This window comes from Mesorhizobium sp. B2-1-8 (assembly GCF_006442545.2).
Lineage (GTDB): Bacteria > Pseudomonadota > Alphaproteobacteria > Rhizobiales > Rhizobiaceae > Mesorhizobium.
The window spans coordinates 1-112,789 of sequence record NZ_CP083953.1; the positions used below are offsets into that span (position 1 = coordinate 1).

At 61.1% G+C, this 112,789-nt stretch carries 113 protein-coding genes and 1 pseudogene (1 of these 114 cut by a window edge); 52 read left to right on the plus strand and 62 right to left on the minus strand.

The features are described from left to right. The first annotated feature begins 21 nt into the window (after nt 1-21). The 9 genes from FJ970_RS31140 to FJ970_RS31180 all read left to right on the plus strand — a co-directional run bounded on the left by FJ970_RS31140 (nt 22) and on the right by FJ970_RS31180 (nt 12,198). Complete coding sequence (locus FJ970_RS31140) at nt 22-1,554, plus strand: ABC transporter substrate-binding protein (RefSeq protein ID WP_415752069.1); 1,533 nt, start codon at nt 22-24, stop codon at nt 1,552-1,554. A 57-nt stretch (nt 1,555-1,611) separates the two neighbouring features. Then, nucleotides 1,612-2,601, plus strand: coding sequence for an ABC transporter permease (locus FJ970_RS31145; RefSeq protein ID WP_140758365.1), 990 nt, complete (start codon nt 1,612-1,614; stop codon nt 2,599-2,601). Further along, on the plus strand, nt 2,601-3,515 hold the full coding sequence (locus tag FJ970_RS31150; protein WP_140758364.1) for an ABC transporter permease: 915 nt from the start codon (nt 2,601-2,603) through the stop codon (nt 3,513-3,515). Before FJ970_RS31145 ends, FJ970_RS31150 begins: the two co-directional genes overlap by 1 nt. Beyond that, nucleotides 3,512-5,383 carry an ABC transporter ATP-binding protein gene (locus FJ970_RS31155; protein WP_140758363.1) on the plus strand — a complete coding sequence of 624 codons (1,872 nt, stop codon included), beginning with the start codon at nt 3,512-3,514 and terminating at the stop codon, nt 5,381-5,383. The genes FJ970_RS31150 and FJ970_RS31155 overlap by 4 nt, the downstream gene beginning before the upstream one ends. Nucleotides 5,384-5,460: 77 nt before the next feature. Further along, nucleotides 5,461-7,044: a GMC family oxidoreductase gene (locus FJ970_RS31160; protein ID WP_140758362.1), complete on the plus strand. Its 1,584-nt coding sequence runs from the start codon at nt 5,461-5,463 to the stop codon at nt 7,042-7,044. Between the two features lie 28 nt (nt 7,045-7,072). Continuing rightward, nucleotides 7,073-8,509, plus strand: a complete 1,437-nt coding sequence (locus tag FJ970_RS31165) for an aldehyde dehydrogenase (protein WP_140758361.1) — start codon at nt 7,073-7,075, stop codon at nt 8,507-8,509. Nucleotides 8,510-8,522: 13 nt separating this feature from the next. Continuing rightward, nucleotides 8,523-9,932 (plus strand): M20 family metallopeptidase, encoded by a 1,410-nt coding sequence (locus FJ970_RS31170; RefSeq protein ID WP_140758454.1) that lies wholly within the window; start codon nt 8,523-8,525, stop codon nt 9,930-9,932. A gap of 108 nt (nt 9,933-10,040) precedes the next feature. Beyond that, nucleotides 10,041-10,847, plus strand: a complete 807-nt coding sequence (locus FJ970_RS31175; protein ID WP_140758360.1) for an SDR family oxidoreductase — start codon at nt 10,041-10,043, stop codon at nt 10,845-10,847. Between the two features lie 388 nt (nt 10,848-11,235). Beyond that, the gene (locus FJ970_RS31180) at nt 11,236-12,198 is read left to right on the plus strand and encodes a 3-keto-5-aminohexanoate cleavage protein (protein WP_140758359.1); all 963 of its coding nucleotides are present in this window, start codon (nt 11,236-11,238) and stop codon (nt 12,196-12,198) included. A gap of 446 nt (nt 12,199-12,644) precedes the next feature. Here FJ970_RS31180 and FJ970_RS31185 read toward each other — a convergent pair whose 3' ends face one another. Together FJ970_RS31185 and FJ970_RS31190 are read right to left on the minus strand one after the other, a co-directional pair. After that, nucleotides 12,645-13,013: a hypothetical protein gene (locus tag FJ970_RS31185; protein WP_227792300.1), complete on the minus strand. Its 369-nt coding sequence runs from the start codon at nt 13,011-13,013 to the stop codon at nt 12,645-12,647. Between the two features lie 93 nt (nt 13,014-13,106). Further along, nucleotides 13,107-13,280 (minus strand): hypothetical protein, encoded by a 174-nt coding sequence (locus FJ970_RS31190; protein WP_227792302.1) that lies wholly within the window; start codon nt 13,278-13,280, stop codon nt 13,107-13,109. Nucleotides 13,281-13,602: 322 nt separating this feature from the next. Between FJ970_RS31190 and FJ970_RS31195 the strand changes: the two genes are divergently transcribed. Then, entirely contained in the window at nt 13,603-13,896 is a 294-nt protein-coding gene (locus FJ970_RS31195) for a hypothetical protein (protein ID WP_140758355.1), read from the plus strand. Then, the gene (locus FJ970_RS31200; protein ID WP_140758354.1) at nt 13,893-14,138 is read left to right on the plus strand and encodes a hypothetical protein; all 246 of its coding nucleotides are present in this window, start codon (nt 13,893-13,895) and stop codon (nt 14,136-14,138) included. The genes FJ970_RS31195 and FJ970_RS31200 overlap by 4 nt, the downstream gene beginning before the upstream one ends. 15 nt (nt 14,139-14,153) lie before the next feature. Here the strand turns inward: FJ970_RS31200 and FJ970_RS31205 are convergent, their stop codons facing one another. Further along, entirely contained in the window at nt 14,154-15,014 is an 861-nt protein-coding gene (locus tag FJ970_RS31205) for an ATP-dependent DNA ligase (protein ID WP_140758353.1), read from the minus strand. On the opposite strand from FJ970_RS31205, the gene FJ970_RS31210 reads away from it, so the two are divergent. From FJ970_RS31210 to FJ970_RS31230, 5 genes are all read left to right on the plus strand, one after another. Continuing rightward, complete coding sequence (locus FJ970_RS31210) at nt 14,998-15,342, plus strand: hypothetical protein (protein WP_227792304.1); 345 nt, start codon at nt 14,998-15,000, stop codon at nt 15,340-15,342. The genes FJ970_RS31205 and FJ970_RS31210 overlap by 17 nt on opposite strands. A gap of 98 nt (nt 15,343-15,440) precedes the next feature. Further along, complete coding sequence (locus FJ970_RS31215) at nt 15,441-15,659, plus strand: hypothetical protein (RefSeq protein WP_140758352.1); 219 nt, start codon at nt 15,441-15,443, stop codon at nt 15,657-15,659. Between the two features lie 110 nt (nt 15,660-15,769). After that, entirely contained in the window at nt 15,770-16,600 is an 831-nt protein-coding gene (locus FJ970_RS31220; protein ID WP_140758351.1) for a thermonuclease family protein, read from the plus strand. Nucleotides 16,601-16,634: 34 nt separating this feature from the next. Next, a complete protein-coding gene (locus FJ970_RS31225) occupies nt 16,635-17,306 on the plus strand; it encodes a hypothetical protein (RefSeq protein WP_140758350.1) in 672 nt (223 codons plus the stop codon). A 9-nt stretch (nt 17,307-17,315) separates the two neighbouring features. Continuing rightward, the gene (locus tag FJ970_RS31230; protein ID WP_210243039.1) at nt 17,316-17,906 is read left to right on the plus strand and encodes a 4-fold beta flower protein; all 591 of its coding nucleotides are present in this window, start codon (nt 17,316-17,318) and stop codon (nt 17,904-17,906) included. A 476-nt stretch (nt 17,907-18,382) separates the two neighbouring features. On the opposite strand, the gene FJ970_RS31235 is transcribed toward FJ970_RS31230, so the two are convergent. The 13 genes from FJ970_RS31235 to FJ970_RS31295 are packed head-to-tail and all read right to left on the minus strand — an operon-like array spanning nt 18,383 to nt 31,047. Further along, nucleotides 18,383-20,365 carry a type IV secretory system conjugative DNA transfer family protein gene (locus FJ970_RS31235; RefSeq protein WP_140758349.1) on the minus strand — a complete coding sequence of 661 codons (1,983 nt, stop codon included), beginning with the start codon at nt 20,363-20,365 and terminating at the stop codon, nt 18,383-18,385. A gap of 2 nt (nt 20,366-20,367) precedes the next feature. Further along, nucleotides 20,368-21,387: a P-type DNA transfer ATPase VirB11 gene (virB11, locus tag FJ970_RS31240; RefSeq protein WP_140758348.1), complete on the minus strand. Its 1,020-nt coding sequence runs from the start codon at nt 21,385-21,387 to the stop codon at nt 20,368-20,370. After that, complete coding sequence (gene virB10, locus FJ970_RS31245; protein ID WP_140758451.1) at nt 21,368-22,588, minus strand: type IV secretion system protein VirB10; 1,221 nt, start codon at nt 22,586-22,588, stop codon at nt 21,368-21,370. The genes virB11 and virB10 overlap by 20 nt, the downstream gene beginning before the upstream one ends. Next, the gene (locus FJ970_RS31250) at nt 22,588-23,400 is read right to left on the minus strand and encodes a TrbG/VirB9 family P-type conjugative transfer protein (RefSeq protein ID WP_140758347.1); all 813 of its coding nucleotides are present in this window, start codon (nt 23,398-23,400) and stop codon (nt 22,588-22,590) included. The genes virB10 and FJ970_RS31250 overlap by 1 nt, the downstream gene beginning before the upstream one ends. After that, complete coding sequence (locus tag FJ970_RS31255; protein WP_140758346.1) at nt 23,400-24,092, minus strand: virB8 family protein; 693 nt, start codon at nt 24,090-24,092, stop codon at nt 23,400-23,402. Before FJ970_RS31255 ends, FJ970_RS31250 begins: the two co-directional genes overlap by 1 nt. Before the next feature lie 48 nt (nt 24,093-24,140). Beyond that, entirely contained in the window at nt 24,141-25,142 is a 1,002-nt protein-coding gene (locus tag FJ970_RS31260; protein ID WP_140758345.1) for a type IV secretion system protein, read from the minus strand. 9 nt (nt 25,143-25,151) lie between these two features. Then, nucleotides 25,152-25,349 carry a hypothetical protein gene (locus tag FJ970_RS31265; protein WP_227792306.1) on the minus strand — a complete coding sequence of 66 codons (198 nt, stop codon included), beginning with the start codon at nt 25,347-25,349 and terminating at the stop codon, nt 25,152-25,154. A gap of 23 nt (nt 25,350-25,372) precedes the next feature. Further along, complete coding sequence (locus FJ970_RS31270) at nt 25,373-26,071, minus strand: type IV secretion system protein (RefSeq protein ID WP_140758343.1); 699 nt, start codon at nt 26,069-26,071, stop codon at nt 25,373-25,375. Between the two features lie 13 nt (nt 26,072-26,084). Beyond that, entirely contained in the window at nt 26,085-27,152 is a 1,068-nt protein-coding gene (locus FJ970_RS31275) for a lytic transglycosylase domain-containing protein (protein ID WP_140758342.1), read from the minus strand. Next, entirely contained in the window at nt 27,149-29,563 is a 2,415-nt protein-coding gene (locus FJ970_RS31280; protein ID WP_140758341.1) for a VirB4 family type IV secretion system protein, read from the minus strand. Before FJ970_RS31280 ends, FJ970_RS31275 begins: the two co-directional genes overlap by 4 nt. Nucleotides 29,564-29,565: 2 nt before the next feature. Continuing rightward, complete coding sequence (locus FJ970_RS31285) at nt 29,566-29,865, minus strand: type IV secretion system protein VirB3 (RefSeq protein WP_140758340.1); 300 nt, start codon at nt 29,863-29,865, stop codon at nt 29,566-29,568. Nucleotides 29,866-29,868: 3 nt separating this feature from the next. Then, nucleotides 29,869-30,210 (minus strand): TrbC/VirB2 family protein, encoded by a 342-nt coding sequence (locus FJ970_RS31290; protein WP_140758339.1) that lies wholly within the window; start codon nt 30,208-30,210, stop codon nt 29,869-29,871. A 12-nt stretch (nt 30,211-30,222) separates the two neighbouring features. After that, nucleotides 30,223-31,047 (minus strand): lytic transglycosylase domain-containing protein, encoded by an 825-nt coding sequence (locus tag FJ970_RS31295; RefSeq protein ID WP_227792308.1) that lies wholly within the window; start codon nt 31,045-31,047, stop codon nt 30,223-30,225. Between the two features lie 220 nt (nt 31,048-31,267). On the opposite strand from FJ970_RS31295, the gene FJ970_RS31300 reads away from it, so the two are divergent. The 4 genes from FJ970_RS31300 to FJ970_RS31315 all read left to right on the plus strand — a co-directional run bounded on the left by FJ970_RS31300 (nt 31,268) and on the right by FJ970_RS31315 (nt 33,577). After that, nucleotides 31,268-31,873: a hypothetical protein gene (locus tag FJ970_RS31300; RefSeq protein WP_140758450.1), complete on the plus strand. Its 606-nt coding sequence runs from the start codon at nt 31,268-31,270 to the stop codon at nt 31,871-31,873. Next, nucleotides 31,870-32,400 (plus strand): thermonuclease family protein, encoded by a 531-nt coding sequence (locus tag FJ970_RS31305; protein WP_140758337.1) that lies wholly within the window; start codon nt 31,870-31,872, stop codon nt 32,398-32,400. The genes FJ970_RS31300 and FJ970_RS31305 overlap by 4 nt, the downstream gene beginning before the upstream one ends. A gap of 89 nt (nt 32,401-32,489) precedes the next feature. Then, nucleotides 32,490-33,074: a thermonuclease family protein gene (locus FJ970_RS31310; RefSeq protein ID WP_227792310.1), complete on the plus strand. Its 585-nt coding sequence runs from the start codon at nt 32,490-32,492 to the stop codon at nt 33,072-33,074. Between the two features lie 26 nt (nt 33,075-33,100). After that, entirely contained in the window at nt 33,101-33,577 is a 477-nt protein-coding gene (locus FJ970_RS31315) for a hypothetical protein (protein ID WP_140758335.1), read from the plus strand. A gap of 66 nt (nt 33,578-33,643) precedes the next feature. On the opposite strand, the gene FJ970_RS31320 is transcribed toward FJ970_RS31315, so the two are convergent. The 4 genes from FJ970_RS31320 to FJ970_RS31335 form a co-directional block, all read right to left on the minus strand. Continuing rightward, a complete protein-coding gene (locus tag FJ970_RS31320) occupies nt 33,644-34,033 on the minus strand; it encodes a hypothetical protein (RefSeq protein WP_140758334.1) in 390 nt (129 codons plus the stop codon). 91 nt (nt 34,034-34,124) lie between these two features. Next, nucleotides 34,125-34,691, minus strand: a complete 567-nt coding sequence (locus FJ970_RS31325) for an acyl-homoserine-lactone synthase (protein WP_181178509.1) — start codon at nt 34,689-34,691, stop codon at nt 34,125-34,127. An 89-nt stretch (nt 34,692-34,780) separates the two neighbouring features. Then, nucleotides 34,781-35,503, minus strand: coding sequence for an autoinducer binding domain-containing protein (locus FJ970_RS31330; RefSeq protein ID WP_181178508.1), 723 nt, complete (start codon nt 35,501-35,503; stop codon nt 34,781-34,783). Between the two features lie 172 nt (nt 35,504-35,675). After that, nucleotides 35,676-35,957 (minus strand): hypothetical protein, encoded by a 282-nt coding sequence (locus FJ970_RS31335; protein WP_140758331.1) that lies wholly within the window; start codon nt 35,955-35,957, stop codon nt 35,676-35,678. Nucleotides 35,958-36,372: 415 nt separating this feature from the next. Between FJ970_RS31335 and FJ970_RS31340 the strand changes: the two genes are divergently transcribed. The 8 genes from FJ970_RS31340 (at nt 36,373) to FJ970_RS31375 (ending at nt 44,132) form a co-directional block, all read left to right on the plus strand. Then, complete coding sequence (locus FJ970_RS31340; RefSeq protein ID WP_227792312.1) at nt 36,373-37,077, plus strand: response regulator transcription factor; 705 nt, start codon at nt 36,373-36,375, stop codon at nt 37,075-37,077. Between the two features lie 152 nt (nt 37,078-37,229). After that, a complete protein-coding gene (locus FJ970_RS31345; RefSeq protein WP_227792314.1) occupies nt 37,230-37,598 on the plus strand; it encodes a hypothetical protein in 369 nt (122 codons plus the stop codon). Between the two features lie 11 nt (nt 37,599-37,609). Beyond that, a complete protein-coding gene (locus FJ970_RS31350) occupies nt 37,610-38,170 on the plus strand; it encodes a type II toxin-antitoxin system VapC family toxin (RefSeq protein ID WP_140758329.1) in 561 nt (186 codons plus the stop codon). A gap of 310 nt (nt 38,171-38,480) precedes the next feature. Continuing rightward, nucleotides 38,481-39,737, plus strand: coding sequence for an aminotransferase class I/II-fold pyridoxal phosphate-dependent enzyme (locus FJ970_RS31355; RefSeq protein WP_140758328.1), 1,257 nt, complete (start codon nt 38,481-38,483; stop codon nt 39,735-39,737). A 101-nt stretch (nt 39,738-39,838) separates the two neighbouring features. Continuing rightward, on the plus strand, nt 39,839-41,176 hold the full coding sequence (locus tag FJ970_RS31360) for an aspartate aminotransferase family protein (protein ID WP_140758327.1): 1,338 nt from the start codon (nt 39,839-39,841) through the stop codon (nt 41,174-41,176). Nucleotides 41,177-41,194: 18 nt separating this feature from the next. Beyond that, on the plus strand, nt 41,195-42,112 hold the full coding sequence (locus FJ970_RS31365) for a DMT family transporter (RefSeq protein WP_227792316.1): 918 nt from the start codon (nt 41,195-41,197) through the stop codon (nt 42,110-42,112). A 23-nt stretch (nt 42,113-42,135) separates the two neighbouring features. Continuing rightward, nucleotides 42,136-42,699, plus strand: a complete 564-nt coding sequence (locus FJ970_RS31370; protein WP_140758325.1) for a GNAT family N-acetyltransferase — start codon at nt 42,136-42,138, stop codon at nt 42,697-42,699. 38 nt (nt 42,700-42,737) lie between these two features. Next, the gene (locus FJ970_RS31375) at nt 42,738-44,132 is read left to right on the plus strand and encodes an amidohydrolase family protein (RefSeq protein ID WP_140758324.1); all 1,395 of its coding nucleotides are present in this window, start codon (nt 42,738-42,740) and stop codon (nt 44,130-44,132) included. A gap of 8 nt (nt 44,133-44,140) precedes the next feature. Here FJ970_RS31375 and FJ970_RS31380 read toward each other — a convergent pair whose 3' ends face one another. The 5 genes from FJ970_RS31380 to FJ970_RS31400 all read right to left on the minus strand — a co-directional run bounded on the left by FJ970_RS31380 (nt 44,141) and on the right by FJ970_RS31400 (nt 50,316). Beyond that, the gene (locus FJ970_RS31380) at nt 44,141-45,556 is read right to left on the minus strand and encodes an amidohydrolase family protein (protein ID WP_181178506.1); all 1,416 of its coding nucleotides are present in this window, start codon (nt 45,554-45,556) and stop codon (nt 44,141-44,143) included. 43 nt (nt 45,557-45,599) lie between these two features. Next, on the minus strand, nt 45,600-46,379 hold the full coding sequence (fabG, locus tag FJ970_RS31385) for a 3-oxoacyl-ACP reductase FabG (RefSeq protein WP_140758322.1): 780 nt from the start codon (nt 46,377-46,379) through the stop codon (nt 45,600-45,602). Further along, entirely contained in the window at nt 46,379-48,121 is a 1,743-nt protein-coding gene (locus tag FJ970_RS31390) for an acetolactate synthase catalytic subunit (protein ID WP_140758321.1), read from the minus strand. The genes fabG and FJ970_RS31390 overlap by 1 nt, the downstream gene beginning before the upstream one ends. Next, nucleotides 48,121-49,488, minus strand: a complete 1,368-nt coding sequence (locus tag FJ970_RS31395) for an aspartate aminotransferase family protein (protein ID WP_140758448.1) — start codon at nt 49,486-49,488, stop codon at nt 48,121-48,123. The genes FJ970_RS31390 and FJ970_RS31395 overlap by 1 nt, the downstream gene beginning before the upstream one ends. A 99-nt stretch (nt 49,489-49,587) precedes the next feature. Further along, entirely contained in the window at nt 49,588-50,316 is a 729-nt protein-coding gene (locus tag FJ970_RS31400) for a GntR family transcriptional regulator (protein WP_140758320.1), read from the minus strand. A gap of 226 nt (nt 50,317-50,542) precedes the next feature. Here FJ970_RS31400 and FJ970_RS31405 point away from each other — a divergent pair, with 226 nt between their 5' ends. From FJ970_RS31405 to FJ970_RS31425, 5 genes are read left to right on the plus strand one after another with little or no spacing between them, the layout of a single operon-like run. Beyond that, nucleotides 50,543-51,688 carry an extracellular solute-binding protein gene (locus FJ970_RS31405; RefSeq protein ID WP_140758319.1) on the plus strand — a complete coding sequence of 382 codons (1,146 nt, stop codon included), beginning with the start codon at nt 50,543-50,545 and terminating at the stop codon, nt 51,686-51,688. A 53-nt stretch (nt 51,689-51,741) separates the two neighbouring features. Further along, nucleotides 51,742-52,887, plus strand: a complete 1,146-nt coding sequence (locus FJ970_RS31410) for an ABC transporter ATP-binding protein (RefSeq protein ID WP_227792318.1) — start codon at nt 51,742-51,744, stop codon at nt 52,885-52,887. Between the two features lie 2 nt (nt 52,888-52,889). Then, a complete protein-coding gene (locus FJ970_RS31415) occupies nt 52,890-53,777 on the plus strand; it encodes an ABC transporter permease (protein ID WP_140763075.1) in 888 nt (295 codons plus the stop codon). A 46-nt stretch (nt 53,778-53,823) separates the two neighbouring features. After that, the gene (locus FJ970_RS31420) at nt 53,824-54,621 is read left to right on the plus strand and encodes an ABC transporter permease (protein WP_227792347.1); all 798 of its coding nucleotides are present in this window, start codon (nt 53,824-53,826) and stop codon (nt 54,619-54,621) included. 60 nt (nt 54,622-54,681) lie between these two features. After that, the gene (locus FJ970_RS31425) at nt 54,682-56,241 is read left to right on the plus strand and encodes a M81 family metallopeptidase (protein WP_140763078.1); all 1,560 of its coding nucleotides are present in this window, start codon (nt 54,682-54,684) and stop codon (nt 56,239-56,241) included. A gap of 15 nt (nt 56,242-56,256) precedes the next feature. On the opposite strand, the gene FJ970_RS31430 is transcribed toward FJ970_RS31425, so the two are convergent. The 4 genes from FJ970_RS31430 to FJ970_RS34000 all read right to left on the minus strand — a co-directional run bounded on the left by FJ970_RS31430 (nt 56,257) and on the right by FJ970_RS34000 (nt 60,837). Next, entirely contained in the window at nt 56,257-57,165 is a 909-nt protein-coding gene (locus FJ970_RS31430) for a nucleotidyltransferase and HEPN domain-containing protein (RefSeq protein ID WP_140763195.1), read from the minus strand. Nucleotides 57,166-57,384: 219 nt separating this feature from the next. After that, nucleotides 57,385-57,600 carry a hypothetical protein gene (locus tag FJ970_RS31435; protein WP_140763081.1) on the minus strand — a complete coding sequence of 72 codons (216 nt, stop codon included), beginning with the start codon at nt 57,598-57,600 and terminating at the stop codon, nt 57,385-57,387. A gap of 4 nt (nt 57,601-57,604) precedes the next feature. Beyond that, on the minus strand, nt 57,605-60,211 hold the full coding sequence (locus tag FJ970_RS31440) for a relaxase/mobilization nuclease domain-containing protein (protein WP_140763083.1): 2,607 nt from the start codon (nt 60,209-60,211) through the stop codon (nt 57,605-57,607). Nucleotides 60,212-60,432: 221 nt separating this feature from the next. Next, a complete protein-coding gene (locus FJ970_RS34000; RefSeq protein WP_140763086.1) occupies nt 60,433-60,837 on the minus strand; it encodes a plasmid mobilization protein in 405 nt (134 codons plus the stop codon). Nucleotides 60,838-61,161: 324 nt separating this feature from the next. Here FJ970_RS34000 and FJ970_RS31450 point away from each other — a divergent pair, with 324 nt between their 5' ends. The 4 genes from FJ970_RS31450 to FJ970_RS31465 all read left to right on the plus strand — a co-directional run bounded on the left by FJ970_RS31450 (nt 61,162) and on the right by FJ970_RS31465 (nt 63,271). Then, nucleotides 61,162-61,803 (plus strand): ParA family protein, encoded by a 642-nt coding sequence (locus tag FJ970_RS31450; protein ID WP_415752062.1) that lies wholly within the window; start codon nt 61,162-61,164, stop codon nt 61,801-61,803. Nucleotides 61,804-61,856: 53 nt separating this feature from the next. Next, nucleotides 61,857-62,141, plus strand: a complete 285-nt coding sequence (locus FJ970_RS31455; RefSeq protein ID WP_227792322.1) for a hypothetical protein — start codon at nt 61,857-61,859, stop codon at nt 62,139-62,141. A gap of 181 nt (nt 62,142-62,322) precedes the next feature. Further along, nucleotides 62,323-62,781 (plus strand): helix-turn-helix domain-containing protein, encoded by a 459-nt coding sequence (locus tag FJ970_RS31460; RefSeq protein WP_140763095.1) that lies wholly within the window; start codon nt 62,323-62,325, stop codon nt 62,779-62,781. A gap of 301 nt (nt 62,782-63,082) precedes the next feature. Beyond that, entirely contained in the window at nt 63,083-63,271 is a 189-nt protein-coding gene (locus FJ970_RS31465) for a WGR domain-containing protein (protein WP_415752063.1), read from the plus strand. 83 nt (nt 63,272-63,354) lie between these two features. Here FJ970_RS31465 and FJ970_RS31470 read toward each other — a convergent pair whose 3' ends face one another. The 8 genes from FJ970_RS31470 to FJ970_RS31505 all read right to left on the minus strand — a co-directional run bounded on the left by FJ970_RS31470 (nt 63,355) and on the right by FJ970_RS31505 (nt 73,256). Beyond that, on the minus strand, nt 63,355-63,675 hold the full coding sequence (locus FJ970_RS31470; protein WP_140763101.1) for a hypothetical protein: 321 nt from the start codon (nt 63,673-63,675) through the stop codon (nt 63,355-63,357). A gap of 69 nt (nt 63,676-63,744) precedes the next feature. After that, nucleotides 63,745-64,068, minus strand: coding sequence for a DUF736 domain-containing protein (locus FJ970_RS31475; RefSeq protein ID WP_006205585.1), 324 nt, complete (start codon nt 64,066-64,068; stop codon nt 63,745-63,747). 710 nt (nt 64,069-64,778) lie between these two features. Then, the gene (locus FJ970_RS31480) at nt 64,779-65,312 is read right to left on the minus strand and encodes a hypothetical protein (protein ID WP_140763104.1); all 534 of its coding nucleotides are present in this window, start codon (nt 65,310-65,312) and stop codon (nt 64,779-64,781) included. 200 nt (nt 65,313-65,512) lie between these two features. Next, nucleotides 65,513-66,022: a GNAT family N-acetyltransferase gene (locus FJ970_RS31485; protein WP_140763107.1), complete on the minus strand. Its 510-nt coding sequence runs from the start codon at nt 66,020-66,022 to the stop codon at nt 65,513-65,515. Beyond that, entirely contained in the window at nt 66,023-66,307 is a 285-nt protein-coding gene (locus tag FJ970_RS31490) for a DUF1778 domain-containing protein (protein WP_140763110.1), read from the minus strand. Nucleotides 66,308-66,515: 208 nt separating this feature from the next. After that, nucleotides 66,516-67,457, minus strand: coding sequence for a DUF2493 domain-containing protein (locus tag FJ970_RS31495; RefSeq protein ID WP_140763113.1), 942 nt, complete (start codon nt 67,455-67,457; stop codon nt 66,516-66,518). Between the two features lie 222 nt (nt 67,458-67,679). Further along, nucleotides 67,680-68,747, minus strand: a complete 1,068-nt coding sequence (locus FJ970_RS31500) for a toprim domain-containing protein (RefSeq protein ID WP_140763116.1) — start codon at nt 68,745-68,747, stop codon at nt 67,680-67,682. A gap of 12 nt (nt 68,748-68,759) precedes the next feature. Beyond that, nucleotides 68,760-73,256 carry a strawberry notch family protein gene (locus FJ970_RS31505; protein WP_140763119.1) on the minus strand — a complete coding sequence of 1,499 codons (4,497 nt, stop codon included), beginning with the start codon at nt 73,254-73,256 and terminating at the stop codon, nt 68,760-68,762. A 184-nt stretch (nt 73,257-73,440) separates the two neighbouring features. On the opposite strand from FJ970_RS31505, the gene FJ970_RS31510 reads away from it, so the two are divergent. Beyond that, complete coding sequence (locus FJ970_RS31510; protein ID WP_140763123.1) at nt 73,441-74,634, plus strand: DUF1173 domain-containing protein; 1,194 nt, start codon at nt 73,441-73,443, stop codon at nt 74,632-74,634. 40 nt (nt 74,635-74,674) lie between these two features. On the opposite strand, the gene FJ970_RS31515 is transcribed toward FJ970_RS31510, so the two are convergent. Next, nucleotides 74,675-75,181: a transposase gene (locus FJ970_RS31515; RefSeq protein WP_227792324.1), complete on the minus strand. Its 507-nt coding sequence runs from the start codon at nt 75,179-75,181 to the stop codon at nt 74,675-74,677. Between the two features lie 609 nt (nt 75,182-75,790). Here FJ970_RS31515 and ric point away from each other — a divergent pair. Continuing rightward, nucleotides 75,791-76,486, plus strand: coding sequence for an iron-sulfur cluster repair di-iron protein (gene ric / locus FJ970_RS31520; RefSeq protein ID WP_140763126.1), 696 nt, complete (start codon nt 75,791-75,793; stop codon nt 76,484-76,486). A gap of 451 nt (nt 76,487-76,937) precedes the next feature. Here ric and FJ970_RS31525 read toward each other — a convergent pair whose 3' ends face one another. From FJ970_RS31525 to FJ970_RS31565, 9 genes are read right to left on the minus strand one after another with little or no spacing between them, the layout of a single operon-like run. Beyond that, nucleotides 76,938-77,501, minus strand: a complete 564-nt coding sequence (locus FJ970_RS31525; protein ID WP_140763129.1) for a DUF2478 domain-containing protein — start codon at nt 77,499-77,501, stop codon at nt 76,938-76,940. 14 nt (nt 77,502-77,515) lie between these two features. Then, nucleotides 77,516-78,781, minus strand: a complete 1,266-nt coding sequence (gene glp / locus FJ970_RS31530; protein WP_140763132.1) for a gephyrin-like molybdotransferase Glp — start codon at nt 78,779-78,781, stop codon at nt 77,516-77,518. Further along, nucleotides 78,781-79,020, minus strand: a complete 240-nt coding sequence (locus FJ970_RS31535; RefSeq protein WP_227792326.1) for a hypothetical protein — start codon at nt 79,018-79,020, stop codon at nt 78,781-78,783. Before FJ970_RS31535 ends, glp begins: the two co-directional genes overlap by 1 nt. 55 nt (nt 79,021-79,075) lie before the next feature. Continuing rightward, nucleotides 79,076-79,975 (minus strand): peptidylprolyl isomerase, encoded by a 900-nt coding sequence (locus tag FJ970_RS31540; protein WP_140763138.1) that lies wholly within the window; start codon nt 79,973-79,975, stop codon nt 79,076-79,078. Between the two features lie 3 nt (nt 79,976-79,978). After that, nucleotides 79,979-80,755, minus strand: a complete 777-nt coding sequence (narI, locus tag FJ970_RS31545; RefSeq protein WP_140763198.1) for a respiratory nitrate reductase subunit gamma — start codon at nt 80,753-80,755, stop codon at nt 79,979-79,981. Further along, on the minus strand, nt 80,748-81,476 hold the full coding sequence (gene narJ / locus FJ970_RS31550) for a nitrate reductase molybdenum cofactor assembly chaperone (protein ID WP_140763141.1): 729 nt from the start codon (nt 81,474-81,476) through the stop codon (nt 80,748-80,750). Before narJ ends, narI begins: the two co-directional genes overlap by 8 nt. Further along, nucleotides 81,476-83,002, minus strand: coding sequence for a nitrate reductase subunit beta (gene narH, locus FJ970_RS31555; RefSeq protein ID WP_140763144.1), 1,527 nt, complete (start codon nt 83,000-83,002; stop codon nt 81,476-81,478). Before narH ends, narJ begins: the two co-directional genes overlap by 1 nt. Next, nucleotides 82,999-86,742: a nitrate reductase subunit alpha gene (locus tag FJ970_RS31560; protein ID WP_140763147.1), complete on the minus strand. Its 3,744-nt coding sequence runs from the start codon at nt 86,740-86,742 to the stop codon at nt 82,999-83,001. The genes narH and FJ970_RS31560 overlap by 4 nt, the downstream gene beginning before the upstream one ends. Before the next feature lie 15 nt (nt 86,743-86,757). Then, nucleotides 86,758-89,496 carry a nitrate/nitrite transporter gene (locus FJ970_RS31565; protein WP_140763150.1) on the minus strand — a complete coding sequence of 913 codons (2,739 nt, stop codon included), beginning with the start codon at nt 89,494-89,496 and terminating at the stop codon, nt 86,758-86,760. Nucleotides 89,497-89,677: 181 nt separating this feature from the next. On the opposite strand from FJ970_RS31565, the gene FJ970_RS31570 reads away from it, so the two are divergent. Together FJ970_RS31570 and FJ970_RS31575 are read left to right on the plus strand one after the other, a co-directional pair. Then, a complete protein-coding gene (locus FJ970_RS31570) occupies nt 89,678-90,391 on the plus strand; it encodes a helix-turn-helix domain-containing protein (RefSeq protein WP_140763201.1) in 714 nt (237 codons plus the stop codon). Further along, on the plus strand, nt 90,392-90,682 hold the full coding sequence (locus FJ970_RS31575; protein WP_140763153.1) for a hypothetical protein: 291 nt from the start codon (nt 90,392-90,394) through the stop codon (nt 90,680-90,682). It abuts the gene before it with no gap. Nucleotides 90,683-91,528: 846 nt separating this feature from the next. Here FJ970_RS31575 and FJ970_RS31580 read toward each other — a convergent pair. Beyond that, nucleotides 91,529-92,692, minus strand: coding sequence for an NnrS family protein (locus FJ970_RS31580; RefSeq protein WP_140763156.1), 1,164 nt, complete (start codon nt 92,690-92,692; stop codon nt 91,529-91,531). A 309-nt stretch (nt 92,693-93,001) separates the two neighbouring features. Between FJ970_RS31580 and FJ970_RS31585 the strand changes: the two genes are divergently transcribed. After that, nucleotides 93,002-93,391, plus strand: coding sequence for a hypothetical protein (locus FJ970_RS31585; RefSeq protein ID WP_140763159.1), 390 nt, complete (start codon nt 93,002-93,004; stop codon nt 93,389-93,391). Between the two features lie 74 nt (nt 93,392-93,465). Beyond that, on the plus strand, nt 93,466-93,606 hold the full coding sequence (locus tag FJ970_RS31590; RefSeq protein ID WP_227792349.1) for a plastocyanin/azurin family copper-binding protein: 141 nt from the start codon (nt 93,466-93,468) through the stop codon (nt 93,604-93,606). An 8-nt stretch (nt 93,607-93,614) separates the two neighbouring features. On the opposite strand, the gene FJ970_RS31595 is transcribed toward FJ970_RS31590, so the two are convergent. From FJ970_RS31595 to FJ970_RS31605, 3 genes are read right to left on the minus strand one after another with little or no spacing between them, the layout of a single operon-like run. After that, on the minus strand, nt 93,615-93,869 hold the full coding sequence (locus FJ970_RS31595; protein WP_140763162.1) for a DUF2249 domain-containing protein: 255 nt from the start codon (nt 93,867-93,869) through the stop codon (nt 93,615-93,617). A gap of 37 nt (nt 93,870-93,906) precedes the next feature. After that, nucleotides 93,907-94,491, minus strand: coding sequence for a UbiX family flavin prenyltransferase (locus tag FJ970_RS31600; protein WP_140763165.1), 585 nt, complete (start codon nt 94,489-94,491; stop codon nt 93,907-93,909). Beyond that, a complete protein-coding gene (locus FJ970_RS31605) occupies nt 94,488-95,996 on the minus strand; it encodes a UbiD family decarboxylase (protein WP_140763207.1) in 1,509 nt (502 codons plus the stop codon). The genes FJ970_RS31600 and FJ970_RS31605 overlap by 4 nt, the downstream gene beginning before the upstream one ends. An 82-nt stretch (nt 95,997-96,078) precedes the next feature. Here FJ970_RS31605 and FJ970_RS31610 point away from each other — a divergent pair, with 82 nt between their 5' ends. The 6 genes from FJ970_RS31610 to FJ970_RS31635 all read left to right on the plus strand — a co-directional run bounded on the left by FJ970_RS31610 (nt 96,079) and on the right by FJ970_RS31635 (nt 100,360). Continuing rightward, nucleotides 96,079-96,636 (plus strand): hypothetical protein, encoded by a 558-nt coding sequence (locus FJ970_RS31610; RefSeq protein ID WP_227792328.1) that lies wholly within the window; start codon nt 96,079-96,081, stop codon nt 96,634-96,636. A gap of 17 nt (nt 96,637-96,653) precedes the next feature. Next, nucleotides 96,654-97,202 (plus strand): ubiquinone anaerobic biosynthesis accessory factor UbiT, encoded by a 549-nt coding sequence (ubiT, locus tag FJ970_RS31615; protein ID WP_140763171.1) that lies wholly within the window; start codon nt 96,654-96,656, stop codon nt 97,200-97,202. Then, nucleotides 97,199-98,197 carry a ubiquinone anaerobic biosynthesis protein UbiU gene (gene ubiU, locus FJ970_RS31620; protein WP_140763174.1) on the plus strand — a complete coding sequence of 333 codons (999 nt, stop codon included), beginning with the start codon at nt 97,199-97,201 and terminating at the stop codon, nt 98,195-98,197. The genes ubiT and ubiU overlap by 4 nt, the downstream gene beginning before the upstream one ends. 4 nt (nt 98,198-98,201) lie before the next feature. Continuing rightward, on the plus strand, nt 98,202-99,101 hold the full coding sequence (ubiV, locus tag FJ970_RS31625) for a ubiquinone anaerobic biosynthesis protein UbiV (RefSeq protein WP_140763177.1): 900 nt from the start codon (nt 98,202-98,204) through the stop codon (nt 99,099-99,101). Nucleotides 99,102-99,126: 25 nt separating this feature from the next. Next, nucleotides 99,127-99,633 carry a molybdopterin adenylyltransferase gene (mog, locus tag FJ970_RS31630; protein WP_140763209.1) on the plus strand — a complete coding sequence of 169 codons (507 nt, stop codon included), beginning with the start codon at nt 99,127-99,129 and terminating at the stop codon, nt 99,631-99,633. A gap of 184 nt (nt 99,634-99,817) precedes the next feature. Then, nucleotides 99,818-100,360: a transposase gene (locus FJ970_RS31635; RefSeq protein ID WP_140763180.1), complete on the plus strand. Its 543-nt coding sequence runs from the start codon at nt 99,818-99,820 to the stop codon at nt 100,358-100,360. Between the two features lie 548 nt (nt 100,361-100,908). Here the strand turns inward: FJ970_RS31635 and FJ970_RS31640 are convergent. From FJ970_RS31640 to FJ970_RS31675, 8 genes and pseudogenes are all read right to left on the minus strand, one after another. Then, nucleotides 100,909-103,155: a xanthine dehydrogenase family protein molybdopterin-binding subunit gene (locus tag FJ970_RS31640; RefSeq protein ID WP_140763183.1), complete on the minus strand. Its 2,247-nt coding sequence runs from the start codon at nt 103,153-103,155 to the stop codon at nt 100,909-100,911. After that, nucleotides 103,152-104,018 (minus strand): FAD binding domain-containing protein, encoded by an 867-nt coding sequence (locus FJ970_RS31645; RefSeq protein WP_140763186.1) that lies wholly within the window; start codon nt 104,016-104,018, stop codon nt 103,152-103,154. The genes FJ970_RS31640 and FJ970_RS31645 overlap by 4 nt, the downstream gene beginning before the upstream one ends. Beyond that, a complete protein-coding gene (locus tag FJ970_RS31650; RefSeq protein ID WP_140763189.1) occupies nt 104,015-104,485 on the minus strand; it encodes a (2Fe-2S)-binding protein in 471 nt (156 codons plus the stop codon). Before FJ970_RS31650 ends, FJ970_RS31645 begins: the two co-directional genes overlap by 4 nt. Before the next feature lie 123 nt (nt 104,486-104,608). Further along, nucleotides 104,609-106,013 (minus strand): annotated as a pseudogene (locus FJ970_RS31655) (IS701 family transposase). Nucleotides 106,014-106,157: 144 nt separating this feature from the next. Then, entirely contained in the window at nt 106,158-107,342 is a 1,185-nt protein-coding gene (locus FJ970_RS31660) for an NnrS family protein (RefSeq protein WP_140764361.1), read from the minus strand. A 349-nt stretch (nt 107,343-107,691) separates the two neighbouring features. After that, entirely contained in the window at nt 107,692-108,192 is a 501-nt protein-coding gene (locus tag FJ970_RS31665; protein WP_140764358.1) for an SRPBCC family protein, read from the minus strand. Nucleotides 108,193-108,491: 299 nt separating this feature from the next. Beyond that, nucleotides 108,492-108,830 carry a metal-sulfur cluster assembly factor gene (locus FJ970_RS31670; RefSeq protein ID WP_140764355.1) on the minus strand — a complete coding sequence of 113 codons (339 nt, stop codon included), beginning with the start codon at nt 108,828-108,830 and terminating at the stop codon, nt 108,492-108,494. Between the two features lie 60 nt (nt 108,831-108,890). Next, on the minus strand, nt 108,891-109,148 hold the full coding sequence (locus FJ970_RS31675; RefSeq protein ID WP_140764352.1) for a DUF2249 domain-containing protein: 258 nt from the start codon (nt 109,146-109,148) through the stop codon (nt 108,891-108,893). A 245-nt stretch (nt 109,149-109,393) separates the two neighbouring features. On the opposite strand from FJ970_RS31675, the gene FJ970_RS31680 reads away from it, so the two are divergent. From FJ970_RS31680 to FJ970_RS31690, 3 genes are all read left to right on the plus strand, one after another. Continuing rightward, entirely contained in the window at nt 109,394-109,822 is a 429-nt protein-coding gene (locus tag FJ970_RS31680) for an Rrf2 family transcriptional regulator (RefSeq protein WP_140764349.1), read from the plus strand. Nucleotides 109,823-110,141: 319 nt separating this feature from the next. Beyond that, nucleotides 110,142-110,378, plus strand: a complete 237-nt coding sequence (locus FJ970_RS31685; RefSeq protein ID WP_140764346.1) for a hypothetical protein — start codon at nt 110,142-110,144, stop codon at nt 110,376-110,378. 578 nt (nt 110,379-110,956) lie between these two features. After that, entirely contained in the window at nt 110,957-111,652 is a 696-nt protein-coding gene (locus tag FJ970_RS31690) for a Crp/Fnr family transcriptional regulator (protein WP_140764343.1), read from the plus strand. A gap of 5 nt (nt 111,653-111,657) precedes the next feature. Here the strand turns inward: FJ970_RS31690 and FJ970_RS31695 are convergent, their stop codons facing one another. The 3 genes from FJ970_RS31695 to FJ970_RS31705 form a co-directional block, all read right to left on the minus strand. Continuing rightward, nucleotides 111,658-111,882 (minus strand): DUF1858 domain-containing protein, encoded by a 225-nt coding sequence (locus tag FJ970_RS31695; protein WP_140764340.1) that lies wholly within the window; start codon nt 111,880-111,882, stop codon nt 111,658-111,660. A 90-nt stretch (nt 111,883-111,972) separates the two neighbouring features. Continuing rightward, nucleotides 111,973-112,497, minus strand: coding sequence for a DUF2249 domain-containing protein (locus FJ970_RS31700; protein WP_140764337.1), 525 nt, complete (start codon nt 112,495-112,497; stop codon nt 111,973-111,975). Then, on the minus strand, nt 112,494-112,789 hold the 3' end of the coding sequence (locus tag FJ970_RS31705) for a hypothetical protein (protein ID WP_140764335.1). It continues 1,093 nt past the right edge of the window; the window shows 296 of its 1,389 coding nt (coding positions 1,094-1,389); the start codon falls outside the window, past its right edge — the gene reads right to left on this strand; it ends in the stop codon at nt 112,494-112,496. Before FJ970_RS31705 ends, FJ970_RS31700 begins: the two co-directional genes overlap by 4 nt.

Genomic DNA, 112,789 nt, shown 5'->3' on the forward strand with positions numbered 1-112,789 from the left:
ATGATTACGCGTAGAGACATTATGATTGGCGCGGGAGCGCTTGGCGTGGCCGGCGTGCTCGGCAAGGTCGCGGTGCCAGCCAATGCGCAGGGCAAGAAGTCACTCGTGCTCGCGTCGATGGGACCCGTCACCGGCAATTGGGATCCGACTTCCCACACGACCCTTGGTCAGGGCAATTTCGAAAAGTTCGTTTTCAACGCCCTGACGCGCGCCCCGATGCGGGACGGCGAGGCTGACTTGCTCGAACCCGCGCTGGCGGAAAGCTGGAAGCTAATCGACACCAACACCTTCGAATTCAAGCTGCGCGACGGCGTGAAGTTTCACGACGGCAAGGAATTCAGCGCCGAGGACGTCAAGGCGACGCTCGAATACTCCTGCGACCCGGCCCGCCCGGCGGCTTCCTTTTGCCCCGGAAAGGTCGATGTCGAAATTGTCGATCGCCTTACGGTGCGACTGCACACCGAGAAGCACGGCTATCCGGCATCGGCATGGTGGTTCATTTCCAGCGTGATCCCGATCCTCTCGGCGAAGGATGTCGCTGATCCGAAGATTCTCCAAAAGCGTCCGAACGGCACTAACGCCTTCAAATATGTCGAGACTAACGGCGACAAGAACGTTCTGCATGCCTATGACGACTTCTTCGGCGGACGTCCGAAGATCGACGAGGTCGTCTACGCCTATGTTCCGGATGCTAATACCCGGGTTCTCGGCCTCTTGAACGGCCAGTACCACATCGCCGAGCGGCTCGAGCCGGAACAGTACGCATCGCTCGCCGGAAATCCTAAGGTTACCACCCGCAAGGGTCTTACGACCGAGAACAAATATCTACACTTTCGCTGTAACAAAGCCCCGTTCGACGATCCGCGCATCCGACTGGCGGCATGCCACTCGATCGATCGCAAGCAGATCCTCGAACTGATGGGCGAAGCAGCGCTCGAATCGAGCTGTTACGTCTCGCCGATGAAGTTCGGTTTCACAGACGTCAAGGGGTATCCGGACTACAATCCAGAGGAAGCGCAGCGTTTGCTGGCCGAGGCCGGCTTCCCGAACGGGGCAGGGTTGCCGCAACTCGAATACATAACTTCGATCGGCTTCTATCCCAAGACCAAGGAGTATGGCGAGTTGATCGCAGCGATGCTCCAGGAGCAAGGCTTCAACGTCCAGATGACGGTGCTCGAACCGGCGGCCTGGGAAGTGGCAATCTATCGCCGCGCTGACGGCCAGGGCCAAGGCCATATGTGCGACGTCGGCTGGATGACGCCGTCCCCGGAGCCTGATCTCGTCCTGCGGCCGAACTGGCATTCCAGCGCGGCCCTAATCTCGGGCATCAACGATCCCGAGATCGACGCTGTCCTGGACAAGGAGCGCAACGCGCCCAATCCGGAACAGCGGCTGAAGATCCTCACCGAAGAAACCTTCCCGACGATGGCCAAAAAAGTCCCGAGCTTCTCACTGTTCTCTGCGCTCACCTTCCACGGCGCCGCCAAGAACCTCGAAGGCGCCGTCTATCTGCCTTACGGGCCGATCGACCTGTCGAAGGCGGATCTTGTCTAACCTTTGGTCTAGCAGCGTCGTCATCCGGCGGCGCTGCTCCTTCGTGAGCCTGCCGCAATGCTTTTCGCCATAGACTTTTTCGTTCGCCGTCTCGCACAAGGCGTGATTATCGTGGCGGGCATCGCCCTGTTGATCTTCACCCTGCTGCGCGTGGTGCCCGGCGACCCTGTGCGGCTGATGCTCGGCCCGATGGTTTCGCAATCCGTGGCGGAGCAGACGGCCAAGGAGCTCGGCCTGCGGGATCCGATAATCGTCCAATTCGGACGGTATATGACCCAGATCGTCCGCGGCGATTTCGGCCGATCCTTCGTGCGCAGCGCCCAGGGCGGCAGCACTGGAGGTTCACGCGGCGAATCGACCTTCGATGCCAGCAACCGGGCACCGGTCATCGAGCTGATCGGCGCAACCCTACCCTACAGTTTGCTGCTGGCGGGTCTTGCTTTCTTGATCTCCCTGGCGATAGCGGTTCCGCTCGGCATATGGGCCGGCCTCAACGCTGGGAAGGCGCCGGACCGGTTCGCGCTCTACCTGAGTTCGGTGCTCGTCTCTCTGCCGAATGTCTGGCTCGGACTGGTATTCATCTATTTGTTGTCGGCCAAGACGGGCTGGCTGCCTGCAATCGGCTACGAGAACTGGACATATGCGATCCTGCCGGCCTTGGTTCTGGCGGTGGAACTAATACCGATCATCGTCCGGTCTCTCTCGGTTTCGGTCTCCTCCAACCTCCTCGAGCCCTATGTTTATGTTGGCCAGATCCGGGGGCTGACACGACGGCGCATGATCTCGGCGCATGTTCTGCGTAACTCCGGCATACCCCTTCTGAACGTGTTGGGCATCCAGGCGGTCGGCCTGATCCTCGGCTCGCTCTTCGTCGTCGAATACCTTTTCAACTATCCCGGGATCGGCCTGCTCATGATCAATGCGGTGTTCCAGCGCGATTTCCCGATCATCCAGGCGATCGCGATCTTCGCCTGCGCCGGGCTCGTCGGTGTGAACATCCTCGTCGATTTCGCTTCGACCACGATCGACAGAAGGCTCCAGTACTGATGTCCGAACAAACCATCGTCGACGCGGACGTCAGCGTTCCCCCAAAAGCCCGAAGCCTCGGCGCTAATATCTTCCTTCAGGCTTTCAAGACGCCGGAATTCCGGGTCGGGGCAGTCATTTTCATCGCCGTGATCCTGCTCTCGGTAGCCGCGCCGAGCCTGCTCGGACTTTCTGCGACGAAGTTCAATGTCGGCCTGAAGTTCTCGCCCCCCTGGCCTGCCGAAGGCTCGGTTTGGCCTCACGTGATCGGCACCGATCAGCTCGGCCGCGACCTGTTCGCGCGTTCGCTGATCGGCCTGCGGAACGCGCTGATGATCGGTATTACGAGCGTGGTGGGCATGTTCGTGCTCGGCTCGGCCGTCGGGATGTTGGCCGGCTATGTCGGTGGCTGGACCAATCTGATCCTGATGCGCATCACCGATGCCCAGATGTCGATTCCGGTGATCATCCTGGCCATCACCATCCTCGGCGTGACGCGGCCGACGCCGCTGACTGTCATCCTCGTCTTCATCCTCGCGGGATGGCCCGGCTACGCTCGCGTGGCGCGCAGCGTCACCATGTCGGAACGGCGCAAGGAATATGTGCGCGCGGCCAAGATCCTGGGCGCATCGGACCTCCGCATATTGCTGGTGCATATCGCGCCTAACATCTTGCCGCCGATCGCGTTCGTCGCCGTGCTCGACGTCGCGCGCATGATGATCTTCGAAGCCATCCTTGGCTTCATCGGCATCGGCATCCAACCGCCCACGCCTACATTCGGGACGATCATCGCAGACGGCACCAAGTATCTCCTAAATGCGTGGTGGATCACCACCATTCCAGGCCTGCTGTTGGCGATATCCCTGTGCAGCATCAACCTCATGGGCGGTGCCCTTGAGCGCTCCCGCAACAAGCTACTCCAGGGTGTCCTATGAGGAGGGAGAGTGTCAGCATTATCGAGGTTTCGGGCCTGTCGGTCGATCTAGCGCTGCCAGGCGGCGCAAGGCGCGCTGTTCTTCGGGACGTCAACCTCTCGGTTTCCCAAGACGAGGTCCTCGGCATCATCGGTGAAAGCGGCTCGGGTAAGACGGTCTTGTCGCGCGCACTCGTCAACTGGATAAGCCCGCCGCTGGTCGTGACGGGCGGGACGATTGCCTACCATGGCCGCAACCTGTTCGATCTCGCGCCCGCCGAAATGCAGAGACTGCGAGGACGCAAGGTCGCCTATATAGGCTCCGACCCCGGCAGCGCGCTCGATCCGACGATCCCGGTCGGACAGCAGATCATCGAGAAGCTGCGCGCGGTCGAGCCAGGCATTTCGACGGCGGAAGCAAAGGCGCGCGTGCTTCGTGTCCTCGACGCGGTCCGCATTCCTTCGCCAGCGCAGCGCTTCCAAGAATTTCCTTTCCAGTTCAGCGGCGGGATGATGCAACGCGTGCTGATCGTCGATGCCCTGGTCACCAACCCCGACCTGCTCGTCGCCGACAACATCACCCAGCCGCTCGACGTGACCGTCGCTGCCCAGATTCTTCGCCTGCTGAGGGATCTCCAGCGCGATTTCCGCACGGCGGTCATCTTCGTCTCCTCGGCGCTCGGTGTCGTTAACGAAATCGCAGACAACGTCCTCGTGCTCGCCGATGGCCGCGTGGTCGAGTGCCAGCAGACCCGTAAACTGATTGACGAACCCCAGCACAACTATACGCGCAACCTCATCAAGAGCGTGCCGCGCATCTGGGGCGCCGAGCAGGTCACCGCCGCGCCGGCCTTAGCCAAGGACGACACACGCGAAATCATCCTTTCGGTCCGCGACGTCTACCGTTCCTACGCAACCAAGGACCGTGAGCGGCTGTTTGCGTATCGGGTCGTCCAGGCCGTCCGGGGCGTCTCCTTCGACGTCTATAAAGGCGATAATCTCGGCATCGTCGGCGAATCCGGTTGCGGGAAGTCGACGCTTTCGCGTCTACTCAGCCGCCTCGAAGCACCCAATCGCGGCGAGATACTGTTCAAGGGCCAGGACATCGCGCATCTCGGCCGAAAGAAACTGCTTGATCTGCGCCGCCGATTCCAGCTGCTGCTGCAGGATCCCTACAACGCCATCCCACCACATCTGGCCATTGGCCGGACGATCGCCGAACCGCTGCGCATCCATGGCGGAATGAGCGCCAAGGAGATCGGCGAGAAGGTCGCTTACACGATGAACGAAGTGGGGTTGCGCCCCGAGCTGACGGACAAACTGCCGGTAGGGCTCAGTGCGGGCCAGCGGCAACGCGTCAACATCGCCCGCGCCATGGTGCTGGACCCGGAACTCCTGATCCTCGATGAGACGCTGTCGGCACTCGACCAAGTGGAACAGGGCAAGCTGCTCGATCTTTTCGAGCGCCTGCAGGCCCGCCACGGCATGACCTACATCTATATCTCGCACGATCTGAGCATGGTGCGCCGCGTCTGCAACCGCGTGGCCGTGATGTATCTCGGTCGCATCGCCGAACTCGCCGGCAACGAGGCGACATTCTTCGATTCCGGCCATCCCTACACGCGGGCACTGCTCAGTGCCGTTCCGGCCATCGAGCACAAGCCCTACGACACAGCGACCTATCTCCTGGAAGGCGAGCCGCCGGACCCCATCGACATACCTTCCGGCTGCACCTTCCGAACACGCTGCCCGTTCGCTTTTGACCGCTGCATAACGGAGGATCCGGCGCTGCTGAAACGAAGCGACGAGGATTATGCGGCATGCCATCTCGTCGAGGCCGGCCTGTCGGCGCCAAAGCTGATGCCGGCGGTCGATCTGAGCGGCCCGTAACGGCGGCGCAGTCCCTGACCGCGCCGGCCCCCTGGCCCCGGCGCGGTGCCCCGCAATCCCGATGAGGCAGGCGTATCATGGAATTCGACTATATTGTCGTAGGTTCGGGCAGTGCGGGTTCACCGCTCACCGCCAGGCTTGTCGAAAAGGGTGCGAGCGTCCTTCTCCTCGAAGCGGGCAAGCGCGAGAAGCTCCACCTGACGCGCGTACCGGCCGCGCTCATGTATACGATCGGTAACAACCGGTACGACTGGAACTACGTCACCGAGCCCGATCCGAGCCGTAACGGACTGCAGGAGGCCTGGCCGCGCGGGCGGGTTCCGGGTGGTTCGTCGGCCATCAACGGGATGATCTTCATTCGTGGCGCGGCCGCCGACTACGACGCTTGGGAGGCGTTGGGAAATAAGGGCTGGGGCTGGAACTCCGTGCTTCCCTATTTCCGCAGGATGGAGACGGCGGACGATGACAAGGACAACTCGCATCGCGGCGGAATGGGGCCGCTCCGGGTCTCGTCGCTGCGCTGGAAACACCCAATATCCGAGAAATTTATCGACAGCTTCGTCAATGCCGGCGTGCCCCGCAACCCGGACCTGAACGGGAGTTCGCATGAAGGGGTCGCTTGGAACCAAGGCTCCACGATCGGGGGCGTGCGCCACTCGGCGTTCGACGCCTTCGTTCTCCCCCGCCTCAGGGACAAGAAGCTGACCTTCATGGACGACGCGCTGGTCGAGCGCATCGTCATGGACGGCAAGCGGGCGACCGGAGTTGACATTATTCGCGGCGGCCGGTCGATCCGCGCCAAGGCGCGCCGGGGCGTGGTGCTGTCTGCCGGCTCGATCAATTCGCCCCAGCTCCTCATGCTTTCGGGAATCGGCGATCCGGCCGAACTGGGTCGCCACGGCATCGATGTTCGCGTCGCGAGCTCCGACGTCGGCCGCAACCTGATGGAGCATCCGGGGCTCTACGTCAGGGCGGAGATGAACACGAAAACCGGCAACGCTTACGCGACGCCTCTGGGCCGGGTTCGCGCAGTCGCCGAATGGGTGCTGTCGCGCAGTGGCGTGTTGAGCGTGCCGACCGCGCAGGTGCTCGCCTTCCTCAAATCCACACCCGAGCAGGAGGTGCCCGACCTCCAATTCCACCTCTTCCCGTTCGGCTATTTCAGCGAAAGCGGACGCCTGCGCGTCCCCACGCGCAATCTCGTCACCATTCTGGCGAACGTGAATTACCCCAAGAGTACTGGCCGTCTGGAACTACGCAGCAGCGATCCGCGCACGCCGCTCGCAATCTATCCGCGGCTCCTCGACCACCCCGACGACCTCGACTGCGTTCTGCGGGGACTGGCCTGGATTCGCCGCCTTGCTTCGACGCCGCCATTCGGAAACCATGTGCGCGAGCTGATCGACGTGCCGCCCGAGCGGGCGGGCCGCGAAGCCGAGGAGCAGTATGTGCGCAAGGCGACGGTTCCCTTCCTGCATCCGGTCGGAACCTGCCGGATGGGCGTCGACAAAAAAGCGGTGGTGACGCCGGAATTGCGGGTGCGCGGCACCGAGGGGCTTTGGGTGGCGGATGCCTCGATCTTTCCGCGCCACATCGCGGGCAACACCAACGCGACCGCCATCATGATCGGCGAGCGGGCGGCGGATCTTATCCATCCCTGATCGGCAAGCAACAGGAGCCAGACGGGCAATGACCAGGAATTTCAACCACAATTTCATCGGCGGCAGGCGCGTCGACCCGCTCGGACCGGCGTCCATCGAAGTTCGTTCGCCCTATGACGGCAGTCTGGTCGGCACGGTTCCGGCGGCCGCACAGGTGGACATCGACCTTGCCGTCGACGTGGCGCGCAAGGCGTTCGACGAAGGGCCATGGCCGCGCATGCCGGTAGCCGAGCGCATCGCGATCATCCGCAAATTCACCGACCTCTACGAGTTGCGGTCCACGGAATTTGCCGGACTGGTCACGGCAGAAATGGGCGCTCCCGCTTGGTTCGCCGCGGCGATCCAGTCCCTGATCCGCGATCAGGGCCAGGCTTATCTGACCGCGGCCGAACACTATCCCTGGGAAGTGAAGCGCGAGGGCTTCCCGAAAGGGACGTCGATCTGGATCCGCGAGCCAGTCGGCGTGGTTGCGGCCATCATCCCGTGGAATGCACCGCATCAGGTCGCGCTAGCGAAACTCTTTCCGGCTCTGCTTGCCGGCTGCACGGTGATTCTGAAATTGGCGCCGGAGACGGCGATCGACGGCCAATATCTGGGCGAACTTTTCAGCGAGGCCGGGCTTCCTGAAGGCGTGTTGAGCATCCTGGTCGCGCACCGCGAGGAAAGCGAACATCTGGTCACGCATCCCGGAGTGGACAAGATCGGCTTTACCGGGTCGACCGTGGCCGGGCGCAGGATCGCTAGCCTCGCCGGGGAGCAGTTGAAGCGGGTGAGTTTGGAATTGGGCGGCAAGTCCGCTGCAATCATACTCGACGACGCGGACATCGGACAGACGGTCGAGGCCTTGCGTTACCGGTCGTTTCCGAACAATGGGCAGGTGTGCGTCGCGCAGACGCGTATACTGGTTTCGCGTCAGCGCCACGATGCCTTTGTCGATGCGCTCGTGGACAACGTCGAACGCATGCCGATCGGCGATCCTGCCGCCCCCGGCACGTTCCTCGGCCCGGTCGTTACGGAGCGGCAGCGGCAGCGCATCAGCGACTACATCAACTCCGGGCTAGAAAGCGGCGCGGACCTGGCCGTTGGCGGTCTGGGGCTGCCCGAAGGCATCAATCACGGCCTTTTCGTCAAGCCTACCGTCTTCGCCAATGTGCACAACAAGTCGCGCATTGCCCAAGAAGAGATCTTCGGGCCGGTCGTCTGCGTCATACCCTATGACGGCCTGGACGATGCTGTGCGGCTCGCCAATGACACGGCCTACGGTCTTTCAGGTTCGGTCTGGACCACCGATGCCGATACCGGTCTGGCAATCGCGCGTCGTATCCGCACCGGGGGGCTGACAATCAACAACGCGGCCCCTGATCTGCTGTCGCCCTTCGGTGGCTTCAAGCAAAGCGGCATTGGACGGGAATTCGGCCCGGAAGCCATCAACCACTATGTTGAGCACAAGACCGTTGCCGTCTGAACAGGGGGATTCCATGAGCAACAGTCCCCGAGTATGGGAACATGTCGACGGCCTGGCCGGGCGCTTCATCGAACTGAGCGATAAGGTCTGGGAAACGCCCGAGCTGAACTATCAGGAATACCGTTCGTCAGGCGAGCATCTTCGCATGCTTCGCGAACATGGATTCCGCGTTGAAACCGGCCTCGCCGGCATGCCGACTGCCATCATGGGCGAGGCGGGGGAAGGTGGCCCGGTGATCGCCTTCCTCGGCGAGTTCGATGCCCTGCCGGGGCTGAGCCAAGAGGCCGGCGCGACCGAGTATCGGCCTTTTGCCCGAGATGAACCCGGGCACGGCTGCGGCCACAACCTGCTCGGTGCCGGAGCAATGCTCGCCGCAACGGCGGTCAAGGACTGGCTGGCCGCGAACAATCTGCCGGGGCGCGTGCGCTATTATGGCTGCCCCGCGGAGGAAGGCGGGGCAGGCAAGGCGTTTATGGTGCGCGACGGCATCTTCGCGGATGTGGACGCGGCAATATCCTGGCATCCGTTCGCATTCGCGGGAGTGATGGAGCCTGTCGCGCTCGCCTACGCCATACTCGACTTCTCCTTCACCGGGCGATCAGCCCATGCAGCTGGCTCACCGCACCTTGGGCGCAGCGCGCTCGATGCCGTCGAGTTGATGAGTGTTGGCGTCAACTATCTGCGCGAGCACATTCCGACCGATTGCCGGGTCCACTATGCCTATCTCGATTCCGGAGGCCCGGCGCCAAACGTCGTGCAGGCGTCAGCGGTGGTGCGCTACATCGTGCGGTCGCCGCGTGCGGCCGAGGTGCTGATGCTGATCGAGCGCGTCAGGCGCATTGCCGAAGGCGCGGCGCTGATGAGCGAAACGCCGGTGGAGCCGCGCCTCGTCTGCGCCATGAACAGCCTGCTCGGCAACCGCGTGCTTGAGGACCTGATGGCGCGGAATTTCGAAATACTCGGGCCCCCCGTATTCGACGAAAAGGACGAGGCGTTTGCCCAGCAGATACAGGGCACGCTGACGAAGGAGCACGTACAGTCCGCCTACGCGATGTTCGGGCTCGAGCCGGGCAACACGGCCCTGTGCAATCGAATCGTCCGCACGGGTTCGGGCGGCAAGCAGATGCTCGGCTCCACGGACGTCGGCGATGTCAGTTGGGCCATTCCCACCGTCCAGGCCTACGGGGCGACGCTCGCAATCGGCACGCCGCTCCACACATGGCAGGTGACGGCTCAAGGCAAATCCCCCCATGCGCAAAAAGGCATGATTCATGTGTCGAGGGTCATGGCGGCGACGGGAGTGGATTTGTTCGGCAACCCCGACCTGCTGGCCCAAGCGAAGAAGGAACATGCATCCAGGCTGGCGCACGATCCGGTCGTGCGCATCTTGCCGCCCGATCTTATGCCTCCGCTCGACGGGTAGCGCTCAAATGTACGTACATCTACGCCACGCGCCTTCTTCTACGGCCTCGCCGCCGCTCTCGGCGCAGTGATGGCGTTGCGGAAAGACATTCGACCTAGGGAGCAAGGTATGAGTTCGCGAGCGCCGGTTTCGGCTGATGATCTTCTTTCCGGACTGAAGGGGCAGCGAGTACTGGTTACCGCCGGTGCGGGGGGGATCGGTTTCGCCATAGCCGAGACCTTGTCCCGGCTGGGTGCTCGGATCGCCATCTGTGATGTCTCTGACGAAGCGCTCGTGACGGCCTCCAGGAAGCTCGACCCTGAAGTAGCTGAGCTGGCTGACGTCTCGAGCGAGCAGGACGTTGATCGGCTCTTCACTGCGGTCTCAGGCAAATTCGGGGGCCTGGATGCGCTAATCAACAATGCCGGCGTCGCAGGACCTACGGGAGCGGTGGAGGATATTAATCTGGACGACTGGCGGCGTTGCCTGGAGATTGGCCTTACCGGACAGTTCCTCTGCGCGCGGCGGGCCGTACCAATGCTGAAGGCAGCTGGCGGAGGCTCGATCGTCTCCATGTCTTCCGCGGCAGGTCGTCACGGCTATGCGTACCGCACGCCCTATTCCGCTGCCAAGTTCGGCGTCATCGGCTTCACTCAGAGCCTGGCTAAGGAACTCGGCCAGAGCGGCATCCGGGTCAACGCAATCCTGCCGGGAATAATCGAGGGGCCGCGCATCGAGAGCGTCATCTCGGCGCGAGCACAGCAGCTAGGCATCAGCCATGAGGAGATGACTGGCCACTACCTGAAGAACATCTCGCTGCGCCGCATGACCAGCCCTTACGATGTGGCGACAGTGGTCGCTTTCCTCCTTTCGGACGCCGGGCACAACATTTCCGGTCAGTCGCTCGGCGTCGACGGTAATGTTGAGACGCTCTAGAAGGTCGTCATCATGGTAAGAATAGCGATCATCGGAAATGGGCCGTGGTGCGAGCATGGGCGATCAGTTTCGCCCGTGCCGGGCACCACATCCGGATGTGGGACAGACGGCGGCCACGGAAGGCGCGCGGGATTATATTGGAGTTCAACGACCTCGCTGGAAACGACCCGTTACGCGGCCCCTGGTCGAGCCAGGTGCTCGCCCGTATCGTCGCCGGCTTCCAATCTAGTTCAGGACACGCCGGAGAAGCGGGATGACAAGTGGAAGGTGTTTTTAAAGATCTATGAACTGGCTCGCCCGGGCGCCGTGATCGCCAGTTCCACCTCGGCGCTTCTGCCCGCTGATGGCGCTTGCCGCCCACAAGACAAAATCCCCGGAGGAGTTTGAAATGAGTGAAACCAACCGCAAGTCGAGCGGATTTGTCGCCAAGGGTAAAGTCATTATCGCCTGCGCGGTAACGGGGGCGATCCACACGCCGACCATGTCGCCCTACCTGCCGATCACGCCCGACCAGATCGCCGCGGAGGCAATAGCGGCTGCAAGCGCGGGTGCCGCGATCCTCCACTTGCACGCGCGCGATCCCGAAACTGGCAAGCCCGACCAGACGCCGGAGGCGTTCGCAAAATTCCTACCGCTCATCAAGCAGGACACCAGTTCCGCGATCAACATCACCACCGGCGGCAGCCCCTACATGAAGGTCGAGGAGCGCGTGCGGCCCGCCGCCCAGTTCAAGCCCGAAGTCGCCTCGCTGAACATGGGTTCGATCAACTTTGGGCTCTACCACCTCGCCGACAAATACGAGACCTTCAAGTTCGACTGGGAAAAGCCACATCTGGAAGCAACGCGCGACCTCGTCTTCCGCAACTCGTTCAGGGACATCGAGTACATTCTAGCGACTTGCTACGACAATGGCACACGCTTCGAGTTTGAGTGCTACGACATCGCCCATCTCTACAACCTTTCCCACTTCGCCGACCGCGGGTTGGTGAAGCCGCCGTTCTTCGTGCAGTCGGTGTTCGGGCTGCTCGGCGGCATCGGCACGCATCCGGAAGACGTGGCGCATATGAAGCGTACCGCCGACCGGCTGTTCGGCGACCAGTTCCGCTGGTCGGTGCTCGGCGCCGGCGCCAGCCAGTTGCGCATCGCCGCGCAGTCGGCAGCGCTTGGCGGCAACATCCGAGTCGGGCTGGAGGACAGTCTGTGGGCCGGCAAGGGCCGGCTGGCAACGTCGAACGCCGAACAGGTGATGCTGGCCCGCAAAATCATCGAGGGGCTCGGCATGGAGGTGGCGACGCCCGACGAGACGCGCCAGATTCTTCAGCTGAAAGGCGGCGATCAGGTGGCTTTCTGATGAGCATTGGGGCCGGAACAAGATTTGCTTTCCCAGACACGCTAAGGTCGAACGAAGCACGAACATCTGTTTGTCCCCTGGAAACGCCCAGCCTGGCGCCAGTGTCGATACGTTTGCCGAGAAGCTTGGTCGCCATCGCTCGACGATTTTCGGCAGGATGGCGCGCAACAAGTTCGAAGATCGGGGCTTTCAACCTAGCGACGTTGAGCTTGCACTCTTAAGCCGTTGATTTATCTACAGAACAGACAGTTCCATAAGATAGATTCTGCGACTTTCTGTTGTAGGCGCAAAGTAAGTCAGACTATCCAAGCTCGGATGTAAGCCCATACGTGACCGCCGAGGCGCTCGTAGAAGAGCACGCGGATGACGCAAGTCGTAATAACCAATCTGACGATGGAAACGACGACGAGAACAGCGACGAATAGGACGGTCGTGTCTCGTCGGGCCTAGTTCCGGGGCAGTTTGTGGATTTCCAGCCGGACCGGCCCGCCACGATCGCAACTCGTGCAGAGAAGCGCTCGCTCAACCGTGCTGAATAGCGCGTCCTTGCCGTATCGGCGGATCAGCGCCGCCGCCTTCACCTCGGCGTGATGGGAGCAATTCTTGCACCACGCCCGCAGCTTGTGCCATTCGCGCAGATCCCCGAGCGCGACGTCGAGACCGGCGTGAATGCTGCCATCGATAATCGTCTGTGGCGGGATTTTCACATCGCCAGGCGTGATGATCTTTTCCATGACGTGGCGGCTGTTGAAGTGGATTAGCAGCATGCCCGGCCGGCGCCGGATCGCTGCCTGCCAAGCCGCCTGGCTGACCATCGCGTCCGGCGATCGAGATATTGTTTCGAGGTGGGTCTTTTCCTCTCGGTCCCATACCTCGATGCGGAAATTGTCTTCGGCCGTGTCTGCCATTCAGGATCGCGCCCTATGCCCTCCGCGAGAGAAGCCGTTGGAAATTGCCACGCGCGACAGCGCGAGCTCACGTTCGAGTTCCACGTTCCTGGCCAGAACATTCTGCAGCGCAATCACGGGATCACCGCCGGCCGCAGCGATGGCCTGCTGCGCCGCCATTTCAAATTCCGACATAGCTTCGCCACTCGGCGCGTTCTGGCGCTTTCGCATAGCCTTTCCTGCTCAGATCGCCTTGAGGAATAAGGAACATATTCCTGGTCGGTCAAGAGGCTCTTGACAATTTTGTTCCTATTTTGTTCACTGTCGCTCATGGCCGACGAAGTCAGATTGCCCGAGCCCGATTACGCCACTCCGGCGGGAGTACAGCACCAGGCTTGCGAGCACGGCGGATGCACCAAGGATGCGGGATGGGGCTTTGCCAAGCCGAAGCATGCCCCGGACTGGTTCTGCTTTGAGCATGGGGACGAAGGAGAGAAATTCCTTTAAGGAACAAGCGATGTCTCGTGATCAATTCGTGCATGAACTGGAAAGCGCCGCCGATCAGATCGCAGACGCTTCGCGAGCCGATTTGCAAGTAATGCTACGGAGAGCCGCGCTACTGCTCAGAAACGTCGGCGGGCTCAGTCTCGACCCCCGGACCGACGAGGTACTGAGCGGCCTAGCTGCTGAGATGGGTAAGGCGAAGCTGGATCTGGTGGATACGATCATCGCCGAGTGGCTGGTGGCTAATGCCTATCTGCCGGTGCCGCACCAGTTGGACGAAGAGAGCACGGTGGACGGCAACGCATGATTAATGCACCAAGGCACGATTGCGAGTACGCCGATCGCGAGGTCGATTGTCAGGAGGCGATGGAGCCCGGCTTTCAAGCCATCGTCGACTGCATGCTTGAGGTAGGCTGGACGCGTGGCGAGGTGATGCGCGCGCTGCGCCGGCTGATCGCGGCCGACAACATGACCCAGAAAGAGAATGCGAAGGTCGAGGCAGAGTTGGCGATTGCCAGAGCAATGATCCGGGCGGGCAAGTCGCTCTAGATGCTGACCGTGGCTTCAACTTTCTTCGCGGAAATCCTGCAGCGAAGCGTGACGCAAGTCCTCTTCGCCGCGCAAATGCTTTACGCGGCCGATGATACCCGGCTTTACCCATTGCGTTGCCGGCCGCTTCATGCCCTTCGGCGCCGGCCCAGCATGCTCCTGAACGCGCTTCCATAAGCGCTCGCGGATTGCCCGGCTCGAATTGATGAAGGCTGAGCCGACATACTGTCCCGTCTTGCGATCGGCCATCAGCGCGAACGCCGGCTTGCCTGGCTCTCGTTCGACGCCTAGCAGCTCGTATTCCTCGACCGTATAGCATTTCGCCTTCAGCCAGTTCGTTGATTGGCCGCTGCGATATTTGCTGTCCCTGCGCTTCGAGACCGTGCCTTCCATGCCGGCCTCGTCGATCAGGTGGAAGATAGCGCTGGCCTCCCCTGGTAGCGCCTGGCTGAATTGGATGCGCTGCCCCTCGGGGATCATCTCGGAAAGGATTTCGCGACGGTCTTCCAGCGGCATGTCGCGCAGATCGTGGCCGTTGACGTGCAGGAGATCGAAGGCGACGAAATAGAGGTCATGTTGCCGGCGGGTGATTGCCTTGCGCAGAGCGCCGAAGTCAGACAGCCCGGCATCGTCCAGCACGATGATCTCGCCGTCGATGATGGCGCTTTCCACCTCAAGCTCGTCGGCCGCCTTGGCGAGGTCGCGGTATTTCGCCGTCCAGTCGAGACCGCGCCGCGTGAAGATGCGCACGCCGCCCACGTCCTTGATCATCTGCGATCGGTAGCCGTCGAACTTGACCTCGTGAATCCAGCCGTCGCCCTCGGGAGGCTTCTCAACCAAGGTCGGCATCAGCGGCTCAATGAACTTCAAACGCATGCACTGGACTCGTGGAACGGCGATTCAATCAGCTTTAGCTAAAATAGTTCCGGAACATTTAGCATGGCCGGATGTTGCAGCCCGCATGACGAAGCTATCTGACCTTGGCCCCCCGATTCCTGGCAAACTGCATGAAGGGCGGCAGATCGACGAGCACCTTCACTTCTACAACTGCCCTGCATGTGGCCAGCCGGTCGACCAACGCGATCTGCGCCAAGTCTTCTGGCATGAGCGGCCTGGTCATGAGCCGCTTGAACCGGAACCCGAGGCCAAGATCCTCAAATTCCCAAAGCGACGGCCGAGCAATAGAAAAGCCGGCTCGAGCTAGCGGCCCCTTCCTTCGTTCGCATGTTTCGCTGATGTTGCTGAGGCGCATACATTCAGCCACCCCGTTGAATGGAGGGCGCTGAACAGAAGGAAGGCGTCATGCTCCGGACTGACAATCGCGCGGCACTGAGGCTTTCAGATTTTGCCAGTCCTAGCGATGCGGCAGATGCTGCAATCGAGCTCTATGGGCCGGAAGCGCAGACAGCAGCGGCCTATTGTGCAATGGAAGCACACTTCGCCGGGCGACTGGCCGATTTCAATTTGTGGTGTGCGGTCTTCCAAGACCTCTCCATCGCCAAAATCCCCAAAATCCATTGACGCGCTTCGCGACAACGGCGGATGGTTTGGTTGCGCTGACTTGGCCATGTACGCACTCTTCTGGACTCTAGGCAGAAACAATCGCATCCTCCCTCGGGGAGCGAGGGGGCGTGGACAAATACCGATACGGCAATCGTTCTGACCAATGGCGCAAGCGCGCCGGTGCCAGGCGCTCGCGCGCACGCAGATGGGCGAGCGTCCCGCAGCGCCTGATCGTTGTCACGGTCACTGCGGCCGGCGCATTGGCCGCTCAAGCCTTCCTGCAGCACAGCGACCGTTTGCCGGAGCTCAACCTGTCGAACTTGCTCGAGCCGAAGCCGGAACCGATCGCTGGCGTGGCATCCGTCATCGACGGCGACACAGTCGAAATCCATGGCCAGCGTATCCGCTTCAATGGAATCGACGCGCCCGAGAGCCGGCAGTATTGCGATGATGCCAAGGGCTTCGAATATCCGTGTGGCCGGCGATCGGCCGAAGCGCTCGACACCTTCCTGGCTGCCTCGAGGCCGGTGCAATGCAGCTTCGTCGATTGGGACCGCTATCACCGCTTTGTCGGCAACTGCCGGCGCGCTGATGGCGCCAGCGTCGCCGCCTGGATGGTCGAGCACGGCCAGGCCCTGGATTGGCCGCGCTACAGCCATGGCGCCTACGCCACTGAACAGGCGAAGGCGGAAGCGGCAAAGGTCGGTCTGTGGGTCGGCAAATTCGAAGCGCCATGGGACTGGCGTGCGTCGCATGCCGGCGCCGCGGCGCCGGCGAGCCAGCCGCTCGGCATCGTCAGCCGCAAGCTGGTCGCGCAGAGCGGCTATTCGTGCGAACCGCGGCGGACGTGCAAGCAAATTGGCTCGTGTGATGAGGCCCAATGGTATCTGCACAACTGCTCGTGGGGCGGGAAGCTGGATCGGGACAGCGACGGCGTGGCGTGTGAGACGCTGTGCTGAGTGGAATCGAACAGGCCGGAGCGCGAGGCGCGAAATGTGGCTGCTTCTGAAAGCTGACACAGCGGATCGACGTGATTGGCTGGATCTGTTTCCGGCCCCATTCGACCCATCGGTTGAAGTGCTCAGCCAAGATGGGCAGGAGTACTTTGTTTTGAAGGCGGCCCAATTGAGCGCTGTTTCAACCCCGCGTGAAGCCTATGACGCCGGTAAGTTGGCCGTCAGGGAAATGAATGCGATCGTCGCCGGAATTATCGGCCAATCGCATGTTGATGTGATTGGTACGGTCCGTTCGTTCGAGGGCCGGCTATTGGTAGATTTCATTATGGAGTTGGAGACAGCGCACTTTAGGTTTGGTAGGGGCGTGGCCAAATTTCAAATCCTCGACCAGAATGGTCAAATTGTCATCGACAATCCGGCACCTTCGGTTGCGCAAAGAAGATTCAACTCCGCTGCTGGCAAGCCGATTCTTGCTGAAGCTTTGAGCTATTCAGTGGGAGAGCCAGATTGGTTCGACCTTTACAAAGCGTGCGAATGTCTCCTGGCCGCCGGCGTCAAACTCGATAGAGAGATGAAGGAGGTCAAACAAACCGCCAACGTATATCGGCATCGCCCTAGCGGCAGCATCCGGCCGCCCGCCAGCCCACCCACACTCCTTGAGGCGGCGAGACGAACGAGAGCCTGTATAAGTCGAGAACTAGACCGCTAGGGGGACGGCGTGATCTTCGTGCACCGATGGAATGGCGAATATTTTGGATGGCTCTACGAGGGCGCTCTTTACAGCAAAGACGGCCGCCACGTTGGCTTTCGGCGACGGGATCAAATTGTCAGTGTCAAAGGCAAATACCTCGGCGAGGTACGCAACCATCGTCTTCTTACGCAGACAGCCAAGGTCGGCAATCAAACAGTCGGCGGCGTCCCAATGATCCGGATGGTCGGAACAACTGTAAATGGACGAAGTGCCCTTCGATTTGCCAGGCGGCTACGAGGAATTCCCGCTGCCGGAATCAGTCTGACGCTCAATTGCCGCCGCTTTAGGGAGGGGAGAGGGGAAATGAAGCTGCTGGCGAAACTGCTCCCCGCGTCTGTCTGCTTGGCGGCTTGCAGCGCGCAGGCAGACGATTCAAGCACCTACACCCTCTATCGTGGTTCGGTCACGGGAGAGATGCGAATCCACGTTGCGACCTTCGATGCAACCGAGAGCGAAGCCTATAATCACGAAAACTGTCAGATTGCCGCCGATCTGTTTCAAGCACAGCCAGGTGTTCTCGTCAGGTACTGGTGCGAGAAAGGCCGCTATCGAAAATGACGGCTCGTGACCGAGCGGGTCTTTCTACGCCCGTTGGGTTTCCTGCCTCGACGCGCCTATGTGGGACCAATCTTGACGCAAGGTCGTCGAAAGTAGAAGAGCAATCCTTATAGTGGGCTTTGGTCCTTCTGACTCGAACCCCGATGGGCGACAATACGGCCTCTACGAGGATCTCGCAGTATCGTGAGACTCGTAGGCCGCAGTTTATTCTAGTTCAGCCCTTGGAGTGACACCGACAAAAATACATTGGAGCGCCTGATCATCGAAATGGCGTCGGCGCGTGGTTTGCCAATGCCTCTCGTGCTTTGCAATGTCGGCAAGGGCGAGAGACGTAAACGTTGGGCGGTAATGCAGTGGTCTGGCAATGCCAGCATCCACCAGAGTGTTAATAATGTGACCGCTTGCACGTCACCCTCAGCGCAATGGGACGTTGCACCTTAAATCCTGCCGTGCATGCCATAGTACATGGTCCCTCATCAAGGGCCGGAAGGGATTATCCCTGTCTCCAGCCCGAGTTCCGGTCCGGCATCTGGTACCGTCTCGTCGAATATCGCCGACCAGTCCCTCCCTCCCTTCCGGATTTGGAGAGCTCTCGATCTGATGGCAAGAGTCTTCAATCTCCGCGCAGCCGAATCGAATTGAGCTTCAATTGCCTCCACCGTCTGCACTCCGCGCACCAATCCCTCAGAGTTGCCATTTCCTTTTGATGTGTCAGCAGGCACGGCCGAATGTCGTTGGCCGGATGAAACCTCGCCGGTCTCACCCGAATTCTCATAGGTCTCGGTCGTCGCAGGAACGGCCCTTCGCGGAAGGAATTCCATTGCCGGAACGGAAGGAACGTGGCTGCGTGAGAAAGCCTCTAGCTCTCGGAAAGGCTTCGTTGCGAAGAAGCGCAGCTTGTCAGCAAGGATCGGGTTCTGTCCCTCGACAAGCACGAGCATCTTATCGGAGGGGAGCTGACGGATTTCCTGCGGCATTAGCAGGTCCCGCTCCCTTAGCTGCTCCACCTTGGTGCGGCGATGAAGGCCCATCAATTCGATCGTCCGCGACTCGGTCTTGTAGCGAACTGTGCGCCGACCAAGGCTTTTCGAGACGGCCTCGGCAGTCGCTTGATCGTTCGCACCAAGGACAAGCTGATAGCCGCAGTTTCCCATCAGGGATTGCCGCGCGGTCTCGCCGTAGATCTCGTCCAGGTTTTTCAGATCCTGGACGATGAAGGCCATCTTGATGTTGTAGCCGGCAACATAGGGCAGCTTGCTGGTGATCTCGCTGAGCTTCTTCAGCTGGCGGAACTCATCGAGGAGGAAATAGACCTGGAGCGGCCGCCGATCATGCTCGAGCAGCAACGTGTCGAGCGTCTGCTGGACAAAAAGCGCCAGCAGCGGCTTCAACAGCGTTATGTCGGTGATGTTCGGCGCCAGATAGATCGAGATCGACCTGTACTTCAGAGCACGCAAATCCATATCGGTCACCGACGTCGCTGCGACCACCCGCTCGTTGCGGAAGGGCCGCAGGGCCTTCTGGATATCGAGCAGAGCGGAAGCCGCGGCGCGCTCGGAAAGCGCGATATAGGCATTGAAGCTCTCGACGGTAAATCGCGAGAGGCTCGGCTCCTTTTCCTTGATGAGGGCCATGAGAGCCTGAAGGTTTACACCGCTGTTGAAGAAGGCGGTCACTTCGCCGAGATTGCGCCGGTCGCGGTAAAACACGCTCTCGTTGATGTAGCTAATTGCGCCAGCCATCACCTGCTGGGCGGTTGCTTGCCAGATCGAATTTTCGGAGTCGACGCTTTCGGGAACCAGAATGGTGGCGATGTTCTGGATATCGGTCGTGCGGTCACCGCGGTCGGGCCGGATGAAATCGAGCGGATTGTAGCGGTGCGTGCGATCCGATCCAGGCGCGAAGAGGAAGACCTGGTTGCCTTTCGATTTTCGGTAGCCGGCCGTCGACCGGAAAATCTCCCCCTTTAGGTCGGTGACGATCATTGATCCTTCATGGGTGAGCGCGTTCGGAATGACGTAGCAAGCACCCTTCCCTGAGCGGGTCGGTCCGATGACCAGGTGATGCCGCTCGTCATCGACGCGCAGGATCTGGCGGCTGAAACGCCCGAGAATGTGCCCTTTGCGGCGAAACCATTTACCGCGGCGGAGCGACGCCATTGTCTGAAAATGCGCATCGCCAAGGGGGTTGGATACTGGCCGAAGACCGACATAGGCAACAATGCCAGCGATGAAAAGCGCGGGGGCGGCGGCTCCAAGACCGACCCGCTGGAGCACCGGATTGTCGGCATAGAGCGCGAGCTGCTGAAGAGGTGCCCACGGGTTCGTGGTGATCGTGGCATCGATGACGCGGGCGTCGCCGTAGAGAAGCTTCAACGCCAAGCCATAGCCAAGCAGCCAGATGGCGAATGCGATCGCCAGACAGAACAAGAGATAGACGAGGCGCAGGGTGCCGGTCATGGTCATTCCATGCGCGCGAAGAAGATCTCTGATACGCTGCGGCGGCCGCCGTCGCGGCGAAGCTGAATGACGATCGGGATCACGCTTCGGATATAGGAGAGCAGGTCTGCTTTCGGATAGGCAGCGGAAAGGCCCGACTGCATGACCATCATGGCAAGCTGCTCGTATGCGCCGAGCGGGGTATCGGCATGCACCGTCGTCATCGAGCCTGGATGTCCGGTGTTGATTGCTCGAAGGAAAGTGAAGGCTTCCGATCCCCTCACCTCGCCGACGAACAAGCGATCCGGGCGCATGCGAAGCGAGGCCTCGAGCAGGCTCTGGATTGTCACGTTGGCGGTGCCCTGGTCGCCCTTCGATGCCAAGAGATGTACCGAGTTTGCCTGGGGTGGAAACAGCTCCCGCGTGTCTTCCAGCGTGACGATGCGTTCGCGGCTGTCGACTGACTTGAGGCAGGCATTGAGGAAGGTCGTCTTACCGCTCGAGGTGCCGCCGCTGATGAGGATCGAAACGCGATTGGCGATCGCTGACCGGACGAAGCCGTGGACATCCTCTGCGCGGAGGAGCCGGATCAGTTCACGGTCGATATCACTCACACTACCGATGGCAACGGAAACCCGCTCGAACGCACCGTTATCGCGATAGTCGTCCAGGCTGAAATCGCTGAGGACCTGCTTGCGCAGCGAGACGGCGCCGCCGTCGGGTGCCGCCGGCGGCAGCACGACCTGGATGCGCTCGCCCGTCGGCAAGGCAGCGCTCAGGATCGGGTTGGTGGGACTGATAAACTGGCTTGTCGAGGCCGCCACGCGCTCGCCGATGTTGACGATCTCTGCCGTCGTCAGCTCGGGAACGGAAAAGAACGCCATATGCTCGTCGCCTAGCCGCTCGACATAGACATGGCCCGGACGGTTGATCGAGACCTCCACGACACGAGGGTCATTGAGGAACGGCTTCAGCGGCTCCAGCGCGCGGTAGAGAAAATAATGGCGATCGTTGCGGCCGAACTCAGTTGAGACCACGTTCATGACGGATCTCCTTGAGCGCTTCGGATAAGGGATCATCGTAGAGCGCCGAGAAGTCGAGGTCTTGGCGCACGAACACGAAGATGCGTTCGCCTTGAGCGACGCTGATGGTCGGCGGAATCTTGAGACTGTCGCTAAGCGCCTGATTGGCCATGTCGGAAATGGTCTGGGCGAGCGTGGTGCGGGCGATGTCCTCAGCACGCTGACCGTCGTCGCTGTTGTCCGTCGCGGATTGACTGCCTAAGCCGGTCAGATAGCTCGCGCCGCCGCCGACGATCGAAAGCAGGATGGCGGCGCCGAAGCGCTCCCGGAACTTGTTGTCGATCCGTCCGGTCAGGCCGGAACGGCCGAGGCTGTCGGCACCGATGGAACCGAGGCGAACGCTGACGCCGTCATCGCGAAGCATGCGCGTCCAGATCACGAAGATCCGCGTCTGGCCGCGCACGATGTCCGACTGATATTCGCCGATGAGGCGCGTGCCGGTCGGAATGAGGACGCGCCTACCATCGAAGGAATAGATGTCCTGCGAGACGATGGCGCGGATCTGGCCGGGCAGGTCGCTGACGATCGCGGTCTCCAGGATGCCGGGGATCAGCGTTCCTTCCGGCACCAGCGCGTCGATGCGATCGATCTTCCGGGCCTTTGCGGTGCGGTCGCCGAGGCGGATCGCTGCCGCCAGGAATTTGCTGTTGCGATCTTCGCCGGCGACGGTGGCGCCCTGCCCTTCCGTGGCTGCCGATCCGAGCTGTTCGCCGCTCGAAGCCTTGTTGTCGAAGACGATCATGTTCGAGCGGTAGCGCTCCGGGAATTCATCTTCCGGCGGAACCGCCGTCGTTTCGGGCGTGCGTGTGGCCGCGGGCGGAGGCGGAACGTTGAACTCCGTGGTATCGGAATGCTTTTCCTCCTTCGCCGGTGGCGGAGGTGGCGGGGGCAGCTGGATGACCTCAGGCACAGTCGGCTTCGGCTGCGGCTCACCATCGGGAACAAACGATGGCGGCCGAAACGTTGTGGTGGAGAACTCCTCGTCACCGGCGAGAATGTCGCGCTGCTGCGGCCGCCCGCCGGCGACGACGAAGTAGCCTGCAATCATGCCGGCCAGGATGAGAGTACCACCGCCGATCAACTGCTTGCGCCGAACGGTTCTGTCGGAGATCGTCGGCTCATCACGGCTAGCCAGGGCCTCAAGCTCGGGGCTGCGCTGGATCAATTGCCGCTCCTCCTGCGCTTGATCGCGTGAGGATCCTCTTCCGGTCCAAGAACGCCAGGATCAGGCGCGCCAAAATCGGGTTTTCTGAGATTGAAGATGCAGACCCATTGGTCGCCGTCGCGCAGCGTGAACTGCGTGGCGGTCCCGTCGACGACGATGTAGTCGCCCTCCTTGCGGAAATTCTCGAGTGTCTCGGAGAAGTCCGAGTTGACGGCAAAGATCGCGGGCACGCGGCGGTCGAACTTGAAAAAAGTCTTGGCTCCGTCGTCGAAGACCATCAGCGGCTTCAGCCGTACATCGCCCGAGAAGGAATAGTCGATATTGACGTTGGCCTTGTCGATGCCGGCAATGTTCGGCCAGGCCGCGCGCTGCTCGGCTTCCTTGCGCAAGGAAGCGTTGAGGTTCTTCTCAGGATAGATGAAGCGGATGCCGAAGACCTCCCTAGCCGCTTCCGGCGCGTTGTCGCGCAGCTCGAGATAGTAGATGCGCTTGGTTGTGACCACGTTCATGTTGGTGGTGGCGTTCTTTGCGATCGGCTTGACGAAAAGGATGTTGCCCTTCTCCGCGGGGACGACCTGCCAGCTGTCGGTGTCGCCAAGCGAGATCGTCTGGAACTTCTCGTCCTCGTCGAAAATGAGCATGGTGGAGATGCCATAGGTGGCAAAGACCTGGACGACGTTGTTCTCCTGATAGACGACGCTGGTGATGCGCCGATCAAGAGCCCCGCCCTTCGGCGTCTGCGCGGCATTTGCCACAGAGCCGAGTACTGAAAGGCACAACGCCGTGGCGAGGATTATCTTCGTCCCCATCACTCGCTCCCCGGCGTCACGGTCTCCTGGTCGCGCCGGTAGCTGGTGACCTGGAAGCCGAGCGGGTTCTCGAAGCGCCACTCGTTCTTGATCGGCGTGTCGGTGTAGCGGAAGCGGACGACGGAGATCCAATGCCGGTCGATTGCCTCGGTCTCGCTCTTCTCGGTGGTGGAGAAGCGCACGATCGCCGTCGATCTGTTGGGGAAGCTGACCGATTTGATGTCGACCAGCACCCGCTTCAGCTTGCCATAAACCTTGGCAGGGTTTTGCGGATTGGCGGCGCTGTAGAGCGCTTGCAGCTCGCGCGCGGCATCGCCAGTCGAAAGAAGGGCAGCGATCCCGAATTTTTCCTCGATCGCATAAGGGTCGTAGGCTTCGCGGTTGCGGATATAGCGCACGACATTGGCCTGGGTTACCGCCTCCTGCTCGGTGAGATTGGCGGGCCGCGTCAGGCCCGACTTCACCTCGATGTAGCCGGTGTTCTTGTCGACCTCGACCAGGTAAGGCTCGAAGCTCTTCAGCGGCAGCATCAGCACGACGGCGACGAGGCTGAACGCCGCGATCCCCGCAAAAACCAGGGCGAAGAACCAGGCAACGCGGCTGGAGCGTTTTGCCCGCTTGATGATCTCGGCCTCCCAGATCTCTCCTTCCTGGAAGTACGATCGCAGTCTGTCGTCGGTGCTGTCTGCCATGCTTTCCGTCGAGGTTGGTTCGGGCAATCATCGGTATCGTTCGATCGTCTATCCGGGCGTTCCGGTAGCCATGATCGCGCGCTGCATCGCCTCGCGCGCAAGCGTGCGCGGCGGATGAAGCTGCGCCTGCACCCGGTGGACCGCGGCCTGCATCTGACGCGAGGACGTACCGATCGCCATGCGCCCGAGCATGATGCCTCGGTCGGTGAAGGCGCGTGATCGATGGCCGATTGGTGTGGCCAGACCGCCGACGATGCCTTGGGCGAGCGACTGGATCTGGATGAGGACGAAGGAGCCTGCGAGACAAAGCATGATAAAGGCGGCGAAATCGCTGAGCTTCAGTTCCCGATTGCCGGAAATCGCGTTGATCTTCGTGAGTTCGGGCGCCATCGCCGCGATCAGGAAGGCGGCGATGACATAGACGAAGAGCGGGATCAGCGCATAAAGCAGCGACTGATTCAGCCAGCCGATCGCGTAGTTGCGTGTCGGATTGAAGAACATGCAGGAGATGAAGATCGGCGCGGTGCCGAGCAACACCCACAGGATCACCTTGGCAAGGACCAGGATGCCGAGCGCGATCGCCACGAAGAGCCCGGCGAAGACCATGATCACCATGCCGATCAGCGCCGGCAGCACCGAAAAATAGCCGGCCTGTTCGGAAAAGGTTGAGGCCGCAACATTGGCCGTTTTCCAGATCTGCGAAAGCCCGTTGGTAGGCTCCGTGACGCCGGTACCCGAGGCGGCCAGCACCGCGCGGCCGGCAGCCTCCGGCACCTTCGTCAGCCAGTCATAGATGAGTGCATCGAAGTTGGACCAGGTGCCGACAAGGATGAATATGATGATGACGCGGGCTAGACGGCTGATGATCTCGACGACGCTCAGCCGGGAGGTTCCTAGAAAAAGTTGCGTTCCGTAGAACAGAACGACCAGAACGAAGAGCAGCCTCAACAGCGGCTCGATGTCCTTGGCTAACGCCTCGTATGCGCGCTGCGAAAAATTCTCGCCGGATGCATCAATGCGCTGCAGCAGCTCTCCAATAAAATCCTCCACCGCCCTGCCCTACTCCGATTGCTGTGCGCGACTATCGATCGCCGCAAGCGCAGCTGTGCCACCCGGGTTGACCAGTCGCATGGAACCGCACTCGGTACGGGTATCCTCGGCATAGCCGGTGAGATTGGCCGGCCGCTTGCACGGCGCGCTCTTCTCCTTGGGCGTGCCGCAGCCTCCCGAGACAACTGTGATCGCGAGAACGATCATACCCGTCAAAATCCTCGCCTTGCTCATTTGTAGGTGAGCGCTTTTCTGGTGTTGGAAATGTCGGTGAGTTTGCGCTGATTGTCGGCCTGTAGCGACTGCACGGCGCCGTTCATCGTCCCGATCATCTCGTTGAGGGTGAGGCCGGTCTGCACCTGGAGCTGTGTGTTCTGATCGATCGATCCCTTGATGTCCTTCGAGCTGCCGATCCCCTGCCCCGCACTTTCCAGCGCCGACCGCCGGGTCTCGACCGCCTGCTGCGAGCCGGTGATCAGCGCCGAAACGCCAAGGACGGTTTTCACCAGCTCCTCATAGGATTTGTCGCTGGCGAGCGAGCTGTCGTCCTTGCCCGAAAGCGACTTCACCAGCTGCAGCCCGTTCACGAAGAGCGTCGCCGCCTTGGCGATCTCGGGCCCCATCGAGCCGAAATTGGGCATGCCGCTCTGCAGGAGGCTATCGAAGGACGGCACCGAGGTGACGCTGAAGCCGTTGCCGATCGCGATATCCTTCAGCGACGCGGCATCGCTGCCGCGGTCGCCGGTAACCGCCTGCAGCGTCTTATCGACCGTCGTCAGAATATCCTTGTTGGTGTCGAGGATCTTGGCGGTCTTCTCGGCGGTGTCCTTGGCGACGGCATAATTTGTCTTGTCGATCACCGGAATGTCGGCATGCGCCACCGTCGTACCGATGGCGGTCGTGGCGACCAGAGCGAGAAAGCATTTCATAGAGGGCCTCCGATCATTGGGGGACGAGGAGCAGCTCGGCGTTTTGGTCGGTTTTCTTGACGCAAGCCTTCGCCTTGGAATCCCAGAAGAGACCAGTGCGATCGTCACAGAAGCCTGTGACGTCTTGCGAACTTCCGCCGCCGCTGTCCTGATAGCGGCCCGAGCGGCTGGCTCCCGAAATGTCGCTCAGGGTAACCGCGTTTTTGGAATTGACGAGATCGGCGAAGCTGGCCCCCAGCGCGACCATACGGTTCAGCATGTCTATGTTGGCGTTGCGGGCGCCGGAGTTCTGGTCCCAGCTGTCCTGCACCGTGCCGGTTGCGGTTCCGCCGAACTGCTCGAACCAGGATGCGACATCACCTGACCCATCGCCTGTGGCACTCGATAGACCCATGGCGTTGACGGTGCTTGAGCGCATGCTTTCATAGGCTGTACTCGTGCCGCCATAGTTCAGCGGAATGGCCGACTTGTCGGATCCGCCAAAGGCCGGCAGCCATTTCTGGGTAATGTTGTGGACATAATCCTGCGTTTCGCGAAACGGCGGGACGCCGCCATAGCTCTCGACATTGCCCGAGCCGGAATTATAGGCGGCAAGCGCCAGTGAGACGTTGCCATCGAAGCGTCGCAGCTGCTGCTTGAAGTAGCGCGCGCCGCCGCGCAGGTTTTGCTCGATGTTGTAGGGATTGACGCCGAGATCCGCGGCTGTGCCCGGCATAAGCTGGGCAAGGCCGATCGCGCCGGCGCCGGATTTGGCGCAAGGGTTGAAGCGGCTCTCCTGATAGACCAGCGCCAGGAACTGGTTTTCGTCTATCCCCTCCTCCCGCGCCACGCGCCGCACCAGGCCGGCGATCGAGGGGTTGGCGTTGGCTGCCGCGACCGGGTCATCCTTGCGGCCGGGTCGATAGACCGCGCAGGTAACGCTCTCATTGTTCGTGTAGCGGTCACGGTCGACCTTGTCGATCTTGGTGGTCTCGTCGTTGCGATCCCGGCGCTCATCCAGCACGGTCCCGTCGATAGTCGGAATGTCGGCCGCAGCAGGTGTGCTCAGAAGGATAAGCATGAGAGGGAGACGTCGAATCATGCCGCTCTCCCCCAGCCGCAGAATTCGGAGAGCCATGCCGCCGGATCCTCGCCAAAGCGCGCCCTCAGCGCCGCGCAGGCCTCGATCGTGTCCTTGCGCCCGGACAGGACCTTGACGATGTCTGGCATCGCCGAGAGGTCCAACCGGGCGATGACGGAATCGTTGCCGTGCTTGATGAGGAAGGTCCGCCGCTCCGGTGGCGTGTTGCGGATGAAGGAGAATTCCTTGGCTGTCAGCCCGAAGCGACGGATGTAGCTTTCCTCATCCGCGCGCGGATTCGGAAAGTGCAGGTTTGTCGCGGATTGCTCGATCAGCGTATGTGACTGAGCCGCCTTCGCAATGTCGGCGGCGGATTGGGTGCCAAAGCCGACGATCCCGTTCAGCTTGCGGATCGTCTTCATCTTATCGACTATGTAACTGGAGAAGGCTGGGTCCTGCAGCAGCTTCCAGCCCTCGTCCATGAAGATCAGGACAGGATTGCCGGTGAGCAACTCGTCGATGCGGTGAAAGAGGTACATCAGCGCCGGCGTGCGCACGTCGACATTGTCGAGGACGTGCGTCGTGTCGAAGCCGAAGATGCGCCGGCCGGAAAAGGACAGCGCATCGCGCGGCGCGTTGAACAGCCAAGCCTTCTCGCCTTCGAACCAGGGCCTCAGCCGCGATTGCAGGTCGTTGGCCTCCGAGCGCGACCGCCCCATGAGAAGTCCGGAAAGATTGGCGAGGGTCCGCTGTTCAAGGGGCTCCTGGCAGATGCGGCCGATCGCCCGCTCGAGTGTGTCTTCCTCTTCCTGAGCGAAGCCGCGGCCGTCGGCGGGCTGCAGCATGGCCTTCAAAAGGCGGAGCAGGAACTCGCGGTTGGCGGCGGTGTTTTCCAGCTGAAGCGGATTGAAGCCGGTCGCCTGCCCCGGCTGCAGGACCTCGTAGTTGCCGCCGATGGCCCGTATGAAGATCGAGGCGCCTTCGTCCTTATCGAAGAAGACGGCTCTCGGCTCGGGCGCAACGCGAAACGACTGCGCGAGCAGGAAGGTGAGCGCGACGGTCTTGCCAGACCCTGTCGGGCCGGTGACCAGGAAATGGCCGACGTCGCGCTGATGAAAGTTGAACCAGTAGGGCGTCTGCGACGTCGTCTCCAGGATCGAGATCGGCCGACCCCAATGCATGCCTGACGTCCTCCCTGTCGCAAAATTGTGGAGGGAAGAAAAGCCGGCGAAATTGGCGCTCGACAGCATGCAGGAGCGGGCGATGTAGGTGTGATTGCCGGGAAGCTGCGCCCAGAACGAGGCCTCCATGTTGAGGTCTTCGCGCAGCCAGTTGACGTTCATGTCGGTGAGGCAGGCGCCGAGTTCCGACACGGCTTTGTCGAGCCCGGTCAGATCGCCCGACAGGCAAAGCAGGCTGAAATGGTGGTAGCCGAAGACCGCCTCCTGGTTGAGGAGGCTATTCAGGGCAAAGTCGATGTCGGTCTCGACCGTGCTGCCCGCCTCATCGGAGGCGCGGATCTGCCGCTGCAGACGCGAGATCCGTTCCTGTGCGACCGGCTTGTCGGCCAGCGTGAAGGACTGGGTGAGGATGAACTCGTGGTTGACCTGCAGCAGCCCGTCGAGCATGCCAGGACCCGAAAACGGCGGATACTCCTTGATCGACAGCATGGCGCCGAAGCGATTGTCGGTCTCCGTCGCTCCTTGCGCTAGCAAGGTCCGCCTGGAGAAGTGCAGCCGCGATGTTCCGACATAGCTCCGGATCCCCATACGTGGCAGGCGCATCGGCCGCGACAGGCCGCAGGTCAGTATGGCGTTGAACAAAGCGCATGGCTCTGAATAAGGTTCGCCGTCGCGATAGGTGATGCCAAGAACATGCGCACCGTATTTCTGCAACTCGCGCGTGACGTTGCCGATGACCTCTTCCAGTTCGTTTATGCGTTCATGCGTGCGCTGTTGACGAACTTCCGGTCTGGCAGATCGATCGAACAGCCGTGAAATGGCCTCGGCGCTTCCAAGCGGCCCGCGCATGCCGGCCCGCACGATTGTGAGGTAGAGCTCGTTTGTGAACATGCGCTTCTCGCCAAGCGCCGCCATATAGCGTCCATTGAGAAGATCGCAGAAGGGATCGGAGAACGACCCACCAAGCTCCGGTTTGACTTGCCTGCGGATGACCGTCGACCAAAGCGAATAGCGGCTTGATCCGAGCGCCCGGATCAAGGTGTTCTGGACGCTGGCCCGCATGTTAAGCTCGGCCTGGTCCTCGGTCTGGAAGAACAGACCATCGAGTTTGATCACGGAGAGCACCGCGCCGCTTTCGAGACCGATCACGGTGTCGGAGAGATGCCGCATATAGGGAATGTGTGTCGCGATCGATCGTTCACGCCGATGCTCCCGTCCAAAGCCCAGCTCATTCGCAACGACGCTCAACATGATCATGGTCCGTAGGAGTTCGTGCCCCAGAACAGCTTGTTCGGCGTCCGGGGCGTGCGGCGGCCGGCGACCTGGGCGAGGTCCAGGATACGGATGTCGCGGCTGGTGAGAGCAAAGAGCGCCAGATAGGCGACCGGCGCGATGGCCGCGGCCCAGAAGCTGGTCGTCACCAGGAATGCGATCAGGGTTACGCCAATGATGAGATAGAAAGCGGTGAGCGGAATGCCCCACATCATCGGCGGCCGCGTCAGGCCGATCACCAGCGGCGTCAGATGAGGCTTGTCGTCGGAGGGCTCGTTCATGGCTCACTTCCCGACCGCAGAGATCATCTGGTCGACGATCGCTGGTGCGCCGAAGACCAGGCCGATGCCGATGACGACGGCACCGGCGGTGAACCAGGACAGGCGACCAGCAAAGGCGAGGAAGCCGAGACCGATAACCGCGATGATCGCCAGCAGCCGACCGAACGGCCCGGTGATGAAATCCACGATCATCTGCACGGCGGTCTCGAGCGGGGCGAAAGCGCCCGATGTCTGCTGCGCAAAGGCCGGTTCTGCGGCCGTGATTACGAGCGCCGCAACGACCAGCAGGAGAAATGCTGGCCGCGCCCTTGGCGAAGCGAAATTAGGGACGATCTGGTTCTTCATGTCGGCCTCCTTCTAGAATTGCATGACGCCGCCAACCCACCGGCGGGCTTCTCCGGTGGCCAGCACGCCGGTCTTCGGGTCGTCGTCAATGTTCGGATGCGAGGACACTTTCCTGCCTCCGTCCTTCGGTCCCGGCAACTGCAAGCCGAGCTGGCGATTGGTCACCTCCGCGACGAAGCGGACGGTTTCCGGAAACGGCGGTACGCCGCCATATTTGTGGACGTTTGCCTCACCAGCGTTGTAGGCGGCCGCCACGATCAGCGGATTGCGATAGGTCTCGAGCAGCGATTTGAGGAACCGCACACCGCCGTCGATGTTCTCGGCGGGATTGCAGATGTCTGCGACGCCGAGAAATGCCGCGGTCGAGGGCGTAAGCTGCATCGGTCCGCGCGCGCCCTTCGGCGAGTTGCGATCGCGATCCAGCCGGCTCTCGGTTGTCGCGATTGCGAGCGCAAAGCCGGGATCGACCCCATAGCGTCGCGCCACTCCGACCACCAGCTGGGCGATTTGTGAAGTCGTTAGCGGTGAAGGACCGCACGCGTATTCCGTATCGCTTTCAGATAAGTCAAATTGACTATGTATGGCAACGCTTCCATTGCTGGTGATGGCAGCGTTTGTCCCATCCGTATGGCCAATGGCAAGCGAGCTGTCGGTTGGTTGAATTTGGCCATCAGTGCGGACGACGTACTCCCTGTCTCTGTCCAGCCAACGGTTCCGAAAAACCGTGTCGACCGCGTCTGGAGGGGCAGCAGAATTCACAAGCCGTTCCGAATGGTTGCGAGATTCTCCCTGCCGATCGACTTGTTCGGCCAAAGACGCAGCCACGGCGAGATGCAAGCTCGTGACCGTCAGTACGACTGACGCTGGTAGGCGCCATGCTCGTGAGTGAATACGCGGCTGAACCATCCCAAATCATCCAAGACAAACAGCGTCGAATGCGGCAATCGGTATGTCAGATAAAAAAGAATGTCAATTTGCCTATGATTTTTTCTTGCGGCGGGCGTGCGAAAAGAGCACATTGCGATCAGCGACCACGCGATTGCGGAGGAAGGTTGGTATGAAACGCTGCGTTTGCAGCCTTGGTCTTTGCTTGGCGATGGCTATGCCAACTCTCGCAGCTGGACCCGTCGATCAGGCCTACATTCGCTCGCTTGCGGCTCCGGGAAAGACGGTGCTGGTCATCGAGTACTATGACGGCAAGGGCGGCGTGGGCGATCGCACGGGCTTCGCTTCAGCAAGCGGGTTCAAGGCGGTCTCGCCCACCGATTTCGCGGCCAACGACAAGATTGCCATCCATCTCTTCGGCATCGAGCCGTGCGACGGCGACATGGTGAACCGCCGTGAGAATTTCGCCGGCAGCTGCGCCGATTATGCCGAGCGAGGGCTCGCGACGCTGTTGAAGTCACCGAAGGTTATCTATTGCCGGGCCTTCGTCAGCGAAGCCAACGCCCCGGTCCAGGATGCGACCTGCTATGGCTACTACAACTATCCCGGCAGCCTCGACACGGTCGACATGTTCGAGGAGCAGCTCGTCTCGCTTGGTACGCATCGGATCGCAAAGAAGGCGGACGGCAGTCTCGCGCGGCCCGATCTCGAACAAGCCGAAAAGATCGGCCGCGGCGGATACGGTATGTGGGCCGATCCCAGGATCAAAGTCCAATGAGGGTCCTTGCCGCCCTCATCGCCGTTTCCGTCTCGGGGCCTGCCGCCGCTGCACCGGCAGGGTACTTTGATCTGCGACCCGGGGTGGCGCTCGAAAGTGGTGACAGCTGGATGGACGCCGGCAAGAGATACCATCTCTACGGCGTCCAGGCCTGCCTGCGCGGCACGTTTTATACGGATCGATCCGGCCATCGCGCCGATTGCGGCGAAGCCTCTTTGGCCGTCCTGGCGGCATTCATTGCCGATACCAGGCCCGTCTGCGCCCCCGTGGCAACCATCGCCAACGTAGCCCACGTTGTCTGCTACGCCTCGGTCGGCGCCGACCGGCTGGATTTCGGCAATCTGGTGATTACGTCCGGCTACGCTTTTGCGGCCCTGCAGCCAGATGGCCTGCCCTATTCTCCCGCGTATGCCGTTGCCGAGCAGGTCGCCCGCGAAAAACATGCCGGTCTCTGGCAGTTCAAGGATGTGCAATACCCCGCAATCTTGCTTGGCCGTGCCGCAGCGGGAAGTTCGAGAGACCGATGAGAACCCGAACGACCTGTTTGGCTTGGCTGCTCGCGACGTCAGTCGCCTTCCCCTCCCCTTGCTGGCCAGCTGACGCCGTTAGACTGGAGATGGCGCCGCAGGCGATCAACGAGACTGTTTCAAGAATGATCGTCGGTCGGGTGGCGCTGATCGATGGGCGCACCCTCTGGTTCCCGCGATCAGCGCAAAAAGTCCGCCTCGCCGGTATCGATGCCTGCGAACTACCGCAATGGAGCTTCGATCCTACGCGATATGGCAAGAGCACCCTCAAGCCCGTACCGTGCGGACCCCTCGCCAGAGCTTGGCTGAAACGCATAGTGGGCGATAGCCGGGTGACATGCACGGTTATCGCTGTCGATTCAAACGGCGCCTACGTCGGCAGTTGCTCCGCGCGTGGACACGACCTCGCTGTCGAAATGCTCCGTGTTGGCTGGGCACGGGTAAACTCCCCCTCGCCACCGGGATACATCAGCTGGCAACGCTACGCGATGGTCGCTCGCCATGGCATGTGGGCCACCTACGTCCTCGACATGGATGAGTGGCGCGCCGGGGCAGTCGATCGAACGCTGCAAAGACAACCGATCGCCGACTTCAATCTGTTGGCGGAACGAAAGCGCGAGATCTCTCCGCCGTTCATCGACGCTCGGAAACGGCCGGCTGGAACCGACCGGTAAGTTGTGCGTGCTCAGGAGGCAGGATCATGCGGCTCATCAAATCCATCATCACCGTCGTGGCGATGGCAGTCATTTCACCTCCAGTTGGCATTCTGAACGCGAAGGCTAGCGAATGGGGATGCGAAGTTTTGCTATGTGCATCGTCCACGAGTCCTTCCTGGCACGGGGTCCCCGCCTGCCACCCGCCAATGGAACGGCTTATTGCCGCCATGGCCAGTTGGGGGTTTTCGTGGCCGACCTGTCCCGAGGCTGGAACCGGCAAACCGGGCTATGAAAAATACGCCGATTGCCCGGCTGGTTGGATCGTGGGGCACAGCGAAGTCGGGCATGGAAGCCGCAGCGAGCCGAATCTCTGCGTCAAACACAGCGGGGATTGCGGTCGACGCGACGGATGCCGCGAGACGGCCTCGATCGTGAGGCCAGTACGTGACGACCCCTATTATTTCGACATTCCGGCCGATAGCGGGCCGGCAGCGAGACATTGGTTCAATCTACGGCACTAGCCATCGATCCCAATCCGAGCGCACTTCGATCGCAACTACGAAGTTGAGGGCGGCCGGTTCGCAGTGCTATCGGCCAACTTTTCCTAGCAATTCACCGAGTCGCCCTTTGAACTTGGCCACGCTAGCGACGATTTCGGAGACATCGCCGTCCTGCATCGTTTTTGGTCGCGCGAATATCGCAGCGATCACGTAGAGGGATTTTTGCTCAGCCTCTAACATGGTGCGAGCCTGACGCTGAGCCAGATGTCGCCACGCGGTCCGTTCGAGAAACCGACTAATTTTTAACCCGGTCAAGATCGCAATGTTATGCAGGGCGCTGGTGCCGAGCCTATCCCTTCGCCTGGAGAACCAACTTGCACTTAGCAGCGAGCGTCGATGCAGCTCGATACACCAAGCCATGCCACCAAGTCTGCCAAGACGTCTGACCAAAGTCTGTATTTTGAATTGCTGGTTCATTCACGAATAGGCGATCTCGCGACAATCGATCGCGACCGAACATAGATCATTCGTTGCGTGGCAGGTCGCGCTGGTCTGTTTCGCATGAATGTCAGCTGTCCCAGCCGATTGCGCGGCCCGACGCCGAAGCCTCCTGAATGTCGATCTGCGCTGCGGCGAGTTGCATGCCGGCGGTTTCGACAAACGACCCAAGCAGTTGGTAGCGAAAGCGGGCGGCGTCGAAGCGTGACAGCCAATCAGGCTCAATGACGCTGGTGAGACTGGTTATGCCAAGGAGCTGGCACGCCCCTGGGACGGAGCCGATCAATTGCCGGAAGAGACTTCCTCCGCGATAGCCCTCTCTTATGAAGAACCGCGACCATTCGTGGATCTCACGCCCACGCGGCACCGGTCCGTCGACCAGATGTGAAAAACGATCCTGCAGAAGGTGGGGGGCGGTCGTCGGCAATAATCTGTATCCGCCGACGACGCCACCGTCGTCGAGCGCGAGCACGTAAATGGTCTGCGGCGTATCATAAGCGTCGATCTCGCGCCTGTCGGGTCGGGCGATCGCTGACCACCCGCGTTCGCCAACAAATATCTCGTGACGCAACCTGTAGTGCTCTTCAAGGAGATCCTGATGGCGGGGGTCGGCGCTCCCGGTGATGAGGCGAATCATGATGGCTGCCACTCCTGTTTGGAGCGACATTCACCGCGAGGCACCTGCGCCGCCATGGCCATCCTTAGCCATTGACGCACAGGCTCCGTTCAGCCGGCTATCTCCATCGCGGTTAAAGCCCTGGCGACGGCCTGTGTGCGGGTGACAGAGCCCGTTTTCCGCATGGCGCCGGCGATGTGCTTGTTGACAGTGGAGTCGGATATCCCGAGGATCCGGGAAATCTCCCATGCCGTCTTGCCCTCTGACACCCACATCAGCACTTCACGTTCTCGCTCCGAAAGCATCAAACCTTTAGGCCGGCGCTTATGGTCGACCAGCAACTGGAGCCTGCTTGCGAAGGTAAGAGAAAGAACGTTCAGGGGTCCGATGGCATCTGTCTCGGTGATCGGCACTTCTCTTGCGAGCGAAATGCAGCCGGCGAGCGCGTTGCGCACAGGAATGGGTACACATACGCCGTCCCTGAGGCCGGCATCGGCTGCTTCCATCATGATGCGATCGCTGGCGGGGCCTAACGCACTGGCGCGTAGCCTAGCCTCGTTCCAGGTGAAGGGCGTGCTGAGCACATTGGAAGCAATCGCGACCGGATCGCGCTTGATATAATCGCGCGAGACATAGTGCGACATCCAGTCTTCAGGCCAGAAGCGCTCTAGAACCAGATTTTCGAAACGCTGCCCGTGGCCCGGCAAGCCCGTGACTATGAAGTGGCTGAACCCGAAATGGTCGATTGCCGTGCGATAGAGGCCGACTAGTGCCTCGATGCTGGTGGCGTTAGCCAGCTGCAGTGCGTTGTGAAGCACTTGCGCGGTATTCATTGCCTGGCTCCCTCGCATGAACGCCACGGAAACAACGGGAGCTTTGTTATGTAAGCCCGCTCGAAGTTATTTTTAGCCTCTCGAAGCTATGACGCAAGCTGAAGTTGCACAAGCCTTGATGCTGCAACAATAATCGGGCGAGATGCGTCTTTAGTCTTCCTTGCCGCAGTGGCTACGGAGCGGCCGGCCCAACATCATCCGACCGGCGAGCCTTCTGCATTGGAGGCTCATCCCTCTCCTGCTGTCTTAGTTGCGAAAAGACAGTGAACCAAAATTGAAAATCGTCCTCGCTACCGGCATAGCGCGCGGTAAAGGCCGCGGACGCGGCTGCGAGCGATGCCTTCGAACCGTAAAGGCCAACAGCCGCATCGACAGCTTCAGAGGGACTGCCGAAATGCCACAATGTCAACGGATTGCCGCCTGCCAGTATGCCCTCGTAATCGTTCTGTGCCATGCCAAAATCTCCCGCGGGTTGCGTCCGGGCGCGGGCGGAGAGAGCCTTAAGGCCGGACGTTGAAACCCACGGAAATGAGCCACTGTCTCGGGCGTCTGCCCGGACGTTTCGTGCCGTCCCTGGCCTTACGATTGAGGCGCGGCATCGATGCCGTTAAGCCCCACTGGCGTCAGGGACTATTTCAGATCGATGCTGCAAAGGCAAATCGCAGGTAGTGTTCCCGACCCGGAAAAGCGTTCCGAGAAGGTGGTAATTATACCACCTATGCCGCTGCCGCCGATTGCGCTAACCGTGGGCGCTGACTGTGTCATCCTTTTAGCTGGTTAACCAGAGAGGGTGGCAGAGTTCCGGCGAGAAGAGAACGCCCGCGCGCTCTCGCATGTTAGGACCCGCTCGCCTTCGACTGGGAGCGGGCATGCCGATGGAGCCAGTGGCGATTATCTGCTCACAAGACGCAGAACTCTATATTATCCTTGACTACATCCTAAGTATCGACGGATACAAAACCGTTCTCGCCGGCAATGTCGAGGAGGCGACCGAACGGACCAGGGAAACCTCGCCCGCAGCCGTCATTTTGGACTGTCGCCGCAGCGGGCTTCCGGTTGCCGCGTTGTGCGCTCGACTGAAGCAGGACCCGGCGACCCACGCTGTTTTGACTATCGCGCTGATCGCACCGGGCGCGGAAGACCAGCATATCGCGCTTTTGAAAGCAGGCGTGGACGACAGCCTCGTGCGGCCTTTGGTACCGGCAAAGCTGATTGCCTCCCTGCGTTCGAAGCGAACGGCGGAGGCTCGCAGCACTGTCGGCCACCGCGTTCTCACCTTCGGCGACATGGAGATGCGCTCCGAAAGCTTTCGTGTCCGGCGTGGTGAAAGCGAGATCCAGCTCGGCGCGATCGAATTCCGCTTGTTGCGACACCTGCTCGAAAATCCAGGCGGCATTTTCAGCCGCGAGGACCTGATCGCCGTTGCCTGGCCAACCAATATTCATGTCAGCGCCCGTACGGTAGACGTGCATGTAAGCCGGCTGCGCAAATCGCTGCTGAGGCTTGGCGTTCGCAGGGTCATCCGGACGGTCCGGTCCGCAGGCTACATGCTTGATGACAAGAACGGTCCCTGAGCGACAGAACCGTTGTCGCGTTGGGGGCGGCCGGGGGTAAGCGCCTGCTGGCGGCTTCAGTGATCAAAACGAGTTCGCAAGTGACACGGCTGCTTGCATCTGTTATGTTCGACAAAATAACCGAAATGGCTAACAACGTGGGAGATGGTGATATGACCAAGACGCTGAAAAGGCCGTCGTCATCGACGGCTCCGCAGCAGCGCCTCGTCGCGAAAAAGAAGCGCGTGCGGAGCCTAATCCGCAAGGACGCCAACAAGGACAGGCCAGGCGAGCAGAAGTTTGTCGTTCGGCAGACGCTTCGTGCTGCCATTCGCAAAGGCCTGATCGGCTCTAAGGACGAGCGGATCACCGCACGTTTGAGCCATGCCCTCATCGAGCAGGCCAAGCGCCAGACGGGCATTGAGGGTGACACCGAGCTGCTTGAATTCGCTCTCGCGAATGTTGCGCTCGAGGACAATTTTCCCGCAACCATGAACAAGCTCGCGGGAACCATCGATCCAGACATCAAACTCGGCTTCTGATTGAGGTTTGAGTGTCAGAATTCGATGTTGAAGCAGCCCTTCGCTCGCTCCGTGGCTTTCCAACCAAAACACTTGCTCGCCGACCTGATGATCAGCTGCCCTTCGTGAACGAGGGCGAGCTCGGTGGGCAGGCCCTCTTGCTCGACACCTGTGTGTACATTGACAGGCTCCAAGGCAAAGCCCCCGCGTTGGTGACGCAGATCATGGACGGTCGGCACAATAACCATTCATCTGTCTGCATCCAGGAGTTGGCCCATACGCTTGGTGTCCTGAAGCCCGACGATCACCGCACCGCAGCCGTGCATAACGCCGTGTCCGAGCTCATCCGATCGATGCCCGGGCACCGAATCCTTACGCCCGATGCTGACGTCTTGGGCCGCGCTGCTGTTATGAATGGGGTGCTCTGTCGCCTGCAAGGTTACCAAGACGACCAGAAGCTGCGCTGCCTGCATGACTGCACTCTTTATCTGCAGGCATCGAAATCGGGGCTTGTCCTGTTGACTCGGAACATCGCCGACTACGACTTTTGCCGACAACTTATCCCTAGTGGCAAGGTCCTTTTCTACAGATAGCGCCACGTCTGCGTTCGCACCCCCAAGATCTCGAAATAGCCATTCCCCGTAATCGGCTGAATGGATGGTGATCTGCTGCCAAAATCGTGAGGATTTGTTTTGATGGATGGCCCGCCATCAAGCCTTTTCCAGCGGAATTGTGACGCCTGCCGCTAAAATTATTAAGCGATCACGCAAAAACTCTTAATATTAATTCACGCACAAAATACAGATTTTGACGTAGTACGGTTTTAACAAAGCTTTTTCAATAAAGCGACAGGAATGACTAGCCTCCTTCTACAATTGCTAATTTGTGAAAGGAAATTTTTCGATGAAAACAACAGAGGCTTCAGGCGGTGGGCGCACCAGTCGTTTCCGCAACACCGCTTCGGTGATCGATCGGACGCGATTGTATTTCGAAGAGGCTCACCGCCGCGGGCTCATGGCCGTTTATGGCCGCTCTGTGCCAGGGAGGGCTATATCGCTGACGGGAGGGGAGCGCAGAGGCAATACCATCACAGACTACGTGCGTTGTTCCTACCTCGGCCTGGACAATCATCCAGCCATCGTCGCCGGCGCAATTGGCGCAATAGAACAGTATGGAGCACTCCACTGGTCCTGTGCGCGTACGCGGCTGAACTTCGCACTCATAGGCGATCTTGAGGAGACGCTTTCCCAACTTTTTCGGGCACGCGTGATTGCGTATTCAACGGTCATGGTCGCCAATATGGGCGCGCTGCCTATCATTGCCTCCGGCCATCTGACGCGCGGGCAGAGACCCGTGATGGTCTTCGACCGCCTTGCCCATGCCTCGCTTGCCTTCCACAAGCCAGTGGTGGCGGAGGAGACGCAAGTCGAGGCAATTTCTCACAACGATCTCGATGCCTTGGAGCAGATTTGCCGTAAGCATCCGGTCGTCGCCTATGTGTGCGACGGCGTCTATTCGATGGGCGGCTTCGCGCCGATCGGAGGGCTTCTTCAATTGCAGGAGAAGTACGGGCTTTTTCTCTACATCGATGACGCGCACGGAATTTCGCTGTTTGGCGACAATGGTGAAGGCTTTGCGCGCTCGCTATTGCCGCGTGACCTCGGCGAGCGGACCATCGTCGCGGCCTCGCTCGGCAAGGGCTTCGGCGCGTCGGGTGGCATGCTCATGCTTGGAACGGCGCGTCAGGAAACTCTGTTTCGCCGCTACTCGATGCCACATGCGTTCTCGGCTTCGCCGAACGTCGCAGCCATCGGCGCCGCCCTCGCCTCGGCCGACATTCACCGCACCACCGAGCTCCAGACGCGCCAAGGCCGTTTGGCAGAGCGCATTGCCTTCTTCGACGAGCGCATCGATACGGATCAGCGCAACACACCCTTGCCCATTCGTATGATCAAGGTGGGCGACGAACTCGCCTCCATCGATTTCGCCGAGCGGCTGCTCGATGAGGGCTACTACACCTCCGTGACATTCTTCCCGACGGTTGCCCACGGCCACGCCGGCATACGGATCTGCCTGACCGCAAGCCATGACCTGACGGACTTAGAACGGCTCTGCGCCAAGATCCTGAGCTACGGACAACAAACACTGACTGCGGCCTGAGCCACCCACATCATCGAAGCCGACAACTCGGCTCACATCGAGGCAGCTCTTCTCCGAACGAAGTCTCATCCGGACGACACTGACTACTGGAGGTTCGAATCATGGCCAGCCATGACAAACTTGCGATCTCCCGGCTTGCGCATGAGCGTGCCAAGAAGGTCATGCCAGGAGGCAACACGCGCAGCAGCGTCTATGAGACGCCCTTTCCGCTTTATCTGGCAGCAGGAAAGGGAGCGTATGTGACCGACATCGACGGGAACTCCTACCTAGATTTCCAGAACAATTTCACGGCGCTGATCCACGGTTATGGCCACCGCGATGTCAATGCGGCCCTCGCGGCGCAAATCGGCAAGGGGCTCAGTTTCGCCAATCCGACTGAGTGCGAGATCGATCTCGCCGAGATCGTTTGCGCAAGAGTGCCCTTCTTCGAGCAGGTGCGCTTTACAAACACCGGATCGGAAGCGGTGATGATGGCCATCAAGGCAGCACGCGCCATCACCGGGCGCCCGAAGATCGCCAAGTGTGAAGGCGCCTATCACGGCAATTACGACTTTGTGGAAACGAGTTTGGATCCCGCTCCTGCCGACTGGCAAACGAAAGCCGCAGAAGCAAAGGCATACAACCGAGGGACCCCGGAGTCCGTCTTGGGCGAAGTGATTGTCATTCCGTTCAACGACGTTGTTGCGACGAAGCTGGTCCTGGAGCGCCACAAGCAGACGCTGGCATGCGTTATCATCGATCCGCTTCCATCGCGGGTCGGGCTTGTGCCCACTGATCTCGCATATCTGCGTTTTCTGCGCGAGTTCACGGACCGCCACGGAATTCTGCTCATTTCGGATGAAGTTCTGAGTTTCCGGCTGAGCTATCGCGGGGCGATCGCCACCTACGGGATTGAACCGGACCTATGCACCTTCGGCAAGATCGTTGGCGGCGGCCTGCCGATTGGCGCCGTTGCCGGCCGAGCCGAGACGATGCGGGTATTTGACCCCAGCCGTGGCAAACCGCCCGTCTCACAGGCCGGCACCTTCACCGCCAATCCACTGAGTATGGTGGCGGGGGCTGCCGCCATGCGCGCCCTGACCGAAGTCGAGATCGAGCGGCTCAATGCTCTCGGAGCACAAACGCGGTCTGAACTTAACCAAGCGCTCGCCGCCTCCGACATAGGAGGTCATGTTACCGGCGCCGGTTCTCTGTTTTGCATATTCATCGGTGATAGGGACGTGAAGGACTACGCAAGCGCCTATCATGCCTGGCAGCAAAGGCAGCGCCTCTCCCAGTTGATCTCGTTCTGTCGCGACGAAGGGGTTCTGCTTTCGCGCATCGGTCTGGGCGCCCTCTCCACTCCCATGGCTGACGCCGAGATCGCAGCGCTGGTCGTCCGGTTCGGTCGGGCTTTGGCCAGGCTTGCAGACACAGCGCTTTCCCCCGCCGTCGCATGAGGCTGGAGAATGACGGACATGAAGAGCGCCCTTGCCGCTGCGAGCGACCGCTTTTCGCTCCTGGCCTACTGCCTGCTTGCCCTCGTCTCCATTTGGTGGGCGGGCTCCTATCTTCTGATTAAGATTGCCGTTGTCGATGTGCCGCCAGCGACGCTTGCCACGGCAAGGCTCCTGATCGCGTCCTCCGTGTTGCTCGTCTGGCTGAGGCTCAGCCGTGCAGGCTCGCTTCCCTCGAAGCTCGGTTCATGGGCCGGTTATGCCCGGATTGCGCTGTTCGGCCACGCTCTTCCCCTTTATCTCATCGCTTGGGCATCGATGACCGTGCCGGTCCGCGAAATGGCGATCCTGGTTGCCACTACCCCTCTCTTCGCAGCGTTCTTTGCCCATGTTTCGCAGCGCGAGTGGCCGTCGAGCGCGACCGTCTTCGGTCTATTGGTTGGCTTTTTCGGTCTAGCCGCATTCCTGGGCCATTCCGCGGGATCCATTTTGCACTCGAACGCGAGCGCGGCACCGCGTCTGGCCCTTTTGGCCGCAGCCGCAAGCTATGCTCTATCCAGTCGCTCGGTGGCCCGGCTGAAGGACGCAAATGCCATCGTGACGGGAACGGCAGTGATGATCTGCGCCATTCCCATGCTGCTGCCGCTGAGCCTCGCCTTCGAGCGTCCTTGGGCGATCGCCCCGACGGCTCCCGCTCTCACAGCCCTGCTGCTGCTTGGCGTGATGTCCACGGCAGTGGTCTACGTCGCCTACTATCGACTGATAAGACTGAGCGGGCCTGCCTTCGCCAGCATGCATCACTACCTTGTTCCGGCTGCAAGCATCACGCTTGGCGCGGTATTTTTGGATGAAAGATTAGATCTAGACCAGATCGCATTCATGACGCCGGTAATCGCGAGCGTCTTCATTGCGCGCGGATTGATATCACGAAAATTGTGACCCGACTTTTAGGGAGAACGATCATGCCTGTGCTTGAGACGCCACGACTTTCCATGCGCCCCGTGGCTATGTCGGACTTCGAAGCCATTCATCGCCTTCATACCGATCCTCTTGTCGTGCAATCGCTGTTTTCCGGAGAGCCTCCATCGCGCGAGAGCACGGGCGAAAAGGTCGAGCTATATGTGCGTGACTGGCAGCAGAACGGCTTCGGCTTTTTCTCGGTGTTCCTGAGAGGAAATTTACAGGAGCAAAGCGAGTTCGCCGGCCGGGCAGGCTTGCGCCGCTTCGAGGACACGAGCGATGTCGAATACGGCCTTTGCCTGTTTGGCCATATTGTCGGTCGCGGGCTCGGCCCAGAACTCGGCCGGGCGATCCTACGCCACGCATTCGAGGAACTCGGTCTGGAGCGCGTGGTCGCGCTGATCCGGCCGGAGAACGAGCGTGCTGTTCGCGCGGCGCAAAAGATTGGGTTCAGCCACGTCGAAGATCGACGATATGGCGACCGCGTGAAGGGCTTCTACGACGTGCGCCCAAGCCAGTACGGAGTCGCCCTGAAGACCAGTGGATCCGGGAGGCATGCGAGCTGAACTCGGGCGCCCGTTCGCCTGTAACATGGAGAGAACTCATGAACATGGTCACCACGGACATCGGTGAGAAGCAGGTTTGCGATCTCGTTGTTCACAACGCAGTGCTTCTGACGGTCGATGAAGCGGACCGGGTTATCGCGAACGGCGCCATCGCGGTTCGTGACGGCGCGATTGCTGCCGTCGGCGCCGCTCACGACATCCTCGCCAGGTACAATCCCCGGCAGTTCCTCGATGCCGGCGGCGGTATTGTCCATCCAGGATTCATCGACGCTCACGTTCATATTTCCCAGTACACTTCTCGCAGCGTTCTCTCCTGCATGGAGGGAACCGGCGTGACGATGGGTGACTGGAAGAGCGCGCTTACGCCAGAAGATGAGCACGCCAGCGCAGCCCTGGCAGCCATGGACTACCTCAAGAGCGGTTACACCGGTTTCGTCGACCCAGGGACGATCTTCTCGCCGGACGCAGTCGCGTCGGTGGCGGAAGAATTCGGTATTCGCATATGGCTGACCGACCCTTATGTCGCTGACGCCGGCGTGGAGCTCAAGAAGCACTTTCCGGAACTTGTCAGCGATTCGTTTCTTGCCCGCTGGCCGAAAAATCAGGAGGAAGCCTTTCGCCGCCTGGGCTCTCAACTTTTTCGGAACAAAGAGCGGAACAGTCTCGTGAGGGCCTTTATCGGTCTTTATGGCGAAGGCACGGATTCTGAAGAGCTGTTTCGCGCCGCCTTCGACCTCGCCCGCCAGCACGGCGTGCAGATGCAGGAGCATCTGGGCTACTCGCCCCTCCCATACCGTCAGCGGGAATCCGCATTTGGGGTAAGCATGATGCAGCACATGTCCGAAGAGGGCCTTCTCAACGGCCATGTCACCTTTGTGCACATGAACGCTGTCCACGGCGGCGACGTCCCGATCCTGGCGGCGCATGAGGTCGGCATCGTATGGTGCCCTTACGGGCAACTTCAAATGCTCGGCCGAGGCGGCGCCGAAGGCCGGATGGTGGAATTGCACCGCGCAGGCGTAAAGGTCGGCATCGCCAGCGACATTCCTCGCGCTGTCCATTTCAGCGGCCTCGGATCATTGGCCGCGGTCACTGCCGCGGCAACGGGCCTGGCTGCGTCGGGCCGCGAAATCCTGCGCATGCGCACGAGTGGATCCGCGGCCACGGTAGGCGCCGCCTCGGAGCTCGGCAGCCTCGAAGTCGGAAAGCGCGCCGATTTCGTGGTCCGCAGGCCAGACGTCTCCGAAAATCTAGGGCGCGATTACGCCCTGGAATTCGCGGTCATTGCCGATGCCAACAGTATCGAGTTCGTTTTCGTCAACGGCGAATGCGTCGTAAGCCAGGGCGAGGTCCTGCGCGCCGACGATCATGCCGTGATTTCTCGCGCCCGGGATTCGGTGCGCGGACTTGCCGCCCGCATTGGCCTTGCCTAACGAGCGCCTCAGGCGCGAACGCCAATTCGGGAAGCGAGCGATCGTGCCGATCGATGCGCGTCGGCGACAATGGCGCCCGCGTCCAGATTGGCGACCTGCCCGCGGTCAACGACTTGGCGGCCGCCGACGAACACGGCTTCGACCGTGTCGCGACCGCCTATCACAGCCATTTCAAGCGCTGGATCGAAGCCGAAATTGACGGACGTGGTGGGGCACCGGACGACGAAATCGGCGCGCTTGCCGAGCTCAAGGCTGCCCAGATCTCCCTCGGCGCCGACAGTTGCAGCGGCACCGTGGGTGCGCATCCGCAGGATTTCACGTGGCGTTGCCGGCCGTCCAGAAGCCGCGGCCGCGGACATCGCCAGCGTTCCGAGCGCGTCGAAATCCGCGACCCGGGGGATGTCGCTTGCAATGCCGACGGCCACGCCCGACCGCTGCAGTTCAACCATGCGCGCCTGTGCATCGGGTTGCCCGAGCATCTGCAACTGGCCCCATGGGCACCAGACAACGCGCACCCCATGCTTGGAGAGAAGGGAAACCTCGTCTTCGCGAACCAGGTTCATGTGGACAAAAGTTACATGCGGAGCCAGGAAGCCGCGTTCCTCGAACCATTTCAGCAGCGGCCGCCTCAGCATTAGCTCCCGCTTGCGCTGAAAGGCGGGAAGGTATCCAAGATGCTCTTGCAGCCGCACACCATGACCCTGGGCTAGGTCGAATGCGGCTTTGTAGAGTTCTGGCGAGTCGGTCGCCTCGCCGTAGAGACCCACAAAAGCCTTTACCAGGCTATCCGGATCTCTGTTTCGAAAAAGCTGCGACCCCAGTCTCTTCAGCGCTTCGTCCTGAGTTCTTGGCCAGCGCGCAAGAAAATTCGGGCTGACCAGTTCAGGCAGATTTTCGGCCAGCGCCTCGGCACCGTCAGCGACATAGGGATCGGTGAGCCAGATGCGAATGCCAGCTTCGTCCGCGACAGCCGCGACCGCGTCCGGCGAAAAGATGGTGCCGGGATCGACAAAACCGGTGTACCCGCATTTCAGGTAGTCGAGAGTGGCGAGACGTGCGCTCGCATACTCATCTTCCGGCGTCAGCTCGCCTTTCCAGTGCCCCATGGTAACGGAGGTCCCCTCCATCAAGGGCAGCACGCTGCGCGCCGAGTATTGAGAGATATGGACATGGGCGTCGATGAAGCCGGGATGGACCACCCCACCGTTCGCGTCGAACAGCGTATCCGAGGTGTAGCGGGCGAATATCCGCTCTCGGGCGCCAAGCGCGGCAATGCGCCCGTCTCGCACGGCAAACGCGCCGTGGGCAACAACGCGATCATGCGCATCGATCGTGAGGATCGTGGCATTGTGGACAATGAGATCACAGCGTTGTGGTTGCCCTGACTCGGACGGTTCTTTGAAGGTGGTGGTTGAGATAGGCATGATACGGTTCCGAGATAGGTTGTGTCGAAGGCGCCTAAAGGACTTACGGCGGCGTGAATTCACCGCCGTTGAGGTCGAGCACCGCGCCATTCACGAAGTCGGCGTCCGGCGCCACTAGGAACGCGACGGCGCGAGCAACGTCCTCTGGCCGACCTAGACGGCCAATGGGTATGCGCGCCAGCGATTCCTTGTTGATGGGCGACTCCGTGGGACCCGCCATATCGGTGACGATGCGACCGGGCGTAATCGTGTTGGCCGTGATGCCAAATTGCGAGTATTCGCTCACGATAGAGCGCGCCAGGCCGACAAGGCCGCTTTTGGATGCCGTGTAGGCGGCGCCGGCGATCCGCGGCATCGTTCGACCGGCGAGCGAACCGATGAAGACGATGCGCCCGTATCGACGCTCGGCCATGGTAGGCAGCACGCATTGGCAGCAAACCAGCGCACCGGTCAGATTGATCGCCAAGACTTCGTGCCATTCAGCGAGGTCGATTTCCTCGATGGGAACGCGCCCGCCATTGCGTTTCGGGGAGTATCCGGCATTGCAGACGAGGACCGCCGGCCCCGGCCAATCCGCTTTGAGATCTGTGAAGAATCCACGCACAGCCTCCGGATCGCGTAGATCGACAACCGCGGATCGTACGCGCTCGTTCCCATAAGAACCGGCCAAGGCGCGGGTGGATGTCGCAACGCGTTCCGGCTGCTGACTGAAGAAGGCCACACGGTAGCCGGCCCGCAGGAGGGCATCGGCGCTTGCAAAGCCTATGCCGCTTGAGGCGCCGGTGATGACAGCAACCGGTATCTCGTCGCCGAGCTCCACCATCAGACCTCCTCCATGAGAGAGCGAGACGGTTGAGACCGGTCGAGCGTTCCGTCAAAGAGAGACAACGGCGGATGGGCATCGGGGTCCGTGACGATGTCGATCAACCAGGGTCCGTCTTCAGAAAGTGCGCGTCGAAGCGCGGGGAGAATGTCCTCATGATGCTCGACTTTTATGGCGTTGCAGCCACATGCGCTGGCAATCGCGGCATGGTCGACCGGTGCGAAGTGGCAAGCGCTGGTGTATTGGCCAAATTTCACGGTTTCGGCATCCTTCTGATAGCCGAGGACGCCGTTGTTAAGGACGATGACAGTGAGGTCGATGCCAAGGCGTACCATTGTTTCAAGCTCCGCCCAGGAGTGGGCAAATCCGCCATCGCCGACCAAGGCGATAACGGGCGCGTCGAAGTCAGCGAGTTTTGCGCCAATGGCCATGGGCAGCCCCCAGCCAAGACCGGCGAGGCCACGCGGCGTGAGGAACCGCTGACCGGCTTTCAAGGCGGTGAGTTGGCCGACCACCCACATCGAAGAATAGCTGGCATCCGCCACCACCGTCGTCTGGGGCGTAAGGCAGCTCTGGAGCTCCATCATGATGCGCTCAGGGCGAAGCAGCGCAGCGTTGCGCGCCAAAATCGCGCCGCGATCTGCTTCAAACGCAGCACGCACTTGCGCGATTTTTCCCTCCAGTTGATCGCGTCCCGCCAGGCGATGCGAAAGGTCACGGCAATTGAGCATCTCCGACAGGGCTACCAGCGTCTCCGCCGCATCGCCGACGAGACGGAGCGCCTCGTAGTTACGACCGATCTCGACTGGATCGACATCCAAATGAATGATGCGGGCGGAGCGGGGAATCGAGCGCCAGCTGTCAGTTCCGTTCTGATTGGTGCGCGTCCCGACAAGCAGGATCACATCCGCCTCTTCTAGAAACCGTCTCGAATGGCGCCCCAATGATCCTGGCCCGTTGAGCGGGCCAAGCACGCCCAGCGAAAGTGGGTGGGTTTCATCCACGGCCCCCTTGCCCATGGGGGTCGTCATCACGGGCAAGTGTGCCAAGTCCTGCAGGCGAGCAAGCGCCTGCGGAGCACCGGTCGTCAGGGCCCCGCCGCCGGCCATGACGACAGGCTGGCGCGCCCCTGCCAGCAGTTCCACTGCCGCAGAAATGGCTGCATCGCCTGGGCGCGATCTGTCGATTGGCCATGAGCCGAGCGCCGCCAGGCGCGGATGCCCAGTTTCGGGCGCAATCTCCCGCAACAAATCCGCGGGCAGCAACAACACTGCTGGACCAGGCCGACCACTGCCCGCCGCTGCGAAGGCGGCATCGACATAGTCATCCACGCGGTCCGCAGTAATGATGCGCCTGACCCATTTGGCACAGGCCTGGAACAGGGCTATGTGATCGAGTTCCTGAAAAGCGTTGCGATCGAGATAGGGGCGCTCCACCTCCTGGACGAGCGCCACGATTGGCACGCTTGCCTTCAGCGCTTCGGCGAGTGGCGGAACCAGCAACGTAGCCGCCGGGCCGTTCTGGGCTGCAACCACGGAAATGCGGCCGGATCGTCGGGCATATCCATCGGCCATTGCGCCGCCCATATTCTCTTGGCGGTAGGCGATCTGGCGAATGCCAACCGCCTCGGCCGCGAGGATGACCGCCGACGGAAGACTTTGCGCGAAAATGAGCTCAACGCCGTGGCGTTTTAAGGCCTTGGCGATACGCATGGCGACGGTTTCGGCACAAGGCGTGGACATTACGATATCTCCTCAAGGAGCGCGGAATTTTCGGCAAGGAATGTTTCAAGGGCGTCGGCGATCGCATCGACCTCCGCTTCGCCCATGGACGTCGAAAGACAGGCCGCCGCGCCAACTGGCAGAACGATGCCGTTTGCCGCGAAAAATCGCGACATCTCTTTCATGACCTTGGCTTCGGCAGGGCTCAAATGCGCTTCCCGGAATTCGCGCGGAGGCGTCGGCTTCGGGTGAAGGCGGAAGAGCGAAGCCGCCCCGGTAATGCTAAGCGGCGCATTTGCCCGTGCAATGGCGTCCACCAAACGGCTGCGCAGTCCGTCACCCAACCGTTCAAGCCGGGCGAAGGCAATCTGATCGAGGGCCTCCATCGCGGCGTGGCCAGCCACCATCGAGATCGGGTTCGCGGAAAATGTCCCCCCTTGCGGAAGCAACGGGCGGCCGCGGCTGCCGTCGAACACGCTCATGACGTCGCCCAGACCACCAATCGCTCCAATCGGGAAGCCGCCTCCGATAATCTTACCCAAGGCGAACAGGTCCGGCTGAAGGCCATAGCGCGCCGCTGCGCCGCGATAGTCCTGACGAAAATTGAGGACCTCATCGCTGATAATGAGAATCCCGTGCTCGCGTGCCATTTCCTGGAGCGCGGAAACGAATTCCGGTGCGGGAGCGATCAGCCCGGCACGGCTCGGCATCGGATCGATCAGCACGGCGGCGATGTCACTGCCGTGCCGGGACAGCAACTGACGCGCTCCAGCTGGATCGTTGAACCGAAGCACCACCACATCGTCGAGCACCGAAGCCGGCATGCCGCGGTAATAAGGCGTCGCCGCCGGGCGATCTGGGGGTCCCCAGTTATCCGGCACGCTTGCCTGAGCGACCTCCACCCAATCATAGGCACCGTGATAGGCGCCTTCGATCTTGGCGATCCGGGATCGTCCGGTGAACGCGCGGGCTGCCTTGATGGCGAACATGACGGCTTCCGTGCCTGTATTGACGAAGCGGATGCGCTCGAGCCGAGGCACGCGGGTGCATAATAGGGAGGCGAGCTCGACTTCCGCCTCCGTAGGGTTGGCAAAGCAGGTGCCGTTCCTCATTTGGCTTTCGACGGCTGCGCGCACCGGTTCAAAACCATGCCCGTGAATGAGCGTGGTGAAGTTCAGATTGAGGTCAAGGAAGCGTCTTCCGTCGACATCGGTCAGATAGGCTCCCTCTGCGCGGGCAATGTAGCGGGGCACCGGATCCCGTTCGATGGTGACGCGTGTCGTGCCATCCGGGAAGACGGCATGAGCGCGTTCAAACAACGCATGTGAAAGCGGTCCAGGTGGGAACGCGGCTGCTTGCGTCGTTTGTGAACTGGCCGGAACAGGGATCACACCTCGCCTCCATGAGCGGTCGCGGCATCGAACAATGCGACCTTAGGAACATGGGGTGAGGAAAAACAGATTTTGAAATTTGATGCAACAAAAAAATTAGGAGATCGATCCTCCATCCTGCTCCCCGACAGCAGCGAGTTGCGAGGATAAGCGCCGGTAGCCGCTGCGGATGTCGTTTTCGATTGCCGCTCGCACCGCCGCGGGATCGCGGTCATGCAATCCTCGCAAAGCCCACAAATGGTTGGAAACGCCGGTGCGCGACTGCGCGAACTCCGGATAGAGGCCGTTGAACGCCGGCCCCATGCGAAGCCATAACGATTCAATGATGGTAACGAGCCGACGCATGCCGGAGCGGCGATAGATCAGGAAGTGAAAATCCTTATTGGCATCGAGAACTTCAGTGTATCGCCCCTCGTCCAGACCACGATTGATGCGCTCCTGTAGGTTTTCCAATTCATGGATCTCCGCCTCGGTCACGTGGTTGGAGGCCTGCTCGGCCGCCAGGCCCTCCAGGGAAAGGCGAATTGCCGTGATCTCGTCGAGGTCTGGAAGGCTCAGATAAGGCACGATGACGGTTTTAGGGCCGGCGTTGATGAGCCCTCCTTCGCCGATCAGTCTGGTGATTGCATCACGCGCCGGGGTGGTGCTGACCCCGAGGACTTGGGCGACCGAACGAAGCGTAAGCTTGGTGCCTGGCTGCATCGCTCCTCGAATGAGCGAGTCTTTCAAAGTCGCGTAGGCGCTCTCGCCAAGGCTGCTGTGCCGATCAATCGGCGCAAGATCGCCCAGAAGCGTTTCCTTGCCTTTTTTTGGCGCAGCAAACATCGGTGAACCATCCATCCTGTCATGCGTGCGATCGGGAAGCTGATGAGCCCCCGCCCGATTCGCTGTGAAATCGCGGCTAAACCCTAGTCTTGGGGCGTGCCCTGCGCCAGAGGGCGACAACGAGGGTTTCGGCGGCTTGACAGATGTATGAACCGTTTGTTACACCAAATTTCATATTTTAAAAAGGACGACATATTCAGGCACGCAGCAACGGGAGGATGGACAAATGGGCAAATTGCAAATCGAGGGGGCGCCGATAGACAGGCGCAAAATGCTTAGCCTGGCCGCTGAGGCGGTGGCGGCCGCGAGCGTTGGCCTGACATTGCCCGAGCTTGTCATGGCTGCCCCTGTGGATGAACTCGTCGAACGCGCACGCCAGGCTGGCGAGCGACAGGTGGTGGTGGCCGGCGGCACCGGCGCCTATGGGGATCTTGTCAAGAAACACTTCTATCTACCGTTCACGGAAGCCACGGGCATAGAGGTGGTCGCCACCGGCGGCGGCTATGGCGAGAAGCTCGCCAAGCTAAAGGCGATGGCATCGGTTGGAAAGGTCGAATGGGACGTCATTACCCTTTCGGTCGACTCGCTCGCCCCAGACGTCACGAACCTGCTTCGCGACCTTGGTGATTGCGCCGACTTGCCAGACGTTGTCAGCCAGGGTGTCGACGGTTCGTGTCTGCGTGAGGGCGTGATGTTTGATATCGGAGGCGGCGTCCTTGCTTTCGACAAACGCAGCTTTCCCGAAGGCCAGGCACAGCCGGCAAGCTGGGCGGATTTTTGGGATGTGAAGGCCTTCCCTGGACCGAGGGCGTTGCCGAACATCGGCAATCCGTGGTGGTCATTGATTGCGGCGCTTGAGGCGGATGGCGTGAGCCGAGATGCGCTGTTCCCGCTGGACATCAATCGCGCCTTTCGCAAGCTGGACGAGATCAAGCCGCACGTCACTGTATGGTGGAAGAGTGGCGACCAGAGCCAGCAGATCTTTCGCACGCGCGAAGTGGCGATGGCTATGCTGTTTTCGGGCCGCGCTTTCCGGCTGCGCAGCGAGGGAATTCCGCTCGGCATCAGCTGGAACGGTGCGCCTCTGGACGCGGCGTTTTGGGCCGTGACCAGAGCGGCTCAGCATCCAAACGCCGCGCTTGCGCTGCTCGATTTCATCTACACGCGACCGAAGGCGCATGCCGAATTCGCGGCGGAGTCTTTCGGCTCGACGGCGCAGCGCGGAGCCCTCGATTTCCTGCCAGCGGACGCCAAGCTTTCAAGCGTGCTGGAGCCAGCCAACTGGTCAAACATCGTTCGTGTCGACCGCGGATGGCTTGCCGCAAACCGCGAGAAGGTCTTGCAGCGCTGGAGCACGTGGATCGCGAGCTGAACTGATTTCTGAATGCCAGGACTGCCGGAACCTTCGGGCTTGGCGATCCTGAGATGTTGTCCCTGAACTTTGGACTTTTTGGAGGTAGCCGAGCAGTGGATGGAGCAAGTGTTTCAGTTCGGGGGCTAGGCAAGCGGTACGGCGCGGTTCGCGCCGTAAAGGGGCTGGGCATCGAGGTTTGTTCCGGCGAGTTCCTCTCGCTGCTGGGACCATCTGGGTCCGGCAAGACGACACTCCTTATGATGATTGCCGGCTTCGAGATGCCAACTGAGGGCGCGATCCGGATTGGCGATCGGGACGTGACCTATGTTGCGCCGAACCGGCGCAATATCGGCATGGTGTTCCAGCGATACGCGCTATTTCCCCACATGACGGTCGCCGATAACGTCGCCTTTCCGCTGCGCATGCGCAAAGTTGTGAAAGCCGAGATAGCGCGTCGCGTCGCCGACGCCCTCGCGCTGGTGCAACTTCAAGACTTTGGCAAACGTTTGCCGAGCGAGTTGTCGGGTGGCCAACAACAGCGCGTTGCGGTGGCGCGCGCTTTGGTGTTCGAGCCGCCCGTACTTCTCATGGATGAGCCGCTGGGCGCGCTCGACAAGAAGCTGCGTGAGCAGATGCAAATCGAAATAAAGCACCTGCAGCGGCGGTTGGGTGTGACCGTCATCTATGTGACTCACGATCAGGAGGAGGCGCTCACCATGTCGGACCGTATCGCAGTGATGCGCAACGGCTCGCTGGAGCAGATCGGTTCACCGATCGCGCTCTATGACAACCCCGCCACGCCATTTGTGGCGGATTTCGTCGGTAAGACGAACTTCCTGGAAGCTGTTTGTCACAGCTGCAACGGAACCGGTCTTGAGTTCGGCCTTGGCCAAAGCGGCTTCATTCACCTGAAAGAATGCCCGCCCACCCTGCCCTCGCCGCCCCGGCCAGGCGACAAAATGCGTCTGGCCGTGCGCCCGGAGCAGATACGAATCTTGCGTCCGGGAGACAGCGATAGGCCGCCGCTCAACGGCGTCGTTGAAGCCGTGATATTTGTCGGCTCATTCCGGACGTTTTTGGTGCGGCTTGCCGGAGGCGAGCTCATCCATGTCCAGGCCGGCACGGATCATGGCATGGCGTATCCGCAAGAAGGCGAGCGCGTCGGCCTGACCATACCAAGCCAGGCAGTGCAGGTCTTTCCTGATCGGAGGCAGTGACGATGCACGCCAAACCGTCCGCGGAGGGTTCACTTGGGAGCCGCCCAACTTCGGCGAGGGAATATGGGCCGGTGCTGTCGCTGCTTCTCGTCAGTCCACTTGTCCTGCTTCTCGTCGGGGGTTTCCTCTATCCGGTCGGAAAGCTCTTTTGGGGCAGTATCTTCGTACCGGAAGCGACGTTTGCGAATTACGCGCGCATCCTGCAGGAGCCGCTTTTCCTGCTTGTCCTGTGGCGGACGTTCGAGATCGCCTTCGTCGTTACCGCTCTCGCCTTGCTGCTCGGTTATCCCGTGGCTCTGGCGATGGCGCGCGTTCCAGGGCGCGCGGCAATACTGATCGCCGCTTGCGTTCTCATCCCGTTGTGGACGAGCGTTCTCGTTCGCTCCTATGCCTGGATAATGCTCCTCCAGCGCAACGGGGTCGTGAATAACGCACTGATCGAGACAGGGCTGACAGAGACGCCTTTGCGGCTCCTCTATACACAAGGCGCCGTGATCGCGGCGATGACGCAGGTGCTGCTGCCCTTCATGATCTTGCCGATCTATTCGGTGGTCCGCAACATTCCCGACGACCTTGTAAGGGCGGCGCGCAATCTCGGCGCCGGCAGCCTCCAGGCCTTCGTTCGCGTGACGCTGCCGCTGAGCCTTCCCGGAGTCACCGCAGGAGTGCTCATCACCTTCATTTTGTCGCTCGGGTTCTACATAACGCCAGCGCTCGTTGGCGGGCCAAGCACGCTCATGATGGCTACTTTGATTGGCCAGCAGACGACGGAACTTCTTGACTGGCCGTTCGCAGGAGCGCTGGCCGCCGTTCTGCTCGCCGCCACACTTTTTCTGGTCGTCGTCTTCCGACGCACACTGGCCTTCAACAAGGGGTTCAAACTTGGCTAGCGCTGACCTGGTTCTTGCTGAACGTGCCGTTCGAGAAAAAGGCCATATCGTCAACAGTGCGGCAGCATTTCTTGCCGCGCTGGCGATCGGGCTGGTCCTGTTCTTCCTTCTGCTGCCGACGCTCATCGTCATCCCGATGTCTGTCGGCACCTCACCCTACATTGAGTTCCCGCCACGGGGGCTCACCTTCAAGTGGTACGAGGCGTATTTCAGCGATCCGGACTGGATGGCGGCTACCTGGTTCAGCGTTCGCATTGCGGTCGCGACAACAATGTCAGCCACGGTCATCGGAACGCTTGCTGCCGTCGCTTTGGTCCGGGGCCGGCTGCCTGGCAAGGAGATCCTGCAGGCGTTCACCCTGGCTCCGCTGATTGTTCCCCACATCGTCATAGCCGTGGCGCTCTATCTAGTCTTCGCCCCGCTTGGTCTGACCGGCAGTTTCTACGGGTTCGTCATTGCCCATTCGATGCTCGCGGTGCCCTATGTGGTGATCACGGTCAGCGCTGCCCTCCAGCGCTTTGACCAGAACCTCGAGCTGGCGGCGCTCAATTGCGGCGCCACGCGACTGCAGGCGTTCCTTCATGTCGTGCTGCCGAATATACGGCCCGGCGTCGCCGCGGGTGCCGTCTTCGCCTTCCTCGCCTCTTTCGATGAGGCAACTGTCGCCTTTTTCATTTCGGGGATCGAGGGCAAGACCATCACGCGCAAGATGTTCGAAGACATCGATTTCAATCTGACGCCGGTCATCGCGGCGGTTTCCACCGTTCTCACCCTCGTCTCGCTCGTCCTCATGAGCACGATCGAGATCGCGCGACAGCGCAGCGGGAACGGCCGCCTAGGCTGAAGCACCGGGCGTCAATTGCGCCGTCGCGCCCGAAGTGTGAGACAAATTGGAGCGAGAACGATGCCCGAACCGAAACATCGCCCCAGGAAACAATTGGCCCGTCCACGTATCCTAGTCGGGCGCTTCTTTCATGAATCGCACAGTTTTAGCCCGCAGATTACTTCGAGCGACCGTTTCGAAATCAGGCAGGGCGAAGGGCTGATTGCACACGCAAGGCTGTCCGGGACCACCCTTGGCGGCATCGTCAATCGGACCGAGGAACTTGGTTACGAGGCGGTCCCCACGGTTTCGGCCGTTGCTCCACCCGGCGGTCTCGTGGATCACGACTTTTATGTTCAGATTCGCGACAGGCTGATCGCTCTGGCACGCCAGGAGAAATACGACGCCATCGCGCTTGAATTGCATGGCGCCATGGCAACGGCCGAACTTCCCGACGCGGAAGGGGATCTTCTTACGCGATTGCGCGAGGGGGTTGGATCGCATGTTCCGATTGGTATCGGCCTCGATCTGCACGCCCACGTCACGCATTCCATGCTGCGGTCGGTCGACATCTGCATTGCATGCAAGGAGAACCCGCATTCCGACGTGGTTTCCTGTGGCGAGCGCGTTGTCGACTGCGTGGCAGCCGTTCTCGATGGTGAGCTTGAGCCGGTTCTCACCATGGCCAAGGTACCCATGATCCTGCCGGGTGCTGCTGAAACCGGTGCCGGCCCGCTTGCCGAGCTTCATGCGCGTGCGCGGGCCCTTGCCAAGGGGCATCCGCAGATCCGGGACATCTCCCTGTTCAATGTCTATCCTCATGCCGACGACGCCGATATTGGCCAGGCAGTGGTCGTGCTGACGGATGGTCCGAGTAGGCTGGCGCATGCGGTTGCGACAGAACTCGCCCAGCTCTTTTGGTCCTGGCGCAAGCATTTTCGGGACGATCTTCTTACGATCGATGGTGCCCTTGATCTCGTTGCGCGAGATGCCAACCGGCGCCCATACATTCTCGCCGACATGGGCGATCGGGTTCTGGCCGGAGCGCCTGGCGACAGCACAGCGATTATCGAACGGGCGCTGGCTCGCGGCGATTGCCTTCGCGGTGCCATACCGCTGACTGATCCTGAGAGTGTCGAGACCGCCACAACGGCCGGGCCCGGCGCGCATGTCACGCTCGCCATGGGCGGGCGCATGACACCGGGGTTCGCGCCTCTTACGGTTTCCGGTTTTGTCGCAGACGTAGGTGACGGCCGCTTCGTGATAACGGGACCGTTCGGTGCCGGCGAAGAGTCGTCTCTCGGGCGAACCGCGGTGTTCGTTGTCGATGACCGGCTAAGCGTCCTGCTGACAAGCAAGCCGGGCTTCACCCACGACCCGGCAGCTTTTGTAAGCCAGGGCATCGATGTCGCGGCCCAGGATTTCGTCGTGGTGAAATCCGGCTATCACTTCAAGCTGAATTTTGCCGGGATAGGCACGCCGCTGAGCGTCGCAACGCCGGGAATTGGCTACTACACCCCAAGGCTACTGCAACGGAAGAAGGCCAGGTTCTGGCCCGAACACAAGATCCCTGCCCCTCAGATCAGGACTGTTGTATATGGCAAATCCGTGAGGGTGGCGACAGCACTGAGCGACCGTTAAAAGCCATCCCTGGCGTCAACCGCCGGCGGCTTCCTTCAGCCGTGTCAGGTGGGCTTGGCAGATCTCTTCGACGAGCCGGTGCAGATCGGCGGTGCGCCCGCCGAGCCAGACAAGCGCTTCCTCACTGATCGCGTAATGCTTGGAGTAGCGGGCTTTGACATAGGCTTCGTTGAGTGTGTTGAACCACGCGCGGTAGCGCTGCTGGTCGCGCGGCCATGCTTCGGCGAGCCGCCGGTCTTGCTCCTCTGCAAGCGCCCGGAGGAATGTGAGTTTGTGCGATGGCGGACTGTAATTTGTGAACACTAAGAGAAGAGCTGCATAGGTGTTCTCAATTGCCTGATGTAGCTGAAAAGATGCGTTCTTCAGCCGTCCTTTCTCCAGCGCAAACCGAAAGGCGTCAAGAAAGTCCCGTGCGCCAGGTATGCGATCATCAAAATGCTCTTCGGCAAACTTATAGGCAGCCGCGGGCGTAATCGCCTTCGGCTCGGCGAGCGGCTCTTCGTCGAGCTCGTAGAGCACGATGCCGTCGCGGCGAATATCGGTGAAGAAATACTGTCCCTCGCGCAGCGCCGTGTTCACCTCTCGCCGTGAATGTGTGATGAAGCTGGTCGGCGTCTTGATGCCCCTGTCGCGTATGAGCCGGTCCTTTGCCTTGTACCAGTAGGCGAAGTCGGCAAGCTTGCGGTTGTTGATGACGATGAGCAAGTCGTAGTCCGATCGGTAGCCTTTCATCGTATGCGGCTCGTCGACCCAGTCGCCGCGCGCATAGGAACCGAACAGGATGATCTTCAGGATACGGCCCTTTTTCTTGAACTCGGCCGTGCCGTTGTCCAGCGCATCGTCGAACTCCTCGTGCAGGATATCGACGATCCGGCCGAGTTCGCCCTGCTTGTGCTCAGGCAGATGATCGATGCTGGTCTTCATCATCACGGGGTGTTGCAATCCGGATCGAGAGTAGAGGACGGCTCTATCGCTTCTGCCATTGCTGTCGGTTAAGGGAAGTTCGCCAATGAAGGGAACCTCTCATCGATCAGCGACGATGCCTGATTGGGTTGTGCTGCGCAACTTCGCGGTTGCAATAATGGGTCATATCTGGCGGGTGTTTCAGGATCTCGATCACGAGGCGTTCCAATGGGACGACGACTAGCCCAAGAGCCAGTCTCGAATTGGCAGGAGCAAGCTTTCGAGCATTTGATAGGCGCCCAGCAGCCAAGTCTCCACAGCACCCAGCTGATGTCCAAAATAAATCATGGGACCAATCACGATCAGAGCCCACAGCGCGAGTCCCACAGAACCGTCCGGGCGATCAGAACTCTCGTCCGGCGGTGGAAGTGGATTGACGTGCCAATGCTGCTTCATTGACCTAGCGTTCCCGGTCTTCAAGCGTGCGATGATGGCGTTCTTCGACTTCGCGCTCCAATTCGCGTAGCCGCGGAACTTGCTGCTGCGGTGGATCCGCCCTGTGGTCCTGGGTCACCCGCGCGGTACGATCGCCCGACTCGGACGGTCTGGCTGCCTCGCGTACATTCTCGTGACGTCCTCGTTCAGCTTCTGCGCGACGCCGGATTTCCAACTGGATTTCGTTGTTCAGGTCGTGTCTGATCGTTGCCATGTCACGGATATAGCCGTTGCCGTCGAGAGCGGCCCGGGCCGCTTCCCGCAGCAGATCCGCATGTCTGATTTCGGCCTCACTCAGCCTCGCAATCCGAGCCACACCCTCGGCTTCGCCTTCCACGCGACCGGACCTCCCCGTCGAACGGATGTCCCGCGCTTCAGGCTCGTAATAACGATGGACATCTCTCTTTGCGGCGTCGATCTGGGCGAACAACGCGTCGCCGGCGCGAACCGCCTGCGCGTCATTTTGCCTCGCGGGGAGGTTCCGTGTGGGATCGTACATATCGATCGCCCGACGGGAAGCTCGGACCTGAGCCTCGTCGTTCAGTGCCTGAAGCAGGCTTTCCTCCCCCTTTGATCGCTCGTAGAGATAGGTGTTCCCATCAAGGGCTTCCCGGGCGTATCGTTGGAGCAAGGTGTCATACCGATTTGACTCCGCAAAATAGTCAGCGCGAACGGCTGCACGTTCATCATCGGATATGTCAGCGCGGAAATACTCGGTCGAGTATCTGTCGGTCGCGCGATCAAGCGAGTGGAAAGCAGCATCGTATTCCGCCAGGATCTCGTCTCCTTCACGCACCGCACTCTCGCCATGGCGAGCGACTGCATCATCGAACGGACTGTCTCGAGACGTGCTTGCCTGCCCATCGTTGTGCTGCTGATCCCGATCGGTGCTCGGTCTTCCTTCGATGCGTCGCTCGCCATCGTCGCGCTCGGTCGGCTGAAATCCACCCACCTCCTGAAGATGCTGCTCGTCCCTGGTGGAAGTCTGTTTGCCATTGTCATCGCGATCAGCCTCGACAGGCTCAATCCCACCCTGTCGTTCTGAAAGTTCGAGATATTCGCGGCGAATGTTCACCACCTCGCGCGCGGTCGCGGCGACCTCGTCGAATTCCTTGCGCTCGGCCGGCTCGATCGAAGCTTCGACAGCTGCCAGCACGGCTTCGACACGCTTTCCATAAGCCTCGAATTCTGGTCGTGTCATCGCGCGCATGGGAGTCTCTCCGGCTCCGATCAACTTATCAAGCTCTATCATATTGGCATTCAGATTTGTAGGGCTCAGCGAATTTTCAAATTTCTCGATGTCGATTTGACTTTCTCGTAGTGCCGCCTGTAGCCGGCCGATCTGCTCGGCAGCGAACTCGGAAACGGCCTTGTCGGAATCCGAGCGCACGACCTCGCCCCAGGCCTGCGCCGCTTCGACGGCATAGCCGACGCTGCGCTCCGATCGTGCCGCAGAGTGCCGATTGGCGCGCTTGGCATCGTAACGGGCCTGTGCGGCGCGGCTTGTGCCTTCATGCTCGGTTCGCCCGACATAGCTCACCGGCCGCGCCTGATTGCGGCCATAGGCCGGCGGGCTGGCGAGATCGCGCCGGTCGGTGAGCTCCATGTCGATGCCATGCTCGCGGGCTTTCTCAGCCATCAAAGCGCGCCATTGCCGAAACACCTGCGGGCTGGTCTGGATCCGCTCGCCTGTCTCGGAGCGCATGGTGACGATGGCATGGGCGTGGATGTGCGGCCGCCGACCGCCCTGCCGGGTCTCCTTCGGGTCATCGGCAGGATCGTGGAGCGCAAAAATATAGCGATGTCCACCAAACTGCTCGCCGAGAAAATCGCGCACCGCGCCGTGGAATGCTGTCGCATTCGTGCCTGCGCGCGCCGAGACGATGAGATGCATGACGTCCCTGCCCTTGCGGCTGTGCAGTTCGCGCCGCCACTCCTTCTGGACCAGATCGCCCGAGTGATCGAACGTCTGGATCACCCGTCCCGTCTCGTCCTTGACGTCGCCTTGCACGCGCTCGACGAGCTCCCGTACCCGCGCCGTCGCGAACTCAACGCCGTTGCCATGACCGCGGAACCGGAAACGGGCTTCCGCTTCACAGCCGACCTCGGAATTCGCAAATCTCTCCTGGGCAATGCCCGCTGCCTTGGCGTCAGCAGTCAGGCGCTCGCCGTTCCGGTCTCGCAGCACGACCACCCCACGCACCTCGATCTCGCCGGCATGCCCCTCCTCGACGGCATAAACAAAACGCCGGTCTCCAAAGCCCGCGCTCAGTATCTCGCGAACGAGTTCCTGCCTGCCACGGCCGACGAGCGTGTCGGCAATCGTAACCTCAAACATGCCGACATCGCGACTGGCGGCCCGGTTGTCGAATAGATGCTCCCAATCGCCGCGCTGTTCGGCGAGCGCCGCCTTTCCGGTGATGTGTTCGCCCCTCTCATTCTCAACCGGCAATTCCCCTCTGCGTGACGCGTAGCTCATCATTGCAGCCGCCCGAACGCCGCCACCATAGGAGGCAAGCTTGACCACTGCCGGCTGGCTTCCCCGCGCCAGCGCCGCGAACCGGACAGGCATCGGCCGAGCAGTTCCGCCCCGGAGGGCGGGGCCGCTTCCGCTGCCGGGCCTCCTGCCGCCACGCTGCCGCCGGCCAGCGCCCTCCTCCGGCAGATACGCCACCCCTCCCCTTCGCGGTCTGTCCCAATCGATCCCCTCATGCTCGCCCATTTGCAGCTCATGCAGCAGTGTAGCGCGCCGGTGCTCCCAATCCCGTTCGAAGGCACCGAGAAAAAACTCCATCAGGCCGCCTCGCCACGCCGGGTAGCACCGGCGCGCTTCGTCATGGACGCGAGTTCCGCGGCGACGGTGATGGCTATCGCGCGGGCGTCGTCGATCGCTCCCGTGAGATCCGAACCCGCCACCGACCGACTTGCGTTGAGGGCACGGGCGATCTGGTTGAGATTGCCGCCGACGGCGCGCATGTCCTCGACGAGCATCCCGATGATCGCCCGGTCTTGCCTGCTCATAAACGGTCGGACACCGGCGCCTTCCAACGAGAGTGATCGCATAAAGCGTGAAACCGAAAGTCCGGCCCGTTCCGCCGCGCCTTCTACAGCCGACATTTCATCGTCGGAAAAGCGGATGTGGGCGACCCTTTCTCGCCTGGCGGGCTTTTTGGGAGGCGATCCATTCGACGCCGTCATCGATGATCCTTCTTGGCCTTTGCGGCCACAGGCCGCGGATCGAGGGCTTGTCCCTCGATCGTCAGGAAAAATGTATCACATTTTTCCGTATCCTGCCAACCAAATAGACATCGATATTAAGTAATTCTGGCGCATATTCCATTTTTCTATGGTCAAGATGACTCTACATTTCTATATTCATCTGAGCCTTGCGTCACATGAATCCACATCCCTGCAATCGCGGATTCGTGTGTGAGTAGAAACCCATATTTGTAGGAGAAGAGGATGCCGACCGTGATCTCCGCCATCAACGGCAAGGGAGGCGCAGGCAAGACCACCGCTCTCATGAACGTCGCTGGCGAGTATGCCCTTCGAGGTCGAACCGTGGCGATGATCGACATGGATGCGCGCAGCAATCTGACCAAGTGGTGGAGCGACTGCCGGGAGAAGGAAGCCCAGGCCGAGCGCGTCGATGTCGTTGGCCACAAGACGGCCAAGGCGGTCGGCACTTATCTGGATCGCGCAGGCGCCGGCTTCGACTACATTCTGATCGACACGCCGGGCGAGGACACGGCGATCGTTGATCCGGTGATTGGATGGTCCGATCTTGTCATCTCGCCGATCCAGGCATCGAAGCGGGAGGTACTCGGCGCGATCGACTGTTTTGAATCCGTCCTGCGCGTCAACGAGGCGCTCGGCCGCGGCTGCCGTCACGGTGTGCTGCGGACGCGGGTCTCGTTGACCGTACGGCACACCGAACTTTATCGGAAGATCCGGCCGATCATCGAGGATAAGGTCGGAACCTATCTCTTCCGGACCGAGGTGATGGAGCGCAATGTGTACAAGGATATCCAGAACGGCATCGGGACCTTGCAGATGCAGGAACTGACGGAAGCGATCGCGAAGGCACGTCGGGAGACGCAAAGCGTTGTGGAGGAGATCGATGAGCTTTTGGGCGCTGATGGAGAGACGGGGGGCGGACGGTGAGCGGAAAAGAGCATCTATCGCTCGATGAGTTCGTGACCGCTCCCAAAAAGAAGGTGGCTGTCGACGTGCCGGACGCGCGCGCGCCTGAGGCAGATGCGAGGCTGCCGGAGCCTCCGGCCAACACGGCGGAAGCCGATATCAATATCCGTCAGGAGGCGAGAAAGGCGCTGCGGCGGGTGAAACGGGAGCGCGTGAAAGGGGAGAACTTTTTCGTCAATGTGAGCCTTGATCGGCGGACCAAGCGCCGGCTGAAGCTGGCATCGTTCAATGCGGAGACATCGATGCAGGCGATCATCGAGGCGGCGATCGTCAAATATCTCGACGAGATTGGCGCTTGATAGTCCGATCAGGTTCCAGCCTCCCGGCTCGCTGTCCAAGGACATTTGATCGGAGCGCCTATTTGCTGCTAGGCTGATGTCAAATTGGTCCTGATTTCACGGTGGAAGGACCAATGGGGGCGAAGACACGCGTCATAGCGACGTGTTTTTGGGGCAACAGGAGCGGGCTAAAGCCGTCGCCATGGCGATCAAGGACGTTCAGAAATATATCGACGAATGTGGGCTCGTCGAAACGAGCGACGAAGAATCGGAGAAGCCGATCTATCGCAAGCCAGGTTTCGAGGGCATTCGAAGCTTCGGCGAGATGGAGCAGACATTCAGCCAGTTCATCCGCGAGCATCGCGACGCGAAGCGCCTCAATCGCGCCCAGGTCGGCATGATGGTCGGGCTGCATGAGACGATTTTCGCGCGCTATGAGCGGGCGTTTTCGAAGCTGCAGGCGACGCGGCTGATCCACCTTTGCGAAATCCTCGATTGTTCGCCGATCGAGATGATCCATGCGGCAGCGCCGCATTTTTTCGGCGAAAGCCGCAAGGAGGCCGACGACAAGCTGAAGCTCATGCTGCGCATTCTGGACATGCCCGCCTCGACCGCATCCAGCCTGCTCAGCATGATCGAAGGTCTGGCGGGGGAAGATTGAACTTCCGAGCAGCCATCGAGGTAGTGGGCAAAGACGCCGACCGGGGCGCCGCGAGAGGGATCGTCGCCGGAGGCCGAGAGGGCGAAGCCGGCTCGGGGAGCGGTGGCACGCCGCAAGTTGTGCCCGACCGCCGAAGGTGGCTCGCCCAAAGCTAGCGGCACTTCCACGCATCAGAATTGTGAATCGATGAAGCCGCACTGATTCATCGAACTCGTTGGACGAGATGGACGTAAGCGGCGAATGTGGCGTCATGCCGACAGATGCCGCGACACATCTCCACCGCATCGATCCCGCGTGCAACATGGCGCGGTACTATAGCTTGTCGACAACGCCGAGCCTGTTCGGCGATATTTGTGTTGTACGGGAGTGGGGGAGGATCGGACGGCCGGGCCGTATCCGTATCGACCTCTACCAGGAAGCAGAGGAGGCGCACGCGGCTTGCTTGGTGATCGAGCACGCCAAAAGACGACGCGGCTATCATGATGCGTGAGGGAATGGTTGACGATTGGGATGTAATCGGCGGGACAGCAAAAAAAGGCCTGCGCCGGTGCAGGCCTCTTGGCTGTCCAGTGATTATTCGAATTGCGGCTTTCGCAGAGGTTCGCCGAGACAGTGGCGCGGCCGGCCGGCGTGTTCCGCCTTGTCGGCGGCGAGTTGCGCGGCGACTTCCTCGGGAAGCGGCGTGAAGTCGTACCCTTTGGCAAAGGCTGCTGCGTGCAGGGCGACAATCGTGTCGAAGTCCCGATCGTATGTGCCGAGCCACAGCGCCGGTTCGTCGGTCTCTTCGTGGGGGAACGCCTGCAGGAAGTAGGTTCGCAGCGGCGGGTCGTAGCCAATGATGGCCTCGGGGTCCGAGCGGCCGCGTCCGGTAACGGTGATGGTATAGCGGCTCATCATAGCCTCCTTGTTCCGGAAAGTGAGGTGAAGGGGCCGGCCCCTTTCGACGCCGGCCGCTCGTAGCTGTCACTGCGGGTTGTTCCAGAGGATGACCTTCTTGTTCTCTTCGCCGCCTGGCGCCGGGGCGAGGTTGCCGAAGATGACGCCGATCTCGGGGGCTTCCAGCTTGACCGAGAGGTACTCCTCTCCCGAACGCTGGGAGATGCGGTGCCAGCCGGCACCGATCTCAAAGCCCGTGCGCTTGTTGACGATCCGGTAGTCGGGCGCGTCCTCGCGCGACTTGTTGGTGTTCGGGATGAGGGTGATCGGGGCGTTGACCCGGAGCGTGGCGAAGACGCCTTCCATCGAGCCGTCGGCCTTGGTGGTGAGATTTGCGATCGTGGTGGCCATGGTAGTTCTCCTTCGGTTGCATCGGGACCATTCCCGATGGCGCCAAAGGAGAGGGCCGTCCTGCTGCGGTCATCTCGGCGAAAATTCTGGAAAATTCTATTTGCTAAAAAGCGCGGGCAGGCCCTTCGCCTGACCGCAACCAAAAACAGAAATCGAATTTTCCAGAATTTTCGCCGAGTGTACCCCCAACGGGGGTTGACCGCACAAAGCAGGCGGTCGTCTACAAAGGCGACATGAAACGGGATGGCCCCGGATGCGGCAGATGGACAAGAACCCAGGCCGCCATCGCTTGACCGCCGACGCAACGCTGCCGGATCGCCGGGATGCTTGCCGCGCACCCCCGGGTCATGTCGCCTGCGTCATCAACACCTCGAACAGCAGCATGGCGCGTGAACCGCCTTGGGTGTTCGGGATGGCGGTACAGCGGTTTTGAGATCGGAGCCGACTGGCAGCGAACTTTACGCCCCTCGGTAGCAATCCCTCGAAGCCACGATGGATGACCGCGCAAGCCAGGATGTTCGGCACGCTGCACCCGCTTCAGATGCGAGACGGGCAAGATAATCATCGTGCACAACGCCCCGCGGCTCTGCGCGTGGGCCGGTTTCGAAAGGGGTCGGCTCCGGCCGTTCATCGAAGGGAAGTTGGGGGCTCGGGCCGGATCAAGCATGTCGGATCGGACCCGCCGGGCTGTCGGCCGGACTGCGCCTACATCATCCCGGCAACGCCATACGCTCGTCCGGCGTCATGCGGGCTTCGGCTTGGCGGCGAATGTCGGGACCGGCATGCCGGAGCATGGCGCACCAGTCTTCCACAGTGTACGTCGTCGCCATGCTGCCCCTGGACAGATCGTAAATGACGCACGGCTTGTTCGCTATGGCCAGCCGAAGCACGTTGACGGCCGTGCCGGGTGATGCGCCGTCCCAGACCATCATGCCAAAGTCGGCGCGCCGCGCCATCTCCCGGTCTTTGGCGGCGTGGACCCAGTATCCTTCGGCGCCCGCGGGAGAAGGAACATGGTAGGCGGCCCAGTCGCCCAGATTGTTGCGGGGTTCCTTGCCCGCATGGAAGACCCCGACATGCTCGTAATTGTAGCCGGCGAGCAGGCCCTGCGCCTCGGTATCGGCTCCAGACGCGTCCCCAATCAGCACGCCGTGCTCGGCAGCAACGATCGCGCCGATGCGAGTGATGGCAGGTTCCGGCAGCTCGAATATCTCGCGTGATCCACCTATGAATATCATCGACATCGTGACTTTCCCTTCTCTCCAGCGTCCCTCCGCCCCGCGCCGGCCGCCCTCTTCCTCTGGCCCTGCGCGAGGGATCGTCACCCGAAGGCCGAGACGGCGAAGCCGGCGCGGGGAGCGGCGGGACGCCGCGACTAGAGCCCGGCCGGCCGCAGGCCGGCGCGCCCGGACCCTGCCGCTGCCGAGGCGCTAAGCGCGTGGAGCTAGTGGCCTTTGTCGGCCAGCCAGAGGCTCACGTCCTGGATCGAGCGCATGAGCACCGACGGATTGTCCCGCGCGGGGATGAAGCCCCAGCTCTGCCAGTACTGCTCGGCCTCGGCGTCGATCGCCCGCACCACCATCGCGCGGCCGCCGACGATGTCGGCGCCCGCGACGCAGCGATGCAGCGCGTTCTTGACCAGGCCGCTGCCGATGCCTTGTCCGGCATATCGGTGGTCGACGGCGAGTTGTCCGATCAGCAAGCAGGGGATCGGGTCGGGCGGACGACCGGTGCGGATGGCGCGCGGCGCGCTGTTTGGCTGGATCACGCCGGGCGCGAGGCCGTAATAGCCGACGACTGTCCCCTCGTCGTGAACGATCAGGACGCGGGTGAACCCGCGGGCCTGGTTCGTTCGCGCGAAGCCGGCCAGCCAAGCGTTGAGCGCCGGCTTGCCGCAATCGAAGCTGTCGAGGCGGTGCGCGTCGTCAAGGAGTTCGATGCCTGAAAGCGCCACCTAGCGGTCCCAGGGCGGCGACCGACGCAGCCGCTCGGCCGCCTTCGGCGTGGGCGGGGCGGCGGGGGCTGAGATCGCCTGCATGAAGGCGTCATAAGCTTCCGGGGACACGCGGATGACGGTTTCGTTGAGGATGGCCGCCTGCGCCTCGTGGAGTGCTGCGCGTCGCATGAACTCCGTGCGCGAGAGGCCGAGCAGCTCCGCGCCGCGGTCGATGATGGTGAGATCATCATCGCGAAACCGCATCGAGACGGGTATTTCCTTCCTCGTGGCTGTGGTGGCCATGGCGCGCTCCTGTGCTGCGGATGTATATACGTCGGTGCAACGCGGATCGCAATACCGGGTTGCGTGGCGGCACGCTCCACCGCGTTGATCCGATTAGTGGAGGTGGAGGGTGCCGTGCTTCGCGCGCGGGCTTCGGTGCGCTTCGCGGGCGCCGAACCCGGCCGCGCGCGGTCGGGTTCGGCGGTGCGGATTGCGAGGAAACCGACGCTCACGCGGCGTCTTCCGCGAACCGCCAGACGGGGATGCCGAGCCGACGGGCCTTGTCGGCAAGGTTGTCGGTGATGCCGGAGCCGGGAAAGACGATCAGGCCATAGGGCACGACCGAGAGAAGCTGGTCGTTGCGGCGGAACGGAGCCGCCTTGGCGTGCCGGTTCCAATCCGGCTTGAAGGCGATCTGCGTGACCTTGCGGTTCTCGGCCCAGCAGGCGGCGATGCGTTCGGCGCCGCGCGGGCTACCGCCGTGGAGCAGTACCATGTCGGGATGCTTCTCGTGGGCCTTGTCGAGCGCGTCCCAGATCCGGTCGTGATCGTTGCAGTCGAGACCACCGGCGAAGGCGATCTTAGTGCCGGCCGGAACGAGCACCTCGGTTTCGGCGTGGCGGCGGGCGGCGAGGAAGTCGCGCGAGTCGATCACCGACGCGGTCATCGCCTGGTGGCTGACCTTGGAGCCGGTGCGCGGCCGCCATGCCGATCCGGTCTGCGCCTCGTAGAGGTCGGCGGCCTCATCGCGCATGATTTCGAGCACGTTGCGCCGCTCGATATAGGTTATGCCCTCGGCTGTGAGCCGTTCCAGCTCGACGGACTTCACCTCGGAGCCGTCCTGCTCCTGCTGGCTCGAGCGTTGCGCCTCCTCATTGCGGTCGAGGCTGCGGGCGACGCGCTCGGCGGCGCGGTGGAAGACGTTGGTGAAAGACCAGAGAAGGTCGCCGAGGTCGGGTTCGAGTCTGGTGTCGCCGAGCATGCCGGCGAAGGTCTCGACGATACCGGCGAGGCCGGCCCGGATCACCTCGTCGTCGGGAAGTGGCCGAGGATCGGGCTCGTCCTGATGCGGACGATGACCGTACATCTGCAGTTCGAGGATGACGCGGTCGGTCGGTGAGGACGTGTGGTAGGGCTCGTAGGCGTCGTCGAAAGGAAGGTCGTAGGTCATGGCGTGTCTCCATCGGTTGTGGCCGCGCCTGTCGCGGCCTGACAGCGCATCCCGGCCGCGGCCCGGGCGCGGCCGCACCGAAGGCCGGAGCGCGAGCGGAGGACGGCGCCAGCCGTTGCGGCCACGACCGGGGCGTGGCAGGGGTCGCCTCTCAGGCAGGCCGCGGGCGCGGCCTCTCCGGCGGACCGCCGCCATGCCTGCAGGGCCTCCGGTGACGCCACACTACCCGCCTGCCGGCCCGAGTTGTTCATCCGGCGGGAGAAAGAGACCGGCATCCTCCGGGGCGAGTTGATCGCTGAGCCAGGCCGCGAGATGGGTCGGGCCGAGATGACGCAGATCGTCGTTGAAGTCGCCGAGTTGCGGCCGCAGCGCCAGGGCGAGAATCCCGGCGTCGCCTGCGCGCTGGCTGAGGCGCTCGATGCCATGCCGGCCGGCGGCGTCCGCATCGGCCGCGATATAGAGGCGGCGGCAGCCAGGCGGGAAGGTCAGGCCGGCGAGATGATTGGCCGAGGTGGCGGCGGCCACCGTCAGCGCCGGCATCACCGTCCGGAGCGAAGCCATCGTCTCGAAGCCTTCGCCGGCGGCCGTGACCGGGACCGGCGCGCCGGGATCGAGGCCCAACCAGATGGCGTTGCCGAGAAGATGGCCGAGCGATCGGCGGGGATCGGCGAGTTGGGCCTTGCCGTTGCCTGCCGGATCCAGCCAGGTGCGCTGCAGGCCGGTGATACGACCGTCGGGATCGGTCACGGCGGCGATCAGCGCTGGCAGGGTCTGCGTCTCGCCCGTTAAAAGATCCCGGTAATAACAGCCGGGATGGAAGCGCAGAACACGCTCATGCGTGGGGAGCAGGATGCCGCGACCGGCGAGATAGCGTTCGCCAAGCGTGCCGGCGATCGGCTGGGATATGGCGAACAGGCGACGCGCGGCGTCGGGAGAGCCGCGTGCCGCGGCGGGCTGGCGCTGCGCGCCTGAGGTCCGGGGCTGCGGCCGCGGCATGGCGAGGAAGCGACGTGCTTCATCGGCGACGTCACGGAAGTCGACGAGGCCGCAGCTTTCGCGGATGACATCGAGCAGATCGCCAAATTCTGCCGAGGCTTCGTCCACCCACCTTCCTGCTGGCCCTTTCGCGTTGGCCGTCAGGCGGACATGCATGGAGCGGCCGCGGGTGTTGCGGACGTCGCCGACGATCCAGTGATTGCCGGAGCGATGACCGTTGGAGAGATATTCACGGCACACCGCCTCGGCATGGTCACCGAGGCGGCGTGCCAACTCGGATGCCGAGCCGGTCATGATCGCCTCCCCTCAAGCCGCTGCGGTACGGTCAGTGACGCCGACCAGCGTATGGCGGTCGAGGAGCAAGGCGAGGATGGCGGGCCCTTGCGTGGCAATCGGGATGAACAGCCGGAGCTTCCAGGAGATGATCTCGGAAATCAGTCCGAGCGCCTTCAGCCGCGGCACCATTGCGTCAGTGAAGCCGATCAGCTCGACACGGTAGTCGTGCATGACGCGGCTGCGGCGCAGGATCAGGCCGTCGGCGAGTTGCAGCCCGATCTTGCCTTCCACGAGTCCGGTCCAGGCATCTTCCGGTGCGAGCGTCGGCACATCGGCGAGACCGAGATTGCGGAACATGGTCTCAACAAGGGTCGGAGCGATATGACGGCCGATAATGCGCTCGCCGGCGTCCGTCTGGATGCGGTAAACCCGGCAATCGTCGTCAGGCAACCGCCGCCAGATCGGCAGAAGGAGCCCTGTGACGATGTTGAAGGTGCTGGTGGTGAACTCCGGCACCGCGGCGGCTTCCGCCTCCCAGAGTTCGCAAAACACCTTCCGCTCCGCAGCCTGCCAATGCGTCTCGGCGAGCGCATCACGCCCAAAGCGCAGTTCGTCTGTCGGCCGCAGCAGACGTACGCGGTGTTCGACGGCTCCGTCGTCGAGCATCAGGCTCGCCGTCGGCAGCTGTATCGCCGCGCGCCTCGAGCGTGAGTTGACGAGCAGAACCGATTGGGGCTCCGTGCGGGCGATTGCCAGCACGTCGGCCAGGCCGAGCGGGCGGATGCGATCCTTGCGCGCGACAGTCAGCACATGCGATTGCGCGCCCGAAACCGGATGCGTGTAGACGGTGCGGCGATCGGAGACAACGATGCTCTCCGCCGTGATCGTCTCCAGACCCTTGTCATAGTGCCCGGCGGCGATGGCGCCCTCGATCTTCGCCGCCATCAACTGCTCGAACACCTCGAACAACAGGTTCTGGGTCTCGATGCGCAGTGCGAGCAGCCGATTGAGCCAGGTCGTGATCGGCGGCAGTTCGTCGCGCAGCCCGCCCTCGTCGGTGGTCAGCGACAGGCCTGCGACGGTCTCGAAGGTCGTGAGCGAGCAGCCTTCGATCTTACCCTGGTGGAGCAGCCAGTAGAATTGGCGAAGGGCAGCGCGGGCATAGGGGCTTTCCAGATTGTCCTCGGATCGGAACAGCCCTGCCCCACCGGTCTGGCGCTGGCCGCGCGTGATCGCACCCAGTGTGTCGAGCCGGCGCGCAATGGTCGACAGGAAACGTTTTCCGGCTTTCACATTGGCGGCCATGGGCCGGAACAGCGGCGGCTGCACCTGGTTGGTGCGGTGCGTCCGTCCCAGGCCCTGGATGGCGTTGTCGGCGCGCCAGCCGGCCTCGAGCAGATAGTGCTTACGCAACCTCTGGTTCTTCATCCCGAGGTCTGCGTGGTAGGACCGGCCCGTGCCGCCGGCGTCCGAAAAGATCAACACGCGCTTGTCGTCGTCCATGAAGCTTTGGGTCTCGGCAAGATTGGCCGAGCCCGGGCGGTTCTCGACGGCGAGCCGGTCAACACCGTCGCGGCCGGTCTTCTTCACGATGCGGCGCGAGCGGCCCGTCACCTCAGCGACGGTGTCGGTGCCGAAGTGATGGATGATCTGGTCGAGTGCACTGCCGACCGGCGGCAGCGACGCGATGCGCTCAACCATCTCGTCGCGCCGGCGAACCGCCTCCCGGCACTGGACCGGGTTGCCGTCTTCGTCATGGACTGGCCGCGAATAGACGTTCCCTTCAGCGTCCGAATATTCTTCAAACAGCTGGGTCGGGAAGGAATGCATCAAATACCCGCCGACATATTCGCGCGGCGTGACGTCGACATGGAGATCCGACCATTCCTCGGTGGGGATCTCGGCAAGCCTGCGTTCCATCAGCGCCTCTCCGGTCGAGACAATCTGCACGACCGCCGAATGACCGTCGGTACGGTCCTGCTCGATCGCGCCGATCAGCGTCGGCGTCATCATCGAGGTGATGAGATGGCTGAAGAAGCGTTGCTTGGTGCTCTCGAAGGCCGAGCGGGCCGCAGCCTTGGCGTTGCGGTTCAGCGTGCCGGTCCCGCTGGTGATGTTGGCCGCCTCCAGTGCTGCGGTCAGGTTGTTGTGGATGACCTGGAAGGCGTCCGCATAGGAATTGTAGATGCGGATCTGCTCCTTGGTCAGATCGTGCTCAAGCAGGTCGTATTCGACGCCGTCATAGGAGAGCGAGCGCGAGGTGTAGAGCCCAAGCGATTTGAGATCGCGGGCGAGCACTTCCATTGCGGCGACACCGCCATCCTCGATGGCGGCGACGAACTCCGTACGGTTGGCGAATGGAAAGTCCTCGCTGCCCCAGATGCCCAGGCGCTGCGCATAGGCGAGGTTTTCGACGGCGGTCGCGCCAGTGGCCGAGACATAGATGACACGGGCGTCGGGAAGCGCGTGCTGGAGCCGCAGTCCTGCCTTGCCCTGCTGCGAAGGCGCGACGTCGCCGCGTTCGCTTTTTCCGCCGGCGGCATTGGCCATGGCATGCGCCTCGTCGAAGACGATTACCCCGTCGAAAGACTTTTTGATCCCTGTCGGGCCTACGGCCCTCCTCGCCTCTTGTCCGACCCAGTCGAGGATCTGGGCAATCCGGGATTTCTTGCCCTCGCGTTCCTGGGAGCGCAGCGTCGCGTAGGTGGTGAAGAGGATGCCTTCGGCAAGGCCGATCGGCGTGCCCTGCCGATAACGGGACAAGGGTTGGACCAGGAGTTTCTCCTGGCCGAGTGCGGCCCAATCGCGCTGGGCATCTTCCAGCAGCTTGTCGGACTTCGAGATCCAGATCGCGCGCCGGCGGCCCTGCAGCCAGTTGTCGAGAATGATGCCGGCGACCTGGCGGCCCTTGCCGCAGCCAGTGCCGTCCCCCAAAAACCACCCACGGCGGAAGCGAACCGAATTGTCGGCGCCGTCAGGTGCGGCCGAGACGACATCGCAGGTCTCGTCGACTGTCCAGGTGCCGGCGAGATGGCCGGAATGCGCTTCGCCGGCATAGATCACGCTCTCGAGCTGGGCGTCAGACAGCAGGCCCTCATCAACGATCGTGCCAGGCAGGAGCGGCCGGTAGGATGGCTTCGGGGGTGCGACGGCGGCCATGGCGGCCGACTGCACGAGCGGCGTCGGATGCGGCTTGGCCCGCGGAATGTGGATCGACTGAAGTACATAGGGCTCGTAGATCGTGTCGGTGAGCCGGCCGCCCTCCTCCGGCATCCAGTCGCGCAGTTCGTACGCGAGGGGGATGGCCGGCGTGATGCTTGTCGTCACCGGGCGGGTGGACTTCGCCCGCGAGACTGAGCGGACCGGCCGGATGGCGTTCGGGGCAGCCGGTGGGGCGACCACAGGTGCAGGTTTCGCTGCGGATCGGCCCGCCATGTGTATGGCGGCATTGCGCAGAATCTCGTTCGACCGGGCGCCGATCGAGTCTGGGAAGCCGCCTGGTGTGCGGGGCGGCAGGTCGGCGATCCAGGCAAGCAGCGTCTCCACGTCCAAAGCCTTGCCCGGCGAGGAAACGAAGCCGGACGGGTCCGCGCATGGCACCTTGTCGATGATCGTTAGGCGGGTTTCGGCGGTGGTGCCATGGCGTGCATAGACGCGGCCGTCGATCGCCGCGGTGAAGATGACGGTGCCCTGCTGCTGCAGCCGCTCGAAGGCAGCCCGCCATTTGGGGATTTCGGGTGAAAGGCCGATGCCGGTGATGGCAACAAGACGGCCGCCCGAACGCAGGCGTGCCAATGCGGAGGAGAGGTGTCGCCACGCGGCATCGGCGACATGGCCGTCGACATAGGCGCCGACCGTGAAAGGTGGATTCATCAGTACCACAGAGGGCTGGATGCCGGCATCGAGGTGATCATCGATATGGGCAGCGTCGTGCCGCGAGACCGGTACACGCTGGAACAGGAGACCGAGGAGATCGACCCGCATCGCGGCAAACTCGTTGAGGAAGAGCGAGGCCCGCGCGATCTCGGCATGGACGGCGAGAAGGCCGGTGCCGGCCGACGGTTCGAGAACGAGATCGGACGAAGAGATCGCCGCGGCGTGAGCGGTGACGAAGGCGAGCGGCAGCGGCGTCGATAATTGCTGCATGGCCTGGCTCTCGTCTGATCGTCTCGTATGGGTGGGAACGAGCCCGGCGATCCGTTTCATCATCGCCAGCGTCGCCTGCGGCGTGGTCGACCGGGACAGGATCGCCGGTCCGAACCGCCGCAGGAACAGCACCTGGGCAGCTTCCAGCGCTTCGTAGGCATCCTTCCAGACCCATAATCCCTGCGCATCACTGCCGCCAAAACTTGTCGTCATGACAGCACGCAGGACTGCGGTGGTGACAGGCTTGCCCTGTTCGAGGAAAGGCAGAAGCTGCATTGCCGCCTGATAGATCGCCCGGGCGTTGTCGATGGCGGTGGACGCCGGCGCGGCATGGGGAGCGGCCGTCCGGGCAACGGTCGGTGTGGTCGTGACGATGTTCATGGAGATGTCCTTCGCGAGAGGGGAATAGCCCGCGCGCCGGCACTCTCTCCGCGCCGGCCGGGCCGCACTCCTCCCGGCTCCCCTCTCCCTCTGGCGTCGGTCCATCAAACGGGTTGCGCTCTGCGCAAAGCCATGACTCAATGCACGGACAGGGATGCGGCGGCGACCTGGAGCTGTGGAGGTGATGCGACGGTTTAGAATTGGCAGTGAGGTCTACGAGGAAGGGTCGCCTGACCTGCAGGCGACCCTGGCGAACGCCTATGCCCACAGGGAGCGTCCCCTATGCCTGTGCCGCGAGCCGGGCTGCCCGATGTACATCGCCCGCATCGGCGACCTGCATCTGATCAAGCGCATGCCGCTCAGCGGCGGCGGGCATGATCTGTCCTGCGATTCCTATGAATCGCCTTACGAGCTGTCCGGGCTCGGCGCCTTGATGGGAGGGGCGATTCAGGTCGATCCAGACAGCGGCATGGCGGCACTCAAGCTGGACTTCAGCCTGTCGAAGACGGGGAGCCGGGCGGCCCCACAACAGATCGGGAATGGTCTCGACAGCGTATCCGGCGAGACCAGGAAACTGTCGCTGCGTGGCCTGCTGCACTATCTGTGGCACGAGGCCGAGCTGACGATCTGGACGTCGCTATGGACCGGCAAGCGGCATTGGTGGAACGTGCGATGGCACATCGCAGAGGCCGCCAAGCAGATGATCGTCAAGGGCAGGCCGCTCGCCGAGACCCTCTTCGTGCCGGAGGCATTCCGGCTGGAGAAGAAGGGGGAGATCGAACAACGTCGGGCGGAGGCTTTGGTGCCGGCGGCCGCGCCGGCGTCGGGGTCGCGCAGGCTTATGGTTTTGGTCGGTGAGGTGAAGGAGTTCGAGCCGGCGCGGGTCGGCCGCAAGCTGGTCGTGCGGCACATGCCCGGCTTTCCATTCATGGTCGACGACGACCTTCATCGTCGCTTGCTCACACGTTTCGAGAGGGAGTTTTCATTGTGGGAGGCTGATCACCAGTCCCACCTGATGGCGATTGCTACTTTTGGGCTCAACCCGGCCGGACTTGCGGTGATCGAGGAGATTGCCGTCATGGTCGTGACCGAGAACTGGATTCCCTACGAGTCTATCCACGAAAAGACGCTGATCGAGGCGCTCGCAACGATGCGCGAGAAGAGCGTGAAGGGACTGCGCTACAATCTGCCTGCCGATCAACCTATCGCGAATGCCATGTTCCAGAGCCGGACGCAGCCAGTAGCGCTCTATATCGTGCCGTCCGGAGCAGACGAGACATTCGAGGCCTCGCTCCAGGAAATGATCGCGGCGCGAGCGGAGATCGGCTCCTGGGTTTGGCGCATCAGTGAAGGCGATATGCCGCCTGTGCGAGTTTGAGCGTCGCAACGCGTGTTAGACTAGCAGGATTCAGACTGCGCTACGCGAGGCCAAGCTTCTTCTTGAGTTCGGCGTTCTCCTTGCGCAGACGTTCTGCAAGCAGGCCCTTCAGGCGCTTGTTTTCGTCCTCGAGCGCGAGCAAATCCTTGAGATCGCCACCATCCGAGGGGGGCGTTGCGGCCTTCTTCCACTGATAATAGGTCTGCTCGGATATGCCGGCCTGCCTTGCGGCGCTTTTGAGGGTCTCGCCGCTGCCGATCGATTTCTCGATTTGGCCAAGCTTCTGGGCGCGTTCTTTTGAGGAGTAGATCTTTCGGCCGGTGCGGACGGCTGCTGCGGGAGCTTCAGCGGCTGCGGGCGCCGCCTTGGCGCCGTTCTTGCGAGCAGGCTGCTTGGCCTCGGCCTTTACCTCGCGCTCGCGGAACTTTCTTCTTCGGCTCAGGTGCCTTCGGCTTGGCCGGCGCTTCAGCAGTGATTTGGGGCGATTCAGATTCCTGAGGGTCGGCCATATGATGCTCCACTTGCGGTTTGTGCCCACCTTCAACATCAACAGGTCTTAAACTAGAGTCAACAACGTGACCATTTGGCAGGTCCATTGTTTCAGAAGCCTTGGCCGTCTCTGCCATAGCTGCTGACAGGTCAACGTCGCCCCAAATAGAGTTCCCTCTTTTTTGGATGCCGCGCTTCTGTTTGACCTCCACGATGAATGGTCGAGTCTGCTGCCTCATAGTGCCTTCCCTTGGGAGAAGCGACTTGCATAACGGGTCGCTTTTTCTCTATCGGTCCGAGCTTTATCGAAAGAGGCCGCCCACGGGCAAGCGATGTTTCGACCAATCAGTAGACATGCTGGGCCAGCACCCTGGTCTCCAGGACATGTCGCGCGAACTCCTTCGCCGGATAGCCGTCGGCGGGTTGCCCCAACTCCATTGAGGAAGGCGGTACATCCGGAATTCGAAAAGACGTTGCGGCTTGGCATACTCCTTCAAGCCGGGCTGCAGTTTAACCCTCTTTGTTCCAGCGCAAAGACCCGGACCTTTATTTGGGCAATTTATGGCCCAATGGTTCGCGCTATTGCGGCCTCTCGACAGTGCGTTGCGTCGGATGAGTCCGCTCTGAGTTTCAAGGCCGTTGTGTTGAACATGCATGGAGCTTCGTCATGAACACCCAATTCTCAAGTCCAGAACTATGGGAGCGTACCGTCGGAGACATAGCTGCTACGCTGCCTGGCGCCACCGCCGTATTCCGCAAGTTCAAGATCGACTTCTGCTGCAATGGCGATCTCACCCTCGACGCCGCTGCGCACCGGCGCGGAGTCGATCCCAATGAGATCGAGCGCGAGTTGGAGACGCTTGGTACCGGCGCTGGGGAGACAGCCGCGCCGGCTGCGATGGACAGCGATGAATTGATCGACCACATTCAAGCCTGCTACCACGAGGCGCACCGCCGCGCTCTGCCCGAGCTCATCGCGCTGTCGCGCAAGGTCGAGGCCGTGCATCGCGGGCATCCGAAGGTGCCGGCTGGCCTTTCCGATGCGCTACGGCAGATGCAAAGCGAACTGGAGCAGCATATGGCCAAGGAAGAGGCCATTCTGTTTCCGGCGATGCGGCAGTGGGCCGAAGGCAAGTTCGATATACCGATTTCGGAACTTCGGCACGAGCACGACGACCAGGGCACCTTGCTTCGGCTGCTTGAAAGCCTCACCGACGACTTCGCCACGCCCGACGGGGCCTGCCGCTCCTGGCAGGCGCTCTACGTCGGCGTGGCCCAGCTTGCCGAGGAACTGATAGAGCACATCCACCTGGAGAACAACGTCTTGTTCCCGCGGTTCGCGGCAACGGAAAGCCGGGCCTAGAGTGACGACGGCTGCAGCAATGCGGATCGCTTGGCGAATCCTCGACTGAGGGCTTGGCGCTGGGGAGGTAGTCGCTGTGCTGCCACTGCCGCCGTCAACACCAACTATACATGCGAAGTGGTTTAGCCCGAGCTGGCGGAGGTTAGAAATGAGAATCCCGATCTTTGGCCCGAACTCTTTCGGAAAAAAGTAGAATGCGTGCGCCCATCCCATACTCGATCGGGGCGATTTTCGACGGCATTCAACGTCGTCTACTATTGTGCAGCGAGCGCTAGACGCCGCGACTACCGTTAAATTTCCATCAACATTCGCGTGCGATAGTACGCCGCATAATCAATCTCCGACCCAGGCCCTTCCTAGATAAACCAGCGCAAATCACCGCCGTCCACGCCAAGGCGAGGTCTCTTGAGGGCTACTCACGGCGACATTGGCGATCTTCAATCATGAACGCTCATCCGACCGCCGCCATCGTCGCATCCATCGGCTGGCTGAAAGCTCGCAGACGCTCCGCTGCAGTGAACTGATCGAGCTGGGACAATTCGATTTCTTGTGCGAGCCCCCCTGAGAATTCGCGGAACGGCAATAGATTGATGAGGGGAACACCGATCAGCACGGGAACGGATAGCTCAAGCGCCTTGGCGATCAGCGACCTAAAACCGCCGCCTTCGACCTCGGCCTTTCCGAATTTGCAGAGGACCAGCAACGCGGTTTGGCTCGACAACTGCGCTTCGGCAACCGTGCAGGCGCGGTGCAGCCGATCGGTATTCAAAACGCAGCCTCGTGCTTGAGGACCCCGATCATCTGATATCCCGTGGAGCTCACCTGTGGCTAGGTCCCGAAGATACATGTCGCACTTCAGTCGACCTGGTCTCGGTTCACTACGCTGGATGAGCCCGGCCAATTGAATGCCTTGTTCGACCATGGCGGCGGTGAATTCCTGCAAAAAAGCTTCGAACTCCGACCCGCTTGAATAAACGATTGCAGTGATGGGATGGCTAGGAACGACGGTTTGCACGTGAGGTTTCCCCTTTAGATGGAATTCTGCCTTTCACCGAATCGGCATTGATCGAATGGAAGCACTTCAAGTGGGGTTCCAACTTCGACAGGCGTTGAGGCACCAGGCACAATCGCGACGGCGTCGGCGAACACCATCGGCATCAATCTGTGCGACCCCTCCGATCCGCAGCGATATGCGGTCAGTCGACCCTGTTCGACGTTCAGACGAACCGGCAGCAGTTCCGTGCGATCCGGCTTGCGGGCATGTTTGAACTCTATCTCAGCCGTGATGCGGTTCGCTGGAACTTGACCGAGAAGGGCTTTCATCATCGGGCGCGCGAAGGCGAGCGCGCCAAACGCTGCAGCTTGTGGGTTGCCGGGCAGTCCTATGAAATACGCGCCTGCAAGCGTGCCTAACGCCAGCGGCTTGCCGGGCTTCATCGCTACGTTAACGATGTCAAGGCCGCCGCCGGCGCGCAAGACGGCATTGCGCACGTGATCTTCTTCGCCGATCGACATTCCGGCGGTAGCGATGACGACGTCGGCCGCTCCTGCGGTGCTTTCGAGCGCTTGCGCGATGGCGGCCAGGTCGTCACGAACGGATAGGGAGGTGACATGTGCGTTGGGCGACGCCAGCAGCGCGCCCAGCATCGGACCATTGCTGTCGTAAATGGCGCCAGGCGAAAGCGACTCCCCCGCATCGCGGAGCTCGCTGCCGGTTGCGAGAACCACGATCCGGAGCGGACGGGCAACCGAAACCGTCGCAATGCCAAGCGCGCTTAGCAGCGCAACTTCTGCCCAGCCGATCACCCGGCCTGGCCGAAGGATAGTCGTGCCTTGTTTTACGTCCTCACCAACCCGTCGAATGTGCGTACCGGCTTCGACGTCGAGCCCGAACTGCACAATATCGCCCCTGCGGGTTGCATGCTCCTGCATAGCGACAGTATCCGCGCCGCCTGGCAATGCGGCACCAGTCATAACGCGATGGGCTGTCCCCGGTGCCAACACGTCCGGTTTGTCGCCAGCGCATGTGCGTCCGGAAATAGGCAGGACCAAAGGAACACCCTTCTTGCCCGACAGTCGGAAGGCATATCCATCCATCGCCGCCTGATCGAACGGCGGAAGGGCGCCCGGAGCTTTGATCGTCGCGGCCAGGATGCGTCCTACCGCATGCGCCAACGGCACGTCTTCCTGCCTGTTGAGTGGTTCAGCAAGCGCGGCGGAAACGCCTCGTGCGACTTCAAACGACATTATCTGCGCGCCTGAGCGGAAGCAGTTGTTGCGTGGTGCACCCATCATCAGGCTGCCTTCACTGCTGGCAGGGATTTTTCGAGAATTGCTCGCATGGCCGCGAGGCCAGGATCTTCCGCTCGATTCATCAGACCGATGAGCTGCGTCCAATGATCATCCGATGCGGTGTCCAGGAAATTGCGAACGGCCGAGCCGACGATCTCGCCTGGCAAGCGACCGGACGCTGCGGCCGCTGCGGCCAAACGCGTCAGCAAGGCGGGCTCGTCGAACGCCGCGACAAGCCCCATGGCGACCCCAGGATGTTCCAGCGAGGCTATGAGATTTCCGAGCATCGCATCGTCCTCACTGCACCAGTGGCGAAGGTGAGCCGTCGATCTCAATCCCGCGGATATCCGCCTGACCGACAAGCAGGGAGACGTATTGCGCCGTTGCTTGCCGGTGGACATGCTCGGTCAAATAGGCGGCGATGCGCTCGCGCACGTCCTCGAACGGCAGTTGGCGCCCGTCGATCCGCCGTGTCAGGCGGATGAGGTGCACGCCGTAACGTGTCTCGACTGGCAGCGAGATTTCGCCGGGGACGAGATTGGCCAGAGCGGCTTCGAATTCCTGCGTCGTGTCTCCCGGCCCGATCTGGCCGAGACTGCCCCCAAGCGCTGCCGAAGGGCAATCCGAGCAGTCTTGCGCCAGCGCCGCAAAACGCTTTGGCGCCGTTTTCAGCATCGATCTCAGCGACAACGCCTTCTCGCGCGCGATGACAAAGCCTTCGTCATCACGACGTGCAGCTATGAGGATATGATCGGCTTCGTACAATGGTGATGAAACGAAGCGGCGAAGATTGTTCTCGTAGAATCGGTGCAGCATCTCCTCATCCGCCGTCGGAACACGAACCTCGCGCTCGATGAGGGCCCGCACCAGGGCATCTTCCACTGTCTCCCGTCGTCCATCCTGATCGGTCTGCTGTTCCGCCAGGATATCGAGCCGCTTGGCCTCCTGCAGGAGCAATTCACGAATGACCAGTGCACTGGTTGCCGCTCTCCAACCCTCGCCGGGGTTGCGGGCAGGAAAGTTCTGCACCTCGGCGGCAATCGCCTTGCGCGATATCGCAACACCGTTGACGGTCACCGGCGGCATTGCCACGCGCTCGCGGGACGGCGCGGTGTCGGGAACGGCGGGACGGTGTTCGTGCGAGTGTTCGGACGACGGGCTGCGGCTGGCGGCATGATTGATGACAAGCGCGGTCATGATCTACTCCGCAGGCTGGGGCGAGGGAACGGCGACAGGTCGTACCGGCTCGGACGACCGGACCGTTGGCACGGGCACGGGTCTTCGGCGCTCCGCGAAACGGGTACGCACCACCTGGTAGCCGGGGCGCCCAAGATACCAGACCGGCGCACTCCACACGTGAACCAGTCTCGTGAACGGGAAGACGAGGAAGATGGTCATACCCAACAGGAGATGCGCCTTGAAGATCGGATTGACGTCAGCGACATAGGCCGCGGCCGATGGCTGCAAGGTAAGAATGCCTTGCGCCCAGTTCATGAATTTCACCATCTCGTGGCCATCCATGTGACCGAGCGAGACGAAGATGGTGGAGAGGCCGAGAGTGAGCTGCAACCAAAGCAGCAATAGAACCGCGACGTCGCCAAAACTGGACGTCTTCCGGATGCGGGAATCGAATATTCGACGATGGGCAAGGAGTGTGACCCCAATGAAGCAGGCAATGCCAGCAAGGCCGCCGACGGTGATGGCGAGACCTTGCTTGAAACTGTGAGAGATGCCGAGCGCGTCAAATATCCAGATCGGCGTCAGCAGGCCGACAAAATGCCCACCGAAAATTGCCAGGATACCGACGTGGAAGAGGTTGGAACCCCACCGGAGCTCGCGTCGCCTAAGTAGTTGGGAGGAACCCGTTTTCCAAGTGTACTGCTCGCGGTCAAAACGGATCAGGCTCCCAAGCAGGAAAACTGTCAGGCAGAAATAGGGATACCAGCCAAAAAGCGCGTCGTTGATTGTGTTAGACATCGCTTCCTCCTGTTTCAGGCGCCAAACTGTGCCGTACGTCGCGTTTTGCGGCGCGCATCTGAATTCGCATTCGGTCAACGGAACAGCCGTCGGCCGCGTTTCCTGGACCGAAAGTGACAGCGGTTTCTTCCCAAGCTGCATCGATGGCTGCCAGGTCGTCGGGCTCATCATTTGTCTCTGCCGCGTCGGTGATCATAGCGGCTTGGTTGACGATCGAGAGCGCGGCGGTGAACACGGCGGCGTAGCCTCCGTTTCGCTTGGCCAGTCTTTCCTCGAGCAAGGAGAAGATATGAGCGGTCTCATTGAGCAGGCCGCGCGCCTCATCGAGCGGACGATCCGAAAGAAACTCCAGGAAAAGCGGTATGAAGTCTGGCAGTTCGTTCGCCGTCACGAGCAGCCCAGCACGCTGATAATGTTCCACCAGATCGACCATTGCCTGACCCCGATCCCGGCTCTCGCCATGGATGTGCTCGAAAAGGTGCAACGAGTGTCGGCGCGTCTTGTCGAACAGTTCGACGTACCGCTCCTGGAGGTCGTACAGATTCATAATGCACAGATCGCCAAGCAAGGGATGGAGCTGCTCGATTGCGTTGTTCGATACCAGCCTCTCAGCCGCGAGGGCTGCGGTGATTTCCGGGATCGCTGCTGAAAGCTCCTCAGTCGGATAGGCAAGGAGCGCCGAGAGCGCCTTGAACGTTTTGTGCGACAGCATCACCGTCATCACACGATCTCCATCGGGTTTGTTGGCCGCTTGGTCTGCTTGGTGCCAAACAGGTTGGTCTCCGTGGAACCTCCCGAGCAGCCGTTTCCGAAGGAGAAGCCGCAGGAGCCTCGCATGTCCTGGGCGTCCTCGCTCCATTCGCGATGCGCCGTCGGGATGACGAAACGATCCTCATAGTTCGCTATTGCCATGACCTTGTACATTTCATCGATGGCCGTTCCGGTTAGGCCGACACGCGTCGCAATCGACTCGTCCAGGCGGCCATCGATCGTCTTCGCCCGCATATAACTGCGCATCGCGAGCATACGTTCGAGCGCGAGAGCGACGGGCTCCTCCTTGCCGGCGGTCAGCAGATTGGCGAGATATTGGAGGGGAATGCGCAGGCTGCGCACATCTGGCATGTCGCCATCGACTCCCATCTTGCCTGCCGCGGCCGCCGACTGGATGGGCGAAAGCGGCGGCACATACCAGACCATCGGCAGGGTGCGGTATTCCGGGTGAAGCGGAAAAGCGATTTTCCACTCCATCGCCATCTTCCAGACGGGCGACAGCTTGGCCGCCTCCAGCCAGTTGTCGGGAATCCCGTCAGCGCGGGCCTGGGCGATAACGGCCGGGTCGTTCGGATTGAGGAAAACGTCCAGCTGCGCCTGATAGAGGTCCTTCTCATCGGGGGTGCTGGCGGCTGCCTCGATCCGGTCGGCGTCGTAAAGGATCACGCCGAGATAGCGAATGCGCCCGACGCAAGTTTCCGAACAAACCGTCGGCTGCCCTGCCTCGATGCGCGGATAACAGAAGATGCACTTCTCGGATTTGCCCGATGACCAGTTGTAGTAGATCTTCTTGTAGGGGCATCCGGAGACGCACATGCGCCAGCCGCGGCATTTGTCCTGGTCGATCAGGACGATGCCGTCCTCCTCGCGTTTGTAGATCGCCCCCGACGGACAAACCGCCGCGCAGGTCGGATTGAGGCAGTGCTCGCACAGCCGCGGCAGGTACATCATGAAGGTGTTTTCGAACTGGCCGTAGATGTCCTTCTGGACGCCCTCGAAGTTCACGTCCTTAGAACGCTTCTCGAACTCGCCGCCGAGGATCTCCTCCCAGTTCGGCCCCCACTCAATCTTTTCCATCCGTTCGCCGGTGATCGCCGAACGCGGGCGGGCCGTGGGAAAAGCCTTCGATTCCTTCGCCGTATGAAGGTGCTGGTAGTCGAAGGTGAATGGCTCGTAATAGTCGTCGATCTCCGGCAGGTCGGGGTTGGCGAAGATGTTTGCAAGGATGCGCCATTTGGCGCCCATCTTCGGCTCGATCTTGCCGCTGGCTTTACGCTTCCAGCCCCCATTCCATTTCTTCTGGTTCTCCCATTCCTTGGGATAGCCGACGCCGGGCTTGGTTTCGACATTGTTGAACCAGGCGTATTCGACGCCTTCCCGATTGGTCCAGACGTTCTTGCAGGTGACCGAGCAGGTGTGGCACCCGATGCATTTGTCGAGGTTCAGCACCATCGCGATCTGCGCACGGATTTTCATTCTGCTGCCTCCTTCGGCGCTTCGGATTCGAGTGGCCCTTCGAGCCAATCGACATTGGCCATCTTACGGACAACGATGAATTCGTCGCGGTTAGAACCGACGGTGCCGTAGTAGTTGAAGCCATAGGACTGCTGAGCGTAGCCGCCGATCATGTGGGTGGGCTTCAGCACCGTTCGGGTGACCGAGTTGTGGATCCCGCCCCGGTTGCCGGTCATTTCCGATCCTGGCGTGTTCACGATCTTTTCCTGGGCGTGATACATCAGCATCATGCCCGGCTTGACGCGCTGAGAGACGACGGCGCGAGCCGTCAAGGCGCCGTTGATGTTGAAGACTTCGACCCAGTCATTGTCGGCGAGACCGGCCGTCTTTGCATCCGTCTCGGAGATCCACACCACCGGGCCGCCGCGGTTAAGCGTCAGCATCAGGAGATTATCTGAGTAGGTTGAGTGGATGCCCCACTTCTGGTGCGGCGTGATGAAGTTGAGGACGATCTCCTTGTGCCCGTTGGGGCGGACGTCCTTGATGCCTGGGATCGTCTTGAGATCGACCGGTGGCTTCCAGGTAACGAGCCCCTCGCCGAAAGCCCGCATCCAGAGGTGATCCTGGTAGAGCTGCTGGCGGCCGGTCAACGTCCGCCACGGGATCAATTCGTGGACATTGGTATAGCCGGCGTTGTAGCAGACCTTCTCGCTTTCGATGCCCGACCATGTCGGCGACGAAATGATCTTGCGCGGCTGCGCCTGGATATCGCGAAAGCGGATCCTCTCATCTTCCTTCGGCAGGGCAAGGTGGGCATGCTCCCGGCCGGTAATCTCCGACAAGGCTTCCCAGGCTTTGATCGCCACCTCGCCATTGGTTTCCGGCGCTAGCATGAGGATGACCTCGGCGGCGTCGATATCGGTCTCGATTTTCGGCAAGCCCTTGCCCGCACCCTGGAGGTGTATCCCATTCAATGCTCCAAGTGCCTCGACTTCGTGCTTGGTGTCCCAGGCGATGCCTTTGCCCCCGTTACCGAGTTTCGTCATCAGCGGCCCCAACGCTGTGAACTGGGCATAGAGATTGGGATAGTCGCGGGTGACGAGAGTCACGGATGGCATCGTCTTGCCCGGGATCGGCTCAACTTCGCCAAGCTTCCAGTCCTTGACGTCGAGGGCTTGGGCCATCTCGGCGGGGCTGTCATGCTGGATCGGAGTGAGAACCACATCCTGCTCAACGCCCAGCACCTCCGGCGACACCTCCGAGAAGGCTTTGGCGAGGCTCTTGTAAATCTCCCAGTCGGAGCGCGCCTCCCATACCGGATCCACCGCCGCCGACAGCGGATGGATGAAGGGATGCATGTCGGACGTGTTGAGGTCGTTCTTCTCGTACCAGGTAGCCGTCGGCAGCACGATGTCGGAGTAGACACAGGTGGTCGACATTCGGAAGTCGAGGGTGACCAGGAGGTCGAGCTTTCCCTGCGGCGCCGTCTCGTGCCAGGCGACTTCGGTGTTTCGGACCGCCCCTTCGGGACCGAGATCCTTGCCCATCACGCCGTGGGTGGTGCCCAGCAGATGCTTGAGGAAATACTCATGACCCTTGCCGGATGAACCGAGGAGATTCGAGCGCCAGACGAACATGTTGCGCGGCCAGTTGGCGGGATCGTCTGGATCGTGGCAGGACAGCTCCAGCTCGCCGGATTTCAGGGCGTTCGGGACATAGTCTTTCGGCTCAAGGCCGGCGGCTTTGGCCTTGGCTGCGATCGAAAGTGGATTCTGCTTCAACTGGGGTGCCGAAGGCAGCCAGCCCATACGCTCGGCACGAACGTTGTAGTCGATGAAGCTCTTGTTCCAGTCGCCCTCGGGCGCGGTCGGCGACAATATTTCGGCGGCCGTTAGGGTCTCGTAGCGCCACTGGTCGGTCTGCGCATAAAAGAAGGACGTTGAGTTCATGTGCCTGGGCGGCCGGCTCCAATCGAGCCCGAAAGCAAGTGGTGTCCAGCCGGTCTGCGGTCGCAGCTTTTCCTGCCCGACATAGTGCGACCAGCCACCCCCTGACTGGCCGATGGCGCCACAGAAGACCAGGAGGTTGATGATCCCCCGGTAGGTCATGTCCATATGGTACCAGTGATTGACGCCGGCACCGAGGATCACCATCGAGCGGCCGTTCGTCTTCTCAGCATTGGTCGCGAACTCACGCGCTACGGTGACAATCGCATCGCGGTTTACGCCTGTGACATGCTCTGCCCAAGCCGGCGTAAACGGGACATCGTCATCGTAGCTCTTGGCTGTGTGCGCGCCGCCAAAGCCACGGTCGAGGCCGTAGTTAGCCATCATCAGGTCGTGCACGGTGGCTACTGCCACCTGGGTGCCGTCGGACAGCTTGATCCGCCTGACCGGAAGGTTTCGGGTGAGAATCTCACCGTGATCGGTCGAGACGAAATGCTCGGTCGCGCGACCCCCAAAATACGGAAAATCGACAGGCGCAATCTTGGATTTCTTCCCAGCAAGCGTCAGCCTGAGCCGGATGTTGTCGCCCTTGCCGTCCTTCTCCTCGAGATTCCATTTGGCGCCCTCGCCCCACCGATAGCCGATCGAGCCGCGCGGCGAGACGAGTGCATCCGTAGCCTCGTCGATCGCGACCGCCTTCCATTCCGGATTGTTGCTCTCGCTCAAGCCACCAGCGACCTCCGAGGCGCGTAGGAGCCGTTCCGGAACGAGCCGGCCATCCCGTTCCGTAAGGCGAACCAGGAACGGCAAGTCTGTGTATTTGCGGGCATAGTCGTTGAAATACGGGACCGTGCGATCAAGGTAATATTCGCGCAGGATGACGTGGCCCATGGCCAGTGCCAGCGCGGCGTCGGTCCCCTGCTTCGGGTTGAGCCATATGTCGGCGAACTTGGTCGCTTCCGCGTAGTCCGGGCTGACGACCGCGCTCTTGGTGCCCTTGTAACGAACCTCGGTATAGAAATGCGCGTCGGGCGTCCGAGTCTGGGGCACGTTGGAACCCCAGACGATGATGAAGCCGGCATTGTACCAGTCGGCGCTCTCGGGAACGTCGGTCTGCTCGCCCCAGGTCTGGGGGCTCGCCGGCGGCAAGTCGCAATACCAGTCGTAAAACGACATACACACCCCGCCCATCAGCGACAGGTAGCGGGAGCCCGCCGCGTACGAGACCATCGACATGGCCGGGATCGGCGAGAAACCGATGACGCGGTCGGGACCATGAGCCTTTACCGTATAGGCGTTGGCCGCCGCGATGAGTTCGTTCACCTCGTCCCAGGTGGCGCGCACGAAGCCGCCATGGCCGCGGATCGAGACGTAGGATTGCCGCTTGTCCGCATCCTTGACGATCGAGGCCCAGGCGGCAACGGGCGGCATGGTGGCGCGCGCGGCACGCCACAGTTTCAGCAGCCGACCGCGGATCATCGGGTATTTCACCCGAGCGCCGGAATAGAGATACCAACTGTAGGATGCGCCGCGCGCGCAGCCTCGAGGCTCGTGGTTTGGGAGATCCGGCCGTGTGCGCGGATAGTCGGTCTGCTGCGTCTCCCACGTGACGATGCCGCCCTTGACATAGATCTTCCACGAGCAGGAGCCTGTGCAATTCACACCATGGGTGGAGCGCACGATCTTGTCGTGCTGCCAGCGCTTGCGGTAGCCGTCCTCCCAGGAGCGATCTTCATTGGTGACGATTCCGTGGCCGTCAGAGAAACTGTCTACGGTCTTGCGAAAAAAGGTTAGCCGGTCGAGAAAATGCGACATTGCTCTTGCCTCTGATTATTCGGCTGCGGCCGGATGGATAGACGCGCCGCGCTCGGCGCGCTCGATATCGTGGAGAAGGCCGCCCCTGCGCGTATAGACCGCCCAGGTGATGGCCAGGCAGCTGACGTAGAAGATCAAGAACCCCCAGAGCGCGGCGCTCGGCCCGCCCGTCAAGGCGATCGAGCTGCCATAGCTCTTCGGGATGAAGAAGGCGCCGAAGGCTGCGATCGCTGACGTAAAGCCGGTGATGGCAGCGGCCTCCTTCTCCGCCTGCCGACGGCGCGTCTCTGCATCTGCCATGGGCATTAAGCGGCCCATCTCCTTGGCCATGATCACCGGGATCATCTGGAAGGTGGAGGCATTGCCGACACCGGTGGCGAAGAACAGCAGCAGGAACGCGGCGAAGAAGCCAAGGAATGCACCAGGTTGATCCTTGATGCCGATGAACCACAAAACCCCTGCTGCACCCGCGATCATTAGGACGAAGACCCAGAAGGTGACGCGCGCGCCGCCATATTTGTCCGCCAGCCACCCGGTGCCCGAGCGCGACAGGGCGCCGACAAGCGGGCCGAGAAAGGCGAACTGAAGTGCGTTGACGTCTGGGAACAACATTTTCGTGAGCAGCGGGAATCCGGCCGAATAGCCAATGAAAGACCCAAAAGTTCCAGTGTAGAGCCAGCACATGATCCAATTGTGCCGGCGCTGGAAGATCACAGCCTGCTCAGTGAAAGATGCCTTGGCCGAAGCGATGTCGTTCATGCCGAACCAGGCCGCAAAAGCCGAGATTGCAATAAACGGCACGAATACGAAGCCGGCATTCTGCAGCCACAAGGGCGCGTCGCCCGTCGGTCCCTTGACCATGGCCGGATCGCCACCGAACCAGCCGAATATCCCGGCGGTGATTGCGAGCGGCACAACGAACTGGACGACGCTGACGCCGAGATTGCCAAGGCCAGCGTTAAGCGCAAGCGCATTTCCCTTTTCCGCCTTTGGGAAGAAGAAGGAGATGTTGGCCATGGAAGAGGCAAAGTTGCCGCCGCCTAAGCCGCAAAGCAACGCAAGGATCAACAGCACGACATAGGGCGTGTCAGGATTCTGCACCGCATAACCGATCCCGACCGCCGGGATGAGGAGTGACCATGTCGTTAGGGTCGTCCAGAGCCTGCCGCCAAAGATCGGCACCATGAAGGAATAGAAAATGCGCAGTGTCGCGCCCGAGATTCCGGGCAGAGCGGCGAGCCAGAAGAGCTGATCGGTGGTGAAGGTGAAGCCGACGAGCGGGAGCTTGGCGACGACGACGGACCACACCTGCCAGATAGCAAACGAAAGGAGAAGCGCCGGGATCGAAAGCCATAGGTTACGCCTAGCGATCTGGCGGCCGCTTTCAGCCCAGAAGGCTTGATCCTCGGGACGCCAATCGGTGAGAGCACCGCCTGATCGGACTCCTATTGCGGGCTTGGGCATGCCCTGCATCTCGGGGAATGGCGGGAGCTTGGCGAGGGCTTCGCCAGCGACCCCGCGTTCCATCTGACGGATAGCGACGTGCATCCACAGCAGCGCACCGGTGACCAGGACGAAGAGCGCCATGAAGCAGCTCGTCCACAGGCCGGTGAGGTCAAGCAGCAAGCCGAACAGGATCGGCAGCAGGAAGCCGCCCAGGCCACCGATCATCCCGACGAGACCGCCAACCGAGCCAACATGGTCGGGATAGTAGACCGGGATATGTTTGTAGACCGCGGCCTTGCCGAGTGCCATGAAGAAGCCGAGCACAAATATCGTGATGACGAAGCCGACGAGGCTCATCTCCAGGTGGAAGGAGGTCGCGCCCTTGAGGCCATGGACCACATAGTCGGTCGGCGGATAGGACAGGATGAAGGTCGCCACGACCGAAACCAGGAACGTCCAGTAGAGCACGCGGCGCGCGCCAAAGCTGTCAGACAGGTGTCCACCATAGGCCCGAAAGAGGCTTGCCGGCACCGAGAAAAAGGCCGCGATCATGCCGGCTGTCTTGATGTCGAGGCCGTAGACGTTGATGAGATATTGCGGCAGCCAGAGCGCTAACGCGACGAAGGCGCCGAAGACGAAGAAATAGTACAGCGCGAAGCGCCAGATCTGCACGTTCTTCAGAGGCTCGAGTTCGAGCCAGGCGCTTTTCGGCTTTATGCCCGACCGCCGCCGCTCGACGATAACCGGGTCATCTTCCGTCGTTAGCCAGAAGATGACTGCCATGACCACGAGGGCCGCTGCCCATACCTGCGCCACGACCTGCCATCCAAAGGCAACGAGGACGAAAGGAGCGAGGAACTTGGTGACTGCGGCACCGACGTTGCCAGCGCCAAAGATGCCAAGCGCAATACCTTGCCTCTCCGGTGGAAACCAGCGCGACACATAGGCAACACCAGCCGCAAAGGAGCCCCCGGCTACGCCAACACCGAGGGCAGCCACCAGCATTTGCGGATAAGTGTGAGCGTAGGACAGCAGAAATGTCGCGACGGCGGCGGCGAGCATATTCGTCGTGAAGACGATCCGGCCGCCATAACGGTCCGTCCAGATACCCAGCACAACCCTTATTAAGGAGCCCGTAAGAATTGGCGTGCCGACGAGCAAGCCGAATTGTGTTTCGCTGAGGCCGAGCTCCTGGCGGATGCGAATGCCGACGATGGAGAAAATTGTCCAGACCGCGAAGCAGACGGTAAATGCGGCCGTGCTTGCGCCCAGGATCTGACCGGACTTCGGATACGCGGTCGTTTTCATCGTCGGCAGCCCCTTCGACAGTTGGTTTCTGGCGCGGAATCGAGTCCGCCTGAAGCCAAAATGGCCAAGCTGGCGTCCTGCAACATTGATCTAAATCAAAGACTGCTGTGACTTTTGTCACGAACGATGCAGCAGTGGTCGGGGAGAGCCCGCGGCCGAAGGAGACAATCTGTTGCATGGAATGACGAATAAGGAAGTAGAACCGGAGGCGTTGCCGCTGTTCCGAGCGTTATCCGTGTCCAACCGATCCGACCTGCTGCGCAATGCCATCGTCCACGGTGTGGCTTCCGGCACTGTTTTGTTCGATCAGGGTGACGTGCCGAACTTCCAGCTCATAGTGTTAACGGGATCAGCCCAATTATTTGGACGATCCACCGAAGGGCGTGAAGTATTGATCGAGGCCGTTCGGGCTCCTGACCCCATCATACCTGCTGCTGTAGTGACGGGTGCACCCTACCTCATGCAGGCACGCGTACCCGAGCCTTCGCGCTTTCTGTTGATTCATGCGACGGTGTTTCGTGCGGCCGTGGAGGCGGACCCTTTGTTAGCACAGGCGGTAATCGGAAGCCTCGCCCAACAATTTCGACGCATGGTCCGGCAGGTCAAGAACCTCAAGCTGAGATCCTCGACCCAGCGTGTCGGATGCTATGTCCTGGCTCTGTCGAAGCGGCAGGGCACGCCGGGCAGAGCCGTTCTGCCGTTTGAGAAGACACTGATCGCTTCGGAACTCGGCATAACCCGGGAATCCTTCTCGCGTGCGCTGTCGAGTCTCGGGAAGTCGGGCATCAGGGTCGACGGGCAGACGATAGCAATCCTTGACGCTGCCCGCGTCGCCGCAGAATGCAATGCTGACCCGCTTATCGACGGGTCAGATACGGATGATTTCTTGGTCTGATTGACCGAACTCGTAAATCGTTGTTTTTCGTTTGATCGAAGTCAACGCTTGGCAGTCAGTCCTGCAGTCTTCTCAACCAGCCGAGGAAGGGAGAAGAATGTGCTAACGGACAGATCAACGATCACTATCCTACTGTTGGATGTCTTTGCCTTCTGCGCTGTGCTGGCCTACGCCTCTTTCGAATCGCGTCATAAGTCGCGCAAACAGCGCCGTGCGCTGGTAAAAACGGATGCCGACGAGAAACATCGCCCGGAATTCAATCAAGCCGAAAGCCTGAAGCGCCAAATATAAGATGGCGGCCTGTTATCAGAGGGATCTTGAGGATTGGCCCTTGCTCATCCAGGTCCTGCCTGGGCGGTCCTGCAACGTACGAATGCCTCTTCAAGGTGGCCTGCCAGATGGTCGGAAAGTCCGCACCCTTGCTGCGCGTCAAATTGCACTCCTTGACGAGTCTGGACAAAATATCGGCCAATGAAAGCGACCTCCTCGAAAAGCTGCTGGATTTTCCAAGAACGTCGATCTCAGTCACACGCATTGACATCGATCAAATCGGTCGACATTTTTCCCTATAGGAGACTAACTCCGCTTCAAAATAGTCTCTTGGCTTGGCTGTCGTGCTTGCCACCACTGCGGAGCCTGGGACGAGCGTCCGAATTCTCATCGCTCATCATCGTTCTCCTTTTGCTCCTCACCCCAGCCTCATCCTGGCACAACAGGCGAACACCGCCACCGACACAATGGAAGCTCGCGTGCGACAGCCCTCGCCTTCGGTGCATTGACCATGTCAATGCTGGCGCTAGCACGCGCAGCCTCGGACCTTGGCAGCCGGTCCGAAGTCCATCATCTTGCCCCGGTACTGATACCTTGGCCGACACCGGACACTTTCTTCCCTGTCCGCCCTCGCACCTAGGAACTCCGTTCGGGACGGCATCGATTTCCTTTGTCGGCCTGCTGCCTGCCACGAAGCTTGAACTTGCGGCTATCTGGTCCGGGGTGCTGTGCTGGCAAGTGACGGGTCTCTATAGCCTGGCGTCTGGGCTGACGGGCGCTCGCGGCATCATCTGTCGACCTGGCTATGACGCTAACCGTCGCCGGCTGGCTTCTGTTCCTTCAGGCCCTGGTGACGCCGGCGTTGCATCATATTTGCGGTACGAGCATTCGACGGAAAGCAACCAAAAACAACCCGAAGGCGACAACCCACAGGGCGCTTGAAATGCTCGTTAAAAGAGCGCCGTAGCTGGGCAACATCTCGACCAGGAGGCGTGACAGGCAGCAGATCGTAATCGCTGCGAACGCCCCGGTCGCCGGAACCGAAGACACGAAGGCGCGGCGGCTCTGCTTGCGGATCATGCTCGCCATAATGGCCAGGGCCATCGTGCCGATGGCGCCGATAGTCCAGGCATGAATGGCGGCCGCCTGACCCAGGCATTCCGGCGCCAGAATGTGGATCGCAAGTAGTCCGAAACCCACGATGATCCAACCATATCCAATGTGAAGAGCCAGAACTGTCGATGACGCCACGCTTCGCCAGCCGTTCCATTGGGCGGCTCGCGTCGCCTGACCGCAGGCGGCAAGAGCGCAGGCAAGACCGGTGAGTTGCGCCTGCGGCGCAACAACCCACAAACCGAAGGCGCATGCCGCCATGACCGCTGCCACATACTCCAAAGCGGCGGAACGATAGATGAAGATCCGACCGCCGGCGCTCTCGACATAGGCCATTGTCAAAGCCGGAACGACCCGCCCTCCGATGATCATGACCAGGCCGACGATCGAAGCCAAGGCCAGCCGCAGTGCCAATTCTATTTGGTAGTGCGCTGCTGCCAGCATGTTGCCACTACAAAAGACAAGCAGCAAAAACAGTATCTTCAGGTTGCGGCGGTCGCGGCTGGCGATCACCCGTCCTGCCGCGATCAAGAGGAGCGTCAGAACCAAGAGCGCCGAGAGCGCAAGCCCGGCCGAATGCGATAGAAACAGGAAAGTCCCCCGGCTGCACAGCCATAGGGCAACCAGCAAGCGCGTGGTGAGCGGCGACACCGCACGTCGTCCTGTCCATCGGGGAAGCGCCGTCAGCAGAAAACCAGCCAAGATAGCTGGAACCATCCCGAACAGAAGCACGTCGCGATGCCAGTCGCCGGGAGATATCTCGGTCAGACCCAAGGACTGTATTCCGAACGCCGACGGCAGCCAAACCGCCGCGCCTAAAATCGCATCCAGCCCCGCGATAAGAAAAAATGACCGAAACGGCGCGGATGTCTGCTTCTGCTTCGCATTGAAAGCGAGCACACTCCCGTCAGTAGCCATGCAACAATTCCTCTACGAGAGGATGACTGACACGGCATCCTCGTGCTGCTTCACAGCCGGCAGAGTCGGCGGTCGGAAAACCTCAGTCCGAAGGCAATACTGTCGATGATCGGCCTCCGTGTTTGCTCCAGCGCAAACAGGCTGCGAAATGATCGATTATAGTCAAAGAAATTTTCGAGACTCGGCCGCTGCCTAGGCGCTGCGTCTGTCTGCGTCGCGGCTAGCCGCGAAACGTCTCTCCTCGCGCTGCGCCTGGCTCGGTCGGACGCCGCCGGATTGAATTGGCCTTGCGACAGGAGAGAACAAGATATGAAGCAGAACGTTCCTTTGAGTAGCATCGACGACGGCGCCCGGCGCTTTGCCGACATTGCAGTCGTCGACCGGCTGGCAAATTTGATCAGGAACGCCCGGCTCGATTGTGAGTGCCGATCCAGGCTCGACGAGACGCTTGCTCGATTTACAGCTCTGGAAGTCCGTCGCGCAGCACGCGAACATCTTGCCAACGCCCGCAGCCAACGCGAGCGCATTGAAGCCATTCTCTACTTCCTGCAGGATCTCGATGAGATGGGCGCAACCGAACGGGATCGCAGCGTCTTCATGGATCTCGCACTCTTGTTCGACGACATCGCGAGCACTGCAAAGGAAGGTGCATTTTCGATGCGGCAACTCAGTTTATCCACGGTTCAGGCACGGACATAGATGGTTCCGCTGGAAGAGCTGGTTAGAGCTGAAGCAGCCTCTACCGACCCGGTCCAACGATCGTCGACCAGAGCATCTGGGCTTTCACGAATCCTGGCCAGTTCGACTTCGCCTGCCTGATACCGGGACACTACGGCCTTGGAATGAAGGGCTCACTCAAGGTGACCGTGGACTGGGTTTCGAGGGTAGCCTACACGTTCGACATATCGCCTTGAGTTCGGCATCACTGCGCCGATTCAGGCTTTCCTATTTCGATCAGCCATTCTGGCGGGCCCTGCTGAAAACAAGCCCAACTGTATTCTGCGGCAAAGAACGCCTCTAGCTGACGCTTGAGTTTGCAAGGGTCGAAATCGACAATGACTGTGAATGTCTGGCCGGGTTTGAGCCCGTCGAACATCGACAAGATGGCGGACTGCTTCCTTTCAGGAGGAAGTCTCCGCACGTCATATGTCGCGCCTTTCGACGTCTGGAAGTTCATTGCAATCCTTGCCCGGTGAGCAAATCCATCAGGACGATCACGCGACGGCGACTTTCTGTTCGCCCCAACGCGTCAGCTTGTTGCCTGGGTCCACGCCGGCCCAGCTGACCAGCCGGGCAGCCATCTCGACCACCATTTCCTCAATCGAGGTCAGCTTGACATAGAATGGCGGCACTGGCGGCGCGATGATCGCCCCCATCCCCGCCAGCCGGAGCATCGCGTCAAGGTGCCCTTCATGCAGCGGCGCCTCGCGCGGCACGATGACCAACCGGCGCTTTTCCTTCAGGACGACGTCGGCGGCCCTGGTGACAAGGTTGTCGCCCAAACCGTGCGCCATGGCCGCCAAGGTCCGCATCGAACAGGGAACGACGATCATGCCATCCGTTCTGAAAGAGCCACTGGCAATGGGCGCAGCCAGATCCTGATAGGAATATGCGTGGTTGGCGGCAGAGGTCAGTTGGGCAAGGCCGTCGGTGCCCAGTTCATGAGCAATTGTCATGCGCGCACCCTTCGAGGCGACGAGATGCGTCTCAACCCCGGCCCTGACCAACTGACGGATGGTCTCTAGTGCGAGCACGGAGCCGGATGCACCAGTGACACCGACAATCAAGCGTTTGGTCATTCTTGCACCTGGGCGGTCGTTTGCGAAAAAATCTCGCTCCATCGCTGTGATACCTGCTCCTCAATGTGCGCTGACATCTTCAGCTCCTCTCCCCATTCGCGAGAGGTCTCGGATCCGATCTTGCGCGTTGCGTCGAACCCGACCTTTCCCCCAAGTCCTTCGAGCGGCGACGCGAAGTCGAGCTGGTCGATAGGGGTCCGATCCACCTGCATCAGATCGCGCGAGGGATCCATGCGGGTGGCAACCGCCCACATCACGTCCGGCCATGATCGAATGTCGATGTCGTCATCCACCACGACGATCATCTTGGTCATCGAGAACTGCGGCAGCAGGGACCAGAACCCCATCATCACGCGCCTGGCCTGTCCGGCATATTTCTTGGCGATCGAGATAACGGCAATCCTGTAGGAGCAGGCTTCCGACGGAAGCCACACGTCGACGATTTCCGGTATCTGTTGGCGCAGGAGCGGCTTGTAGACATCGAGCAGCGCCTCGCCGAGGACCGAGGGCTCGTCGGGCGCGCGCCCGGTGAACGTGGTCAGGTAATTTGCCCCGTCACGGACGCGAACGCGCTTGAGATTGAATACGGGGTATCGGTCCGGCGCGTTGTAATATCCGGTGTGGTCGCCGAAAGGTCCCTCCGGCGCTGTTTCTGTTGGAGAGACCACACCTTCGAGCACGATTTCTGCGCTGGCAGGCACGTGCAGCATGATGCTCTTGCACGGCGCTAACGCGACCCGGCGGTTGTTGATCATCCCGGATAGTGCCAGCTCCGACACGCCTTCAGGCGCCGGCATCACCGAGGCGATCAACGTGGCGGGATCGGCCCCGATGACGACCGCCACAGGCATTTCAAGGCCCCTCGCCTGCCATATGCGATGATGGGCGGCGCCACCTCGCATGGGAAGCCATCTTACGATCGCACGGTCTCGGGCCAGCACCTGCATCCGGTATATGCCCAGATTGTATGTGCTCGGGTCGTCTTCACCGGGTGGGCGAGTAACAACGACCGGCCACGTTATGAGGGGACCAGCGTCTCCCGGCCAACAAGTCTGGACCGGAAGAAGCGAAAAATCCGGGTCTGCATCCCGCCACTCTCCGGGTGGGGAGACGATCTTCGGCCGCGCCACGAGTGCGCCGCGCGCCGCGGGCAGCAACCGTCGGGCTTGACGAAGGTCCTGTGGGGCCTGAGGCGACCTCATCCACGCAAGGAGCGCGCCGAGCGTTTCCAGCCCATGGAGATCGGTACCCAAACCCCAAGCGACGCGTTCCCGGGTGCCGAAAAGATTCGCGACGACAGGAAGGGCCGACCTGACGCCGCGATCGTCAACAGGAGTAGTCAGGCGCAGCGCCGGGCCTTTCGAGGCAATCACCCGCCTGTGTATCTCGGTCAATTCGAGCCGTGTCGAAACAGGGACCCCAACTTCCTGTAGTTGCCCGTTCCGATCGAGGTACGAAAGGAACGAGCCGAGATTTGAAAACGAAGGGAGGCAACGCTGATGCATGGCGAAATCCGGCTCGACCGGTCCGTCGGCCTTGTGAATTCTGCCATGAGCGCTGACGAAGAACTTTGCGCTAGCGCAAAGAGTGATCGATCCGTCCGCGGTATTTTCCAAAGAACGGTTCTATGCAAGCCGGTCGCCCATCGATGTCGAAGGAGGGCGGACATCATCGGCGGCATCAGGCAAGAGAGGATTTCACATGGCTGGCAGCCTAATCAGTGACACCGTCGGAGCTCTGCAATCCGCAATTGCCCTTCTTGCGGACCGTCGTCGGAGCAGAGCGACAAGAAGGGAATTTTTGGCGCTCGGGGCGGATGAATGCACAGGCATCCTGGACAACATCGGCTTGACGCGAAGCGATTTCGACGACGCCATGCGGCTGCCTTACGCGTCGGAAGACATGCTGTCTTTGGCGATGCTTTCGATCGGCATCGATCCGGACAGGTTCGAGTCGCGGAAAATGGCTCGCAATCGCTTCATGTCAAGGACCTGCATCACGTGCCCGCACCGCCGCCAGTGTCATGATCACCTAGCCGCCTTCGATTTCGAAAGCCACTATCAGGATTTCTGTCCCAATAGAGATAATTTTGCAGAACTGCTCGGCGAAGGGCACAGCACCCTTTCCGCCGCAAAATCCTCTTGATCGGCCAAAACGTGCAAATGCTCCCGGGAAACACCGATGCAAGATTGCCAGCTGTCTTTCGCCTTCTTTTCCCGGTCATCGCCGGGGTGCCACTTGGGCCCCTGCTAACGCTGTCCTTGCGCTCCCTGGCTGGGCGGGAACCTCGACTGTTCGAGCGGCTGGGCGAACACCGTTCGGCTTGCTATTTCATCGACCCGATTGACCTCGCCTTCGCATTTACCGTCGTGCCGGACGGAGAGCGCTCAATCGTGAGTGTCGTGCGGAAAAGCGAGACCGCGACATCAAGCGTCCAGATCAGGGGACCTATTCTCACACTGTTGAGCCTGCTCGACGGCACGCTCGATGGCGACGCGCTTTTCTTCAGCCGGATCATCTCGATCAGCGGCCGCACGGAGGCGGTGCTCGCGCTCAGGAACACGATCGAGGATGCCGAGCTTCGCCCGGCGGATCTGCTCGGCTTGCGTGGCGCGCTGGCTCGTCTTGTCGATACGGGAATTCTCGGCGCGCTGGGTATCGCGCGCCAATTGGCCGATCCTAACTCCAGACGCAAGGCACCAGAGGCATGACAAGCGGACGCATGGAACTTGTCTGCCCGGCCGGAACCCCCGCTACGTTGCGGGCAGCCGTCCAGGCAGGCGCGGACGCAGTCTATTGCGGATTTCGCGACGAAACGAATGCCCGGAATTTCCCCGGCCTCAACTTCTCTGGGGAGGAACTTGCCGAGGGCGTACGTTTCGCCCATGGCCACGGCAGCAAGGTTCTGGTCGCCATCAACACCTTCGCGCGGGTCAACAACGTCGACCTGTGGAAGAAGGCGGCGGATACCGCAGCCGAATGCGGTGCCAACGCCATCATCGCGGCCGACATCGCTGTCCTCGATCACGTCGCCAAGAACCACAAACAGGTTCGTCTTCACCTGTCCGTGCAGGCTGCCGCCGCGACGCCGGAGGCAATCGGATTCTATGTGCACAGTTTCGGCGTCCGTCGCGTCGTGCTGCCGCGAGTCCTTTCGGTTCAGGAGATCGCGGCACTCAACCGTGCGATTGCAGTGGAGACCGAGGCGTTCGTGTTCGGCGGCCTTTGCGTGATGATCGAAGGCCGATGCTATCTCTCGTCATACGCCACAGGAAAATCGCCAAACCTGAATGGCGTCTGCTCGCCACCCGAAATGGTGAGCTACGACGACGAGTCGAACGGCACGGCGGCACGGCTTTCAGGGTTCACGATCGACCGTTATGAGCCAGGCGAGCCAGTGGGCTACCCCACTTTGTGCAAGGGCAAATTCAAGGCGGGCGGCAAGACCTCCTATTTGTTCGAGGATCCCGTCAGCCTGAACGCCGGCGGGATGATTGCCGGGTTGAAAGCCGCCGGCGTCACGGCCTTAAAGATCGAAGGCCGCCAGCGCGGCAAAGGTTACGTTACCGAAGTCGTGCGCGCCTTCAGGAAGGCGATTGACGCCGTCGAACAAGGCGGTGACGCGAGCGAGATCGATCGGATTCTTGCGCGGCAGTCGGAGGGCGCCCGGCAGACGACTGGTGCCTACAAGAAGAAGTGGAGATAGCACCGTGTCCGGAATCGCGTTGACGCTTGGGCCGGTCTTCTTCCATTGGTCGCCCGACCTCCTCTCGGATTTCTATCGCAGGATAGCGGACGAGGCTCCCATCGACAGGGTCCATGTCGGTGAGGTCGTCTGCGGAAAGCGGATGCCGTTTTCAGATCCCGCATGGCCTGAGATCATCGAGCGGCTGGAGCGTGCCGGAAAGGAAGTCGTTCTGTCAACGCTGGCAGCACCGGCGACCGTCCGGGAACGCAAAAGCATCGAGGATCTTTGCGCCGACGAGAGGCTGATCGAAATCAACGATGTCACCGCCCTGACGTCGCGCTCCGGCAAGCCCTTCGTCACCGGCCCTTTCCTGAACGTCTACAATGAGGCTTCCGCGCAATTCCTGATCCAGCGCGGCGCCCGAACGATATGCCCGCCTGTGGAATTGTCGCTTGCGGCCATTGGCGAGATGGCGCGCGCATGTCCCGAGGCGGAGTTCGAGATGTTCGCCTTTGGCCGGCTGCCGCTTGCGCTCTCGGGCAGATGTTACCACGCGCGAATTCACGGCCTTCACAAGGATTCGTGTCAGTTTACCTGCGAACGAGATCCGGACGGTCTTGCGGTCGACACGCTCGATGACCAGCAGTTCCTCGCGATCAACGGCGTGCAGACTCTCTCTAACCAGTTGCAGGCCTTCTGCCCTGAACCTGCGGATCTCACCTCCAGGGGAGTCCAACGTATCCGCCTGTCTCCGCACACATGCGACATGGTGGAGGTGGCGAAGACCTACAGGGCGCTCGTCGACAGGAAAGAGGATTCCGACGGCGCCCGCTTTATCCTTTCTTGTCTCGATCTGCCCGGCACCCTGGTCGATGGATACGTCTACGCCAAGCCCGGATGGCAAGCAAAGGCGTCAATCTGAAGAAGACAGAGGTCGAACGAAAAGGATGACTAAGATTGCAATCGTCACGGTGTCCGACCGTGCAAGCCGCGGCGAATACGAAGATCTTGGCGGGCCTGCAATCGAGTGCTGGCTTCGGCGTGCCTTGGCAACGCCCTGCGATTTCGTCCGCCGCGTTATTCCTGACGGATTGGAGAGCGTCCGGGATGTACTTGTCGAGCTTTGCGACCGACGCGGTGTCGATCTTGTCCTTACAACGGGAGGAACCGGTCCTTCCCCTCGGGATCTCACTCCCGAAGCCATGCAGCAGGTCATCACCAAGGAACTTCTCGGTTTTGGGGAACTCATGAGGCAGGCCAGTTTGCAGCAGGCGCGCACGGCAATTCTTTCGCGTCAGACCGCCGGCGTGCGCGGCCGTTCGCTGATCATAAATCTGCCGGGCAAGCCAGCCTCGATCGATGTGTGTCTGAACGCCGTCTTTCCTGCCGTGCCCTACTGTCTCGAACTAATCGGAGCAGCGCCAATCATACCGGATCCGGCGATTTTCGGATGATCTCTAACCGACAGGGCCTTTGGAGCATCGGAGACCCAAGTGGCTTCTTGCCGCCTAAGCTCCCCTGCTTCGAGTCGCTTCAAGTAGTCCAACTCCCTTGAGGTGCAAAGATATCGGGTGCGCTGCTCGACCTGGAGGCGCGACCGTTGGGCGGTCAGCTACTCAACATCTCAAGGACCTGCACATGGCGGGCGAGGCGCTGGTGAAGAACCTGACGGCGGCGAAGAACCGGGCGAAGGCGCTTACCCTTCCCATCCTCAAGCGCCACAATGCCCAGCAGCTCAGGCAGATCGAACGTCAAATGGCTGCTGTCGAAAATGAGATCATGGCCCTCATCCAGGCCGATCACGATCTCTCCCATCGCTTCGACTCGATGCCGGGGGGCTCGGCAATCACCGCCTTCGCGCTTCTTGTCGAAATGCCCGAACCCGGCACGCTCGGCCACGCCAAGGCTGCTTGCCTGGCAGCCTCGCTCCAGTCGCTTGGCAGTCCGGAATGGACCGGCCGCGCCTTCATTCGCGGCGACCGGACCAGCGTCCGGCGGGCACTCTACATGCCCGCCCTCGTCGCCATCCGCTTCAATCCTGATCTGAAGGCAAAATACGCTAAATTGAAAGCCGCCGGCAAACCCTCAAAGGTCGCTCTCACCGCAATCATGCGAAAGCTCATCATCCTTGCAAACGCACTCCTAAGCGACCAGCGAAATTGGTCCCCAAATCTTCCTTGACCAACACGGTACTCCAGCGACGGTTGGCGGTCGTATCCAGCCGAATACATGCTCGTGGGCGGTGTGGCCCGCCTAGCACTGCAGGGAAGCCGACGCGATCGAAACCACGACATATGATTAAACCGGAGCTAGCGGGATAGGCCTTTAGTCGTTTCTGACAAAATATTCACGTGCGAGCAACAACTCTTCGTCATCAGGGGACATATCTATCGCCTCCACTTCAACGATGCGATTTTCTAAATTCTTATGACAAATATACATGATCAATCCAAAACAGTTCGACCTATTTCCTACGATTGACCATTCCAATCTGCATTCCAAAAACCGAACGATGTCGCGAAAGAAATCAACCCTCTCGAGACCGTTCCATTTTTTACTGCTATCGCAGATCCGTATCAAACTACGATCGTGAATAAGCCTGGCCTCGACGGCGGCGTTCTGGACTCCGATAAAAAAAACCTTCGCCTCTCGAAACCCTAGCAATACAATAGCCTGATTGATTGACATGTCGGTACAGCGCTGGGCAATGTTTCCCATTTGAGGCCCTATCAACCCATCGACGCAAGGATTCGTTCTGGCGAAAGCGGCAGATCTGTCAGTTCAATGCCCAATGCATCGTTGACAGCGTTGACTACCGCCGCTGCAACCGGAATTGTTGCGATCTCGCCTACGGCCTTGGCGCCGAACGGACCGGTAGGCTCTCCCTCTTCGATCAGCAGGACACGCATCCGCGGCATCTCGGAGGCATTGGCCAAAGTATAGCGGCTGAAGCTGTCCCCACGCATCCGGCCAGTGACCGGGTCGACCGCAACATCCTCGTAAAGGGCATACCCAATACCGATCTGGATTCCCCCATGGATTTGGCCTTCCACCAGCATTGGGTTGATCGCTCGGCCGACGTCATGGGCGGCAAGATAGTCCCTGACTCGTACGCGGCCTGTGAGCCTGTCGACCTCCACTTCTGCAAAATGCGCGGCGTATGAGCCTGGATTAGCTTGAGCACGGTAGGTTTCAGTTGCCGCAGGCAATTCCGCCCCGCGCCCGACCATGCGACTGGCGAGTTCCGCCAGCGTAACACGTGAACCGTCAGAGCGGCGCACCGCCCCCGCCTCCAGCCACAGTTCATCGGCTTGCGTGTTCAACTCTAGCACTGCCGCCATTCTGATAGATATCCCGAGCGCAGCGCCTGCCCGGCGGATCGCTTCGCCGCAGATGTAAGTCATGCGGCTGGCCCGCGTGCCAAGGTCATAAGGGCAAGTGTCAGTGTCGGCAGGAACGATGGCGATGTCTCTGGCCCGCAGGCCCAACGTCTCCCCAGCGATCTGTGCGAGTGTCGTGTCGGCACCGCAACCGAGATCATGCAGAGCGCAGACGAGTTCAACTCGCCCGCTAGGTAGAAGCCGCAACGTAGCCGTGGTCTCCTCATGGAAACCTGGATAGCAGCCGTTGATATGCGTGGCAGCGGCGACTCCCACTCCGCGACGCCACCTTCCGGCGCCGGCGCCAGTCTGCCGGCGTGCGCTCCAGTCGAATGCGGCCGCTCCGCGCATAAGGCAGTCCCGCCCGCGGGCGTTTCCGACATCAAGTCCCTGCAAGGGTTCGATCGCGCCAGGACCAAGGAGATTTATGAGGCGCAGAGCCACCGGATCCATCTTCAGCCGCCTCGCGGCAATATCGAGGGTAATCTCGGCTACTGTATGTATTTGCGGCGACCCGTAGCCGCGAAATGCACCCGAAGGAGTCGTATTCGTATAGACAGCACGCCCGCGGTAGCGCTCGGTAGGGACGTCGTATAGCCGAACGAGCCGTTGAAGCATCGAACTCGGCAGGTAGTTGCCTCCGGTGCAGTAGGCGCCGATATCCACCAGCGCTTCTGTGTCACGCGCAAGGATCCGGCCGTCAGAGCTGAGCCCGATCCGCATCCAACCTGTCACGCTTGACCGGGTACGGGTCGCCGTAAAGGTCTCGTGGCGGTTATAGCGGACCATGACGGGCCGCCCAAGAGTCAGCGCAAAGAAGGCGCACAAGGGATCGAGAATTGGCTCGGCCTTGCCGCCGAAGGAGCCGCCGATGGGGGTCTTCACCACCCTTATTTTCTCCTGCGGCAACTTCAGCGCCTGGGCTACGACTGCCTGCACGGCAAAGACGCTCTGGCACGGCGAAAGAAGCAGGATACGACCGTCGGGTTCGGGTCTGGCGATGCAGGCGTGGGTCTCTATGGCACAGTGGTGGCTGCGCGGAGTGGCGATGCGCGCTTCAACGATCAAATCTGCCGCAGCAAACCCGGCCTCTGGATTGCCGTGTACGAAGACCTCATCGGCGACCGGGTTCCTGAAGGTGGGGACATCGTCTTCTCGCACCGCGTGTCCGGCATGTGTCAGGGCAGCTTCTGGCGCAAATATAGCGGGGAGATCAATGTACTCCACCGCGATCAGACGTGCCGCATAGCGAGCTATCTCCTCCGTGTCCGCCACCACCGCCGCGACCCTGTCGCCTATATGGCGCGCCACGGGCGCGAACATACGCTCGTCCCTCAACGCGCCCTGCCCCGCAAACCAGATCGAGCTATTGTAATGGTGCGCAGGTGTGTTTTCGTGCCAGAAGACAGCTCGTACCCCCTCGACCGCCAGCGCAGCGTGAGCATTCACGTAGGCGATCCGAGTGTGAGGACGCGGACTGAAAACCAGTCCGCAGTGCAGCAGCCCATCGACGTCCATATCCGCCGTGAAGCGTACCGCTCCGGTGACCTTTTCCACACCGTCGATTAGCGGCACGCGGCAGGAGATCTGATTCATTCGACGGCTTCCTCGAACAGCCGATCACGCGGGCTCAATCCCAGCGCCTGCGCAATCAGATCCAGCCCCACTCCAGCGATGGCGCGACGCTTGTAAAGCTGCGAATTTCGACCAGGAATCGCGGCGTCGACTTCAGCGGTCAGTGCAGACAGGAAGTTCCGCAACACAGCGACTTCCAGTTTGTGGCCAGAGAGTGCTGCCGCTGCGAAAGATAAGATCAGCGGAGCGGGGCTCAGCGCACCGGCCGCTATCCGCACAGCACCGAAGCAACCATCATGGAACTCGGCCGCCAGCGCGAGGTTGAGACGCGAAATGGCCAAATCCTGTCGAGGCCCGAGTTTGACGAAGGCACTCCGCTGCAGAAGGCCACCTGCTTGCATCGTCACGTCCGTGATCAGACCGTGGGCTGGCGAATAATCCCCAAGAGGGATTTCGCTCTGCGTACCGTCCTGGCCAATCAGCCTCAGCCGCGCCCCTACAACAGTCAGCACAGGCATGAGATCGGCAGCGGGAGCTGCATTGGCGATGTTGCCTCCGATAGTGGCACGATTGCGGATCTGGACAGAGCCGCATTGTGCCGCCGCCTCGCAAAGAGCGGGCAATCTTGCCCTGAGCCCGGAATGCGAGGCGAGTGCTGCGACTGTGGTGGCAGCGCCGATGCAAATGTCCGAGCCATCCGTGGAAATGAGGGCCATATCCGCGACACGCGTGATATCGACCAACAAGCCGGCTTCCGGCAGCGCGCGTCCGGCAATCAACATGTCCGTTCCTCCGGCGAGGTAACGCACAGGAGTCCTCCATGAAACGATTGCTGCCTGCAGTTCGGCAAGGTCGGCAGGAACGGCTATGGCCAGCGGAATCATCGCCCCATCCCCTGCCGCGCGGCAGCTTCGGAAGCGACGGCCTGCACTATGGTCGCGAACCCCGTGCAGCGGCAAATGTTGCCTGCCAAGCCTTGGCGGATCTCTGCTTCATCAGGACAAGGATTGGCGAGCAGCAGGCCTTCGGCAGCGAGGATCATGCCGGGCGTGCAATAGCCGCACTGCACAGCCCCTGTGTCCAGAAATGCTTGTTGCAGCCCACTTAGGTCAGCCTTTCCGAGCCCTTCTATCGTGAGGATCTCGCGCCCCTGGGCCTGGAAAGCGAGCATCAAACAGGAATTGACCGGCTTCCGGTCCAGAAGCACGGTGCAGGCGCCACATTCGCCCTCGCAGCAGCCTTCCTTAAGACCCACCAAGCCAAGGGCATTTCGCAGAAATCCGCTTAATCGCAGCAGGGGCCAGATTTCGGCCTCGATGGCTGAACCGTTTACAGTTACCGACACCTTCATGCGTAAACCTCCCGATGACCATTATGCCGAAGGCACACCGATCAAAGGCGTCGATGCGGAGACTAATTGTGTCATGCCGATTGGATTTCTAGCCACTCGAAGGCAACACCGAGATGGCGGCAGTCATTCCCGGTAGTGGAACCTAGCACTACTTTGGCAGTTTAGGTTTGAGGGCGTGTGCGGGCAGCTTCTGACAGTGAGGACATCTGCGGGGTGGCGATCGCGTGAAGAGGTCGAGAATGGCTTGTCTAACAGCTGGCATGCTCGGTTGTGGCGGTGGTCCGCCGACTCTTTTTTTTTTCGTCCCGCTGCTTTGAGGCGGCGGGCTTGGAGAAAGGCGTAGGCGATCATGGTCATCAAGGCATGTCGATGTAATCCAGTCCATGATCGGCCTTCGAAGTGGTCGAGGCCGAGTTCCTCCTTCAATTGCTGATGTGCCTGCTCACAAACCCACCTGGCCTTGATCGTGGCGGCGAGCATCTTGAGGCTCGCATCGGCCGGTAGGTTCGACACATAGTATTTTTGCTCGCCAGTCGACCGGCGTTCGCCGACGAGCCAGACCTCGTCGCCTGGCATGCATTGCACGCGATTGTCGAGCATCCGGTGCTTATGACCATCCGCAACGCGGACACGGCGAGCCGCAAAGAGGCATGTCAGCCGACCTTTAGTGCCGCGCCGCCAGCTTATCTTGTGCCATCTCTCACCAGACAGCATCACCTCGGCAGAGACCGGCGGCTGGTCTGGGACATGATATTGGCGGCGCCTGCCGGTGGTCGCGACCGGGAAGATCAGATCAACATCGGCCGGATAGACGTTTTGGCGTCGCGATAGTCCTACAGCCCACAGCAGACCGCGCTCACTTAAAGCCTGACGAAAAGAGCTGCTCGACCCGTAACCCGCGTCGGCAAGCACGCAGCCGAAACGCACGCCGGAGGCGATGATACGATCGATCTCTTCGATGGCGATCTCCGGCTTTGTCAGAGCGACCTGTCGATCCTTCGGGACGCGCGCCCGCATCATCCGCTCGGGATCATTCGTCCAGGTGTCGGGCAGGAAGAGCCGAAGGCCCACCATCACCGGCACTTCGCGCGAGGCCAGGGTCACCGACACCAGTGACTGGCAATTGGACGTCTTGCCAAGCGACGAAGCGTATTGAGGCGCGACACCAACCGAATGTTGTCCCTTCTTCGGTAACGCTGTGTCGTCGATGACGAGAAAACCCGCCTCATCGCCGACCAGGCGATCTGCCTCCTTCAGCAGGGCGGCCTCGAGCGGGGCGCTGTCCCAAACCCCTGCCGCGACGAAATGATGAAGCTGATCGTAGCCGACCTCGCCAGTGCGCGCGGCCATCGGTTGTACGCTCTTACGGTCGCCCGGCCCGATCAGACCAGCAATGTACAGCGGACACATCCGGCGCCGAGCTGGATGCGAAAGACCTGCCAAAAACGGTTGAAGCCAGTGCTCGAGATCGGCTTGCCAGTCCACATCCATTGATCGGCCCTCCACAAGCCGACCTCCCATGAATCACGCAAACTCTCTCTTGGGAATTCCAAAAACGCGCCGCCGCTAAAAATCTGCCAAAGTAGTGCTAGTGTCCCGATCCGCGGGCCTGTTTGTCGAAACGCAAACAATTACGAGAATGTTTTGAGAGACGGATGCTTTGCCAAACCCGCTAACGCGAGCGCAACCGCGGGCGAACGAGCATGCCTCCGAAAACCATCACATAGCCCAGGAAAGCGGCTGCCCATGCGGCGCCAGAGAGATAGACAAGCACCTCGTGACCCGGGGCAAACGCCGCGCCGATCCGCAGTGCCGCCGCGAGCAAGATTGCCACATAGACCGCGCACGTTCCGGAAGTCGCCTGTAATGCGCGCCCCGTGTGCCCCAAGGTAGAGCGGCTCATGATTGCGAGGGTCATGCAGGCAACCGCACCAACCCCGAAAGCGTGCGCGCCCGCAGCTGACGGGACCATCGCCGGAGTAATGGCAGACAAACCGCACAGCAGAAGGCCGGCGGGCACGAAAACGAAGGCGAGATGCAGTATCAGTACCAGCGGATCGCGCAAGGTGCGGTCTCCAGCCCAACGGAGGAGCCGTATCGCGTTGAGCGCTGCGGCCGCAATCAGCAGCAGACCGGTCCCCGTCTCCATGGGAGAGAAAGTCCAAGCCGCGAGTGCGATTGCCGAAACCAGGATGGTCAACGTATCGAACCGGCCGAACGGGGCCGGCAGACGCCCCGGATTCTCGCGTACCAGCCAGTTGCGGGTGAAACTCGGGATGATACGTCCACCAACGATCATGATTAGGACGATTGCGGCGCCAATCGCGAGCCGGCGGCTTATGTCCGAAATGCCGTTGAGATGCGCTTCGATATGAAACGCCACGTTCGAAGCAAAGAGGACTGTTACCGGCGCCAGTACCTTCAGGTTCCGCCAGTTCCGACCGGCGACGATTTCGATGCCAGCGGCAGTAATGACCGCAAGCAGGAACGTGCAATCCAGCGCCGCGGCAGCCTGCCAGCCGATCAGCGCCGAGAAGAATACCGCAATCCGTCCGGCAAGCCAGGCAACGACGAGCGCCAGCAGAGGGACCCCCTGCACGGGCAGCCTTCCGGTCCAGTTCGGAATCGCCGTCAGCAGGAAACCGGTCACGATGGCCGCGAGGTAGCCGAACAGCATTTCGTGAATGTGCCAGTCCACGGGCACGAAGGTGCTCAAGGTCGCCAGCCGGCCATAGAACAGCGGCAGCCAGAACAGAACCGCGCCGCCCGCGTAGAATGAGCCGAGCAGGAAGAATGGCCTGAAACCGTAGGAAAGTATCGCCGGATATCTTCCCTGCTGTGTCCGTGGGATTGCCATGCCGCGCCTCCAAGGGTCGTGCGAAGGGCGGCTTTCGAGGCAGACGCGCTTCTTCAGTACTGAGTGCTGATGCGATAGTTTGTAGCTTCGCCATCAATCGCAAACTTTGCCGCAGCGCAAACAATTCGGCGATCGAAAAACCCAAGCGCGGCAGGCTTCCTGCCGATTGCCCATCGGTGACATTGTGGCAGCTGGAAAATGACCATCTCGAACCCTCTCCGGCTTCGGACTGATAATTCGGCCAACGTCGGAGAGCTGATCCGCAGCAATCCGGGAGGCAAAAGCACGAAGCTTATCGTGAGTGGACCTGCATGATGGGAAATGACGGATGCGTGGAGTCGATGTCATCTTACTCCAGCATTAGGTCCTGGTAGGCGCGCCTCGCCTTGAGAAAATAGTCAACGGGAAAGCCAATCGGGACCCCCTCAAGCGCCGCGGCCAGCATCTCAAGATGGGCATCAAAGCCAGCACATGCCTTTGCGATATCTTCTCCCTTGGGCAGCCGCAGAACCATCAGCAGGTGTGTTCCGTCCGCAGTCGCGTTCAGCTCCCAACGCAGCGGGCGCATCGTCTCATCGTCGCTGCTCCATGAGTACTCGAGCAGTCGCGGCGGATCCAGTTGAAGCACGGTGCTCTTGATCGTCCGCCCGCTTTCTGCAAAGTCGATATGAACCACGCCACCAGCCCGTAGCTCGATGGAGCCGGGCGCGAGCCACTGCGCAAGCGCCCGCGGCGCGGTAAGCATATGCCAAATAACATTTCTATCATGTCCGATATGCCGATCGAGCCGCGCTTCAAAACCATCGCCCACGTGCCTGATTTGGCCTACCTGAACGCCACTTTCACTCATTGAACTCCCCTGTTGCTAAATTTCGCCGGCGGCGTTGAACACCTCCACCCTTCGCTCCAACGAACCTATCTGCTCAACCTGTGCAGCAGCGCATTGAATTTAAGCCATTGGGCGGGCTTGGCTTGGCGAAGAACGGCACAGGCCCTGCCGGCCGAGCGGCAGGCGGCATCCGTTTGTCCAGACTTCGCCAGTAGCTCGAGACTTGGACCAGGAGGTCCGCCAGTCCGGCCAGCTCATTACAGTCACCGCGAGGATGCGCAACGTCGCGCTCGGTTGCGCTGGTCCGGCCGGCGGCCATGTCACCACTCCTCGCTGTCTACAATGCCAAGGTGCTGTTTGGCGGCCGCGCTCATCTTCTGTGGCGACCAAGGCGGCTCATAAGTCAGGATGACGTCGACGAATTCGACACCCGGAACGTCCAAGGCGGCATCGCGTGCCCCCTCCTTCAGATAGTTGGTGGCAGGGCAGCCACGTGTCGTGGTGGTCATCACGATATTGACTACTCCGCCGTCGTTGACCAGGACGGCGTAGATCAGCCCCAAGTCGACGATGTTGTGGCCGAGCTCCGGATCGATCACGAGGCGAAGCGCTTCCTTGACCTTCTCGTCGTCCAGTTGCGATTCCGTTGCGATCATCATACCTCGGCCTCCGACGTGCCGCCCGCGCGGCGAACGGCACGTTTCGCCTCGATGCCCGTCTCAGGCCGCCTTCAAAAGTCTGCCGATCTCGACGCGCCAGACCACCGGCCCCCTTTCCAGATAGGTCCAAGAGAACTGCTGCGGATGTTCCGCCTCGAGCTGATAGTAGAGGGGCTTGGGGTCATGGTCGTTGATCAGGACGAACTTTCCGCCTGGCACAAGCTGATCGACAAGCTCGAAGATCTTCTGGTGCCTTTGCATGGGCACCAGGGTGCGGACATCTATTTCGTTGATCTCTGTGTCTGTCGTGTGCGCCATTGATTGTTTCCTTCGATTGCAGTGACGAGGGCGGATTCCGGTCCATAGCGGGCCGCCGCGGCAGGAGGACAATTTGCGTTGCGTCCCGGGCGAGACAGTCACTGCTAAAAGATACATTGTCAATATATGTTTTACACCCACTCTCCGATCACGCTGAACAGGGTTGCAAAACATACCTCTGCGGCACATCTTTATGCCGTTGGATCGTCGGGACAGCGTATGGGGTTCCGCCAGGAGGTTCTTGAATGCGGCTGACGGATTTTTCCGACTATTCCTTGCGCTTGCTTATGTATGCGGCAGCCAAGGGCGACCGACTGATCACCATCGAAGAAACCGCTCAAGTTTACGGCATTTCGCGCGCTCACCTGATGAAGGTGGCCAATCAACTGACGCGCGCCGGTTTCCTGAAGGCGGTGCGCGGCCGCTCCGGAGGCCTGGCGCTCGCCAGGCCTCCGGAACGGATCCGGCTCGGCGACGTGCTGCGGGAAACGGAGCCAGATTTCGCGCTAGTCGAATGCTTCAGGAGCGACAACAGCTGCCTTATCACGCCGCGTTGCCGCCTGCGCGGCATGCTGAAGGAGGCACTCGCCGCCTTTTCGGAAACGCTCGATCGTTACACCTTGGCCGACCTTCTGCTCAATCCCGAGGATTTCGGCATCCAGCCGGCGGCATAACGGTTGCCGGCGACCGCTTCACCTCGTCGCATCCGCTTTCACTTGCCGATTCGTTCGATAAAAGATACATTATATGTATATCTTTTGGAGTGCGGACCTTGGTGATCAATTTGTCAATTGCCGTACTGCGCGCGCTGCGCGCCCCGATGCAAGTCCGCGCACTGCCAACGGCGGCTCTGTCACGTCAGGAGCGACTTGGCCTGATCTTTTCGGCCATCGAGCGATGCGGGGTCAACTGCCCCGCCTGCGTCACCTGGGCGCTGGAGCAGGATAGATGCCAGGCAGCGTTGGACGTCGAATTGACCGAAAGGGGACAATCATGGTGAGCAATTCGCACGATTTCATCCGGCCCACCAACGAGGCCGAGCTGGCCCATCTCGAATCCTTGGTTCGAGAGGAATACGACAGGAATCATCCCGGTGAAACCTTCGACGACATGAAGCGCCGTCTCTCCTTTTCGAAGGAGGACCAAGGCCTCTATCGCGACTGGATGGCCCTTGCCGGGGCTCGGGCCGAGGCTGCGAGCGCGGCAAGTCCGGTGGCGCTGGCCGGCTGAAGAACCCGATGATCGAGCGGGGCAACGGTGGAATCGGAGCAACCCGCGGAAGGTTCTCGATCCCATGCGGACCTGGCCAGCGCAGCATTCCGCCTAAAGGTTTACAGCATGGCCGTACGTCGTCACCGACAACTGTATCTTGTGAGATGGCCCTGCGCCTTTGCCGTTCAGCGCCAGCGCGGAGCCCGGAGTCGGCGGTTCGATGCTCTTCGGCCGACAAAGCCGCTCGAGGTCGATGCCTTCGCACACAACCTGCGCCGAAGGCCGGCCTAGAGGCGCCGGGCATCGAGAATGCGGCCTGGAGGCGTCCAACAGCAACCCACCATCGGATCGAAGGCGCCCTCGGCCGGTGCCAGACGCGAGGCTCCGCTGCAATATGTCCACTGGGCTGTTGCACCGCACCACTTCGTTGATGCCGTGCAACATCTTCCCACGTCCATTGGGAGAGAGCCTGAGTTCGGCGGGGTCTTGCGTGGAAAAGCGTCGCAGTCTGGACCGCTTGCGGAAAAAGCCGTCCGCATGACATGGTGTGGCTGGAGAACTTGGCAAACAGGAATGTGCAAGAAGCGAGAAGCCTGATGAGTCATCTCGACCGCTCGCTGATCGCCGGTCTGGCCACGTTCGAAGGCCTGAACCCGGCGGAACTCGACCGCATGATTGGCCAGGCGCGCTCGCTGCGCATTGCCAAGGACCAGACAGTCTTCGAACAGGAGCAGGATGCGCATTCCTTCTTGCTGTTGCTGGATGGCCATGTCCGAGTCATCAAGACGACACCGGAAGGGGAGGAAGTCACCGTTCGCTACATCACTCCTGGCGAACTGATGGGCATCGCCAGTGCCCTTGGCCGGACGACTTATCCGGCCAGCGCCGTCGCCGTCGTGGACTGCGTGATGCTGGCGTGGCCCAGCGGCCTGTGGTCGGAATTCGCCACCGCTTTTCCAAGTTTCGGCGCCAATGCGTACCGCACGGTCGGCAACCGGCTACAAGATGCCCATACGCGTGTTATCGAAATGTCAACCGAGCAGGTCGACCAGCGGGTTGCTCACGCTCTGCTAAAACTGGTGAACCAGTCCGGAAGGCGAACCGACGAGGGTCTCCTGATTGACTTTCCGCTGTCCCGCCAAGACATCGCGGAAATGACCGGAACGACCTTGCATACTGTCAGCCGTCTTATGTCAGCCTGGGAGGGAAAGGGCTTGGTCAGAAGCGGGCGCCAGAAGGTGATCGTCGTGGAGCCTCATCGTCTACTCATGCTTGCTGAAGGCAGGGTGTAGAGAATTTAGGGGGTGTCGATTCCGCTCTTGGAAGACGCCGCAGCTTCCAGCGCATGGCGCAACGCCACTTCATCCAATTCGTGCTCCCGGGCGGCGGCCGAAACTGTGTGGAAGGACGCGATCGGACAGCCAACGCACAGCATGCCGTTGCGAATGACCACGCGGATAGTTTGCGGCCATCTGCGCATGATCTCATCCATGGTCGTATCGTCATCGAACGGTGATTCCATTGTCGCCATCCACTTGCCAAGTGATCACACAAAAGAGGGGCAGAATTCCGTTGCCCATAGCAAACCGGTGGGACCACGGGAGCCTGTCGCTCAGCCTCGCCGGATCACAATGCGATAGTCTCCTTCGGGCCGGAGCGCGCCGCGCCAGCGATGACCGCGCGCCTCCAATTCCTCCAAAAGGAAAACGGGCTCGCGCGGCAGCAGCGCCGCGAGCGTCTGACCGGGCGACAGCGCCTCGACCCCTTCCAGCGTCCGTACCATCGGCTCCGGCGGCTCCAGATCACGGTTGTCCAGTTCGACGACAGGGGTCGACCAGGTCTCGTTCGCAGCGCCGATCCCGTCTGCCGCGGACTTCGGTTCCGTAACAGCACCACTCGATTGTCCGGCGGCCGGCGTAAAGGTCACCTCCCAGTCGCCACTGCCGATCTCGCGCGCCGACGGCTCAAAGCCACGACTGCCCAGGACATGGAAGAGAGGGATCGGCTTGAATGTGGCAAGCAGCCGCAGCCTCTGGCCAGGAACGAGCGCGGCCACCGCCTCCATGATTGCAGTGAAGGGTTCCCCACCTTCACGGAGGATCTGACGGACGTCGAGTTCGTAGTCAGGGTGGGTCATTGCGGTCTCCATTTGTCTGAATTCAACGGCAGCCTGGGCAGGAAGAGGCGCGGACGCAACGCGCCTTCTGGCAGGCGATTGTTTTCGGGCACGTTGCAGAGGCGGCGCGCCAAGACGAGTTCGACGACAATGGCCAGTGTCGCAAGCAGCGTCGCAACGGCCGCAGCACGAAACAAGTCCGGCAGGTCGACGAGCAAGGCCTCCGTCCCGGCCAACACGCCGAGGAAATAGAGCGCGAACCAGATCCAGGCGCGCCGCTCCATGACGAGGTCCTGCACGCGTGGCGTCGGCT

Excerpts from the sequence above, each read along its gene's own strand:
- FJ970_RS31140 (WP_415752069.1), top strand. The coding sequence starts at position 22 with ATGATTGGCGCGGGAGCGCTTGGCGTGGCCGGCGTGCTCGGCAAGGTC.
- FJ970_RS31145 (WP_140758365.1), top strand. The coding sequence starts at position 1,612 with ATGCTTTTCGCCATAGACTTTTTCGTTCGCCGTCTCGCACAAGGCGTG.
- FJ970_RS31150 (WP_140758364.1), top strand. The coding sequence starts at position 2,601 with ATGTCCGAACAAACCATCGTCGACGCGGACGTCAGCGTTCCCCCAAAA.
- FJ970_RS31155 (WP_140758363.1), top strand. The coding sequence starts at position 3,512 with ATGAGGAGGGAGAGTGTCAGCATTATCGAGGTTTCGGGCCTGTCGGTC.
- FJ970_RS31160 (WP_140758362.1), top strand. The coding sequence starts at position 5,461 with ATGGAATTCGACTATATTGTCGTAGGTTCGGGCAGTGCGGGTTCACCG.
- FJ970_RS31165 (WP_140758361.1), top strand. The coding sequence starts at position 7,073 with ATGACCAGGAATTTCAACCACAATTTCATCGGCGGCAGGCGCGTCGAC.
- FJ970_RS31170 (WP_140758454.1), top strand. The coding sequence starts at position 8,523 with ATGAGCAACAGTCCCCGAGTATGGGAACATGTCGACGGCCTGGCCGGG.
- FJ970_RS31175 (WP_140758360.1), top strand. The coding sequence starts at position 10,041 with ATGAGTTCGCGAGCGCCGGTTTCGGCTGATGATCTTCTTTCCGGACTG.
- FJ970_RS31180 (WP_140758359.1), top strand. The coding sequence starts at position 11,236 with ATGAGTGAAACCAACCGCAAGTCGAGCGGATTTGTCGCCAAGGGTAAA.
- FJ970_RS31185 (WP_227792300.1), bottom strand. The coding sequence starts at position 13,013 with ATGGTCAGCCAGGCGGCTTGGCAGGCAGCGATCCGGCGCCGGCCGGGC.
- FJ970_RS31190 (WP_227792302.1), bottom strand. The coding sequence starts at position 13,280 with ATGTCGGAATTTGAAATGGCGGCGCAGCAGGCCATCGCTGCGGCCGGC.
- FJ970_RS31195 (WP_140758355.1), top strand. The coding sequence starts at position 13,603 with ATGTCTCGTGATCAATTCGTGCATGAACTGGAAAGCGCCGCCGATCAG.
- FJ970_RS31200 (WP_140758354.1), top strand. The coding sequence starts at position 13,893 with ATGATTAATGCACCAAGGCACGATTGCGAGTACGCCGATCGCGAGGTC.
- FJ970_RS31210 (WP_227792304.1), top strand. The coding sequence starts at position 14,998 with ATGAACTTCAAACGCATGCACTGGACTCGTGGAACGGCGATTCAATCA.
- FJ970_RS31205 (WP_140758353.1), bottom strand. The coding sequence starts at position 15,014 with ATGCGTTTGAAGTTCATTGAGCCGCTGATGCCGACCTTGGTTGAGAAG.
- FJ970_RS31215 (WP_140758352.1), top strand. The coding sequence starts at position 15,441 with ATGCTCCGGACTGACAATCGCGCGGCACTGAGGCTTTCAGATTTTGCC.
- FJ970_RS31225 (WP_140758350.1), top strand. The coding sequence starts at position 16,635 with ATGTGGCTGCTTCTGAAAGCTGACACAGCGGATCGACGTGATTGGCTG.
- FJ970_RS31235 (WP_140758349.1), bottom strand. The coding sequence starts at position 20,365 with ATGACCGGCACCCTGCGCCTCGTCTATCTCTTGTTCTGTCTGGCGATC.
- virB11 (WP_140758348.1), bottom strand. The coding sequence starts at position 21,387 with ATGAACGTGGTCTCAACTGAGTTCGGCCGCAACGATCGCCATTATTTT.
- FJ970_RS31250 (WP_140758347.1), bottom strand. The coding sequence starts at position 23,400 with ATGGGGACGAAGATAATCCTCGCCACGGCGTTGTGCCTTTCAGTACTC.
- FJ970_RS31255 (WP_140758346.1), bottom strand. The coding sequence starts at position 24,092 with ATGGCAGACAGCACCGACGACAGACTGCGATCGTACTTCCAGGAAGGA.
- FJ970_RS31265 (WP_227792306.1), bottom strand. The coding sequence starts at position 25,349 with ATGATCGTTCTCGCGATCACAGTTGTCTCGGGAGGCTGCGGCACGCCC.
- FJ970_RS31270 (WP_140758343.1), bottom strand. The coding sequence starts at position 26,071 with ATGAAATGCTTTCTCGCTCTGGTCGCCACGACCGCCATCGGTACGACG.
- FJ970_RS31275 (WP_140758342.1), bottom strand. The coding sequence starts at position 27,152 with ATGATTCGACGTCTCCCTCTCATGCTTATCCTTCTGAGCACACCTGCT.
- FJ970_RS31280 (WP_140758341.1), bottom strand. The coding sequence starts at position 29,563 with ATGTTGAGCGTCGTTGCGAATGAGCTGGGCTTTGGACGGGAGCATCGG.
- FJ970_RS31285 (WP_140758340.1), bottom strand. The coding sequence starts at position 29,865 with ATGAACGAGCCCTCCGACGACAAGCCTCATCTGACGCCGCTGGTGATC.
- FJ970_RS31290 (WP_140758339.1), bottom strand. The coding sequence starts at position 30,210 with ATGAAGAACCAGATCGTCCCTAATTTCGCTTCGCCAAGGGCGCGGCCA.
- FJ970_RS31300 (WP_140758450.1), top strand. The coding sequence starts at position 31,268 with ATGAAACGCTGCGTTTGCAGCCTTGGTCTTTGCTTGGCGATGGCTATG.
- FJ970_RS31305 (WP_140758337.1), top strand. The coding sequence starts at position 31,870 with ATGAGGGTCCTTGCCGCCCTCATCGCCGTTTCCGTCTCGGGGCCTGCC.
- FJ970_RS31310 (WP_227792310.1), top strand. The coding sequence starts at position 32,490 with ATGGCGCCGCAGGCGATCAACGAGACTGTTTCAAGAATGATCGTCGGT.
- FJ970_RS31315 (WP_140758335.1), top strand. The coding sequence starts at position 33,101 with ATGCGGCTCATCAAATCCATCATCACCGTCGTGGCGATGGCAGTCATT.
- FJ970_RS31320 (WP_140758334.1), bottom strand. The coding sequence starts at position 34,033 with ATGAACCAGCAATTCAAAATACAGACTTTGGTCAGACGTCTTGGCAGA.
- FJ970_RS31325 (WP_181178509.1), bottom strand. The coding sequence starts at position 34,691 with ATGATTCGCCTCATCACCGGGAGCGCCGACCCCCGCCATCAGGATCTC.
- FJ970_RS31330 (WP_181178508.1), bottom strand. The coding sequence starts at position 35,503 with ATGAATACCGCGCAAGTGCTTCACAACGCACTGCAGCTGGCTAACGCC.
- FJ970_RS31335 (WP_140758331.1), bottom strand. The coding sequence starts at position 35,957 with ATGGCACAGAACGATTACGAGGGCATACTGGCAGGCGGCAATCCGTTG.
- FJ970_RS31340 (WP_227792312.1), top strand. The coding sequence starts at position 36,373 with ATGCCGATGGAGCCAGTGGCGATTATCTGCTCACAAGACGCAGAACTC.
- FJ970_RS31345 (WP_227792314.1), top strand. The coding sequence starts at position 37,230 with ATGACCAAGACGCTGAAAAGGCCGTCGTCATCGACGGCTCCGCAGCAG.
- FJ970_RS31355 (WP_140758328.1), top strand. The coding sequence starts at position 38,481 with ATGAAAACAACAGAGGCTTCAGGCGGTGGGCGCACCAGTCGTTTCCGC.
- FJ970_RS31360 (WP_140758327.1), top strand. The coding sequence starts at position 39,839 with ATGGCCAGCCATGACAAACTTGCGATCTCCCGGCTTGCGCATGAGCGT.
- FJ970_RS31365 (WP_227792316.1), top strand. The coding sequence starts at position 41,195 with ATGAAGAGCGCCCTTGCCGCTGCGAGCGACCGCTTTTCGCTCCTGGCC.
- FJ970_RS31370 (WP_140758325.1), top strand. The coding sequence starts at position 42,136 with ATGCCTGTGCTTGAGACGCCACGACTTTCCATGCGCCCCGTGGCTATG.
- FJ970_RS31375 (WP_140758324.1), top strand. The coding sequence starts at position 42,738 with ATGAACATGGTCACCACGGACATCGGTGAGAAGCAGGTTTGCGATCTC.
- FJ970_RS31380 (WP_181178506.1), bottom strand. The coding sequence starts at position 45,556 with ATGCCTATCTCAACCACCACCTTCAAAGAACCGTCCGAGTCAGGGCAA.
- fabG (WP_140758322.1), bottom strand. The coding sequence starts at position 46,379 with ATGGTGGAGCTCGGCGACGAGATACCGGTTGCTGTCATCACCGGCGCC.
- FJ970_RS31390 (WP_140758321.1), bottom strand. The coding sequence starts at position 48,121 with ATGTCCACGCCTTGTGCCGAAACCGTCGCCATGCGTATCGCCAAGGCC.
- FJ970_RS31400 (WP_140758320.1), bottom strand. The coding sequence starts at position 50,316 with ATGTTTGCTGCGCCAAAAAAAGGCAAGGAAACGCTTCTGGGCGATCTT.
- FJ970_RS31405 (WP_140758319.1), top strand. The coding sequence starts at position 50,543 with ATGGGCAAATTGCAAATCGAGGGGGCGCCGATAGACAGGCGCAAAATG.
- FJ970_RS31410 (WP_227792318.1), top strand. The coding sequence starts at position 51,742 with ATGTTGTCCCTGAACTTTGGACTTTTTGGAGGTAGCCGAGCAGTGGAT.
- FJ970_RS31415 (WP_140763075.1), top strand. The coding sequence starts at position 52,890 with ATGCACGCCAAACCGTCCGCGGAGGGTTCACTTGGGAGCCGCCCAACT.
- FJ970_RS31425 (WP_140763078.1), top strand. The coding sequence starts at position 54,682 with ATGCCCGAACCGAAACATCGCCCCAGGAAACAATTGGCCCGTCCACGT.
- FJ970_RS31430 (WP_140763195.1), bottom strand. The coding sequence starts at position 57,165 with ATGAAGACCAGCATCGATCATCTGCCTGAGCACAAGCAGGGCGAACTC.
- FJ970_RS31435 (WP_140763081.1), bottom strand. The coding sequence starts at position 57,600 with ATGAAGCAGCATTGGCACGTCAATCCACTTCCACCGCCGGACGAGAGT.
- FJ970_RS31440 (WP_140763083.1), bottom strand. The coding sequence starts at position 60,211 with ATGCCTGTCCGGTTCGCGGCGCTGGCGCGGGGAAGCCAGCCGGCAGTG.
- FJ970_RS34000 (WP_140763086.1), bottom strand. The coding sequence starts at position 60,837 with ATGACGGCGTCGAATGGATCGCCTCCCAAAAAGCCCGCCAGGCGAGAA.
- FJ970_RS31450 (WP_415752062.1), top strand. The coding sequence starts at position 61,162 with ATGAACGTCGCTGGCGAGTATGCCCTTCGAGGTCGAACCGTGGCGATG.
- FJ970_RS31460 (WP_140763095.1), top strand. The coding sequence starts at position 62,323 with ATGGCGATCAAGGACGTTCAGAAATATATCGACGAATGTGGGCTCGTC.
- FJ970_RS31465 (WP_415752063.1), top strand. The coding sequence starts at position 63,083 with ATGGCGCGGTACTATAGCTTGTCGACAACGCCGAGCCTGTTCGGCGAT.
- FJ970_RS31470 (WP_140763101.1), bottom strand. The coding sequence starts at position 63,675 with ATGAGCCGCTATACCATCACCGTTACCGGACGCGGCCGCTCGGACCCC.
- FJ970_RS31475 (WP_006205585.1), bottom strand. The coding sequence starts at position 64,068 with ATGGCCACCACGATCGCAAATCTCACCACCAAGGCCGACGGCTCGATG.
- FJ970_RS31480 (WP_140763104.1), bottom strand. The coding sequence starts at position 65,312 with ATGTCGATGATATTCATAGGTGGATCACGCGAGATATTCGAGCTGCCG.
- FJ970_RS31490 (WP_140763110.1), bottom strand. The coding sequence starts at position 66,307 with ATGGCCACCACAGCCACGAGGAAGGAAATACCCGTCTCGATGCGGTTT.
- FJ970_RS31495 (WP_140763113.1), bottom strand. The coding sequence starts at position 67,457 with ATGACCTACGACCTTCCTTTCGACGACGCCTACGAGCCCTACCACACG.
- FJ970_RS31500 (WP_140763116.1), bottom strand. The coding sequence starts at position 68,747 with ATGACCGGCTCGGCATCCGAGTTGGCACGCCGCCTCGGTGACCATGCC.
- FJ970_RS31505 (WP_140763119.1), bottom strand. The coding sequence starts at position 73,256 with ATGAACATCGTCACGACCACACCGACCGTTGCCCGGACGGCCGCTCCC.
- FJ970_RS31510 (WP_140763123.1), top strand. The coding sequence starts at position 73,441 with ATGCGACGGTTTAGAATTGGCAGTGAGGTCTACGAGGAAGGGTCGCCT.
- FJ970_RS31515 (WP_227792324.1), bottom strand. The coding sequence starts at position 75,181 with ATGTTGAAGGTGGGCACAAACCGCAAGTGGAGCATCATATGGCCGACC.
- ric (WP_140763126.1), top strand. The coding sequence starts at position 75,791 with ATGAACACCCAATTCTCAAGTCCAGAACTATGGGAGCGTACCGTCGGA.
- glp (WP_140763132.1), bottom strand. The coding sequence starts at position 78,781 with ATGATGGGTGCACCACGCAACAACTGCTTCCGCTCAGGCGCGCAGATA.
- FJ970_RS31535 (WP_227792326.1), bottom strand. The coding sequence starts at position 79,020 with ATGGGGCTTGTCGCGGCGTTCGACGAGCCCGCCTTGCTGACGCGTTTG.
- FJ970_RS31540 (WP_140763138.1), bottom strand. The coding sequence starts at position 79,975 with ATGACCGCGCTTGTCATCAATCATGCCGCCAGCCGCAGCCCGTCGTCC.
- narI (WP_140763198.1), bottom strand. The coding sequence starts at position 80,755 with ATGTCTAACACAATCAACGACGCGCTTTTTGGCTGGTATCCCTATTTC.
- narJ (WP_140763141.1), bottom strand. The coding sequence starts at position 81,476 with ATGACGGTGATGCTGTCGCACAAAACGTTCAAGGCGCTCTCGGCGCTC.
- narH (WP_140763144.1), bottom strand. The coding sequence starts at position 83,002 with ATGAAAATCCGTGCGCAGATCGCGATGGTGCTGAACCTCGACAAATGC.
- FJ970_RS31560 (WP_140763147.1), bottom strand. The coding sequence starts at position 86,742 with ATGTCGCATTTTCTCGACCGGCTAACCTTTTTTCGCAAGACCGTAGAC.
- FJ970_RS31565 (WP_140763150.1), bottom strand. The coding sequence starts at position 89,496 with ATGAAAACGACCGCGTATCCGAAGTCCGGTCAGATCCTGGGCGCAAGC.
- FJ970_RS31570 (WP_140763201.1), top strand. The coding sequence starts at position 89,678 with ATGACGAATAAGGAAGTAGAACCGGAGGCGTTGCCGCTGTTCCGAGCG.
- FJ970_RS31580 (WP_140763156.1), bottom strand. The coding sequence starts at position 92,692 with ATGGCTACTGACGGGAGTGTGCTCGCTTTCAATGCGAAGCAGAAGCAG.
- FJ970_RS31585 (WP_140763159.1), top strand. The coding sequence starts at position 93,002 with ATGAAGCAGAACGTTCCTTTGAGTAGCATCGACGACGGCGCCCGGCGC.
- FJ970_RS31595 (WP_140763162.1), bottom strand. The coding sequence starts at position 93,869 with ATGAACTTCCAGACGTCGAAAGGCGCGACATATGACGTGCGGAGACTT.
- FJ970_RS31600 (WP_140763165.1), bottom strand. The coding sequence starts at position 94,491 with ATGACCAAACGCTTGATTGTCGGTGTCACTGGTGCATCCGGCTCCGTG.
- FJ970_RS31605 (WP_140763207.1), bottom strand. The coding sequence starts at position 95,996 with ATGCATCAGCGTTGCCTCCCTTCGTTTTCAAATCTCGGCTCGTTCCTT.
- ubiT (WP_140763171.1), top strand. The coding sequence starts at position 96,654 with ATGCTCCCGGGAAACACCGATGCAAGATTGCCAGCTGTCTTTCGCCTT.
- ubiU (WP_140763174.1), top strand. The coding sequence starts at position 97,199 with ATGACAAGCGGACGCATGGAACTTGTCTGCCCGGCCGGAACCCCCGCT.
- mog (WP_140763209.1), top strand. The coding sequence starts at position 99,127 with ATGACTAAGATTGCAATCGTCACGGTGTCCGACCGTGCAAGCCGCGGC.
- FJ970_RS31635 (WP_140763180.1), top strand. The coding sequence starts at position 99,818 with ATGGCGGGCGAGGCGCTGGTGAAGAACCTGACGGCGGCGAAGAACCGG.
- FJ970_RS31640 (WP_140763183.1), bottom strand. The coding sequence starts at position 103,155 with ATGAATCAGATCTCCTGCCGCGTGCCGCTAATCGACGGTGTGGAAAAG.
- FJ970_RS31645 (WP_140763186.1), bottom strand. The coding sequence starts at position 104,018 with ATGATTCCGCTGGCCATAGCCGTTCCTGCCGACCTTGCCGAACTGCAG.
- FJ970_RS31650 (WP_140763189.1), bottom strand. The coding sequence starts at position 104,485 with ATGAAGGTGTCGGTAACTGTAAACGGTTCAGCCATCGAGGCCGAAATC.
- FJ970_RS31660 (WP_140764361.1), bottom strand. The coding sequence starts at position 107,342 with ATGGCAATCCCACGGACACAGCAGGGAAGATATCCGGCGATACTTTCC.
- FJ970_RS31665 (WP_140764358.1), bottom strand. The coding sequence starts at position 108,192 with ATGAGTGAAAGTGGCGTTCAGGTAGGCCAAATCAGGCACGTGGGCGAT.
- FJ970_RS31670 (WP_140764355.1), bottom strand. The coding sequence starts at position 108,830 with ATGATGATCGCAACGGAATCGCAACTGGACGACGAGAAGGTCAAGGAA.
- FJ970_RS31675 (WP_140764352.1), bottom strand. The coding sequence starts at position 109,148 with ATGGCGCACACGACAGACACAGAGATCAACGAAATAGATGTCCGCACC.
- FJ970_RS31680 (WP_140764349.1), top strand. The coding sequence starts at position 109,394 with ATGCGGCTGACGGATTTTTCCGACTATTCCTTGCGCTTGCTTATGTAT.
- FJ970_RS31685 (WP_140764346.1), top strand. The coding sequence starts at position 110,142 with ATGGTGAGCAATTCGCACGATTTCATCCGGCCCACCAACGAGGCCGAG.
- FJ970_RS31690 (WP_140764343.1), top strand. The coding sequence starts at position 110,957 with ATGAGTCATCTCGACCGCTCGCTGATCGCCGGTCTGGCCACGTTCGAA.
- FJ970_RS31695 (WP_140764340.1), bottom strand. The coding sequence starts at position 111,882 with ATGGAATCACCGTTCGATGACGATACGACCATGGATGAGATCATGCGC.
- FJ970_RS31700 (WP_140764337.1), bottom strand. The coding sequence starts at position 112,497 with ATGACCCACCCTGACTACGAACTCGACGTCCGTCAGATCCTCCGTGAA.